The sequence below is a fragment of the Curtobacterium sp. MCBA15_004 genome, from assembly GCF_001865055.2.
In the GTDB taxonomy this organism is placed as follows: Bacteria; Actinomycetota; Actinomycetes; order Actinomycetales; family Microbacteriaceae; genus Curtobacterium.
This window is the reverse complement of sequence record NZ_CP126266.1, coordinates 2,968,554-3,080,372: the sequence shown is the minus strand read 5'-3', so window position 1 is coordinate 3,080,372 and position 111,819 is coordinate 2,968,554. Positions and strand designations below refer to the sequence as shown.

Here is a 111,819-nt window from a genome sequence, read left to right as displayed (position 1 = left end):
GGAATCCGCTGACACCCGTCCGGGGGTGCTGTGGACGAGCCGCTTCGAAGACCCCTTGTGGAGGACTCACCGCGACACGCCGACGCGCCGATTCCACACCTGTGGATCGAGGTCGTCCACCGGTGTGGGGAAGTGTCGGTGGTGCGCCGCAGACTGGCGGAACGACGGGCCTCCCGGGAATCCACAGACTGTGGAGGGCGTTGTGGAGAACTACACGGCTGTAACACTTCCTCTTGTGGTCGGTGCCGTGGCCAGCCACTAGATGTAGTGTGGAGTCACCGCAGCGGCCCCTTCCCGGACACGTCTGCGCAGGTGCCAGTGGCACCCGACACCAGCACCACTCCACAGCACGAACAACCAGCAAGAACCAGGGGAGATCATGGCCGTCACCGTCTACACCAAGCCGTCCTGCGTGCAGTGCACCGCGACGTACCGCGCGCTCGACAACAAGGGCATCCAGTACGAGGTGCTCGACGTCTCCGCCGACGAGGCCGCGCTCGAGCACGTCAAGTCGCTCGGCTACATGCAGGCCCCCGTCGTCGTGACCGACGACGACCACTGGTCGGGCTTCCGTCCCGACAAGATCGCGACGCTCAGCGCCGAACTCGCGTGAGCCGTGCGGGTCCCGTCACGGGACCCGCGGCTCCGCCGGCCTGGAGGCACGCACCGCCTCCGCCAGGCCCCTCCTGATCTGCTGTCCGCACCTCTCGCAAGGAGCGCGCACATGAGTCGCCTCGTCTACTTCTCGAGCGTGTCCGGGTACACCGCACGCTTCATCGAGAAGCTCGGCCGTGACGCGGACCGCATCCCGCTCTACCCGGGCGACCCGTTCCTGCACGCGGACGAGCCGTACGTGCTCGTCCTGCCGACGTACGGCGGCGGCAACGGGCAGGGCGCGGTGCCCAAGCAGGTCATCAAGTTCCTCAACGACGAACACAACCGTTCGCTCATCCGCGGCGTGATCGTCGGGGGCAACACGAACTTCGGCGAGGCCTACGGGCTCGCAGGGGACGTCATCTCGCAGAAGTGCGGCGTCCCCGTCTTGTACCGCTTCGAACTCTTCGGAACGCCTGACGACGTGCAGGCGGTCAACTCAGGATTGGATGCATTTTGGACGCAGCAGTTGCAGACGTCGATCTGACGTCGCCGCAGACGGGGATGGACTACCACTCCCTCAACGCGATGCTCAACCTCTACGACGCGGACGGGAACATCCAGTTCGACAAGGACCGTGAGGCCGCCAAGCAGTTCTTCCTGCAGCACGTCAACCAGAACACCGTCTTCTTCCACAACCTGAAGGAGCGGCTGGACTACCTGGTCGAGAACGAGTACTACGAGCAGGCGACGATCGACCAGTACTCGATGGACTTCATCCAGAAGCTCAACGACCTGGCGTACTCCAAGAAGTTCCGGTTCCAGACGTTCCTCGGTGCGTTCAAGTACTACACGAGCTACACGCTCAAGACGTTCGACGGCAAGCGCTACCTCGAGCGCTTCGAGGACCGCGTCGTCATGACCGCCCTCGGCCTCGCGCAGGGCAACGAGCAGCTCGCGATCGACCTCGTCGAGGAGATCATCGCCGGCCGCTTCCAGCCCGCGACCCCGACGTTCCTCAACACCGCGAAGGCCCAGCGCGGTGAGCTCGTCTCCTGCTTCCTCCTCCGCATCGAGGACAACATGGAGTCGATCTCGCGCGGGATCAACTCGTCGCTGCAGCTCTCGAAGCGCGGCGGCGGCGTGGCCCTGCTGCTCTCGAACATCCGCGAGGCCGGTGCCCCGATCAAGCAGATCGAGAACCAGTCCTCGGGCATCATCCCCGTGATGAAGCTGCTCGAGGACTCCTTCTCGTACGCGAACCAGCTCGGTGCGCGTCAGGGTGCCGGTGCCGTCTACCTGTCGGCCCACCACCCCGACATCATGAAGTTCCTCGACACCAAGCGCGAGAACGCCGACGAGAAGATCCGCATCAAGACGCTGTCGCTCGGCGTCGTCGTGCCGGACATCACGTTCGAGCTCGCGAAGAACAACGAGGACATGTACCTGTTCTCGCCGTACGACGTCGAGAAGGTCTACGGCGTCCCGTTCGGCGACGTCCCGATCTCCGAGAACTACCGCGCGATGGTCGACGACTCGCGCATCAAGAAGACGAAGATCAAGGCGCGTGACTTCTTCACGACCATCGCCGAGATCCAGTTCGAGTCGGGCTACCCGTACATCGTGTTCGAGGACACGGTGAACAAGGCCAACCCGATCAAGGGTCGGATCAACATGTCCAACCTGTGCTCGGAGATCCTGCAGGTCAACACCCCGACGACCTTCAACGAGGACCTCTCGTACAAGGAGATCGGCAAGGACATCTCCTGCAACCTCGGCTCGCTGAACATCGCGCTGACGATGGACTCGCCGGACTTCGGCAAGACCATCGAGACCGCGATCCGCGGCCTGACCTCGGTCTCCCAGATGTCGCACATCACCTCGGTGCGCTCGGTCGAGGACGGCAACGACAAGTCGCACGCCATCGGCCTCGGCCAGATGAACCTGCACGGCTACCTCGCTCGTGAGCGCGTGTACTACGGCTCCGAAGAGGGCATCGACTTCACGAACATCTACTTCTACACGGTGCTGTTCCACGCCCTGCGCGCCTCGAACAACATCGCGATCGAGACCGGCGAGACCTTCGACGGCTTCCGCGACTCGAAGTACGCGTCGGGTGAGTTCTTCGACAAGTACACCGATCAGGCGTGGGCGCCGGCGACCGAGCGCGTCCGCGAGCTCTTCGCGAAGGCGAACGTCACCATCCCGACGCAGGACGACTGGAAGGCGCTGAAGGCGTCCGTCCAGGAGCACGGCATCTACAACCAGAACCTGCAGGCCGTCCCGCCGACCGGTTCGATCTCGTACATCAACCACTCGACGTCGTCGATCCACCCGATCGCGTCGAAGATCGAGATCCGCAAGGAAGGCAAGCTCGGTCGCGTCTACTACCCGGCGCCGTTCATGACGAACGACAACCTGGACTACTACCAGGACGCGTACGAGATCGGTGCCGAGAAGATCATCGACACGTACGCCGCGGCCACGCAGCACGTCGACCAGGGGCTCTCGCTGACGCTGTTCTTCAAGGACACCGCCACCACGCGCGACATCAACAAGGCCCAGATCTACGCATGGCGCAAGGGCATCAAGACGATCTACTACATCCGTCTGCGCCAGCTCGCCCTCGAGGGCACCGAGGTCGAGGGCTGCGTCAGCTGCATGCTGTAGCGGTCGGTCGCTGACGCGACCGCCCACATCCTGGAGGCGCGGTGCCAGCCCGCACCGCGCCTCCAGTCCGACATCAGATCACCATCTCGAATCCGGAAGACGATCCCATGACCCTCACCGACCCGGTCCACGCAACGGGCAAGTCCATCCCGCTGATCAGTGCGGTCAGTGCCATCAACTGGAACCGCATCCAGGACGACAAGGACGTCGAGGTCTGGAACCGGCTGGTCAACAACTTCTGGCTGCCCGAGAAGGTGCCGCTGTCGAACGACGTGCAGTCGTGGAACACGCTGACGCCGGAGGAGCAGCAGCTCACCATGCGGGTCTTCACCGGCCTGACGCTGCTCGACACCATTCAAGGCACCGTCGGCGCGATCAGCCTGATCCCCGACGCGATCACCCCGCACGAAGAGGCCGTCTACACGAACATCGCGTTCATGGAGTCGGTGCACGCGAAGAGCTACTCGTCGATCTTCTCGACGCTCGCCTCGACGCCCGAGATCGACGACGCCTTCCGCTGGTCCACCGAGAACGTGAACCTGCAGAAGAAGGCCCAGATCGTCCTCGACTACTACACCGGTGACGACCCCCTGAAGCGCAAGGTCGCCTCGACGCTGCTCGAGTCGTTCCTGTTCTACTCCGGCTTCTACCTGCCGATGTACTGGTCCTCGCGCGCGAAGCTCACCAACACCGCCGACCTGATCCGCCTGATCATCCGCGACGAGGCCGTGCACGGGTACTACATCGGCTACAAGTTCCAGAAGGGACTCGAAGGCGCTTCCGAGGAGCGCAAGCAGGAGATCAAGGACTACACGTTCAACCTGCTGTTCGAGCTCTACGAGAACGAGGTGCAGTACACGCAGGACCTCTACGACGGTGTCGGGCTGACCGAGGACGTCAAGAAGTTCCTGCACTACAACGCCAACAAGGCGCTGATGAACCTGGGCTACGAGCCGATGTTCCCGAAGGAGACGACCGACGTGAACCCGGCGATCCTGTCGGCCCTGTCGCCGAACGCGGACGAGAACCACGACTTCTTCTCGGGGTCGGGCTCGTCGTACGTCATCGGCAAGGCGGTCGTGACGGAGGACGAGGACTGGGACTTCTGATCCTGGTCTGATCCGCTCTGACTCGTGGGGACGCCCCGCTGGCTCCGGCTGGCGGGGCGTTCGCGCGCTTCGACGCTGATGCCGGGCGGGTCCTCGGAGGCAGGCGCGCCGGTGCTCGTCTACGCTGGGCTGCTCACGAGGGGGACGTGGTGCGATCCGGACGATCTGTGGTCATCGCCAGCATGCTGAGCGCGGTCGCCGTCGTGCTCGCCGGGTGTGCGACGTTTCCCCCAGCTCCCCGAGGGGTGGGGTCTGACTGGCCGAGCACCGCGGTGCCGAGTGCGGTGCGGTGGCCCTCCGACTGGATCGACGGCATCTCCGGCGAGTCCGAGGCCGTGGGCGGTCCGGTCGTCGGGCTCCGCCTCGAGTACGTGGCGGAGCAGTGGGTCTGGCGGATCCGCAGCACCGATCCGGGGAGGACGGACTTCATGGGGGAGTCCGACGCGGAACCGACCAGCGGTGTCGAGGCGCTCGTCGACGCCGCGGACCTCAGCCTCGTGCGGAGACGCGAGGTCACCCTGACCGAGGCTGAGGTAGCGGAGACGGACACCAGCTGTGGCGACGCCGTCCTGGCCTCGGGCGAGGAGTGGCCCGGCCCACGACTGGTCGAGCTGGCGCGTGTCGTCGACGGGCGCGAGCCGACGTGGCGGGTCACGACGTACGACACCGAGGACGGCGACCTCACCCCGCGGACGCTCTGAGTACGCGCTGCACGTGCACGAGACCGTCCGGTTCCGTCCTTGTCATGTGACCGCCGAACGCCGATCGGCTACCGGACGACGTGCAGCGCCCTGAGCTGTCCGACCAGGTCCGCGGCGTCAGCGTGCATCCCCTCGAAGATCCGGTAGAGGGTCTCCGATCGATCGACAGGACCGACGGCCCAGCAGCGCTTGCCGAGGCCGAACGCGATGCCTGCTTCGATGTGTGCAGCAGCCCCGGCCGGCAGCACGAGGACGAAGTGATCGGCCGCGCGGAGCTCCGCCAGGTCTTGTTCGAAGAGCTTCCGCACCCCTGCCGAGTCGAGAGCTGCGTCGTCTGCGCCTCCCGGATTCGCGAGGACGGCGGCCTCTTCGTCGTACTCCGCTCGCACGAAGGAGTACGACGAAGCCCCCGCGCGGTCGAGTGCTTCGACGACGTCGAGCACTGCCGCCCGGTTGCGCCAGCTGCCTGCGATGAAGAACTCGCTCATGGGAAGACGCTAATGCGGCGAGCGTGGTTGCGGTGCTGCTCCTCGGGAACGCGTTCGCCCCGTGGCGGCCGCTCCTCGGCGATCACGACACCGGCGAGATCGCGTGCAGGAAGCTCTCGTTCGCCATCGCGTTCCCCGCGCATCGCGGCCTGGAGCTCCGTGTCACCGGAGGGACGACTCTGGCTCGATGAGTCGATGCGGTACCTGCGCGGTGCACACCCGCGTGCCCGGCGGAAGTTCGCCGTGTTCGAGCTCGTAGTCGCACTCACCGCAGGTCGCGCCCTTCGCATCCCGTTCGGTGGGGTGTTCGGCCCACGGGTGTGGGCACACGTCACAGGCGTGCTGCCGGAGGCGTCTCGACACGGCGCGGAAGTCGAGGATCACCGGCGTCGATCCGTCCCACGGCCGCCATCGCCACCGACGGCGGACCGCGATGAGCGTCGTGCCGACATCGAGCAGCACCTGACTCTGGACGGACGTGGTCACGGCTACCTCGCACGGGATGACGCCTCGGAGCGTCACTGTCGTCGAGGTCACGTCGATGGCTTCGAGGACGAGGTCGCCCGTCCCATGGACGTGATCGACGACGACGTCCACCGCGTCGAGCACGGTCAGCGTGACAGGCAGGAGAACCGTTCCGGCGCTCGTGTCGTGCTCGACGACCGAACCGTGCAGGACGAACCGTCCGTCGACGGCCCGTGCGGCGGTGACGTCGAACGTCGCATCGTCGAGCTCGTCGAGGGAACGCAGTGGCACGATGTGATCCTCGCAGTCCCAGGTCTCGTGGTCTTGCGCATGCGGGTCGAGTGAGCTGTTCGATCGCTGATCGACCGAAGGATGCTCGTGCCCGCGACGGTGCCCGCCCTGCAGTGGGTCGCAGCCCTACGACGCCTGCGACGACCGGCGGACGGCGCGGTGGGCGGCCGGGATGGACAGGAGCGCCCCGCCGACCAGGAGGCCCGCGGCGACGAGCACGGCGGCCGGGGTGCGGAGTGGTTCGACGCTGATGCTGATCGCTGCCCACGTCACGGTGGCGATCGCGGAGATGATCGTCGGTCGCAGTGCTGCACGATGGCCGATCCGCCACGCCTCGTCGCTCGACAGCGTGATCGACGTTCGTACACCAGCGAGCCTGTTCCGCTGCAACGACCCGTTGGCCGCTCTCCAGGTCAGCCACGTGATGAGGGCCGCTCCGCCGACTTCGAGCGTCATCGCGAACACCAACACTCCGAGCATGTCAGCCACGGTAGAGTAAGAGCCGAAGAACGGCAATGTTTCAGGTGCGTACGGGAGGGGTGGCCGCTCGGCTCACGCCGGTGGCGTCGTGCCCGCGCCCTCGGTGTCGTCCGCGCCGGCCGGGCCGGTGCCGGTCTGGTCCAGGTTCTCGTGCGGGTCGCCCATGTCGCCGGTCGCCTTGCCGGCGGGGGAGAGCCCGAAGTGCTTGCGGGCGGCGTTCTCGTCGGCGAGGGACAGGATGTTCCCGGCGCCGGGGGAGGGCGCGTCCTTGATCGCGCGCTTCGTGTACCCGACGTGCAGGTCCGTGCCGTCGAAGCTGGCGTCCTCGACGGGTACGAGCGCCGTGTGACTCCCGAGGAGCCTGGTCGCGACGCTGACGAACGCAGCGCTGCCGTCCTCCGCGGAGGGGAACACCTGCGCGACCTTGCCGACCGATGCGCCGTCGCGGTCCCGGACGGTGGCGTTCTCGACCTCGTGGATCCTGTCCTTGGTGATCATGGACGCAAGTCAACGCCCCGCGCCTGGCGTTCGCGCCTGCGGACGGGACACGCGGGGCGGACGTGAGCCGCGCCTCCAGGCCGGTCGGCAGAGCAACCACCTGCCGGACGTGACGCCGAGGACGGTGCCGGGGCTCGGCGGACGCTAGCGCTGACGAACGAGCCCCGGGATCCGCTCGCGGAACGGGAAGAACCCCCGCGACGCGTACGGCCACGCGCGGCCGTCCCAGCGTCGGCGGACGGTGACGAGCGCGATGCCCTCCGCGGCGAGGCGGGCGCGCAGGAGGTCGAGTCGCTCCCGGACGGGGCCGACGGGCGCGTACGGGACGACAATCGAGTCGAGGTCCTCGGCGGCTGCCCAGTTGAGCACAGCGGACGGCTCGAGCGAGTCGAGCCCCGTCGCGGGACGACCTGCTGCGTCGGTCGTCCGTGACGCCGCGTCCGCTGCCGCGCCGGTGGTGAAGGCCACGACCGCGGGCGACACCTCGGCGGGGGAACGGTGACGGGGGTCGGCGGCGACAGCGGCCGCCCGGATCGACCCGGCGAGGGACGGGTGCTCGGCGAGCAGGCTCTCGGGCTCGAGGTCCTCCTCGTGCAGCAGCAACCCGACGCGTTCGCCCGGCTGGCCCTCGACGTCGTCGGACGCGACCGGGACTGCGGGTGGGAAGGGCTCCTCGTCGAGCGCGCGCGCCTCGGTGGCGAGCCCGGTCGGTGCGAAGCGTCCGTCGGTGTACCGAGCGATGTTCTCGGTGGTCGCCAGGTAGGTCTTCCCCCGGGTCTGGAGACCGGCCACCCACCGCCACGACAGGGTGTTGGAGGCGGCGTCGCCGTCGAGGAGGTGGCGGTGGAAGAAGTCGGCGCCGAGTTGCCACGGCAGCTCGAGGGTGAAGACCCAGATGCTCGCGAACCACATCCGCGTGTGGTTGTGGAGGTACCCGGTCTCGACGAGCTCCGCGGCCCACGCGTCCATCGCGTCGATGCCGGACCGTCCGGAGACCACGTCCTCGTAGCGGGCGGGCAGGTCCCCGGCGAGCAGGTCGGCGACCTCGGCACGGTAGCGGCACCAGACCTCGGGGCGCTGTTCGAGCCATCCCTTCCAGTAGGTGCGCCAGAAGACCTCCTGCACGAACTTCTCCGCGGCGTGCAGGCTGTGCCGTTCGAGCACGGCGTCGACGACCTCCTGCTCGGTGACGAGCCGGTGCCGGATGTACGGCGACAGACCGGAGACGTTGGTCCGCCCGGGACCCGTGTCGAGGTTGCGGTCGCGACGGTAGTCGGCCCCGGCGTGCGGGACGAACGCGTGCAGGGTGTCGAGGCCGGCGGCCCGGGTGGGGGTGGTCACCAGGCCATCCTGCGCTCGGCGCTGGATCGGCAGCCGTGCGTGACGGGGGACGCGGCGGTGACCGCACACGTGCGTCCAGTCGACGCTGCACCTGCTGGGGCCGGTGTCCCGCGTCCCGGAAGGGCGGGAGCACCGCGCGGGACGGGCCCGTCGGTCGTCGAGTAGGGTCGGACACCGGCTTGGGAACCACGCGGGGGGGTGTGACGACTGTGTTCGATGACGGGGCAACCGACGTCCGCGTCGCTGCCGTCGGGGGAACTTCCGGGGGCCTGCGGGCTCACCCCGCCCGTCCGCGACTGCGCGGCGCGATCGTGACCGTGCTCGCGGCCACGGTGCTCGCGACGACCGGATGCGCCTCGGGCGGTGCCGGCGACGTGCCCCGACAGAGCACGCGGGACGCGGCGGGCACGACGCAGGCGCAGGGAGCCGACCGCTCGTTGCGGGACGAGTTCGAGCTGGCTGGCGAGCGGTACGAGCACGGGCAGGCCGTGCTCGCAGCCGCACAACGACAGATCTCGGACGGCACGTGGTACTGGAACGGCGGAGACGTCCGTCCTCTGCGCGCAGGCGGTGATGCGTTCGGCAAGGCGCCGGAGGGCGCGACCAAGGAGAACTCCTACGCGTTCCGAGCCGTGCGGATCATCGAGCCGGAGGGTGCAACCGGCGCGGTGCAGGACCTCGAGCCGATGCAGCGCTACTTCGACGAAGAAGGGTGGCGCTGGAGCAGCGCGAAGGTCGGAACGGATCACGAGGTCCGGGCCGACACCGGCGACGGATGGTGGGTGACCTGGAACGTGCGGCCGAACGGACAGTACTCGCTCGGGGTGTACAGCGAGGCGTTCTGGGCACACGACGCTCCGGGGCTCATCGAGGCGATCGCACTGCGGGACCCCGCCGACTTCCCCGATGCATCCGAACCGGGTGTCTCGGAGCCGTTCCCGAATTGGAGCGATCGTGTCCGGCAGCGCTGATCACCGGACGGGACGCGCTTCGCGGACGCCGACCGGTCGGTGAGGAACTGCCGGTTCGTCGCTCAGGTGCGGTCCCAGTGCGTGGCCCAGAAGGCGTCGATGCGCTCCCTGTCCGTCCACCAGTGCACATCGACCTCGCGGGTGAGCGCGTCGATGAGGCCACCTTCCTGGCCGGGGACCCGATCGTCCGTGAACCACTCGATCTCCTCGGGGCCGTCCCACACCTCCACCTCGTACCAGTCGAAGCCGGCTGCGGTCCAGTGTGGATGAGCCACGACCGTCGAGCCGGCCGCGGGCCCCGAGCCGATCGTCCCGATGATGCCGTTCCGGCCCCAGTCCGCGAGCTTCGGGACTCGGGGATCGATCTCCTCGGGATGCGGTGCGGGGGGCTTTCGGTTCCGCCAGGGTCGCATGGAAGCATGCTGGCACGGACGTGTCGATCTGCTGGAACGTCGTCTCGGCCGACGCGACCTCTGCCGCGAAAGCGACCCGAGCCTCCAGGCGGGACCTGAGCGCCATTCGGCCGCCGCGACGCCGCGCTACCGCCCTGCCGGCACCGCCACGCGAGCGAGCTCGGCCCGCACGATGTCCGCCCCAGCGGACAGCGCGCTCAGCTTGCCGAGCGCCGCGTCCCGCGCCAGCGGCGCCATCCCGCAGTTCGAGCTCGGGATGAGCTTGTCCGCGTCGACGAACTCGAGCGCCCGCCGCAGCACCTCGGCGACCTCGTCCGGGGTCTCGACGGTCTCGGTGGCGACGTCGACCGCGCCGAGCATGACCTTCTTGCCGCGGATCAGCTCGACGAGCTCGAGGGGGACGTGGGAGTGGATGCACTCGAGCGAGACGATGTCGATCGAGGACTGTTGCAGCAGCGGGAAGGACTGCTCGTACTGCCGCCACTCGGCGCCGAGGGTCTCCTTCCACCGGTTGTTCGCCTCGATGCCGTAGCCGTAGCAGATGTGCACGGCGGTCTCGGCGCGCAGACCCTCGGCGGCGCGCTCGAGTGCGGCGACGCCCCAGTCCTGCACCTCGTCGTGGAAGACGGTGAAGGCGGGCTCGTCGAACTGGATGACGTCGACGCCGGCGTCCTGGAGCTCCCGCGCCTCCTGGTTGAGGATCGTGGCGAACTCCCACGCGAGCTTCTCGCGGCTCTTGTAGTGCTGGTCCGACAGAGTGTCGATCATCGTCATCGGGCCGGGGAGCGCCCACTTGATCGGACGGTCGGTCTGGGCGCGGAGGAACTTCGCGTCCTCGACGAACACGGGCGCGGGGCGGCTGACGGCGCCGACGACCGTGGGCACGGCGGCGTCGTAGCGGTCGCGGATCCGGACGGTCTCCTTGCGCTCCTGGTCGATGCCGTCGAGGTGCTCGATGAACGTCGTGACGAAGTGCTGCCGGGTCTGCTCGCCGTCGCTGACGATGTCGAGCCGTGCGCGCTCCTGCTCGTGGACGGCGATGCGCAGGGCGTCCTGCTTGCCCTCGGCCAGGGCGGCGCCGTCGAGCAGCCAGGGCGACCAGAGCTTCTCGGGCTCGGCGAGCCAGGACGGCTTCGGCAGGCTGCCGACGATGGAGGTGGGGAGGAGGGTGCTCATGTCGGTCCAGGTTCTCAGTGGGTCGGGACGGCGGCGTCGGCGGCGATGCGCTCGAGGAACGATCGGTGCGGCTGCACGAGGTGCTCCTCGGTGTAGCGGCCCTGCGTCACGGCGAGGCGGCTCCGCTCCTCGCGGTCGTAGGTCACGTCGGGCCGCGTGAAGTCGGTGTGCTCCAGGGTCGGGCGGTAGGTGCTCGGGGCGACCGTGTTCGCGTTGTAGATCTCCGGGCGGTAGATCTTCTGGAAGGTCTCCATCGTGGCGATCGTGCCGACGAGCTGCAGGTCGGAGTGGTCGTGCAGCAGGTCGCCGCGCGTGTAGAACGCGAGCGGGGCCTTGCCGCCCGGGGGCATGAAGTAGCGGACCTGCATGCCCATCCGGCCGAAGTAGTCGTCGGTCAGGGAGGAGTGCTCGTGCGCGTACTCGGCGCCGAGCACCGGGTGCACGGTGCCGGTCTGCCGGTAGGTCTGGCTCGTGGAGACGCTGATGCAGACGACGGGCTCGGCGTGGAACTCGGCGCGGAAGGCGTCGGACTCCACGAAGCGCTGGAAGAGCTGGCCGTGCAGGTGGCCGAAGTCGTCGGGCAGGCCGACGGTCTTGTCGAGGGTCGGCAGCAGCACGGCGAAGTCGTAGTCGCGCAGGTACGACGAGAAGTTGTTGCCGAGGATGCCCTGGTGGCGCTCGCCGGTCTGCTGGTCGACGATCGTGACGTCGAGCATCTCGAGCAGCGGGAACGCGACGGCGGCACCGTCGTCGACGAAGTGCGCGGTGACCGAGACGATGTCGAGCTCGACGTGGAAGCGGTCGGTGACGTCGCCGTCCGACGACGCCAGGTCGTTCGCGCGGCGGTCGATCATCGCGAGTGCGCTGCGGAGGTTCTGCTGCCGGTGTTCGCCGCGTGCCAGGTTGGCGAAGTTCGTGGTCAGCCGGGAGCTGTCGGCGGGGGAGTAGTCCTCGTCGAAGCGGGTCCGGGTGATGCTGAAGGTGAGGTCGTTCGCCATGCTCGGCATTCCGTACGTCGTGCGCCCGAGGGCACTGGGAAGGTGTCCCTCGATCATGACGGCGGAGCGGAGTCATCAGGTAATACCGAGACGCTATGCGCTGCTATAGCCTCGGCCTATGGCTCGGGTCGCGAACGACATCACCCTGCAGCAGCTGCGGTACTTCATCGAGGTCGCCTCGGAGGGCTCGATCAGCGCGGCCGCCGACCTGCTCTACGTGTCGCAGCCGACGATGTCCGCAGCGATGAAGGACCTCGAGACGCGGATCGGGCGCCCCCTGTTCACCCGGTCGGCCCGGGGCGTGGTGCTCACCGTCGACGGGGTCGAGTTCCTTGGGTACGCCCGGCAGGTCGTCGAACAGGTCTCCCTGCTCGAGCAGCGCTACGTCGGACGGCAGGCCTCGCGGCGGCTGCTCGGGGTCTCCGCGCAGCACTACTCGTTCGCCGTGGAGGCCTTCGTCCGCATGGTCGAGGCGGCGGCCGCGGACGAGTACGAGTTCTCGCTCCGGGAGACCCGCACGTGGGACATCATCGAGGACGTCCGGACCCTGCGGAGCGAGGTCGGGATCCTGTACCGCAACGACTTCAACCGGCAGGTGCTCGGCAAGCTCATGCGGGACGCCGGGGTCGTGTTCACGCCGCTGTTCGTCGCGCAGCCGCACATCTTCGTCGCGCGGCGCAACCCGCTCGCCTCGCAGGAGCGGGCCACGCTCGACGACCTCGCCGACCTGCCCCGCCTGACCTTCGACCAGGGCGCCAACAACTCCTTCTACCTGGCGGAGGAGATCCTGTCGACGATGTCGAGCAAGCGCGAGATCCGCGTCGCGGACCGGGCGACGATCTTCAACCTCATGATCGGCCTCGGCGGGTACACGATCTCGACGGGGCTGATCAGCGACGACCTGGACCCGGAGATCGTCGCGATCCCGCTCGACGTCGACGAGCGCATCGAGATCGGGTGGATCGCGCACGCGTCGGTGCCGCTCACCGTGCAGGCGCAGACGTACCTGGACGAGCTGCGCGCGGTGGTCGTCAGCTACGGGGTGGAGCCGCTGGGCTAGGCCCGGTGGTCCGGCCTGCGTCCGCAGGCCGGGTGGCGACCGGCCTGGCGGCGTGGCCTGCGTCCGTCAGGCGGGTCGCGCGAGTGCGGTGACGGACCGGGAGGCGCGACCTGCGTCGGTCAGGTGGGGCGCGTGGGTGCGGTGACCGGCCTGGAGGCGCGGCTTGCGTCGGTCAGGTGGGTTGCGCGGGTGCGGTGATCGAGCTCGAGGCGCGGCTGCGTCGGTCAGGTAGGTCGCGCCTCCAGGCCGTGGCCCGCTAGCGCCGGACCGGACCGAGCGTCGCGCTCTTCGGTTCGCGTCCGTCGCCGGACGACCGTCCGGTCAGGCGCCGGCCGACCCAGGGGAGGACGTGGACGCGGAGGTGTTCGATCGTGGACGCGCGCGCCGCGAGCGTCGTCGTGTCGTCCCAGTCCGGGACGTCGACGCCGAGCGCCGCGAGGACGTTGGCCGCGACCCGCCGGTGCCCGAGTGTGTTCAGGTGGAGGCGGTCCGGTGCCCACAGCGCGATGTCGTGGAAGACCGGGTCCGACCAGTTGTCCACGACGGTGACGTGCGGTCGGTCCGCCCAGCTGCGGATGTGGTCCGCGTACTCGTCGCCTCGTCGGCGGATGAGCCGTCCGAGGGGGAGGTGCTGGGTCATGTCGGCGACCGTGACGAAGAGGACGTCGGCTCCCGCGGCCACGGCGGCGTCCAGGCCGGCCGCGATCCGTCTCGCGTTCGCGGCGATCGACACCTTCGGGCGGATGATGTCGTTGTTGCCGCCGCTGATGCTGAGCAGGTCCGGCGCGAGGCGCAGTGCTGCCGGGAGCTGTTCGTCGAGGATGGGCGTGAGGAGCTTGCCGCGGACCGCGAGGTTCGCGTAGGTCACCTGCTCGTCGGTGGCTGCTGAGAGCCCTCCGGCGACGAGGTCGGCCCACCCTCGGGGCGAACCGTCGGACCAGTCGTCGCCGACCCCTTCGGCGAAGCTGTCGCCGACCACCGCGAACTTCGTGTGCATCGTCGTCATCCTCCCACCGCCGCCCGAGCGCGTTCCCGGACATGGGCCGCCGTCGCTCGGCGGCCTGATCACCCGGCCCCCGGCGGCCCGGCCACTCGGTCGCGCGTCGCGCGTGCGTGGACGGGCCGCCGGGGCGACCGCTCAGCTCGTCGGGACGACGTCCCAGTGCTCGCGGATCAGGCCGCCGTCGACGCGGAACAGGTCGGCCGCGAGCAACGGGGCGTCCGGTGCCGCGCCGACCGGCTGCGAGAACGTCCACACGATGTCACCGTCCGCGAGTGAGATGACGGACTGCTGCGCGGGGAACTGCGCGCCGCTGCCGAACAGCTGCTTCAGTGCGGCGGTGCCGTTCGGTGCGACGGGGTTGTGCTGCAGGTACGCGGGGTCGAAGTCGCGGTCGAGCACGGACACGTCGTGGTCGCGGAACAGGGTGTCGTAGGCGGACACCGCGAAGGTGCGGTTGCGCTCCTCCTGGCGCTCGGACGGCGCCGGGGCCGGCCGCGCGGGGCGGTACAGGTCGCTGAACATGGTGTTCGTGTTGCCGCTCGCCGGGGTGCCGGTGGCGATCGGCTGGTCGAGGGACCAGTGCTCGACGACCCGGCCGTCGCGCAGTCGGAACAGGTCGACCGCGGCGTCTCCGCGACGCTCGTCACGGACGTCCGGGGCGACCTGCCAGTGCACGGCGACCAGGTCGCCGTCGGCGGCGATGTGCTTCACGACGGCCTGGGCGCCGGGGACGCGGGTGCGGTCGGCGGCGAACTCGGCCAGGACACCGGCGGGCCCGGCAGCAGCCCCGCTCGTGTGCGTGACCGCGTCCGGGGCGACGAGCGCCTGCGCCAGGCGCCGTGCGGCTGGGCTGGTCGGGTCCGCGAAGGTCCGCGTCAGGAGCGCGCGGACGGCGCAGCGGTTGCGGTGTTCGGTCGCGGTGTCGTACCGCGAGGCGGTGGTCCCGCCGTCGGCGACGGTGTTCGTGGCGGCGGTCGCGGTGCCGGCTGCCGCGCTCGCGCTGGCGGTGACGGGGGCGCTGAGTCCGGCGAGCAGGGCGCCGGTGACCAGGGCCGTACCGCTCACGAGGGCGGCGCGGCGGCGGGTGGGGTGCTTCGTCGTGGGCTGCATGGCGACGACGGTAGGTCGGGCGTCCACTGGTCGGAAGGACGCACTTCTCCGTACGGTACTGACATGGACGTCGGAATCGTGGCCCCTGACGGATCGATCGACACCACCGCGGACGAACCGGTCCGGTTCCCCGCGGCGTGTCCGACGCGAGTGGTGCTCAGCCACGTGACGAGCCGCTGGGGCGTCCTCGTCCTGCTCGCGCTGCGGGACGGCCCCGTGCGCTGGGGCGAGCTGCGCCGGACGATCGAGGGCGTCAGCGAGAAGATGCTCGCCTCGACGCTCCGGACCCTCGAGCACGACGGCATCGTGCACCGCGAGGCACAGCCCACGGTGCCGCCGCGGGTGGACTACTCGCTGACGGAGTCCGGGCACGAGCTCGCCGAGCGCCTCGTCCCGCTCATGGAGTGGCTCGTCGAGCACGCGGACGGGATCGTGGACCGGGGGCGGCCCGGCGGGGTGGGGCGGGGCACCGACGGCGCGTGAGCACCGCGCACAGCCCATGCTCCGGCGGCTCGGGCTCGTCGCCGTGGGCGCCGAGCCGAATGCGCGGGGCGTGGGACCGGGCGCCGGCGGTCCTGCAGACGTGACCGGAGGACGGACGGGAGGCGCGGTGCCAGGCGGCACCGCGCCTCCCGTCCGTCCCGGCGACCGTCCCGCGGTCCGCAGGCCGAGAGGTGTCGTCAGGGCGACGCCGCCTCCCGGCCGACCAGCGGGCCGTGACGCCGCTCCGGCGGGTCCCGTTTCCGGGCGGTCGTGCCCGCGGCAGCACCTCAGACGCGCGTCGCCTCGACCACCACGTTGTCGACCGACGGCCGCCCGTCCGGCCGTTGCAGGCACGTCACGACGACGAGGCGCCCCGGGGTGTCCGCCCAGACCGCTGCGTCGGCGGGGAGGTCGCGCTTGGCGACCGTCTCCGACCGCGTCACGCGGTACGTGACGTCGTCGACCGTGACCGTGGCCCCCACGGCGACGCGGGCCCGGCCGTGCGCGACGTCGATCAGGGCGTTGCCCGGACCGACACCCCCGCCGCGCAGCGAGTGCATCGCGACGAAGACGGTGCCGTGGGCCGCCGCCGACGGCTCGACGCCGAGGTTCCGGACCCAGTACGCCGACGTGGACCCCGGCGGTTCGACGACCCCGTCGGCCACGTCCAGCGCACCGAGGGGGACGTCGAGCCCGACCGACGGCACCGTGAACCGGCCGTGCCCCGACGGCGTCGCCGAGGCCGCGGGCTCCGGCGGCGGCCCGTCGAGCCGCACGGGGTCGCCGGCGAGGTCGACGCCCGTCGTCGTCGCGGTCCCGTGCGCGTGCGGGGTCAGGAGCTCGACCCCGGCGACGGCGATCATCGCCACCGCGACGACCGCCGCGAGGGCGGTGAGGCGAGCGCCCCACCGCCCCCGCGGGAACGTGCCGGTCACTCAGTGCCCCGCGCTGCGACGGGAGCGGATGCGGAGCGCACCCGTACCGCCGAGGACGAGGGCGCCGAGGCCACCGAGGGCCAGCCAGGGTGCGTCGTCCCGACCGCCGGTGACCGTGCCGCCGGTCACGACGGACGGGCCGACCGCAGCCGTGGTCGCCGTCCCCGCGACCGATCCGGAGGCCGTCGTCGTCGTCGCCGACACGACCGTCAGCGCGAGCGGGTCGCTGACCGCGGTGCCCGTCGCGTCGGCGAGGAACAGGGTGTGCGCGCCGGGAGCGAGGTCGGCGGGCAGCGTGACCGTGGCGCTGACGGTGCCGTCCTGGGCGGCGGTCACGCGGCCGAGCACCCGCGGGGTCGAGTGCACGACGACCTGGTACGACGCGCCGGGCGTCAGTCCGCTGCTGCCGACCGTGACGGTCGACCCGGGCGTGAGCGCGCCGTGCGCCCCGAGGGCCAGCGTCGGGCGGGCGACGTGCACCCGGTAGGTCGTCGTCGTGGTGCCGTCCTCCGCGGTCACGGTGACGACGGCGGTGTCGCCCTGCACCGCGACCGTCGACCGGGCGGAGGGGTCCGTCGTCGACACGTGGACGTCGGTGTCCGAGAGCGTGGCGACCGGGGCGGTGACCGTCGCACCCGCGGCGGTCGCGGCTGCGTCGAGCGGCACCGTGACACCGTCGACCGTGATCGCCGATGCGGAGGCGTCGTCGGACACGAGGAAGCGGGCGCGCAGGGCGGCTTCCTCGTCGGCGGTCACACCGATCGTCCTGGACAGGTACGAGTCCATCCCGGCGTACTTCGTCGCGACGTCGTGCTCGAAGGTGCCCTGCAGCAGCGCGGGTGTCGCCCACGTGACCCCGAGCTGCGTGTTCGAGAGCAGGTAGTCGTGGAGGATGTCCGCACTGCCGACGCCGAGGACCCGGTCGAGCAGGTCGACCACGGTCCCGGTGCGGTCCATGCCGTGCGAGCAGTGCACGAGCACGGTGCCGCTGGTGTGGGTCGCGAGGATCTGCAGGACCTGCGCGTACGCGGTGATCATCGGGCCGCGGTCGGTCGCGTCCACGTAGCCCTTGTCGACGAGGTCGTGGTACATCGCGGTGTCGTCGCTGTAGTCGCCGTCGGCGCCGAACATCGAGATGTGGACCTCCTGCGCGCCGGGGATCGCCACGTCCGGCTTCGCCGCGACCTGGTCGGGCGTGCGGAGGTCGACGACGAGGTCGACGTGGTACTCGCTCGCGAGCGTCTGCGCACCGGCTGCCGTGACCTTGTCGAGCGACTCCGACCGGATGAGGCGGGAGGCGTCGACCCGCTGGCCGCCGAGTCCGGTGAAGGCACCGAGCTCGCGACCGTTCACCAGCCCCGGGACGTCGGTGATCGGGTGGTCCTGGGCGGTCAGGGCCGGTTGGAGGTCGGAGTCGGCGTGGGCGGCTGACGAGAGCCCGACGGTGCCGAGGACTGCGGCAGCTGCGACGGCGGTGGCGCTCGCGCGGAGGAGCGCGGACGGGCGGACGGGACGGCGGGACACGGTTCTCCTCGGGGGACGGGGCACGGGGGAGTCGCCCGGGAGCACCGGACGGCCCGCGGAGCAGCGTGACGAGGTCGCCCGTCGCGTGGGTGAACGGCCATGGACCGTCGGGTTGCCACCACATGAGGCAGGGCTCAGGTGGGTGGGCCCGCGCCGCCGACCCGGCGCGGCGTTCCGCCGTGCCACCTGACGGACGGGAGGCGCGGTGCGGGCCGGCACCGCGCCTCCCGTCCGTCAGGTGGTGACGCGCCGTCGCTCGGTGGCCGGTGCGGTGCGGAGGACGAGCCCGTGTCGGTGGGTGGTGAGGGTCACCGACCGGACGGTCCCGAAGGGGTCGCCGTCGAGTTGGAGACGCTCCGCGGCGTCGAGGTCGATGTGGAGCGTCCGCGCACGTGTCGTGGGCAGCACACGTGAGGGCGGCAGGAACCGGGACAGGAACCGCCCGGTGCGCGTGCGGGAGGAGAACCGGGCGAGGGTCAGGGTGGTGCCGATCGCGGTCCAGCCGAACCAGCCCGTCGGGCGGAACGCGACGGCGTCGAGGATGCCGTCGTCGGGTGCCGCGCGGGGGAGCAGCAGCACGCCGGCGGTGAGACTGCCGCAGTTGCCGACGATGACCGTGTGCGCCCGCATCGTCCGCGTGGGACCGGAGTCCAGCCGGTAGTGCACGGGGATCTGCCGGTTGCCGATGATCGACCGCGCGATCGGGTCCGAGTACGCCACCCAGCCGAAGCGACGCTTGACCCACGCGTTCGTGTCCGCGGCCATGCTCGCGTCGAGACCGATGCCCGCCATCACGAGGAAGGCGTGCGTGGTCGTGGTGCCCTCGTCGTCCGTCAGTGCGGCGAGCCCGACGTCGATGGGCCGGTCCACCCCGGTGAACGCGGCGGCGACGGCACCCGCGGTGTCGCCCCGGGGGAGGCCGAGGTTGCGCGCGAACAGGTTGCCCGTCCCGCTCGGGACCAGCGTCACGGGGATCCCCGTCCCGCGGAGCTCCTCCGCGACGACCCGCAGGGTGCCGTCCCCGCCGGCGACGAGGACGACGTCCGGCTCGGCGGCGACCGTTGCGCGCGCCGCGGCGCGACCGTCGTCCTCGGCGGCGGTCTCGAACCAGTGGGTCCCGGGAGACCAGTGGTTGCGCCGTGCCTCGGCGTCCACGAGCGCCCGGAGACGTTCCCGGTCGTGCTTCACCGGGTTGACGACGACCGCGGCGACGCGCTGCGGCCTCGACGTGCTCACGGACGCGAGGGTCGGTCGGCCCGCGCGGCCTTGTTCGCGGAACGACGGAGTGCGCCGAAGACGACGGTGGCGACGAACAGGACGATGCCGATGATCGCGAGCCAGAGCAGCCCCTTCAGGGCGAAGCCGACGATGGACAGGATCAGCCAGAGGGCGAGGAGGACGACGACGGTCTTCACGGTGGTTCCTTCAGTGGATGCGGAGTTCGGAGACGAGCGGGCAGGTGAACGGGTCGCGGGCGGCGAGGCCGACACGGTTGAGGTACCGCACGACGATCCCGTAGGACCGCAGCAACGTCGTCTCGGTGTACGGCACGTCCAACGTGTCGCAGTGGTCCCGGACCAGCAGCCGCGCCTGCTTCAACGCGGGCCGCGGCATCGACGGGAACAGGTGGTGCTCGACCTGGTAGTTCAACCCACCCATCAGGAACGACACCCACCAACCCCCACGGATGTTGCGGGACGTGCGGACCTGACGGGAGAAGAAGTCGACCTTCGCGTCGTGCGCGATCGTGGGCATGCCCTTGTGGTTCGGCGCGAACGAGGCACCCATCATCACCCCGAACACCGCGAGCTGGACCCCGAGGAACGCACACGCCATCCCGAACGGCAGGAACCAGAACACCACCGTCAGGTAGATCGCGAACCGCGCCGCCAGCAGCACCCCCTCCAGCACCCGGCCCTTCGTGTCCGGACGACCCCCGGCACCACGCACCACCGACACGACCGCGTGCCGGTGCAGGTTGATGCCCTCGAGGGTCAGCAGCGGGAAGAACAACCACCCCTGGAACCGCAGGAACGTGCGCATCAGCGGACCGCGGGCAGCAGCGGCGTCCTCGGGCAGGAACCGGATCCCGTCGGGCGCGATGTCGGGGTCCTTGCCCACCGTGTTCGGGTTCCCGTGGTGCCGGGTGTGCTTGTTCATCCACCACGAGTACGACAACCCGACCAGGAACGTGCCGATCCACCGGCCGGCGTGGTCGTTCCACTTCTGCGAGTCGAACACCTGCCGGTGCGCGGCCTCGTGCGACAGGAACGCGAACTGCGTGAACACCACACCCAGCGCACCCGCCACGATCAACTGGAACCACGAGTCACCCAACAACGCGAACGCCACCCAGCACGCAGCCGTGGCGACGACCAGCGCCGAGAAGAGCGCCCAGTAGAAGCCTCGACGCCGGCGCAGGAGCCCGGCCTCCTTCACCTGGGCGAGCAGGGCGGAGTAGGTGGACGTACCTCCGGTCCGGGCGCCGCCAGGGGTGGCGCCGGTCGTGCGGTAGTGGCCGGCCATGGTGTCCTCGGCGGTCACGGTGTTCCTTTCGTGCTTCCTGACGGTGTCAGGTCCGGGGGCGTCCCGGCTCGCGGTCGCGGTCGTCGGTTCGAGGAGTGGAGAACGGGGCGGTGTCCACCGGACCGGACGGCCCGGTGGTCGTGGTGCTGGTCGACGGTGCCGCGGGTGCACCGGTACGACGCGACGCACCGGTGCGTGTGCCGTCGTGGTGCTGCTCCATGCCTGTGCCTCCCGTTGTGCGACTGGAACGAGGGATCGTTCCGGCAACCGGGGTCAGGGGTGGCTCGTCCATCACGGTAGAACGAGCGGCCGAGGCCGCGCAAGTCCCCGGGCTCCGGCGCGTCGGGGTCGTCGGGGACCCCGTCCGACGACCGGTTACGGTGGTGGCCGGACCAGGAGGAGGCCGCCCGCCGATGATCGAGACCCGCGAGACACGACTCGTCGAGACCTTCGTGACGCTGACCGACAACCTCGTCGCCGACTACGACGTCCTGGACGTCCTGCAGACCCTCGTCGACCGGTCGGTGGAGCTCTTCGACGCCGCCGCAGGGGCGATCCACCTGCTGAACCGGGACGGTGTCCTCGAGGTGGCGGCCTCCACCAGCGAGCGCAGCGAGTTCATCGGGCTCCTCCAGCTGAACGCCGGCGAGGGGCCGTGCATCGCCGCGGTGACCTCCGGTGAACTGGTGACGTCGGAGGACGTCGGGTCGCTGACCGAGCGGTGGCCCCGGTTCGCCGCGGCGTCGAGGGACCACGGGTACCGGAGCGTCCACGCGATCCCGTTGCGGCTCCGTGAGGAGGTCATCGGATCGCTGAACCTGTTCCGCGAGATGGAGGGGGCGCTCAACGGCGCCGACGCCCGGGCAGCGCAGGCGCTCGCGGACGTCGCGACGATCAGCATCCTGCAGCAGCGGACCATGCAGGACGCCGCCGTCACCGCCGAGCAGCTGCAGCACGCGCTGGACGCCAAGGTCCCCGTCGAGCAGGCGAAGGGCTACGTCGCGCGCGCCCTGTCGGTCGACGTGGACACGGCCCGCGAGGTCCTCCGCGGGTACGCCCGACGGACCCAGCGCAAGCTCAGTGCCGTGGCCGTCGAGGTGGCCGACGGGGAACTCACGCTGGACGAGCTGGTCGCGGGTGCGACCGGCGGGTCCGTGCCGGACGACCGCGGCTGAGCGCGGCGCGGCACGGACGCTGCCGGACGGATCCGTCAGTTCCCGTGCTGGCCGCGGCGCGTGCGCGTGCTCGCGCTCCGGATCGCGCTCGCGCTCCGGCGGTGACGGGCGACCAGCGCGAGACCGAGGCCCGCCGCCAGCAACGCTCCGGCGATGCCGAGCGGCACCGTCGGGTCGCTGCCGGTGAAGGCGAGCTCGCCGTTCGGGGTGCCACCGCCCGAGCCTGCGCCGGCGGTCGGGGTCCCACTGGGCGCCGTGGCCGGCGCGGTGGGCGTCGGTGCGGTCGCGGGAGCGGTCGGCGTGGTCGTGGCCGACGGCTGCACGGTGATCGTCACGGTCTGGGTGGCGTCGGGCGCGGTGCCGTTGGAGGCGGTCACGGTGACGGTGGCGGCACCCGGCGTGGTCGGGGTGCCCGAGACGACGCCGGTGGTGCTGTCGATGGTCAGGCCGGCGGGCAGTCCCGTCGCGGTGAACGTCGGGGAGGGCGTGCCCGTCGCGGTGACGGTGTACGAGTACGGGGTCCCGGCGGTCGCGGGGGTCGGAGCGCCGGACGTGATGGTCGGCGCGACCGTCTGCGAGGGCGTGCCCGGCGTCGGGCAGCCGGTGGGGGCCGTGATGGTGTTGGTGTCGAGGGTCACGGCACCGGTCCGGGCCAACAGGCGACCGACGACCGTCGCGCCGGTGGTCGCGGTCACGGACTGCTGCGCGAGCACGGTGCCGCGGAACTGCGCTCCGGTGCCGATGGTCGCGGAGCTGCCGACCTGCCAGAACACGTTGCAGGAGCTCGCGCCGCCGGTGATCGTGATGCGTGTCGCGGAGCCGATCGTGAGGGTCGACGCGGCCTGGAACACCCAGACGGAGTCGGCGCTGCCGGCGAGGGTGAGCGACCCGGTGTCCGCCAGGGAGAGCGCCCCACCCGAGTAGACCCCGGGGGACAACGACAGCCCGTCGAGCTCGGTCAGGCCGGTCTGTGCGGGGGTGAGCGACGCGGCGACGTCGTACGCGGTGGTCGTGTCCCGCTGCGCCTGGGCGGCCGCGGCGTCCGTCTGGTGCACGGTGCCGTTCACGACGCCGTCGGGAGCCGCGCCGAACCCGGTGATCGAGGTGCCGGGCGAGACGCCGAGGTCGCCGTCGACCACGGTCGGACCGGTGTTCGTGACGGCGCTCGCACCGAGGACGCCGTAGGTCGCGGCGGTGCCGAGGTCCACCGGCCCGTCGAGCACCGTCGCAGCGGACGCCGCCGACGTGCTCATCACCGCCAGGGACGCGGCGAGTCCGATGCCGGTGAGGGCGAAGAGGGTGGGGCGGAGGAAACGGGACGTGGCCATGGAAGGCACCTGTCTGGGACGGGGAGGCACTCGGCGAACGTCGACGACGCGCACGTGATCCCCGGTCTCCGAAGTATGCGCGCGGCCGGACAGGAGGACGAGGGTCCCAGCGGGATGCACCGCGCACTGCCAGGAACCACGTCGCGTGGACAGCGAGCGCACCCGCCGCTGTCAGCGGCTCACCGGTCCGGCGACGTGCTCCGGCGACGACCACGGACGACGGCCGCGGACACGAGCACCGCGCCCACCATCGCCGGGTGGGCGCTGACCGCCGCGTACCCGAGGGCGTCCGTCGGGCTCAGCCACTGCGTGGTCCCCGTCGTCCACGACACCCGCTGCACGACCGCGAACACGGTGACCAGGAGCACCACCGCCCCGGCGGTGACACCCACCGTCGGCCAGCGTGTGCCGACGGCCACGGCGGCCGCACCGACGAGGGCGAGTCCGGCGAGCACCAGCGGGTGGGTGGTCGAGTCGCCGCCGAGCGGGGCCGTCGCGATCACCGCGACGACGTACACGGCGACGACGCCGACGACGAGCCCGGTGCCGATCCGCGCTGCGAGCCGGAACCGGTGTCCTGCCCGGAGTCCTCCGGCCGTGATCTCCGACGTCGTCATGGTCTGCCCCCTCCACCGGCGCGTCGTCGTGCCGGGGTACCAGGGTCGCACGTCGGACGGGGCCACGGACAGACCCGCCTGTGTGGTGTCCCCGTGCGGTGTCGTCCCCGGTGGTGCTCGGCCGAGCCGGTGCTACCGGTCCGTCGGGTCCGGCTCGAGGGCTGCGAGGACCGCGGTCCGGAACGCCCCCGGGCCGAGGAGCTCGTGGTCGACGAGGAGGGATCGCATGCCCGCGCGCCGGGCGCCGGCGACGTCCCGCTCGGCGTCGTCGCCGACGAAGAGGCACTCGGACGCGCTGACGCCGAGGTCGCTCGCCAGGGCGGCGAACGCGCGCACGTCGGGCTTCTGGAACCCGGTGCGCCCGGAGACGTGCACCACGTCGAACGCGTCGGGGAGACCCGTCACGGCGAGCTTGTCACGCTGCTGCTCCTCCGTCCCGTTCGTCAGCAGACCGAGGCGGTAGCCGCGCGACCGGAGTTCGTCGAGCAGTCCCCGGCTCCCGGGGAAGGCGCGCCAGGCCGCCCGGTACCGCCGGAGGTAGCCGGCGAACAACTCGTCGAGGCGGTCGTCGTCTCCGTCGCGGCCGTCGAGCGCGTGGCCGAGCGGCGGGAGCACCGCGCGCAGGCGCTCCCGCCGCTGTTCGGCGAAGCCGATCTCCCCCGAGCGCCACCGTTCGAACTGGTCGTCCTCGGCGTCGGACCAGGCGCGGAGCGCCGCCTCGGACGCGGGCAGGCCGAGGCTCGTCAGGAACCCGGACGCACCGGTTCGGGCCGCTCCGCGGTGGTCGAGGAGGGTGCCGTCCAGGTCGAACCCGACCGCTCGGAGGTGCCGCACGTCTGCAGGCTACCGCCGACGTGACGGACTGCTGCGCGCCTCCCGACCGGGGTGGCGGGGAGCGCGGTCGCACGGCCTCCCGCCATCTCCTGCAGGATCCGGTGGACCTGGCGGCTGTAGCCGGACTCGTTGTCGTACCAGACGTACAGGACCACGTGCTCGGAGCCGTCGGCGATCGTCGCGAGCCCGTCGACGACGCCGGCGCGGCGACTGCCGAGGAAGTCGGTCGACACGACCTCGGGGGACTCGACGTAGTCGATCTGCCGCCGGAGCGACGACGTCAGCGACGCGTCACGGAGCAGGCCGTTCAGCTCGTCGCGGCCGACCGCACGGGCGAGCGTCAGGTGCAGGACGGCGAGCGAGACGTTCGGCGTCGGGACCCGGACGGCGTTGCCCGTGAGGCGCCCGCGCAGCTCGGGCAGGGCCTTCTCGGCCGCCCGTGCCGCGCCGGTGGCGGTGATGACCATGTTCAGTCCGGCCGCGCGTCCGCGGCGGTCGGCGGGGTGGTAGTTGTCCACGAGGTTCTGGTCGTTCGTCGCCGAGTGCACGGTCTCGACGTGGCCGTGCACGACGCCGTACGCGTCGGAGACCGCCTTGAGGACGGGGACGATCGCGTTCGTGGTGCAGGACGCGGCGCTGACGACCGGCGCGTCGCCGATCGCGTCGTGGTTGATGCCGTGCACGACGTTCGGCAGGTCGCCCGTGCCCGGGGCGGTGAGCAGGACGCGGCCGGCCCCGGGGGCGAGGAGGTGCTGCTCGAGGCCCTCGGCGTCGCGCCACCGGCCCGTGGTGTCGACGACGATCGCGTCCTCGATGCCGTGTGCGCGGTAGTCGACGGCGCTCGGGGCGTCGGCCGAGATGAACTGGACGAGCGTGCCGTTCGCCGTGATGGTGTCGTGCTCGGTGTCCACCGTGACGGTGCCGGCGAAGGGGCCGTGGATCGAGTCGCGGCGGAGGAGGCTCGCACGCTTGACCAGGTCGTCGGGCCCGCGGCGGCGGACCACGACGGCACGGAGGACGAGGGGGGCGTGCTCGCCCGCGCGCTCGAGGAGGATGCGCGCGAGCATCCGACCGATGCGGCCGAAGCCGTACAGGACGACGTCGCGGGGCGCGGGTCGTGCAGCGTCTCCGGACGAGCCGCGCGCGAGGAACAGCTCGTCCTCGAGGAACTCGCGGAGAGGTGTGCCGAGCGGGTCGGCGCGGTGCCGGGCCGCCAGGTCCGCGAGGTCGACGGACGCGGACGTGACGTCCATGGTGTCGAGCTCGGTGAGGATCGCGAGGCTCTCGCTGACGGGCAGCTCGGTCTCGTCGACGCGGCGGGTGGACCGGTGTGCCTTGACGATCCCGATCGGGGACTCGCCGACGAGGGGCCGGCCGTACACCGAGGGGACGACGTCGTCACGGCGGTACAGCCGGCCGATGAGCGGGACCATCGCCTCGGCCGCGGCGAGCTTGTCGGTCCAGGCGTGCTGCAGGGCGGCACGGTCGGCGGCGGACGGTGCGTGCTCCATCAGGCCACCTGCACAGCGGGTTCGGCGGCGGGCGTCGCCGAGGCCTGCAGGGCGGCGCGACGCTCGTCGAGGACGGCGGTGAACACGGACGGCGTCCGTCCCGCGAACTCCGCGAGGAACTCCTCGGTGCGGTCGCACTCCTCGAGCCAGGAGTCCGGGTCGACGGCGAACAGGGCGTCGAGGTCCGACGGCGGGAGGTCGAGGCCGCGCACGTCGAGGTCGTCGACGTCGGGGAGCAGACCGACCGGGCTCTCGACCGCGGGCACGCTGCCCTCGACCCGGCGGGCGATCCACTCGAGCACGCGGGCGTTCTCGCGGAAGCCCGGCCAGAGGAACGAGCCGTCGTCGCCCTTGCGGAACCAGTTCACCTGGAAGACCGCAGGGGCCCCCGCGCCGAGCTGCGCACCGACGTCGAGCCAGTGCGCCCAGTGGTCGGCCATGTCGTAGCCGCAGAACGGCAGCATCGCGAACGGGTCGCGGCGGAGCTCGCCGACGGTGCCCTCGGCCGCGGCGGTGCGTTCGGACGAGACGGTCGCACCCATGAACACGCCCTCCGCCCAGGTGGGGGCCTGCGCCACGAGCGGCACGTTCGTCGAGCGTCGACCGCCGAACACGACGGCGTCGATCGGGACGCTGTGGTCGAGGTCTGCCGCGCGGGACGGGCAACGGTCGAGCGCCACGGTGAACCGGGCGTTCGGGTGCGCCGCCGGGGTCCCGCTCGCCGGGGTCCAGTCGGCACCCGTCCAGTCGACCAGGTGCGCCGGCGGCTCCGGCGTGAGGCCCTCCCACCACACGTCACCATCGTCGGTCAGGGCGACGTTGGTGAAGATCGTGTCCGCCGCGATCGTCTCGACGGCGACCGGGTTCGTGTCGACGCCGGTCCCCGGCGCGACGCCGAACAGCCCGGCCTCGGGGTTGATCGCGTGCAGCCGCCCGTCCGACCCCGGACGGAGCCAGGCGATGTCGTCACCGATCGTCTCGACCGACCACCCGGGGAGCGCCGGCTGGAGCATCGCGAGGTTCGTCTTGCCGCAGGCGGAGGGGAACGCCGCGGCCAGGTGGAACGCCCGGCCCTCGGGCGAGGTCAGCCGGATGAGCAGCATGTGCTCGGCGAGCCAGCCCTCGTCGCGCCCCATCACCGAGGCGATCCGCAGCGCGAAGCACTTCTTCGCGAGCAGGGCGTTGCCGCCGTAGCCCGAGCCGTACGACCACACCTCGCGGGTCTCGGGGAACTGCACGATGTACTTCGTCTCGTTGCAGGGCCACGCCACGTCCTCGTGCACGGTGCCGTCGTCGTCGCGGAGGGGCATCCCCACGCTGTGCACGGCCGCGACCCACGGCACGCCGGCGCCGATCGCGCGGAGCACCTCCGGACCGAGGCGGGTGGTCTTGCCCATGCTCAGGACGACGTACGCCGAGTCGGTGACCTCGACACCGAGCTGCGAGATCGGACCGCCGACCGGACCCATCGAGAACGGCACGACGTACATCGTCCGACCGCGCATGCTCCCCGCGAAGCGTCCGTCGAGCTCGGCGCGCATCGCCGTCGGATCACGCCAGAGGTTCGTCGGGCCGGCGTCCTCCGGGGTGGCCGAGCAGGTGAACGTCCGACCCTCCACCCGGGCGACGTCGCCCGGTGCCGAGCGGGCGAGGTAGCTGTTCGGTCGGCGCTCCGGGTCCAGCGCGACGAGCTTGCCCTCGTCGACGAGCTGCTGCGTGAGGCGAGCCGTCTCGTCCGGCGAGCCGTCGCACCAGACGACCGCGTCGGGGCAGGTGAGGGACGCGACCCGGGCGACCCACGCCTCCAGGGCGACACGGGGTGAACCGGGGACGGTGGCGGGGGCGGGACTCGCGTGGTTGGGATTGGTGATCATCGGCGATCTCCTCGGGGCGGGCCGGCGCGTCAGCGCCGGGCGGGACGGGCGGAGTGGTGGTGGGCGCGAAGGCGGCGGTCGGCCGACCCCGTCAGTGGGGGCCGGCCGTCGCCGTCAGCGGCGGTCGGCGGACGCTGCGGAGCGCTCGGGCTCGACGATCGTGCGGACGGTCTCGGTCGAGATGCGCTCGCGCTCGACGGGGGCGGGACCACCGTGGTCGTCGGCGGACATCGTCCGCTCGTCGAACGGCGCCGCTCCGGACAGGACCCGCTCGACCTGCTCCTTGTCGATCTGCCGGGTCCACGTGCCGACCAGGACGGTCGCGACCGCGTTGCCGGTGAAGTTCGTCAGGGCGCGGGCCTCGGACATGAACCGGTCGATGCCGACGATGAGCCCGACGCCGTTCACCAGGTCGGGGCGGTGCGCCTGCAGCCCGCCGGCGAGGGTCGCGAGGCCGGCACCGGTGACGCCCGCGGCGCCCTTCGAGGCGATGATCATGAAGACCAGGAGCGAGATCTGCTCCGGGATGTTCAGCGGGGTGCCGAGCGCGTTCGCGATGAACAGCGACGACATCGTCAGGTAGATGGCGGTGCCGTCGAGGTTGAACGAGTAGCCGGTCGGGACGGTGACGCCGACGACGGGCTTCGAGACGCCGAGGTGCTCCATCTTCGCGATGAGCCGGGGCAGGCTGACCTCGCTCGAGGAGGTCGAGACGATGAGCAGGTACTCGCGGCCGAGGTACTTCATGAGCCGGAAGATGTTCACGCCGGTCACGAGGCGGAGCAGCAGGCCGAGGACCCCGACGACGAAGACGATGCACGTGATGTAGAACGCGACCATGAGGGTGCCGAGGGCCACGAGTGCCGCGACGCCGGTGGCGCCGACCACGGCCGCGATCGCGCCGAAGGCTCCGACCGGGGCGGCCCACATCACCATCGCGAGGATGCGGAACACGAGGGCCTGCAGGTGCCGGATGCCGGTGAGGATCGGTGCGCCCTTCTCGCCCATCGCCTGGAGCGCGAAACCGACGAGCAGCGCCACGAAGAGCGTCTGCAGGATGCTGCCGCTCGTCAGCGACGACACGAGCGTGGCGGGGATGATCCCGAGCAGGAAGCCGGACGTCGACGACGCGTCCTCGGTGGAACCGGCCGGCGGGTCGTACTTCGCGGTCGACATGTCGAGGTGGTCGCCCGGGTGGATGAGGTTGCCGACGACCAGGCCGATCGCGAGGGCGAAGGTCGACATCGCGATGAAGTACCCGAGCGCGAGCCCGCCGACCTTGCCGACCGTCGCCGCCTTGGCGATCGAGCCGACACCGAGGACGATCGTGCAGAAGATGACGGGGGCGATCATCATCTTGATGAGGGCGATGAAGCCGTCCCCGATCGGCTTGAGACCGACCGCGAAGGTCGGTGCCGTGAGCCCGACCACGATGCCGGCGGCCACGGCTGCGATGACCGCGATGTAGAGCCAGTGCGAGCGGTCCAGCCCGCGACGCCGCGCAGGGCGTGCGGTGGACGAGTGCGTCGATGCCATGAGACTTCCTTGTCGTCAGGACCGGGGCGTCGTCACCTCGGTCGGCTCGTTCCCCGGTGGGGACGGGCCCACCCTGCCGCGGACCGCACACGGGAGGGGACTTGTGTTCATTGCGTTCACGGATGGTCCCAGGCGGTCGGGTCGTGTCGCAGAATGGGGGTCCCGCGACGAGGCGAGGAGGATCGGACCGTGGCACCGAGACGTTGGAGCATCGCCAGGCGGCTGTTCGCGCTGCAGCTGTTGTTCGTCGTGGTCGGCGTCGCGGTGGGCGGCGCCTGGAGCTGGTCGTCGGCGCGCGCGGACCTCGAGGAGCGTGCCGCCGACCGGAGCACCGCCGTCGCGGTCTCGATCGCGCGGAACCCCTTCGTCGTCGAGCAGGCGTCGACGAGCGATCCTTCCGCACGGCTCGAGCCGTACGCGCTCGACCTGATGCGCCGCACGCAGACGGACTTCATCACGATCATGGCGCCGGACCGCACCCGCTGGACGCACCCGGACCGCGCCGAGATCGGCCGGCCCTTCCGCGGCACGATCACGCCGGCGCTGCGGGGCGAGACCTTCACCGAGACCTTCGCCGGGACGCTCGGCCCCTCGGTGCGCGCGGTCACCCCGATCACCGACCAGGACGGCACGGTCGTCGGGCTCGTCGCCGCGGGCGTCACCGTCGCGAACATCTCCACCGCGCTGGTGCCCCGGCTCGTGTCCGTCGTCGTGCTCGCCCTGGCGATCGTCGCGGTCTCGGCGCTGTTCTCGTGGCTGCTCAGCCGGTACCTCGGCCGGGTCACCGGTGGCCGCGGTCCCGAGGAGCTCGCGCGGGTGTTCGCCTCGTACGAGGGCGTGCTCCACTCGGTGCACGAGGGACTCGTCGTCATCGACCGGTCCGGCGCCGTCGTGCTGCACAACGACCGGGCAGCGGAACTGCTGCACCTGCCCCCGCCCGCCGAACGGCAGGAGCCGATCCCGCTCGCCGAGGTCGACCTGCCGGAGGGCCTGCGGACGCTGCTCGCCTCCGGGGACCGCGCGGTCGACGAGACCCACGAGACGGCCGACCGGGTGCTCGTCGTGAACCAGGAGCTGGCGTTCCCGCGGGGGTCGGCGAAGCCGCTCGGCACGGTGGCGACGATCCGGGACCGGACCGAGGTGCTGCACCTGTCCGGGGAGCTCGCGGCGACGCGGACCCTCACGGACGCGCTGCGGTCGCAGACGCACGAGTTCGCCAACCGGATGCACGCGGTCGTCGCCCTCATGGAGCTCGGTCGTGTCGACGAGGCGATCCGCTTCGCGTCGGACGAGCTCGACCGGCACGCGGACGCCGGGGCGCCCGGGGTCGGTGTCCGCCCGGACGGCGGGGGACCGCTCACCGCGACCGCCCAGGTGCTCGCCGCCGTGCTGAACGGGAAGCGCGCGCAGGCGCACGAGCGCGGCGTCGTGCTCGGGGCCGACACCAGCGGCCTGCGAGGGGCGGTGTCCGCGCCCGCGAGCGACGTGATCACGGTGCTCGGGAACCTCGTCGACAACGCCGTGGACGCCGTGGCCGAACACGCCGGGGGACCGGAAGGACCTCGGGTGCAGGTCACCGTCGCGACGCTCGACGACGGGCACACGCGGATCACGGTCGAGGACAACGGCCCCGGGATCGCCGACGTCGGTGCCGCCTACGAACGGGGGTGGTCGACGAAGCCGTCCGGGCCGGAGGGGCGGGGGATCGGACTCGACCTCGTCCGCTCCACCCTCGCCGCCGTCGGTGGGACGATGACCGTCGACACCGGCCTCACGGGGAGCACCTTCGTGGTCGACCTCGACGCGCGGCAGGTGGTGGCGTGACCGACACGATCCGGGTCCTGATCGTCGAGGACGAACCCCTCACCGCGGAGGCCCACGCCGCGTACGTCGCGCGGGTGGAGGGCTTCACGGTGGTCGCCTCCGCGGCGACCGGACGGGAGATGCTCGCCGCGGTCGCCGCCGAGAAGCCCGACCTCGTCCTGCTCGACTTCAACCTGCCCGACGCCCACGGCCTGCAGCTCGTCCGCGCCCTGCGCACCGCCGGGTCCGCCGTCGACGTCATCGCCGTCACCGCTGCGAACGACGTCCGGGGCGTGCGGAACGCGATCGCGCTCGGCATCGTGCAGTACCTCGTCAAGCCGTTCAGCTTCCGCACATTCGCCGACCGCCTGACCACGTACCGCGAGTACCGCCGCGGGTTCGACGACCGTCGGTCGCTCTCGCAGGCGGACATCGACCAGCGGCTCAGCACGCTCCGCCCGGCGGTGCCGACCGAGCCGGAGAAGGGCATCGCGCGCGAGACGCTCGAGTCGATCGAGGGCGTCCTGATGCGTGCGGACGGCGGGGCTTCGGCGACCGAGGTGGCGCAGGCGACGGGGACCTCGCGCGTGACCGCCCGCCGGTACCTGGAGCACTTCGTCGCCGTCGGGCAGGTCGAGAAGGACGTCCGGCACAGCGGCCAGGGGAGACCGGAGTACGAGTACCGCTGGCTACGGTGACCTGACCCGCGAGTGCGGTCTCGAGCGACGGCCCGGCGAGACGGCATCCGGTCTCGTGGTCATGACGATCCCGGTACGCGAACTCCGCGCATGCTGCACCGGGATCGTCAATGGTGCAGACCGAAGACAGGTCGCTGACGCGACCACGGGCGGACGGGAGGCGCGGTGCGGGTCGGCACCGCGCCTCCCGCCCGGCAGTCGTCCGGTCGGACCGGCGGACGCGCGCCGAGTCGTCCGGGGGCGTGTCCCGGTCACGGGACCGGTGCCGGTGCCCCGCCGTCGACGGCGGAACGCGCACCGTCGCCGTGCAGGTCGGCGTACGCGCGCGCCCGCCGGATGCGGCGCAGCGTCGGCGGCGCCGCCCAGAGCAGGACGGCCGCCATCAGCAACAGGAACACGACGGGGAGCAGCCCGAGTTCGCCGCGCACGGCGTATGAGACGAACTGGCACGTGATCCCGCCGTACAGCAGTCCCGTGAACGCCAGTTGGAACCGCAGCACGAGGGGGAGGAGCCGGGCATACCGGAGTGCGCCGCGCTGGTCCTCCGCGTCGAGGAGGAGTGCCTTCCCGCGGAGGACGACCTGCGCGAAGCGCCGCAGTCGTCCGATGTCCCGACCACCGGTGGCGCGGAGCGCACGGCTGAAGGGCAGGGAGACGAGCACGGCGGCGATGGCCGTCGCCGTGAACGTCAGCTGTCCCGCCAGGAACGCCTCCTGCGCGAGGTCCGGCCCGCGTTCGCGGAGGAGCGTCGCGAGCAGGGTGTGCATCATCGAGGCCACGGCGGCGGCGATGGCGAACGTGACGGCGATCGTGCGGACCTTCCGGCGGACGATCGTCGGGGCGGGTACGACGTCGTCGCCGGGCCGGTCGACCACGGGCTCCGTCCTCCGGAAGCGGTCGCCGAGCGGCCTCGCGACGGCGAGCAGCACCGCAGCGCCGGCGATGAGCACCACGGGGACCCAGGACGGCGCACCGGCCGCCACGCTCGCGAGCACGAGGACCACGGCGGCGACCACGGCGGCGACCACGTCCGCGCCGACGACGCCGACGAACCACCAGCGGAGGTACCGACGTCCCTCGGGCGAGGACCGGTGGTCCCAGTACCCGGCGAACGCCCCGATCAGCATCGGCCCCAGGACGAGGAACGGCGTGGTGATCGACGTCGCGACGCGGAGTCCCTGCGGCGCACCGTCGAGCTGGAGGGCGACGAGCAGCCCGGCCCCGAGCGACCGTGCAGTCAGCACGACCACCGTCAGCAGGTAGGCGAGAAGGCGCATCGTTGCTCCTTCGGGACAGCATTCACCACGATCGTGTTCGCGGACGGGGACCTCGCGCGTGCCCGCCCGCTGACGAGCCGCGGATCGTGTAGTGTCGGACATCAGATTACGGGTCACACGACGGGGGTAGTGTGCATGACGATCGCATTCGATGACGCGGCTGCCGAGGCGCTGGTCGCCGCAGCCGACGGCGCCTCCAGAGATCTCAGGGCTCAGGCGATCGCGAACCGGGTGCGGGTCGAGACCGTCGCGACGGACTTCCGCGGCGGTTATGCGACGCTCTTCACAGCGGGCAGCACGGTCCGGTCGGAGGACACGCAGAAGCTCGCGGGGGTGCTCGCAGACTTTGGGGACGCGGTCGGACAGGCCAGGCGTGAGGCCGACCAAGAGCGTCGTCGACAGCGTGCAGTCCGTGAGTGGACCGCACGAGAGGCGGAGCGTGACCGTCGCCGAGCTTCTGGCGACCCGTTCGCAGCGTCGTCGGCGTTCGTCGACGGACTCGTCGACGTCCGCCCCGACCACACCGCTGTCCGCCCCACCCCGCTGTCCGCGAACTTCTCCCCACGGGCGCGGGTCCGGTCCGGTGCAGCCGGCTCCGGCGGGACGTCGGCAGCCGACCCGGACGCTCTCCGCGTCTTCGCCGGCGCGAGCCGCGCTGCCGACCTCAGCACCGCACAGCACCTCATCCAGGTGAAGAACGCCTGGAGCAGGTTCCGTTCGACGTGCGCGTGGACACCCGTCGAGGGCTCGACGGTGGTCGGGGGTTTCGATGCGCTGCTGGCCGAGAACGCAGCGGAGGCAAGTTGGCTCGAGGGCATCGCCACGGCATTCGAACGTGCGGGCGGTGGATCCCTCCCCGATCTCGCGCTCGATGCCGTCGCCGTCACGTCGTCGTCCCCCGAACTCGCGCGGCTCCTGCGACCGGGCCTCACCCCGGCGGAGGTGGCCGAAGCGTACGCGCAGCTCCCGCAGACGGACGCGTACGTGCGGTCCCTGCCGTTGGCCGCGCAGTACCTGTTCGCGAACCTCGACGGGGTTCCGGCAGCCAAGCGCGACATCGCATCGCGCGCCGTGCTCGCGGCTGCTGTCGAGGAGCCCGAGCGGGTGTACCAGCTCATGGGCTTCGGAGAGCAGCGCGGGCTGTCCGACTTCACGGAACAGGTGCGGGGGCTCCAGGAAGCAGTGCGCAAGGCCGACGTCCGGGCGAGGTACCTCCCGGGCGGCCCCACGATGCAGAAGGCGCAACTCGTGGGGTTCGGTGAGCACGACGGCGCGCTGGTCGCCGCGGTGTCGCTGGGTGACCTGGACACGGCCGCGAACGTGACGGTGAACGTCCCGGGGATGAGCTCGGACGTCGCCGGGATGGGCGGACGAGTGGTTGCTGCCGAAGGGCTCCTGCGAAGAGCGCACGAGACCGACTCCGACCAGACGTACGCTGTCGTGTCCTGGGTCGGCTACCACGCGCCAGTGCCCGGCACGGTCGGTTTGCCCGACCGTTCGGAGTCGGGAGCTGCCGAACTCGCGTCGTTCCTCGACGGAATCCATGACAGCAGGACCGGAGGGCCTCCGGATCGCGTCACGGTCGCCGCCCACTCGTACGGGTCCACGACCGCGGTGCAAGGCCTCGAGCTCACTCGACACCGCGTCGACTCGTTCGTGTCCTACGGCTCGGTGGGCTTCCCGTACGGTACGGAAGTCGAGGACATCAACGCCAGCGCCGTCTACGCCACACAGGCTCAAGCGGATCAACTCGCCACGGTCGGTCAGCGTCTGGGCATCTTGACCAGGGCCGACCCGCGATTGTTCGACGGCGTGCAAGTGTTCTCGTCGGAGGCCGGTCCGGAGACGGAGTCCGTGACCGGCCACGACATGTGGCACGACCCGGAATCCGACGATGTCGGCTACCTCTCGAAGAAGTCCAGGTCGTTGCAGGAGATCGCTGAGATCGTTGCGAAGGGGAAGGTGGGCTCATGAGTGTCCTGAGGACGACCACACGACGCCGAGTCGTGATCGCGGCGCTCGCCGCACTCCTGCTCGCGACGGCGGGGTGCGCGACCAGCACAGGAAGAGGGAACGACGTGGCCGAACAGGGTGCGCGAGACGCCGCCGGGGCGACCCGGCAGCAGGTGGAGCGGATGAGTCTGCACGAGGAGTTCGATCTCGCCGGTGAGCGGTACGAGCGAGGTCAGGCGCTGCTCGCCGACGCACAGGCGCGGATCTCCGACGGGGTGTGGACCTGGAACGGCGGGGACGTTCTCCCGCTTCCCGGCGACGATGCGTTCGGCGACGTGCCCGACGGGGCGACGGCGGAGAACAGTTACTCGTTCCGGACGGTCCGGATCCTCCACCCGGAGGGGGCGACCGGCGCGGCTGCGGACCTCGAACCGATGCGGCGCTGGTTCGACGAGGAGGGGTGGCGTTCGCGGAGCGCCGAGATCGGGCAGAGCACCGAGCTGCGGGCGGACACCGGGGACGGCTGGTGGGTGACGTGGACGGTGCGGAAGAACGGCCAGTACTCGGTCGGCGTCTACAGCGAGACGTTCTGGACCAACGACACCGATGCGCTCGTCGAGGCGATCGCAGTCCGAGACCCGGCGGACTTCCCCGAGGAGTCGGCGCCCGGGGTGTCCGCGCCCTTCCCGAAGTGGAGTGACCCGGTGCGGGAGCCCTGAGGGACCGTGCCTCCACCGCGGTCAGAACGACAAGCCGTCGCCCACCGCGCCGAGCACCACGCCGATCGCCCTGCCGACCGGACGGACGACGAGTCGCCAGGACCAGAGCGCTCGTCGCGGCCACCACGCCGGGGCATCGGCGTTCGCGCGTCGATGCATCTCGGCAGCGCGCTCGCTCCGTGTCCACGGGCGGTCGCGGTGCTTCGGACCCACGTTCACCCCCAGATCATCCGGTCGGACAGCTCCTCGGGGATCTCCTCGTCGAGCGGCAGCTCGAACCGCTCGAAACCTTCGGGCATCGCGCGGTAGCTCGCCCACCGATCGACGAGCTCGGCAGCGGCACGGTCGGCCTCGTCCGCGGAGGCGAAGAACCCGAGGAGCTTGGCGCCGATCACCTCGTCCTCCGCCACCGTGGACCGGTGCACGAGGAGCCAGACGGTCATGCGTCGACCTGGAAGAAGTCGGAGTTCCAGCCGCTGACGATCCCGACCTCGTACCGGTCGACGTGGACCGTGCGACTGCCGCCCGTCTCCCGTCGCCGCTCCGCGGCGTAGGCGTTCGCTGCCGCTGCCGTGGAGAAGGCGCCGAGGACCCGGTCGAGGTCGTCGTCACCGGGGAAGATGGCGTCCTCCTCGGACACCCACCACACGGCCGTGGGCGCTTCGGGATCAGGAGTGCTCTGCACCGTGACACCGTACCGACCGCGATCGCGTCACGTTCCGGATTCTGACGATCTCGGTGCACGGATCCCGAGGATGCTGCACCGGGATCGTCACAACCGCAGAACGATGACGGGTCGCTGACTCGACCATGCGTGAAGCGACCACGAGCGTCGCGACCACGCGCGGACGCGGACCGACGGTGGGTCGCTGTCGCGACCACGGTCGGACGGGAGGCGCGGTGCGGGCCGGCACCGCGCCTCCCGTCCGCCCGTGGTCCGGTCAGACCGCGACACCAGTCGTTCCGGCGCGCGACACCGGACGGTCCCCGGGCGTCGGAACCACGAGGGCTCCTGCTCGTCAGTCGAACATCTCCGCCAGGGCCGCGTACGGGTCGCCCTCGACCCGGTGCGCCGACCGCCCCTCGGGCCAGTGCGTCGTGCCGTCGTCCGGCCAGCACGGTACGACGTGGAAGTGCAGGTGCGGGACGCTCTGCCCGGCGTCCGGGCCCGAGGCCTGCAGCACGACCGTCCCCGTCGCCCCGAGACCCGCACGCATCGCACGGGTGACGCGCTGCACGAGCGCGATCGTCGCCGCGAGCGATGTCGGCCCGGCGGTGCGGAGGTCGACCGTGTGATCCACCGGCACGACGAGCGTGTGCCCCGGGGCCAGTGCGGAGTCGGGCAGGGGCGCGAACGCCACCGCCTCGGGTTCCCGCTCGACCCACACGGCGGGCGACGAGCCCGCGATGATGCCACAGAAGGTGCAGGCGTCCGTCATCCCCGACGCCGTGCCCGTGCGAGCACCGCGACGACGGCCAGGCCCGCTGCGACGGCTCCGCCCCAGATGAGTGCGGTCATGGTTCCCCCTCCGTCCGGCGTCGGTCACCACGTCGGTGTGGTGCGCTCGACGCTCCCGTACCCGGATCGCGTCCGTGACCCGGGGCCCGCGTCCGTTCCCCGGGTCGCGGTCGACTCCGAGTATGGCGTCGGCAGGCCCGATCGGTCCAGCGTCGGTCGGTCGGTCGGTCGGAACGGGAGCGTGCTGCGTGGCCGAGCTGTCCGAGCCCTCATGGTGCACCGGGGTCGTTCGTCATACGATCGTCTTGCGGCACCCGTGGTGCAGCCGTTCGGGTCGGCTCGCACCGCGGGTGCTCACCACCCGTCCGCACGGGGGCACGGCACCGTGCTGGTCGCCGCGGACGGCCGGGAGGCGCGGCTCGCGCCCGTCACGCCGCCCACGTCCGCCCCGCCGACCGTAGGGTGACCGCATGACCGTGCACGTCCGACCCGTCCGCCCCGCCGACGAACGGGCGTGGTCGACGCTCTACGCCGGGTACCGCGCCTTCTACCGACTCCCCGACGACCCCGCGGCCGTGGCGACCACCTGGTCGTGGGTGTCCTCCGGTGCGCACGGCCTGACCGGGCTCGTCGCGGTCGACGCCGACGACCGACCCGTGGCGCTCGCGAACCTCCGCCGGTTCGTCCGACCGTCGACCGCGAGCACCGGGCTGTACCTCGACGACCTGTTCACGGCACCGGACGCGCGGGGCACCGGTGCGGCGACGGCGCTCCTGCACGCGGCTGCGTCCCTCGCGGCCGACGAGGGTGCGACCGTCGTCCGGTGGATCACCGCCACCGACAACGACCGGGCCCGCCGCGTGTACGACACGGTCGCGTCGGCGACGCCGTGGGTCACCTACGACCTGGCGCCGGCACCGCACTGACGGCGCCGGCACCGCACTGACGGCACCGGTCGACGCGGTCGATCGCCGTGGTCAGCCCGCGTCGCCGAGGAAGGCGACGTCCACCCAGGGCAGGAGGTCCCGGTCGACCACCGCGGTGACGACCCGGCCGTCGTCGAACGGGAACGCGGACCCCACCACGAACGGGTCGGTGTCGAGCAGCAGTCCGACGCGCTCCTCGCCGTCGACGACCACGGGGTGCGGTCGGACGGCGTCCACGGTCACGAGCTCGACCCACGGACCTCGGGGCGACGGGCCGTCGAGCCCGTGCGCGCCGCGGTGGTGGTCGTGCAGCACGTGGTCGACGTGGGCACGGAGGAGCTCCCGGGCGTCCTGGTCGCCGGCGGCGCTCCAGTGCGTCGTGACCGCGTCCCACATCGTCGGGAAGCGCATCCGGTCGCGAGCAGCCAGCAGCCACGCGGGAAGGTCGCCCGGGACCGGGCCGTCGAGTGCGGCACGCTCGGCCGCCGACAGGTCGGCCAGGTTCACCGGGTCGTCCCGGTCGTCGGGGTTCCGCCAGAAGCCGTAGTTGCGGGTGACAGCGGCGTCGACGGTCACCGCGTCCGACCCGCTGCCGTGCTGGCTCTCCTGCAGCCCGGTCACGCCGAGGTCCTCGAGGTGGCGCTGCGCGACGAGACCGGCGACGCGGATGCCGAGTGCCGCCACCCGCGCGCGCACGGCGAGCGAGGGGTCCGGCGCGTCCGATCCGACGCGACCCGACACGTGCACGTCAGGCCGCCACGCCGCGTGTGACGACCGTGGCCGTCCGCGGTCCGTCCCGGTGGTCCCTCGACCGCTCCCCGTCGCCGCTGCCCCTGTGCTGCCCCATCCCGTCACGCTAGCGCGCCCGGGCGCGCGCCGACAGGGGCGGTCGCACGCACGCACGCACGCACGCAGGCAGGCAGGCAGGCACACGCGTGCCGCGACACGGCCTGACCGAGTGAACACCGGTCCGACAGGTGACCGGTGGCGGACGGGAGGCGCGGTGCGGGCCCGCACCGCGCCTCCCGTCCGTCCCGTCCTCAGACCGTCGCCGGCACCGCGACCCGCGTCAGCCGGACCGGGACGGCCTTCGACACCGGGGTGTTGCTGCCCTTCGCCGCACTGTCCAGCGGGACGAGCACGTTCGCCTCCGGGAAGTACGCCGCGGCGCAGCCGCGCGCACTCGGGTACGCGACGATCCGGTACCCGCGCAGGACGCGTTCGACGTCGTCGTGCCACACGGTCGCGACGTCGACCGTGTCGCCGTCCTGCAGTCCGAGCTCGGTCAGGTCGTCCGGGTTCACGAACACCACGTGCCGGCCCTTCTTGATGCCGCGGTACCGGTCGTTCAGACTGTAGATCGTCGTGTTGTACTGGTCGTGCGACCGCAGGGTCTGGAGCAGCAGGGTGCCCTCGGGACGCTCGACGTGCTCGAGCTCGTTGACCGTGATCATCGCCTTGCCGGTCTTCGTCGCGAAGGTCCGGGAGTCGCGGGGGCCGTTCGGCAGGACGAAGCCCTCCTTGCTGCCGGCGCGACGGGAGTAGTCCTCGAAGCCGGGGACGACGTGGCTGATGTGCTCGCGGATCACGTCGTAGTCGTCGCGCATGGCCGACCAGTCGATCGGGAGGCGGTCGCCGAGCGTGGCCTTCGCCAGCTCGCAGACGATCGCGACCTCGGACAGCAGGCCGGGGGCGACGGGCGGGACCTGGCCGTGGCTGCCGTGCACGGAGCAGACGGTGTCCTCGACCGAGACGAACTGCGGGCCGGCGGCCTGGACGTCGATCTCGGTGCGGCCCATGGTCGGCAGGATCAGGGCTTCCCGGCCGACGACGGCGTGCGAGCGGTTGAGCTTGGTGGACACCTGCACGGTCATCTCGGTGCCGCGGAACGCCTGCTCGGCGAGCTGGCTGTCCGAGATCGCGGCGACGAGGTTGCCGCCCATGCCCATCCAGAACTTGATGTCGCCGCGTTGCATCCCGTGGATGCCCTTGAGCGCGTCGACGCCGTGCTCGCGGGGCGGCTCGAAGTGGAACTCCTCCGCCAGCGCGTCGAGGAACGTGTCCGGCATCTGCTCCCAGATGCCCATCGTCCGGTCGCCCTGGACGTTGCTGTGCCCGCGGATCGGCGAGGCACCGGCGCCCGGGCGGCCGATGTTCCCGCGGAGGAGCAGGAGGTTGATGATCTCCTTGATCGTGTCGACGGCCTTGACGTGCTGCGTGATGCCCATCGCCCACGTGATGATCGTCCGCTCGGAACGCAGGTACCGTTCGGCGAGCTCGTCGATCTCCTCGATCGCGAGGCCCGTGGCCCGGACGACCTCGTCGTCGTCGACCTGGAGGATGTGCTCCACGAACGCCTCGTACCCGCTCGTGTGCTTCTCGATGAACGCGTGGTCCACGACGGACCCGGGCGTGCGCTGCTCCGCGAGGACCACGCGCTTGGCGATCGCCTGCAGCAGCGCCATGTCGCCGCCGAGCCGGATCTGCAGGAACTGGTCGGCGATCTCGGTGCCGTGGCCGACCACGCCGCGCACGCGCTGCGGGTTCTTGTAGCGGCGCAGGCCGGCCTCGGGCAGCGGGTTCACCGCGACGATCTCGGCCCCGTTGCGCTTGGCGTCCTCGAGCGCGGTGAGCATCCGGGGGTGGTTCGTGCCGGGGTTCTGGCCCATCACGATGATGAGCTCGGTGTGCTCGAAGTCGTCGTACGCGATGGTCGACTTCCCGATGCCGACGGTCTCGGCCATCGCCAGGCTCGTCGACTCGTGGCACATGTTCGAGCAGTCGGGCAGGTTGTTCGTGCCGAAGGCCCGGACGAACAGCTGGTAGACGAAGGCGGCCTCGTTCGAGGTGCGTCCGGACGTGTAGAACGACGCCTGGTCGGGGGAGTCGAGGCCGTTGAGCTTGTCGGCGACGATCCGGAACGCCCGCTCCCAGCTGATCGGCTCGTAGTGGTCCTTCCCCGCGGGCTTCCACACGGGTTCGGTCAGACGGCCCTGCATGCCGAGCCAGTACTCGGTCTTGTCGGCGAGGTCGTCGACGGAGTGCTCGGCCCAGAACGAGCGCGGCACGAGGACCGGGGTGGCCTCCCACACGACCGCCTTGCCGCCGTTCTCGCAGAACTCGGCGGTCTTGCGCTTGTCCGGGTCCGGCCAGGCGCAGCTCATGCAGTCGAAGCCGCCCTTCTGGTTCAGGGACAGCATGAGCTTGGCGGTGCGGGCGAGGCCGAGCTGCTCGATCGCGGGCCCCATCGAGTGCAGGACGCCGGGGACGCCGGCCGCCCAGTCCTTCGGCTCGCCGACCGTCATGTCGGCGTCGGTCACGTCGTCCTTCGGGGGCTGTTCGGTCACGGGGCGCTCACTGTCTGTCGGGGCTGCTGTACCGGTTCGGGGGCGGTGTCGGCCGGCTCGACGATCCGCTCGGCTCGGCTGTAGACGACCATGCTCTGGCCGCGCAGGAAGCCGACGATCGTGATGCCGACCTCCTTCGCCAGGTCGACCGCGAGCGACGACGGTGCCGACACCGCCGCGAGGACCGGGACCCCGGCCATCGACGCCTTCTGTGTCAACTCGAAGCTCGCGCGACCCGAGACCATGAGGACGGTGCCGCCGAGGGGCAGTCGGCCCTCCTTGACGGCCCACCCGACGACCTTGTCGACGGCGTTGTGGCGGCCGACGTCCTCGCGCAGGACGAGCATCTCGCCGGACCGCCCGTCGAACAGTGCGGCGGCGTGCAGACCGCCGGTCTTCTCGAACACGTCCTGGGCCTCGCGGAGCCGGTCGGGGAAGGTCGCGAGGAGCGCCGGGTCGAGCACGAGCGGGTCGTGCAGGACCGCGTGCTGCGAGGTGGTGCGGACCGCGTCGATGCTCGCCTTGCCGCACAGGCCGCAGGAGCTCGTCGTGTAGAACGCCCGCTCCAGGCTGGGATCGGGTGCGGGGACGCCCGGCGCGAGCGTCACGTCGAGCACGTTGTAGGTGTTCAGCCCCTCGTCCGTCGCACCCGCGCAGTACCGTGCCGCGGCGAAGTCGTCACCGCGGGCGATGACCCCCTCGGACACCAGGAACCCGGCCGCGAGGTCGACGTCGTTGCCCGGGGTCCGCATCGTGATCGCGAGCGAGTTCCCACCGACCCGGATCTCGAGCGGCTCCTCGACCGCGAGCAGGTCGTCACGCACCGACCGGGACGTCGCGACGGTGATGCGGGTGACGCGCTTGCGCGCCGTGATCCGGCTCATGGTCCGGGTCTACCACCCGAGCCGGTGACGCTGCCAGTGCGGGTGCGGTTTCCGCGGGCGGAGACCGGCCGGCTGTCGTGGCCGTCGTGCCGCCGCGTCGGCCTCGCGTCCGCGTCGTCCCCCGGCGGCCGGCTCCCCCGGCGGTCCGCTCCGCCGTGCGGTTCGCGTCAGCGGGTCCAGGGCAGCCGGACGGGAGGCACGGCATCGCCCGCCACGCCGCCACCGGGTCCGACGACCAGCAGCCCGTCGGCGTCGGCCAGCCCCCGCAGCATCGCCGACGTCTGGTGGGTGGTCGGGACCGCCCCCTCCGGGGTCGTCCGGTACGCCGTGACCAGCGAGCCGGGGCGGTCGTTCGGCACGTCCACGGCCAGGCGGACGTGCTCGACGGGTTCGGTCGGCCGGCCGAGCACCCCGGCGACGAGGGGGCCGCCGAGCAGCACCAGGCCGACCATCGCCGCCATCGGGTTGCCGGGCAGGCACAGGAAGACGGTCGCACCGCGCCGGGCGAGCAGCATCGGTCGGCCGGGACGCACGTCGACCCGGTCGATCAGCAGCTCGGCGCCGATCCGGGCGAGGGCGCCGCGGACGTGGTCGGTCGACGACCCCGCGGTGCCGCCGGTCGTGACGACGATCCGCTCCTCGGCCGCGTCGAGCACCCGCGCGGTGGCGTCGGCGTCGTCGGACACCCGCTCGGCCGCGACCGGGTCGGCGCCGTACGCACGGAGCACGGTCGGCAACGTGTGGGTGAACACGTCGCGCACCTGTCCGGGTCGTGGGACGCCCGCACCGACGATCTCGTCACCGAGCACCGCGACGCGTGCGGTCGGCGCGGGGACGACGAGCACGTCGTCGACGCCGGACGCCGCCGCGAGGGCCGCTCGTGGCGGGGTCAGGACCGTGCCGGCGGGGAACAGCGTGCTGTGCCGGGCGACCTCCTCGCCCGCGGGCCGGACGTGCCGGCGGTCCGAGGCGGTGTGCCGGACGAGCCGTCCTGCGTTGTCGACCGCGGCGTCCTCCGAGCGCACCACGGCCGTCGTCCCGCGCGGGACGGGAGCTCCCGTGGTGATCGGCCGCGCCTGTCGGTCCCGGAGCGGCTCCGTCGGCACGGTGGCCCCGGCGACGATCGGTGCGCCGAGGTCCCACGGGCCGTCGCCCGCGACCGCCCAGCCGTCCATCGCGGCGCCGTCGTGTCCGGGGACGTCACCCGGGGCGACGAGGTCCCCGACGAGCGTGCGACCGATCGCCGCGGCCAGGTCGAGTCGGAGCGGTGCCGACGACGGGTCGAGCCGGGCCAGGTCGTCAGCGAGCCGGGCGCCCTGCCGGTGCGCCTCGTCGCGCGCTGCCTGCCAGGGGAGGAGGACCGCCGTCACCGGGGGCCGGAGCCGGAGCCGGAGCCGGCGGACCCGGTGCCGTCGTCGGTGCTCGGGCCGGTGCCGGCGTCGCGTGCCAGGGCGAGGCGCGTGGCGGTCGCGGCGGCGGCCGCGACGTCCGCGGGGGAGCCTCCGCGGAGCCCGGCGGCGTAGCCGACCAGGAACGTGGTGAGCGGTGCGGCCGGCCGGGCGACCCCGTGCGCGGCGTCGCGGGCGAGGTCGAGCACGACGTCGCGGTCGAGCGTGAAGTCCTCGGGGAAGCCGAGCGCCGCGACGAGCTCGGCGGTCCATGCGGCGAGGACGTCGTCGGTGGTCATGCGGTCAGTCAAGCAGCCGCGGGGTGTCGGCGACCCGCGCGGCGTCGGCCGGTTCGTCCACGTCCGCACAGAGTCCGGCGGACAGCGCGACCTCGACGAGTCGCAGGGCGGCGGTGAGCCGTCGGACCGCCGCGCCGTCCGGGTCCCCGAGCGCGGCGACGGCGTCGCGCAGGGCCGTCGACCGGTAGAGCGCGAGGAGGGGCTGCCGGCGGCCGTCCTCGTCCACGGCGACGAACCCGTCGACGTCGCGGCCGTCGGTGTCGGACCCGTCGGCGTCGGCCCTGGCCTCCGCAGCGCGCAGCAGTGCGTCGACCGCCCGCTCGGGCTGCACGAGGTCGCAGGCGAGCACGAGCGTCCACGGCGCGGGTTCGGCCACGGCGGTGAGCCCCGCGACGATCCCGGCGACGGGTCCACCGAACGGCGGGTCCTCGCGCGTGACGACGACCCCGTCCGGCGCGGTCCGGCCGTCCCGGAGCCCGACGAGCACGACGGTGCGGGCACGGGCGGCAGCGGCGACGGCGTGGTCCGACAGCGCCAGGCCGTCGGCGACGATCGCGGTCTTGTCGACCCCGCCCATCCGCGACGCCTGGCCGCCCGCGAGCAGGACGGCGTCGTGCTGCACGCCCACGACCTCGACCATGTCTGCACCCTACGTTCACCACCCACCGCCCCGCCTGACGCGGGATCGCCGCTAGCGTGACGGGTGTGACCTCCCGAACCCGACGGCGTGCGACGTGAGCGGCCTGCACGCGGTGCCGACCATCCACGACGTGGCGGCGCTCGCCGGGGTGTCGAAGTCCGTCGTGTCGCGGGCACTCGCGGGGGCGTACGGGGTGGCGCCGGCGACGATCGAACGGGTGAAGCGCGCCGCCGTCGAGCTCGGCTACGTCGCGAACGCCAACGCCCGCGGGATGTCCGCGCACCGCACCCACACGCTCGGGGTGTTCGTCCGCGACGCCGCGACGCCGTTCTACGGGCACCTGCTCACGGCGTTCCAGCTGCAGGCAGCCGCCCGCGGTTACCGGGCCGTCACGGCGACGGGCGCGGGGTCGTTCCCGGTCGCCGAGGAACGCCGCGCGCTCGAGACGCTCGTCTCGCTCCGCGTCGAGGGGCTCATCGTCTGCAGCGGGGCGCTGCCGGTCGAGGACGTCCTGCCCTTCGCCCGTCGCATCCCCACGGTCATCGCCGGACGCCCGGAGCGCGACGCGTCGGTCAGCAGCGTCTACTGCGACGAGCGCGGCGGCGGTCGGGCCCTGGCGGACCAGGTCGCCGACGCCGGGCACGTGCGGGTCGCGGTGCTCACGATCAGCGCCGCGGGGTCCCTCACCCAGTCGGCGCGGACGGACGCCATGGCGCGGCGGCTCCGGACCCGCGGCGTCGACGTCCTGCGGATCCGCGCGGAGGACCACGGCAACGACCCCCGCGCGCTCGACTCCTTCGTCGCGGCGGTGATCTCGGCGGGCGGGGTGTCGGCGATCATGGCGCCGAGCGACCACTACGCCGTCGGGGTCCTCGAGGCGCTGCGCCGCCGGGGACTCTCCGCGCCGGAGGACTTCTCGGTCACGGGCTACGACGGCATCCGCCCGTACGCCACCGAGCTGTTCGGGATCACCTCGTGGCGGCAGCCGCTCGACGTGATCGGCACGATGGCGGTCGACGCGGTCGTGGACCAGATCGACGCGAGCCGGTCGAACGCCGCCCACGTCGCCGTCGACGGCGAGTTCGTCCCGGGCCGGACGCTCGCCCGCGCCTGACCGACCGCCGATCACGGGGCTTCCGTCACCGGTCGTTCACCGCTTCGTCACCACAGGGAGGGCTGCGCTCGGGAACGATCCCGACCACGATGGGGAACGTTCCCGGAACCGCGACGAACAGGATCACCGTGTCGAACCCCGCCGTCCTCGAGCCCACCACCACGACCACCGCCACGACGCCCACGACGACCCCCGTCGTCACCGCCAAGGGTGCCCGCGACGACAGTGACCCCTACCGCTACGGCGTCTACCTGCGCCCCGACCCCCGGACGTGCCGCGCGGTCACGGTCGTCACCGACCAGCTCCGCGCCCAGTACGGCCTGGTGTCCTCCGGCGCGTTCCCGCCGCACGCGACCCTGGTCGGCAGCCAGCCGTTCGGGTCCGCCGAGTCCGCGGTCGTCGACGCCCTGACCGCGCTGCTCGACGGACGCCCGGGGTTCCCGGTGCACAACGCCGGCGTCCGCGAGCAGGGCATCGGATTCGTGTACGACGTCGCCACGAACCCCGACGGCTCCCGCAACACCGCGTTCGACCAGCTCGCGATCGACGTCGACGCGGCGGTCGCCCCGTTCCGGCGGCCGATGAACGCGCCGCTGCCGAACGACCACGACCCGGAGCGCTACCGCCCGCACCTGTCGCTCGCGTCGCACGACCTGTACGTCCGCCCCGACCTGCACGACGAGGTCGGCGAGTTCATCCGCGGCCTCGACGTCCCGGTGCCGTCCGACTTCGCCGGTGACACCGTCGTGCTGTACCGCACCGCGAGCCCCGACTGGACGGGCCGCTGGTGGCAGACGATGACCTGGGAGCACGTCCGCACCTGGAAGCTCCGCACGCCGTGACCGCGACGCTGCGCGACGTCGCACGCCGGACCGGCATGTCCCGCTCGCTGGTCTCGCTCGCCCTGCGGGGCGACGACGGGGTGTCCGCACCACGTCGGGAACTGGCCGTGCGCGCCGCGGACGAGCTGGGCCTCCCGGTCGGCTCGTTGGCGCGCCGTCGCGCGGCGGGCGCACCGCTCGTGCTGGGCGTCCTGCTGACCGAGCGGGCGAACCCGTTCCACACGGAGGTCCTGCGCAGCGCGCAGGCCACCGCGGACACCCTGGGGTTCGCGCTGCGGGTCGCCGACGCGTTCCGTGACGACGACCGCCTGGTCGCCGGCCTGGAGGCGCTGCACGCGTCCGCCGGGTCGGCCGACGGGGTGCTCGGGGTCGCGGTGGTCAGCAGCCGGCTCCCGCCGGCCGCGCTCGCCGCGGTCGCGGCGGACCTGCCGGTCGCGGTCCTCGGGTCGGCGGGCGACGCGCTCGCCGGACGCGGGGTGGACACGGTCCGCTCCGACGAGGAGACTGGGATGCGGGACCTCGTGCTGCACCTCGCGGCGGCGGGCCACGTCCGCACCTGCTTCGTCGGCGAGACCGACCACCCGTCGACCACGCGTCGCGCGCGGGCGTACGCCGTGGCCGTCGGGGTGCTGCCCACGGCGGTGCGGACCGAGGACGTCGAGGCCCTCGTGGTGGACCCGGCGCGGCTCGCGACGCTGCTCGGGGACGGTGTCACGGCGTTCGTCACCGCGAACGACGCGACCGCCGCCCGGCTCGTGACCGCGGCCGCGGGCGTCGGACTCCGACTGCCCGGGATCGCCTCGGTGACCGGGTTCGACGGCACCACGCTCGCGGGACGGCTCGACCTGACGACCGTCGACCAGCCCCGCGCGCGGATGGGTGCCCGCGTGGTGGAGCTCGTCGTCGAGCGGCTGCGCGGTCGGCGGGTCGAGCGGCACGAGGTGCTGCCGACCCGGTTGGAGCAGCGCGGCTCCGTCCACGCGGTCGAGCCCGTCCTCGGCGCCCGCGGCTGACCCGGGGCGGTCGGTGCCCCGCTGACCGGTGGACCGGTGCTCGCCTGCGGTCAGGGGCGTCGGGTGATCGTCGCGGACAGCGCCGCGACCCGGGCGACCAGGTGCTCGTGCCGGTCACCCGCGCCGCCGGCGACGTAGTCCTCGGCGTCGACCGCTCGGTCCGTCGCGACGCCGTGCCGGAAGCCGCGGAACCAGCCGCCGGCGCGCTCGAGCACCAGCGCGCCGGCGGCGACGTCCCAGGGGTGCGTCGCGAACCCCATCGTCACGTCGGACCACCCCGCGGCGACGTGCACCAGGTTGAGCGCCCCGCTCCCGGTGCTGTGGTGGTGGCGGTAGCGCAGGGTCAGGTCGCGGAGCAGGTCGAACGCGGCAGTCTCGCCGAGCAGTTCGAGGTCCTGCTGCACCGGGAAGCTGGTCAGCACGGTGGCCGACGCGGCCGGTGCGGACGCGGACCGCACCGGCCGCCCGTCGAGCCACGCGCCCCCGTCGTCGGCGCTGAAGACGTGGTCGGCGACGGGGTCGTGGACGACGCCGGCGGCGACGGTGCCGTCGACCTCCGCGGCGATCGAGACGCACCAGTACGCCAGGCCCCTGGCGAAGTTCGCGGTGCCGTCGATGGGGTCGACGATCCAGCGGACGCGCGCACCGGCGGGGGCGGGGCCGGTCGTGCCCTCCTCCCCGAGGACCGTGGAACCGGGGACGGCCGCCGTGAGGAACGCGGTCAGGGCGCGCTCAGCAGCGCGGTCGTGCTCGGTCACGACGTCGTGCGCGTCGCGCTTGGTGTCCACGACGACGTCGGAGCGGAAGGCGCGGAGGAGCGCCGGTGCGACGGCGCGCGCGGCGTCCTCGGCGGCGCGGCGGAGTGCGGCGGGTCCGGGGGCCGCGGGGGCGGGGCGGTCGGGCTCGGGGCGGTCGTGCACGGGGTCGTCGGTCATGTGCTCCGGTGTACGACGCGCGGCGCGCTGGACGCGGAACCGCGGGCGACGGGCGACCGTCCCGCGGGTGAACTCCGGCGTCGGGCCCGGGGCTGACGGGACTGATCGGGGCCTGCTGTCGAACACTGCGTGAACGGCGGGCGGCGGGCCGTCGACCTCCCTTGCGACCGCGTGACGGACACCAGCACAGTGGTGCCGTCCCCAGATCGGGAACGTTCCCTGAAACGAGGAGTCCCCACCATGACGGTCTCCGTCCGGCCCGGCTTGGTCGCCGGTCGCCAGCGGTCCGCCCCGGCCACCCGCTCCTGGCACCGGGCCGATCGACGCGTCGGCGTCGTGCTGCTCCTGCCCGCGCTCGTCGTGTTCGCGGTCTTCGTCTTCTGGCCGCTCGGCCGCGTGCTCGTCCTCAGCACGCAGGGCACCGACGTCTTCGGGCAGCCCGCCGGGTCGGTCGGGCTGCAGAACTACGTCCGGACCTTCACCGACCCGGCGTTCGGTCGGACGATGGTCAACACCGCGGTGTTCTGCGCCGGGGTCGTCGCGGCGCGTGTGGTGTTCGGCCTGCTCATCGTGGTGCCGCTCACCGCGAAGCTCCGCGGCACGACGGTCTACCGGGCCCTCCTGACGTCCCCGATGGTCGTGTCGGTGTCCGCCGCGTCCGTCGCCTTCGCCGCGATGCTCGCGCCGGGGACCGGGCTCGTCGACACCGTCGTGCAGCAGCTCGGCGGGACCCCGGTGCCGTGGCTGACGAGCACGCACTGGGCGCTGTTCAGCGTGATCGTCGTCACCGCGTGGGGGTCGCTCGGCTTCACGGTCCTGCTCCTGCTCGGTGCGTTCGGTGCGATCGACCCGGAGGTCGTCGAGGCCGCGCAGCTCGACGGTGCCGGACCCGTCCGGGCGTTCTGGTCGGTGTCGTTGCCGCTCGTCACCCCGACGCTGTTCTTCGTCGTCGTGACCGGGACCGTCGAGGCGCTGACGACGTTCGGGCAGGTCCAGATCCTCACCGGCGGGGGACCGGCGGACTCGTCGAGGACCCTCGTCTACGCGATCTACCAGCAGGCGTTCGGCGCCGCGAGTGCGAACTTCGGGCTCGCCGCGGCGCTCGGCGTCGTGCTCTTCCTGCTCGTCCTCGCGCTGTCGCTCGTGCAGTTCGGCGTGCTCGAGAAGCGGGTGCACTACTGATGGGCCCGCGCACCGCACGTCGGATCCGCAGCACCCTGCTGCACGCCTGGCTCGTCGTCGCCGTCGTTGTCGTCTGCTTCCCGCTGTACTACGTGTTCGAGGGTGCGCTCACCCCGTCGGATTACCTGCACGAGGGGCTCCCCGGCCTCGTGCCGGTCCACCTCGACCTCGGGAACGTCGAACGCGCCCTGCAGGTCGCACCGCTCGGACGGCAGTTCCTCAACAGCGTCGTCGTCACGCTCGCGCAGACGACGCTGCAGGTCGTGATCGGCATCGTCACCGCGTACGCCCTGGTGTTCTGCCGGCTCCGTGGCACCCGGGCGATCTTCCTCGTCCTGCTCGCCAGCATGATGATCCCCGGCGAGACGACCCTCATCGCGAACTACCTGACGGTCGCGTCCTGGCACCTCATCGACACCCTGCTCGTCGTGTTCCTGCCGTTCGTCGCCTCGGCGCTGACGATCTTCCTGTTCCGCCAGGCGTTCCTGTCCTTCCCCGCCGAGCTGCACGAGGCCGCCGTGCTCGACGGCGCCGGACACGTCCGGTTCATCCGCTCGATGCTCCTGCCGGTCACGCGGCCGACGCTCGTGTCGGTGACGCTCGTCAGCGCGACCGCGGCCTGGAACGGCTTCTTCTGGCCGCTGCTCGTGACGAACTCGCCCGAGAACCGGACCGTGCAGGTGGGCATCGCGCAGCTGTCGAACGCCGAGGCCTCGGACGTCGGTGTCGTGCTGGCCGGTGCGGCGATGGTCACGCTCCCCGTGCTCGTGCTGGTCCTCGTGGCGCAGCGCTTCCTCGCCGGTGGGATCACCGCCGGCGCCCTCAAGTAGCACCGTCCCGCAGCACCCCGGACCTCGCCCGTCCCTGTCTCGTCCGTCCCGTCCCGTCCCGTCTCGTCTCGTCTCGTCTCGTCTCGTCTCGTCCCCACAGGAAGGCACACCCATGCCCGCTCGTCGATCCTCCGCGTTCGCGTTCGCGGTCGCAGCCGCCTCCGCCGCGGCGCTGCTCGCCCTGACCGGCTGCTCCGCGTCCGGCTCGGCCACCCCGGCCGCGTCCTCCGGTCCGGTCACCGTCGACTTCTGGCACGCCATGACCGGCCCCGCCGCCACCGAGTTGACCGAGCTCGTCAGCCAGTACAACGCCGCGAACACGCAGGGCGTCACGGTGAGGGCCACGTTCCAGGGCCAGTACGCCGACGTCCAGACGAAGTACACCGCCGCGGTGCAGTCCGGCTCCACCCCGGACCTGCTCATGATGAACGACGTCGCCACGGGCTTCATGGTCGACTCCGGGCAGACCGTGTCGCCGTCGACCTTCGCGGGCGAGACGGCCACGGGCGGGAGCATCGTCCCCGCGGCGAAGGCGTACTACAGCGCCGGGGACGGCCTCGCCGCGATGCCGTTCTCGGTGTCGATGCCCGTGCTCTACCTCGACAAGGCGATCGTCGAGCGCGCGGGACTCGACGTCACGAAGCCGCCGACGACCCTCGACGAGGTCGCGCGGTGGGCCGACCAGATCCACCGCAGCACGGGGCTGTACGGCATGAGCATGAACATGGCGGACTCGTGGATGCTCGAGGAGCTCAGCGCCTCGGGCGGGCAGCAGTTCTGCACCCCGTCGAACGGCCGGAAGGGCAAGGCCGTCACCGGCGTCTCGCTCACCTCGGACACGCAGGTCGCCTTCATGACGACGCTCCAGGGGCTGTACCGGGACGGCGCCGCGCTCAACCCCGGCACCGACTCGGCGGCGCAGAACTCCGCGTTCTCGAGCGGCAAGGTCGGCATGGTCCTGACCTCGTCCGGTGCCTACACGACCCTCGACCCGACCGGCACGAAGTCGGTCGTGGCCACCTTCCCGACCACGTCCGGCGCGAAGGGCGCCGGACCGGTGATCGGCGGCAACGCCCTGTGGATCTCGGGGAAGGGGCACTCGACCGCCGAGCAGCGCGCCGCCCACGACTTCGCCGCCTGGCTCGAGACCCCCGAGGTGCAGGCCGAGTGGGCGAAGGCGACCGGCTACCTCGCCGTGAACACGAAGGCGCAGGACACCACGGTCGGCAAGCAGTCCCTCACCGACCCGAACGTCGCGACGATGTACCGCCAGCTCGCCGACGACCCGACGAGCACCGCGAGTGCGGGCTGCGTCACCGGTGCGTTCCCGACGGTCCGTGCGACCGTGATCGGCGCGTTCGACCGGGTGGTCGAGGGCGCCGACGTGCGGACCACCATGCGGGCCGCCGAGGCGCAGGCGAAGACGCAGATCGCCTCGTACAACCAGGCCGCCGGCAAGTGACCCGCGCCGTCGGGGGCGTCTGCCGCTCCCGACGGCACGGTCCGCGGTCGACCGGTGCGCCCCGAGCACCGTTGACGCGGTCCCCAGGCTCACGACCGGGCAGCCGTCGGGACGTCACGACGCCCGGCGGACCCACCGTTCCTCGTCGAGGCCGGTCCCGGGATCGGTCTCCGGGGCGCCGGACGGCAGGAACCCGTGGCGGGCGTAGAAGCGCTTCGCCCGCTCGTTCACGCTGAACACGAGCAGGTGTGCGTCCTCGCCACCGATCGCGGCGTCGAGCAGGCGGTCGGCCAGCCCGGTCCCATGCACGTCGCGATCGAGGTACAGCGTGCAGAGCTCCAGGGCGGGGAGGTCGTCCGCCCCGGGGTCCGTCGGGGCCGTGCTCACGACACCGGACAGCCGGCCGTCGCGGAGCGCGATCAGCACGCGTCGTCCGCCGCTCCGGATCCGCTCGGCCCACCGTGCTGCGCGGTCGCGGGAGGCGCTCGAGTCCAGGAACGCGTCGGGCACCACCCCGCGGTAGGTCTGCTCCCAGCACGCGGACTGGAACGCCCCGATCGCGTCCGCGTCGGCGACAAGCGCTTCCCTGATGTCCATGCACCGATCCTGGTGCACGGACGCCCGGGTCACCGCGCGCGGCGGTAGGCGCTGCCGTCGCTCGTGTGGACCGAGGACGGGTCGTCGAGCATGCGCAGGGTGTACTCCGCGCAGTCGACGAACGTCCCGATGCTGATCCAGTGGCGCGAGCGCTGCAGGGTCCCCTTCGACGGGCCGTCCGACCCGATGCCCGCGCGGTGCACGCTCCACTGCAGGTCCCGCGCCTCGGTGTCGAGGTACCGCATGACCGCCTCGTTGTCGCGGTGCTGCCCGAGGTAGGCGCGCGCGACGGTGGCGCGCACGATCCGGAGGGGCAGCGCGAGCGGTCGGCCGGGGGCGCCGCTGAGGCCACCCGCCTGGTACACGAACCGGTGCACGCCCTGCCGCCGCATCGCCGGGACGAGCTCGCGGACGAACTCGGTGTTCACGAGGCGGTGCTCCTGCGCCTGCCGGTCGCCGATCATCGCGACGACGGCGTCGACGCCGTCGAGGAGCCCGTCGAGGTCGAGCCGGTCCGTGATCGACCCCTGGACGACCTCGAGTCGGTCGTGCTGCACACGGAGCTTGTCGGGGGTGCGGGCGAGGGCCCGGACCCGGTGGCCGGCGTCGAGGGCGAGCCGGGTGAAGTGCTGGCCGGTCTGTCCGGTCGCACCGAGGACGAGGAGGTTCTGGAAGGAGGTCACGTGCTCAATGTAGGCGCTGTCTAGAATCTGGGCAACGTCTAGTTCGGAGTATCCTCGAGGCGTGACCGACCGGCCCTTCCACCACGGCAACCTCCGCGCCGTCCTGCTCGACGAAGCGGTGGCCGCCCTGCGGGAGTCCGGCGTCGAAGGGCTGTCGCTCCGCGAGCTCGCCCGCCGCGCCGGTGTGAGCCACGGTGCCCCGCGGAGCCACTTCGTCGACCGCCGGGCGCTGCTCGACGCGCTCGCCGTGCTGGGGTTCGAGCGCCTGCACGACCGCGTGCAGCAGGCGATCGCCGGGTCGGACGGCCTGCGTGACCGCTTCCGCCGAGTGGCGCACGCCTACGTCGACTTCGCGGTCGAGGACGCCGCGCTCATGGAGCTCATGTTCGAGGGGAAGGCCGTCGGGGCCGCGGCCGCCGAGGTCCAGGCGGCCGCGGGCACCCTGTTCACCCTGCTCGACAGCGCGATGGGACCGGCGCGCGCCGGCACGCCGGCCGACCAGGACGAGGGCGCCCCGGACGGCGGCGGACACGACGACGGCGACCACGAGGGCGATCCGCGCGACGGCGACCCCCGTGACGACGGCGCCCGCGAGACCTTCAAGATGCTCTTCGCGGCGACCATGCAGGGCATCGCCACGCTCGTCGTGTCGCGACGGATCGGGCGGACCCAGGGCGACGAGCTCGTGGACGCCGCGGCGGAGACGATGCTCGGTTCGGACCTGGCGCGACGCGCCGTCTCCGCCGACTGACGGTCACCGACCCGGTCAGGAGCACCGCTCGAGGGCGAAGGACGCCCCGCCGGCACCGCCCCACTGCTGGCCACGACCGGTGCTCGGCACGGCCGAGGCGGACGCCGGACCCCACCGGTGCAGGACCGTGCACCCGAGGTCGTCGGTGGCCTGCCGCACGGGGTCGGAGGACCGAGCGGTCGAGGACACGACGAACAGCCGCTCCTGCCCGGAGCGCACGAGCGACTCGACCTGCGCCGTGGTGAACACCGGCACCTGTCCGGAGAAGCCGCCGTCGGTCAGGACCTCGGCACCGGTGTCCCCGATGACGTCGGCCGCGATCCGCCACGAGTCGGTGAGGAAGAGCGGGCCGCCGTCCCGTCCGCCACCCGCGCGTCGGGCCTCCGCGACGAGCGCCGCCTCGTCGGCCGGCAACCGGGTGTGCCCGCCGACGACGTCGGGCGCCGAGACGTGGAACGCGTCGGCCGTGCTGGTCCCGCGGGTCGGGGCGCCCGTTCGGCCGAGCGCGAGCGCCCGCTCCGGGACGGCACCGCCGCGGGCGAAGGCGCCCTGCGCGAGGCCGACCGAGGCGTCGCCGCCGCTGCCGTCCCGCGCGGCGTCGAGCGCCTGCAGCGAGAAGCACGCCGGTCCGAGCACGACCGCGGCGGCGAGCAGCCCCGCGGCGAGCCGGCGACCACCCGTGGCACCCCGACCGCCCGTGACGCCCGGACTGCCCGTGGCACCCCGACCGTCCGCGTCGCCACGCAGGCCGCCACCGGCCGTGGCTCCCGCGCGCCGCCACCGCACGACGAGCGCGACGAGCGCCGCGACGGTCACCCCGACGGCGACCGTGCCGAGCAGTGCCGGCTCGGACGCGGCGCGGGCCAGCCACGCCCACCACGCGCCCTGGACCACGAGCAGCCCGACGGGCACGAGCCGCAGCCGGCGGTCCGCCGCGTCGACGAACCCTGCGGCGCCCCACCAGCCGAGCGCGCCGAGCGCCGCGAGCTGCACCCCGGCACCCGCGACGTACGCGGTGTGCGGGAGCCGCAGGACGGACAGCACCACGACCGCGGTCCCGAGCCACACGACCAGCGCGACGAGCGTGGCGGCGGGGAGGCGCGCCTCCCGGCCGGCGGACCGTCGCCACCACCGGACCGCGCCGATGCCGACCCCGGTGAGCGCCGCGGGCCACGACCAGCCGACCTGCGACGCGTAGCGCGGCGAGAAGAGCTGCAGGAGCGAGTGGCCGTCGCCGCGACCGGCGGTCGCGGCGCGCCACGCGTCCGCGACGTGCGTGCCGGCGTGCCCGACGGCCGCGCCCAGCGTGCCGACGGCGCCGGGCCACAGCCCGGGCATGAAGCGGTCGACGCCGTTGTAGCCGAACACCATCGCGAACACGCTGTCGTCGGTCGACCCGTCGAAGTAGGGGTGGTCGCCCGCCGGGAGCAGTGCGAGCGCGACCGGCCAGGCGAGGCTCGCGACGACCGCGGCGCCGACCAGCGCGGCCACGTGTCCCGCGGCACGGCGCCACCGGGGGCCCGGTCCGGCGGTGGCGACCACCGTCGCGAGCACCAGGGCCGGCAGCACCAGCCAGGCCTGCAGCATCTTCGCCTGGAACCCGACGCCGACGAACAGGCCGGCGAGCAGCAGCGGCCACCACGTGCGGGTCAGCGCGGCCCGCTGCCACCACACCAGCGCGACGGCGAGCGCCATCGTGAGCAGGCCGTCCTCCATCGGGTGACCGAACATCGAGACGAAGATCGGGGTCCCCGCGGCGAGTGCGGCGGCGACCAGACCGGCCCGGGCCCCGAGCCAGCGCAGCACGACGAGCGACACGGCGAGGGTCGTGACGGCGCCCTCGAGGACCTGGGGGAGCGCGAGGGAAGCGGTGGACATGCCGAACAGGTGGATGCTGATCGCCTGCGGCACCGCGAACCCGGCGAGCTTGTCGAGGGTGACGGTCGCGTCGGGGTCGAACGAGCCGGACAGGAACGCCGGCAGGGACTCGGACATCGAGCGGGCGGCGGCGGCGTAGAACGCGGAGTCGCCGCCGCGGGCGAGGTTCCAGCTCGTCAGGACGGCGCCGAGCACGACGATCACGGCGAGGGTGGCGCGCTGCCCCCGGGTCTGGTGCCACCAGCGGACGGGGCGGGCGGGGGTGGGGGTCGGGGTCCCCCGGTTCGGGTCGTTCGGGTCCATGCGCTGAAGATCGCGCCGCAGTCGATGAACGAGCCTCGGGAGACCGGGTCCCGGGACTCCGGTTCGTTCAGGAGCGGTACCAGGATGTCGTGGCCGACCTGTCGCGGTCGTGCCGGTCCGACCGGCCGTCGTCGCCGTCGCGGCCGCCACCTGGTGGTTCGTGCTCGTCGCCGTCGTGCTGAGCTTCCTCCCCGCCGCCCGTCCGTGGTTCCCACCGCTCCCGCGACGTCCCCGGGAGCAGCCGCCCCGCACCGTCGGCTGGGACCCGGAGACGGGCGAGCGCATCGTCGGGCGGACAGACGGCACCTCGCCCTCCTGACAGCGCCGCGCACGGTTGCTATGTTCGGCAACGCAACAAATCCGGGACGACGGTGTCCGGGAGGGTGACGGCGGAGGAGCCGCGGACATGCACGGAGCACAGCAGCAGGCGGTCGCGCACCGCACCGGCACGGCGACCCTGACCGTCGTCGACCGCGACGGCGCTCCGGTGCCGGACGTCGACGTGACCGTCGAGCAGACCGGGCACGCGTTCGGGTTCGGCAACATCGGCTTCGACTTCGTCGGACTCGCGAACGACGAGGTCGACGGCGACGAGCGGGACCGGCTGGAACGGCTCGCCGACCTGTACACCGACGTGTTCACGACGGCGACCCTGCCGTTCTACTGGGGCCGCTTCGAACCCGAGCGCGGCGCACCCGACACGGTCCGCCTGCAGGCGACGGCACGCTGGTTCCGGGACCGCGGCGTCGCCCTGAAGGGCCACCCGCTCGTCTGGCACACCGTGCAGCCCGACTGGCTCCTCGGGCTGCCGCTCGATGAGGTCGAACGGCTGCAACGGGAGCGCATCCGCCGTGAGGTCGGGGACTTCGCCGGCCTGGTCGACACGTGGGACGCGATCAACGAGGTCGTCATCATGCCGGTCTTCGCCAACGGCGACAACGCGATCACGCCGCTCGCCCGGGCGAAGGGCCGCATCCCGACGATCCGGATGGCGTTCGAGGAGGCCCGTGCCACGAACCCGCACGCCACCCTGCTGCTCAACGACTTCGACCTGTCGAGCGCGTACGAGTGCCTCATCGAGGGGGTCCTCGAGGCCGGGGTGCAGATCGACGCGATCGGCCTGCAGACCCACATGCACCAGGGCTACCGGGGCGAGGAGGCGATGCTCGCGATGGTCGACCGCTTCGCCCGGTACGGCCTGCCGCTGCACCTGACCGAGACCTCGCTCGTCTCGGGCGACCTCATGCCCGCCGACGTCGTCGACCTCAACGACCACCAGGTCGACTCGTGGCCGTCCACGCCCGAGGGCGAGGCCCGTCAGGCCGACGAGGTCGAACGGCACTACCGCAGCCTGGTCGGGCACCCGGCCGTCGAGGCGGTCACCTACTGGGGCATCACCGACGCGGGCGCCTGGCTCGGTGCGCCGATCGGGCTCGTGCACGCGGACGGGACGCCGAAGCCGTCGTACGAGGCGTTGCGCCGGCTCGTCAAGGACGAGTGGTGGACGGGGCCGACGGTGCTGCGCACCGACGAGCGCGGGCAGGTGCGGGTGCACGGGTTCCGGGGTGGCTACCGCGCGGCCGTGCGCGGCACGGCGACGGACTTCGCGATCGGGCGGCAGGCGACGGAGGTCGCGGTCACGGCGTGACCCGGTGTCGGACGGGAGGCGCGGTGCGGGCCCGCCACGCGCCTCCCGTCCGGCAGCCGGTCACCCGGGCGGCGTCACCGGTCCGGTGGCCGCGGAACCGGCTCACCGCCGCGTGTACCGGTGCTCCGGCCGCCCAGCCGCCCCGTACCGCAGCTGCATCGTCACCGTCCCGTCCGCGGTGAGCTGCGCCAGGTACCGCTGCGCCGTCGCCCGGGACACCCCGATCGCGCCGGCGACCTCGGCGGCCGACCGCTCGACCTCGGCGGAGAGATGCTCGAGCACGAGCGCCGCGGTCGCCGCACGGGAGGGGGACGCCCCGCCGCCGTCCCCGGCGTGCAGGATCCGGAACGCCCGCTCGACGGCCTCCTGGTCGAGGGTGGCCCGCTCGTCGAGCACGTTCCGGGAGCGCGCGTACGCCCGGAGCCGCTCGGCGAGCACGCCCGACCCGAACGGCTTGATGAGGTACGCGAGGGCCCCGTGCCGCATCGCCCGGCGCACGGTCCCGGCGTCCGAGGCGGCGCTGAGCACGAAGGCGTCCGTGTCGACCGCCCGGAGCAGGTCGATCCCGCTGCCGTCGGGCAGGTAGACGTCGACGAGCACGAGGTCGACCGGGGTGCTCGCGAGGACCGACCGCGCGGCGGCGATCGTCCCGACCGGGTCGAGCGCCCGGAAGCCCGGGACCTGGTCGACCTGGCGTCGGTGCAGCTCGGCGACGTGGAAGTCGTCGTCCACCACGAGCACGGTCGCGTCGTCGGTCACGGTCGCACCACCCCTTCGAGTCGGGCGCAGAACACCGCGCCGTGGTCGTCCCCGCCCGCCGAGGCGAGCCACACGTCCCCGCCGCGCCGGCGGGCGACCTCCCGCGACAGGGGGAGCCCGATGCCCCACCCGTGCGCCCGGTCCGGGTCGGGACCGCCCTGGTCGCCGGTCGCTGCCGCGTCGACGACGGGGGACCGCCGCGCGAACGGGTCCACCCCGTCGGCGACCCCCTGACCGGAGTCCATCACCGACAGGTGCAGCACCGCGCCGTCGTCGAGCACCTCGACCTCGACCCACGGCGTCGGGTCGTCGCCCTGCAGTGCCGCGGTCACGGCGTTGTCCACGAGGTTGCCGAGCACGCTCGTGCAGTCGCCCGGGTCGGTGACGGTGCCCTGCACGAGCGTCTCGGCGCCGATCCGCAGGAGCACCCCGCGCTCGGCCGCCTCGACGCCCTTCGCGCCGAGGAACGCCTGCAGGTACGGCTCGGTCAGCCGGTCGGCGTGCTGCACCGGGTAGCGCAGCGGCCCGCGCTCCTGCACGTCGGCGAGGTACGAGCGGGCACGGCCGGTCTCGCCGAGGTCGAGCAGTCCGGCGATCGCGTGCAGGCGGTTCGCGAACTCGTGCCGCTGCGCGCGCAGGGCCTCGGTGAGCGAGCCGACCGCGTCGAGCCGCCGGGACAGCGCCTCGACGTCGGTGCGGTCCCGCAGCACGGCGACGCGGCCGAGGTCGACCCCGTCGCGGGTGACCGAGCGGACGTCGACGAGCAGCACGCGGGTGCCGGCGACGACGGTCGTGCTCGACGGGACCGAGGCCCCGGGGTCGAGCGCGGCCGCGAGGCCGACGGGCAGCGCGAGCTCCCGCACCGGCCGACCGACCGGGTCCGCCAGTGCGAGCAGGCGCGCGGCCTCGGGGTTGCAGACGGTCACGGTGCCGTCCGGCCGGGTCGCGAGCACGCCCTCGTCGACCCCGCCGAGCACGGCCTGCTGGTTCTGCACGAGCGTCACGAGCTCCTCCGGCTGCACGCCGAGCGTCAGTCGGACGAGCCGTCGACGCAGCAGCAGCGAGGCGACGAGCCCGAGCAGCACCGCCGCGACGGCGGCGCCGACGACCGGCACGCTGTCCTCGACGAGGGTGTCGTAGACCCGGTCGCGCGTGAAGCCGACGCTCACCTCGCCGACGACCCCGGCGCCCGGCCGGGAGGCGCGGCTCGGGTCCGCCCCGTCGGCCCGGTCCCCGTCGGCGCGGGTCGCGTCCGCTCGGGTCGCGTCCGCTCCGGGCGCGTAGACGGGGACCTTCGCGCGCGCCGACTCCCCGAGGGTGCCGCGCGCCCACGACAGGGTCTCCCGGCCTCGCAGCGCCGCGTCGGGGGAGGTGCTCACCATCTCGCCGATGCGGTCCGGGTCGGGGTGCGCCAGCCGGACGCCCCGGTCGTCGGTCACCACGACGAAGAGCGCACCGGTCCGTCGCTGCGCGGCGAGGGCCGCCTGCTGCACCGGTCCGTCCGCGAGCGCCGTGCGGTCGAGGGCCGTGCCGTCGACGCTGAGCCGGGCCACCGCGGTGCGCACGTCGTCCTGGGCGGCGACGCTCTGCGCGATCGCGAGTGCGGTGCCCTCTGCAGCCCGTTCGAGGCGGGCGACCTCGACGCGGACGAAGACGGCGCTCGTGAGCAGGACGACCGCGACGACCACGACCAGCTGCAGCACCAGCACCTGGGTGGCGAAGCGGAGCCGGGGGCGGCGCCGTGAGCGGTCGTCGGTCACGGACCACAGCGTACGGAGCGCGCGCCGACCCGCGTGCGCAGAACGCGCAGAACGCGGTCAACGCGCGATGGTGGGCCAACGCGCAGAAGCGCGCCGCGCCTCCAGGCCGGGTCGTAGGTTGCCCCAACTGCTCGACACGGACGAAGGAGTCCAGATGCTCGTCATCCTCGGCTACGCGATGATCGCGGCGTTCATGGTGCTCATCATGACGAAGCGCATGTCGCCGATGCTCGCCCTGATCATCGTGCCGACCGTCTTCGGACTGTTCGCCGGGGCCGGGCTGGGCCTCGGCGACATGGTGATGAAGGCGATCGGCACGCTCGCCCCGACCGCGGCGCTGCTCATGTTCGCGATCATGTACTTCGGGCTCATGATCGACGTCGGCCTGTTCGACCCGCTCGTGCGGTTCATCCTCAAGGTCACCGGCAACGACCCGGCGAAGATCGTGCTCGGGACCGCGTTGCTCGCCGGCGCGGTGTCGCTCGACGGCGACGGGTCGACGACCTTCATCGTGGTGACCGCGGCGATGCTGCCGATCTACCTCAAGCTCGGGATGAGCCCGGTCGTGCTGACCTGCGTCGCCGGCCTGACGAACGGCACGCTGAACATCGTGCCGTGGGGCGGGCCGACCGCCCGTGCGGCCGCGGCGTTGAAGATCGAGCCGTCGGAGATCTTCGTGCCGCTCATCCCGTCGCTCGTCGTCGGGCTCGTGCTGTGCTTCGTCTTCGCGTGGACGATGGGGCTCCGTGAGCGCAAGCGGCTCGGGCTGATCGAGTTCACCGAGTCGCTCCGCACCGAGCGCCGTGCCGAACGGACACCCGCGGGTGCCGGGTCCCGCGTGCTCGCGGCCGTCGGTGGCACCGGCGGGGGCATGTTCACGAGCCCCACGGTCGCGCTCGGCCTGCGCGGCGGCAAGGCCGACGGGCGGCGGGCGGACGGCGAGGGCGTCGACGGGATCGACGACGACGCGACCGGCGTCGACCAGGCCGCCGGTGGTGGCTCGTCGCTCGCGGCCACCATGCTCGACCCGGACCGCCCCACGCTCCGCCCGGGGCGCATCTGGGTGAACCTCGCGCTGACCGTCGTGGTGATGGTCGCCCTCGTGACCGGGCTGCTGCCGCTGGCGTACGTGTTCATGGTCGGCACGGCGATCGCCCTGCTCGTGAACTTCCCGCAGCTCAAGCAGCAGACCGCGCAGATCGTGGCGCACGCGCCGAGCATCGTCGGCGTCGTGTCGATGGTGTTCGCCGCCGGGGTGCTCATCGGCGTGCTCGACGGCACCGGGATGGTCGCGGCGATGGCGGACTGGCTGGTCGCGGTGATCCCCGACTCGATGGGGCCGTACCTCGCGGGCATCACCGGGGTGTTGAGCATGCCGCTCACGTTCTTCATGAGCAACGACGCGTTCTACTTCGGGATCCTGCCGGTGCTGTCCGAGAGCGCCGCCGCGTTCGGGATCACGCCCGCCGAGATGGCGCGGGCCTCGGTGGTGGGACAGCCCGTGCACATGCAGAGCCCGCTCGTGCCGGCGATCCTGCTGCTCGTGTCGCTCGCGAACGTCAACCTCGGCGACCACCACCGGAAGGTGCTGTGGCGCGCGGCGGTGGTGTCGGTCGCGATGCTCGTCGTGGCGGTGGTCGTGCGGGTCGTCCCGTTCGGCTGAGCCCGCCGCCGGCACGACGACGCCCCGCACACGCTGGTGTGCGGGGCGTCGTCGTGACGGGGTCAGGCCAGGTCGAGCGTGCGGCCGAACGTCCGGGTGACGGGCGGTCCGGCGAGCACGGCGCCGAGGGCCTCCGGAGCGCCCTCCGGGGTCGCACGCCACGCGACGTAGGCGTCGTGGTCGGCCGCGGTCGTCCAGCGCTCGAGCACGACCGCACGGGTCGGGTCGGCGTCGTCGAAGAGCACCTCGAGCGACTCGTTGCCGGCGAAGCCCGCCGTCTGGGCGAGGGTCTCGCGGACCGCGGCGTCGATCGCGTCCTGGCCGACGTCGTCGCGGAACCGGACCTCGAGGAAGACCGTCTGGGTCACGGGTGCACCTTTCGTCAGTGGCGGCCGCGCGTCGGCCACCCGTCGAGCCAACCGCGGCCTCCCTCGTGGTGTTCCGAGGTGGCCGGACGGAACCCTTCCGCTGCAAGGTTTTCGGTGCTACGGTCACTCCACCTAGTAGCACTAGGTATTCGAGAGGCCCCAGGCCCCCGATGGCTCGAGGAGGAGTCATGTCGACACCGACGTCGAAGGAAGAACCGCAGACCGGTCTCGCCGGTACCGCGAACCCGCCGGTCACCGCAGCCGCCGGGGCGACGAGCTCCGACCCCGCAGCGGCATCGCGAGCGTTCTCGGTCGAGGGCCTCACGCAGTCCGTCAGCACGGTCCGCGTCGGCCCGAAGTACCTCTGGGCGCTCAGCCTCGCCCAGTTCGGTCTGTTCGCCGCGCTGCTCACCCCGGTCTTCGTGAGCATGTCGATCAAGGCGACGGTGCTCAACCCGGACAGCCCCGAGACGATCGTCGGCTCGGTCCTGCCGTTCGGTGCCCTCGGCGCCCTGCTCGCGAACCCGCTCGCCGGCGCACTCTCCGACCGCACCCGCACCCGCTGGGGTCGTCGCCGGCCCTGGATGGTCATCGGCGTCGTCGTCTTCGTCGCCGCGCTCGCGTGGCTGGCGTTCTCGCCGGACGTGCTGCAGCTCACCCTCGCGTGGGTCCTCGCCCAGGTCTCCGCGAACGCGGTCCTCGCCACCCTGACCGCGAGCTTCGCCGACAACGTGCCCGAGTTCCAGCGCGGCAAGGCGTCGAGCGTCATCGCCCTCGCGCAGAACATCGCGATCCTGGCCGGGCTCTACCTCGCCGTGTACCTGGTCGGCAACCTGCCGGTGCTCTTCATCGCACCGGGCGTCCTGGCCGTCGTCGTGATCCTGGTCTACTGCGTCGTGGCCCGCGACGAGCTCCCGACGACCACCAAGCCCTTCAGCTGGCTGACCCTCGTCGCGTCGTTCTGGACGAACCCGATCAAGCACCCGGACTTCGGGCTCGCCTGGTGGGGGCGCTTCCTGATCACCTTCGGCACGTTCATGTTCACGACCTACCGCCTGCTCTACATCAAGGACCAGATCGGCATCGAGGACGTGGCCCAGGCCACCGCGACGGTCGCGTTCGGCGTCCTGCTCTACACGGTCGCCCTGCTCGTCAGCGCCGCGGTCTCCGGATGGGTGTCCGACCGCATCCGCCGCCGCAAGGTCTTCGTCTGGGGATCGACCGCCCTCACCGCGGTCGGCCTCGTGATCCTGGCGCACGTCGACTCGGTCGGCGGGTTCTACTTCGCCGAGGTCGTGCTCGGCTTCGCCTTCGGCATCTACGCCGCGATCGACACCGCGCTCGTGGTCGACGTGCTGCCCGACCCGGAGCGCCCCGGCAAGGACCTCGGCGTGATCAACATCGCGAACGCGCTGCCGCAGTCGCTCGCCCCGGCCGTCGGCCTGTTCCTGCTCGGCACCGGCGGCGGGCAGAACTACACGCTCATGCTCTGGGGTGCGGGCGTCGCGGTGCTCCTCGGGGCACTCGTGATCCTGCCCATCAAGAAGGTCCGGTGACCGCGCGCCGCTCGGCGTGAGCGGCGGACGGACGGGAGGCACGGTGCGGGACGGCACCGTGCCTCCCGTCCGTCGTGCGGTGCGGCCGGGAGGCGCGTGGCGGGCCGGGTACGGCGCCTCCGGTCCGGCGCGCGGTGCGGCCGGGAGGCGCGTGGCGGGCCGGGTACGGCGCCTCCCGTACGTCAGGAGGTGCGGGACGGACGCAGGACGCTCGCGTAGACGTCGACCAGCTCGTCGACGCGCTGCTCGACGCGGCCGCGCGCCGCGACGAGCGCGCGGCTCGCGGCCGTGAGCGCCGCCGGGTCGTCGTGCAGGTGCCGGATCGTCGCGACGATCCCCGCGGCGTCCGGCGTCGGCGTCGTGAAGCCGCCGCCGTCGGGCACGACCTCGGCGAGGTCGGGGTCGCAGTGCACGACCGGCAGGCCGGTCGCGACGGCCTCGAGCATCACCATCGGCTGGTTGTCGAAGCCGGACGAGCTCGACACGAGCACGTGCGCCCGCCGCATCATCTCGAGGACCCGCGGGTGCGGCGTCGAGCCGTGCAGCGTCACCGGTCCACCCGCCGCCGCCCGGGCCACCGCCGCGCGCGAGACCCCGTCGCCGAGCACGTCGACGACGGTCCCCGGCGGGAACGAGCGCGCTGCCGCGACGAGGACCTCCGGGCGCTTCTCCGGCGACAGCCGGCCCACCCAGAGCACGCGGAGGGGCTCGTCGGGCTGCCTGGTCCGCTCGCGGGCGGGACCGAGGGCGTCGAGCACCGCGGGCTCGATGCCGTTCGTCAGGACCGACACCGGCGTGCGGACGCCCCGGTCGACGAGCTTGTCGGCGAAGTGCCGCGAGGGGACGAGCACGTGGTCGCTCGCCCGGGACTGCGCGAGCATGACCCGCCACATCCGCCGGGCGGTCCGCGTGCGGGTGTACGGGGTGTCCGCGCCGACCCGGATGCCGCGGTGGTCGACCTGGGCGGCGTGCAACCGGGCGAGGAGCACGGTCGTGAGCGCGGGCAGCGGGAGCACGTTCCGGGTGTAGACGTCGATCCGACCGTGCATGGTGTGGACGACGGGGAGCCCGAGGTCCTGCGCGGCGCGGATCCCGCCGAGCGCGGCGAACATCTCCGAGTGGGTGTGCACGACCTCGACGCCCCGGGCGGCGAAGGCGCGACGGAGCACGGCCCGGACGCGCCGGGGGGACCAGGCGAAGGGGTAGCCGTCGGGGCGGAAGGCGCGGGCGACGGGGAGGCCGACGACGGTGGGGCCCGGCGCGGTGGCGGGGTCGTGCGCGGCCGCGGGGCTGCCGTCGGCGGCTGTGTCGTGCCCGGCCGCGGAGTCGTGCCCGGCTGGGTCGTGCGCGGCGGGGTCGTGCCGGGCGGGGTCGTGCCAGGGGCCCGCCGGGTCGTCCGGGCAGAACACCGTGACCTCGTGGCCCGCGGTGGTCAGTGCCTCGGCCAGGGAGCGCACGGCGGTCTGCACCCCGCCGAGCGTCGGCAGGTAGTAGTCGGTGACGAGGGCGATCCGCACGCCCCGAGCCTAGGGGGAGCCCGGTCCGCCACCCGGGCGTGGACGGGGGTACGCCTAGGATCGGTCGACATGGGGGAGCGGGCACTGGTGACCGGTGCGAGCGGGTTCGTCGGCGGGCACGTCGTTCGGACGCTGCGCGAGCACGGGTACCGGGTGACCGCGTCCGGGCGTCGTGCCGAGGCGCTGCCCGCCGGTGCCGTGCACGTCGGGGACCTCGACGACCTCGCGCACGCCGACGTCCCCGCCGACGTCGTGGTGCACTGCGCCGCACTGTCCTCACCGTGGGGCCAGTGGGCGGAGTTCGAGCACGCGAACGTCACCGGGACGCGGAAGGTACTCGAGTACGCGCGGCGCGTGGGGGCCCGGCGGCTCGTGCACGTCTCCTCGCCCGGGATCTACGCCGCACCCCGCGACCGGCTCGACATCCGCGAGGACCAGGTCGACCCGAGCCGGCCGATGAACCACTACATCCGCTCGAAGGCCCAGGCCGAGTCGCTCCTGCGTGCCGCGGCGGCGGACCCGCGGAACCCCGAGGTCGTCGTGCTCCGGCCGCGCGGGGTCGTCGGGGCGGGCGACACCGGCCTGGTGCCACGGTTGCTCCGGGTGCACGCGCGCGTCGGCGTGCCGGTGCTCGACGGCGGGCGGGGCCTGGTCGACCTGACGGCGGTCGAGAACGTCGCACACGCGGTCCGGCTCGCGGCCGAGGTCCCCGGTGCCGCCGGGCTCGCGTTCAACGTGACGAACGACGACCCGAGGCCGTTCGTCGAGCTGCTCGACCAGCTGCTCACCGGACTCGGGCTCCCGCTGCGGCACCGACACCTGCCCGCGCGCCTGGTGTACGGCGTCGCCGGGGTGCTCGAGGCCGTGTGCGCGGTGCTGCCCGGCCACCCCGAGCCGCCCGTCACGCGGTACACCGTCTCGACGATCACCCACTCGCAGACGCTCGACGTCTCCCGTGCCCGGCGGGTGCTCGGGTACGAGCCGCTGGTGTCCCTCGACGACGCGCTCGCGAGCTACGCGTCGGTGCTGCGTGGTTGAGCACGACGCGGCGCCGGCCGGCGGAGTCGGCGCGGGCGACGGGGGCGGCGCGGGCGGGATCGGCACGCTGCACGCCTTCGCCTGTGGGCACACGACGCACGACGTCCACCAGCTGCTCCGCGGTGCCCCGCGGGAGCGCCGGGTGTTCCCCGCCGGGGTGTTCCTGTGGAGCGGCGGCGGGCGACGGGTCCTGTTCGACACCGGGTACGCGCCGCTGCCCTGGGCGACCGGCGTCGCGGGTCGGCTGTACCGTCGCCTGCTGCCCCCGGTGGTCCCGCCCGGTGCGACCCTGGCCGACGTCGTCGACACCGCGGCCGTGACCCACGTCGTGCTGTCCCACCTGCACCCCGACCACGTCGGCGGGCTCGCGGCCGTCCCGCACGCCCGGGTCCTGGTGAGCGAGGGCGTCCGGCGGCGGATCGCGCACCCGCGCCTGCGGGACGGGGTGCTGCGCGGCCTGCTGCCGGCGGACCTGACCGACCGTCTCGACGTCGTACCGGACGCCGCGTTCCGCCCCGGACCCGCCGGCCTCGCGGTCGCGGACCCGTTCGGCGACGGCGTGTACCGGCTCGTCCGCCTGCCCGGCCACGCCGACGGCCAGCTCGGCGCCCTCGTCGCCGACCGGGTGCTGCTCGCCGGGGACGCCGCGTGGTCGCGCGACCTGCTCGGGCGAGAGAGGGCACTCCGCGCCCTGCCCCGCGCGGTCGCGCACGACGCCGACGCCCAGCGCGACACCGCCCGGCGACTGCTCGACCTGGAGCGCGCGGGTACCAGACTGCTGTTCAGCCACGACGAGCACCCGGCGGGGGTCGACCTGCTCGTCGCGCACGACCGAGGGGGACCATGAAGCACTGCAGGATCACCGGGTGGGGCACGTCCCTGCCGGAGCGCGCCGTCACGTTCGGCAGCGGGGTGCGGACCGTGACGCGGTACCGGATCGCCGACGACGTGTCGCACCTCGACATGCTCGCCGAGGCCGCGTCCCGGGCGATCGTGTCGGCCGGGATCGACGCCGACGACCTCGACCTCGTCATCGCGGCCTGTGCCGCCGGGGTGCAGCCGATCCCGTGCACGGCCGCACTCGTCATGGAGCGCGTCGCGCCGGGTGCCCGTGCCGCAGCGCTCGACGTCGGGTCGACGTGCACGAGCTTCATCACGGCGCTCGACGTGGCCTCCCGCTACCTGGAGGACGGCGACCACGAGCGCGTGCTCGTCGTGTCCGGTGACGTCGGTTCCCGGTTCCTCGACCCGGCGCAGCGCGAGTCGGCCGAGCTGTTCTCGGACGCCGGGGCCGCGGTCGTGCTCACCCGGGGCGACGGCGGGCAGGGCGTCCTGTCCGCGCTGCAGCAGACCTGGCCCGCGCACGCGCACGACACCGAGCTGCGTGGCGGCCTGTCCCGCTTCCCGGCGCAGGCGTACGCCGCCGGGGACCCGGCCGACTACCTGTTCGACATGGACGGGCGGCGTGCCCTGATGGGGATGCTCGGCGTGCTGCCGGGGTTCTTCGAGCGGTTCTTCGCACGGAGCGGGCTGACACTCGACGACGTCGACCTCGTCGTGCCGCACCAGGCCAGCGGGGCGCTCGGCATCGCGATGCGCCGGATCGGCATCCCGCCGGGCAAGTACGTCGACGCGGTCGCCGAGTACGGGAACATGGTGTCGTCGTCGGTGCCGTACACGCTCGCCCGGTGCCTGGACGACGGGCGGCTCGGGCCTGGCGACACCGTCCTGCTCTGCGGCACCGCGGCGGGCCTCACCGCGAACGCGCTGGCACTGCGGCTCTGACGCGCCGGCGCACTTCGGCTCCGACCTGCGCCGGCGTCGGCACCGTGGTCGTGAGCGACGACGCACGCTGCCCGCACGCACGCACGCACGACGACGCCCCCGCCGCGATCGCGACGGGGGCGTCCGATGACCCCTGATCCCCAGGTCACCGCTCGAGGTCGGGGCCGTCCAGCACCGGACGGCCCCGACGAGGTCAGCGCGCGGTGCGACCGGCGCGGGGCAGGAGCAGGCCGAGCACGATCATCGCGACGGCGAGCACGGCGTGCAGCACGTTGTCGGCGCTGTTCAGCGGCACGAAGTTCGCGCCGCCCATCATGCCGGCGGTGAAGAGGCCGTAGACGAAGAGCACGAGGTAGACGATCCCGCCGACGAGCAGGTAGAGCCGTGCGCCCGTCGCGGTGCGGGCCGCGAGGAGCCCGACGACGCCGAACAGCAGGTGCACGATGTTGTGGAGCACCGACACCTGGAACAGGCCCAGGAGGAGTGCCATCGAGCCGTGGCCCGCCATCGACATCGAGCCCATGTCCATCGTGAGGCCCGGGATGAAGCCGGCGATGCCGACGATGAGGAAGACGACTCCGAAGACGAGGGCGCCCTTCTGCGTCAGCGTCGAGCCGTAGCCGGTGGTGCGCGTTGCTGCGTTGCTGGTCATGGTCGGTCCTTCCGAGTGCGGTGACGTGGTCCCGGCGCTGCGCTGAGGCAGCGCCGTCGTCGTGCAGGTTGTTCGGAGCACTCCCCGGGTCGGTTTGGGGTGGATCTCCAGCGGTCCTCCATGTGCGTCCTGGCGTCCTGGTCCGTCGCGGTGACGACGGATCACGGCACGGTGTCCTCCCGGGGGATGACGCCGGGGGTCCACCCTCCGGGGGACGCGCCGACCCCGGGCACGGCAATAGCGTCGAGACCGTGATCGAGATCGAGCATCTTTCCAAGCGGTACGGCTCCAAGCTCGCCGTCGACGACGTCTCGTTCGTCGTGCGGCCGGGCAGCGTGACCGGCTTCCTCGGGCCGAACGGCGCGGGCAAGTCGACCACCATGCGCATGATCATGGGACTCGACCGGCCCACGTCGGGGCGGGCGACGGTGAACGGGCAGCCGTACACGTCGTTCCGCGACCCGCTCCGGCAGGTCGGGGCCCTGCTCGAGGCGAAGGCGGTGCACTCCGGGCGGAGCGCCTACAACCACCTGCTCGGGCTCGCGGCGACGCACGGCATCCCGAAGGCCCGCGTGCACGAGGTGATCGAGCTCACCGGCCTCGAGTCGGTCGCCAAGAAGCGCGTCGGCGGGTTCTCGCTCGGCATGGGGCAGCGCCTCGGCATCGCGGCGGCGCTCATCGGCGACCCGAAGACCCTCATCCTCGACGAGCCCGTCAACGGCCTCGACCCGGACGGTGTCGTGTGGGTGCGACAGCTCGCCCGCCGACTCGCCGCCGACGGCCGGACGGTGTTCCTGTCCAGCCACCTCATGAGCGAGATGGCGCAGACCGCCGACCGCGTCGTCGTGCTCGGCCGCGGGCGGGTCCTCGCCGACGCCCCGATCGACGAGTTCGTCTCCGGTGGCTCCGGGGGCGGTGGCAAGCGGACGCTCGTCCGGACGCCGCACCCCGACCAGCTGTTCACCGCGCTCGGCTCGGCGGCCTCGTCGATCACCCCGCGCGAGGACGGCGCGTTCGAGGTCGTCGGCCCCGACGCGCAGCAGATCGGCACCCTCGCCGCGCAGACCGGCGCGGTGCTCCACGAACTCACCCCGATGGGTGCGAGCCTCGAGGAGGCGTACATGGCCCTCACCAAGGACGACGTCGAGTACCGGGCGGAGGCCACCCGATGACCGCCACCGCGCTCGACTCCCGCGCCCGCATCGGCCTCGGGTTCCCCCGACTGGTCCGCAGCGAATGGATCAAGTTCCGCAGCGTCCGCTCCACGCTCTGGTGCTTCGCGATCCTGGTCGTGCTCACCGTGGGGATGGCCGCCCTGCTCGGCGCGCTCGTCGACCCCGAGCCCGGGAAGGTCCTCCAGGACGCGGCGAACCGGCAGGTCGTGAACATCGCCACGCTCAGCGTCGGCTTCACCGTGCTCGTCGTCGCGGTGCTCGGCGTCCTCATCATCACCGGCGAGTACACGACCGGGCAGATCCGGTCGACGTTCACGGCGGACCCCGGTCGTCTCGGTGCCCTGGGCGCCAAGGCCGTGGTGCTCGCCGTCGCCACCTTCCTGGTCAGCGCGGTGTCGACGTGGATCGGCGTCGCGATCGCGGTGCCGCTCCAGGCAGCGAAGGGCGTCGAGGCCGACCTCGCCGACCCGTCGGTGTTCCTGCCGATCCTCGGGGCCTCGGTCGACGTCACGATGATCGCGCTGCTGGCGTTCGCCGTCGGGCTGCTCGTCCGCTCGAGCGCCGGTGGCATCGCGATCACGCTCGGGCTCCTGCTCGTGGTCCCGATCATCCTGCAGCTCATGGGCAACCTGCTCGGCGCACAGTGGCTGCTCGACACCGCGGCGTTCCTGCCCGACGCGGCCGGCATGCGGCTCTACACCTACTCGGTGCCGCAGGTCGACGACGCGTCCGGGACGATCGTGCTGAGCGGTTGGGCCGCCTTCGGCGTCCTCGCCGCGTGGGTCGCGGCGGTCGCCGCGTTCGCGGTCACGGCCGCGAAGACGCGCGACGTCTAGGACGGACGCGACCCGCGGCCCGGTGCGGTGACCGCAGGACGCAACGGGAGGCGCGGTGCCAGCTGGTACCGCGCCTCCCGTTGCGTCCGTGCCCCCCGCCGGACGCGACGGATGCGACGGCCAACGCGACGCGCGCGTCAGCCGCGGTGGCCGAAGAGCGCCTGCAGGAGCCGCTGCACCGGGCCCGTCCGCTGCTGCGGCACGACCTGCACGCTGCGCGTGGGCATCCGGAACGCCAGGTCGTGCAGCATGTTCCGCTTCGACCCGTCCCAGTTCGCGAACAGGTACGAGCCGCCGATGAAGGACATGCTCCGCACCGGGGTGCGCTTCCACGAGTCGGCAGCGACGTAGTACCCGGCGTGCCCGGCGTGGATGTGGTCGATGACGGTGTCGACGTCGACGACGCCGGTCGTGGTCACGACGGCGGTGATGCCCGTACGGTCACGGGCGACGTACTCGATGAGGTGTTCGGTCACGGCATGCTCTTGGTCGGTCGGTCTGCTCGACCCGGCGCCACTGGGTGGGTGACGGCGGGGGATGTCACGGGACCGCCGTTGCTCCCGACCAGGATGGTACGCCCCGGTGTGCCCGTGGTGTCCTGCTCAGCCGGGCAGCGCGGCCCGTGGACCGGAACGTCCGCCGCACCCGAGGAGCAGTGTGGGGACATGCGTCACTCCAGCCTCACCAGCACCACTCGTCCGGCCCGGACCGTCGGCGGGGTCCTGCTCGCGGCGGCGGCCGTGGCCACGCTCGCCGGGTGCTCCGGCGGGCCCGCGGCGACGCCGACCGCCACGACGACCCGGACCGTCACCGCGAGCCCCGCGCCGAGTACACCCGCCGCCGCACCGGCCGCGACGTCGAGCGCGACGCCGTCCTGCGGACCGTCCGACGGGGCCACGGCCGCCGCCCGGGCGATCGCCGAGCTGCCCCTGCCGGCCGGCCTCGAGTCGGCGCGGTGGGACCCCGCGACCGCCGACACCGCGCAGTACGACGGCTGCGCGGCGCTGTCCGCGGTGACGGTCACGGTCGCCGACGCCACCGGGAGCTCGCCCGTCGCGATCCTGCTGTTCCACGACGGCACGTACCTCGGCACCGCCACGAAGCTGCAGTACCCGTTCGACCCGACCGTGACCCGCACCTCCGACGCGGCCCTGCGCGTCGAGTACCGGTACGCCGGCCCGCAGGACAGCAACGCCGACCCGACCGGCCGGGCCACCGCGACCTACACGTGGGACGACGCCGCCGGCCGCGTCCGGATGACGGGCGAGGTGCCGCCGACGCCGTAGCACCTGGACCACGTCTCAGGCGGCCGCTCCCCGGCGGGCGGCGCAGCGGTGGGAAGCTGGTCCGCATGCCCCTGTCCCGCCCGGCCGTCGCCGCCGCCCTGCCCGGGATCACCCTCGCGCTCGTGATCGGGATCGTCGCGAGCCTGGTCGGCCGTGCCGTGCCCGTCGTGGGCGGTCCGGTGCCCGCGGTCGTGCTCGGCGCCCTGGTCGGGTGGCTCGTCCGCCGTCGTGCCCACGAGGACGGGCGCGACGGTGCGACAGCCCGTGCCGCGGGCGACCTGGGCATCCTGCAGCCCGGCGTGAAGTTCGCCTCGAGCCGTGTCCTGCAGGCCGCCGTCGTGCTGCTCGGCGCGCAGCTGTCGATCGGCGAGGTCCTGCGCATCGGCGGAGAGACCCTGCCCGTGATGCTGACGACGCTCGTCGTCTGCCTCGTCGCCGCGTGGGGGATCGGCCGGCTGCTCCGGGTGTCGGGCGCGCTCCGCACGCTGATCGGCGTCGGCACCGGGATCTGCGGGGCCTCGGCGATCGCGGCCGTCACCCCCGTGATCGGTGCGGCGAGCGCCGAGGTCGCCTACGCGATGTCGACGATCTTCCTCTGCAACATCGCCGCGGTGTTCGTCTTCCCGGTCGTCGGCCACGCGCTCGGGCTCTCCCAGCACGCGTTCGGCGTCTTCGCGGGGACCGCCGTGAACGACACCTCGTCGGTCGTCGCCACCGCCACGGTGTACGGCCGCCAGGCGACCGACACCGCGGTCGTCGTCAAGCTGGTGCGGACGCTCGTGATCATCCCGATCGTCGTCGGGCTCGCCGGACTGGAGGCCCGCCGCACCGCCCGCACGCAGCCCACGCCCGACACGGGGGAGCGTCGCGCCGGGGGCGTCCGCGTGCTCCGGCTGGTGCCGTGGTTCCTGGTCGGCTTCCTCGTGGTCGTGCTGCTGCGGACCGTCGGGGTCCTGCCGGCCGAGGCGGCGCCGGGGTTCGCGGCCGTGGCGACGTTCCTGGTGACGGTGGCGCTCGCCGCGATCGGGCTCTCGACGGACTTCGGCGCGCTGCGACGGGCCGGGTTCCGCCCGATGCTGCTCGGGGTCGTGCTCTGGGTCCTCGTCGCGGGCACGAGCCTGGGCGTGCAGGCCGCACTCGGCCAGCTCTGACCCGGGCGCGGCGGCGGCGCGGGCGCCGCGCGCCCGGCGCCCCGCCCCTGCGGATGGAGCAGGAACCGTCGGGTGGCGGGCCCTGACCCGACGTCGTCTGCTCCATCGAGGGCGGCGGTACGCGCCCACACGGCGGACGGGAGGCGCGGTGCCCGCCCGCACCGCGCCTCCCGTCCGTCCCGTCCCCCCCCCCGCCCCTGCGGATGGAGCAGGAACCGTCGGGTGGCGGGCCCGGACCCGACGTCGTCTGCTCCATCGAGGGCGGCGGGACGCGACCACACGGCGGACGGGAGGCGCGGTGCCCGCCCGCACCGCGCCTCCCGTCCGTCCCGTGGCGGCGTCAGCCGCGCAGCGCCTCCGCGAGCTTCACGCGACCCCCGGTGCGGAGCAGCGCGTTCTCGTAGATGCGCGCGCCGACGAGCACGACCACGACCACCGACACGGCGACGATCAGCAGCGACAGGATCGGCTCCCACCACTGGGCGGTCCCGAGGAAGATCCGCATCGGCATCCCGATCGGCGCGCTGAACGGGACGTACGACATGATCCCGACGATCGTGGGGTTGTCCGCCGCCGACACGATGAGGATGTACGGGATCATCACGAGCATCATCACCGGCATCGTGACGCTGCCGACGTCCTCCTGGCGCGAGACGAGCACGGCGGACGCGGCGAACATCGCGGCGATGAGCACGAAGCCGATCGCGAAGAAGCCGACGAACCACAGCACGCTCGGGCCGAGCATCGAGAACATGTTGTCCTGCCCGGTGACCGCGAGCGTGATCGCCGCCGCGACGGCCACCGCGACGATCTGCGCGAACGCCATCAGGCTGTTCCCGAGCACCTTGCCCGCGAGCAGTGCCCGGGCCGGGATCGCGGCCATCAGGATCTCGACGACGCGGGTCGACTTCTCCTCGACGACGCTCTGCGCGATCGACGAGCCGAACGTGACCGCCGAGGCGAAGAACACGACACCGAACATGATCCCGATGAGCGACACCAGACCCGCGGGCAGCGCACCGGGGTCGAGCAGGTCGACGCGCGGGGTCGTGCTCAGCGCGCTCACGACGTCGGTCGGCACGTCGTCGAGCCCGACCACGCGGTAGCCGAGGGTGTCGTCGGACGGCACCACCGCGGCGTCGACGTCACCCGAGCGGACGAGCCGTTCGGCCTGCGCGACGCTCGACGTCTGCGTGACGTCGAGGCCACGCGTCGACGTCAGGCTCACGCCGTCGACGACCGCGACCGGTGTGGTGTCGTCCGCGGTGGCCTTGCCGACGATGCCGGCGACGACGATCGACGCGACGACGGCGAGGATCAGGATCGCGGCGGAGACGATGAACGCCTTGCTGCGGAGACGGGCCTGGATCTCCCGCGCGGTGACGAGCTGCACCGCGTTGACGAACGTGCCCTGGCGGGACGTGCCCTCGCGGGACGTGGCCTGGCGTGCCGTGGTCATCGCACGACCTCCCGGAAGACCTCGCTGAGCCGCGGCACCCGGGGCGCGAACGACCCGACGGTGCCGTGCTGGACCGCACGCTGCAGGACGGCCTGGGCGGTGGCGTCGTCGGCCTCGAACACGGCGTAGCCGCCGTCGAACTCGCGGACGACGACCCCGGGCTCGGCGCGGAGCCAGGCGAGGTCGCCCTCGACCAGGAGCTCCCACGCCGCGGGGCCCGCCGCGCGACGGAGCTCCTCCTGCGGACCGGCCGCACGGATCGTGCCGGCGGCGATCACGACGACGTCGTCGCAGAGGCGCTCGACCACGTCGAGCTGGTGGCTGGAGAACAGCACGGGCACGCCGGTCGCCGCCGTCTCGCGCAGGACGCCGAGCACGGTGTCGACGGCCATCGGGTCGAGGCCGGAGAACGGCTCGTCGAGCACGAGGACCTCGGGCTGGTGGGCGAGCGCCGCGGCGACCTGCACGCGCTGCTGGTTGCCGAGGGACAGCTTCTCGACGGCATCGTCGGCGTGCTGCTCGAGGTCGAGGCGTTCCAGCAGCGCCGCGGTCCGCTGCCCCGCGGTCCGCTTGTCGACGCCGTGCAGCCGGGCGAGGTAGGTGATCTGCTCGGCCACCGGCATCTTCGGGTAGAGCCCGCGCTCCTCCGGCATGTAGCCGAAGCGGCGACGGTCGGCCGGACCGACGGTCGCGCCGTCGATCGACACCGTCCCGGCGTCCGCCTGCAGGACGCCGAGCAGGATCCGCATGGTCGTGGTCTTGCCGGCGCCGTTGCCGCCGACGAACCCCGTCAGGCGGCCGCTGCCGACCGTGAAGCCCACGTCGTCGAGCACCCGGCGGTCGCCGAAGTGCTTCGTGACGCCTTCGATGGTGAGCATCGTCGTCCCCTTCCGTCGGCGGTCCTCGCCGACACGTCGACCGTATTGGCCGGGAGGCGCGGGTCGCCTCCCACGTGAGGGGGGACTCCGGTACGGGGCGGCTCCACCGCACGGGGGAGCGGTGGGTGGGCCGGTGCTGTCCGGTCCGTCAGGGGCGGGCGGCGACGCCGTGCTCGAACGCCCAGACGACCGCCTGGATGCGGTCGCGCAGGCACAGCTTCTGCAGCACGTTCGACACGTGGGTCTTCACGGTGGCCTCGCCCACGTACAGGGCCGCGGCGATCTCGGCGTTGCTGTAGCCCTTGGCGAGCAGGCGGAGCACCTCGGACTCGCGCTCGGTCAGGCCCGCGGCGGCGATGGCGGCGGTGCCTGGGTCGGTCCTGCTCGCGGTGTCGGCGGTGGTGTCGACACGTTCGTCGGTGCCGGTGCCGGTGCCGGTGCCGGTGCCGCCCGTCGTGCCGGTCGGACGGGCGGTGGTCGCGCGGCTGATCACCCGCCGGGTCACGTCCGGCGCGAGCAGGGCGTCGCCGGCCGCGACCGTGCGGACCGCGTCGATCAGCCGTTCGGGGGAGGCGTTCTTCAGCAGGAACCCGCTCGCCCCGGCCTCGAGCGCCTGGAACAGGGCGTCGTCGTCGTCGAACGTCGTGAGCACCAGCACGGCGGGCGGGTCCGGGAGCGCCGCGATCCGTCGGGCGGCCTCGAGGCCGTCGACCCCCGGCATCTGCACGTCGAGGCAGACGACGTCCGGCCGGAGCGCCACCACGGCGTCCACCGCTGCGGCACCGTCGGGCGCCTCGCCGACGACCCGGAAGCCGGGCTCGGACTCGAGGATGACGCGGAAGCCGGCCCGGACCAGGTCCTGGTCGTCCGCGAGCACGATCGTCAGGTCGTCGGCAGCCATGCCCGCACCAGGTACCCTCCCCGGGCGCGCGGCCCGATCTCGATGCGTCCGCCGACCGCCGCGACCCGCTCGCGCATCCCCACGTGGCCGAGGCCGCTGCCGTCCGTCCGCCGGACCGCGCGCTCGCCGTGGCCGTCGTCGGCGACCTCGACCTCGATGCCGTCGTCGAGGTACCGCAGCCGGACGTCCGCCCGTGCGGTCGGACCGGCGTGCTTGAGGACGTTCGTCACCGCCTCCTGGGCGATGCGGAACGCGACCGCGCCGACGGTCGGCGGGACCGGGCGCTCGTCGCCGACGACCACGTACTCGACCGGGTGCCCGGCCGTCCGCACGGCGTCGACGAGTTCCGGCACCCGACCGAGGCCAGCGGTGCTCGGGGCGGTCGTGGCGGCGCGGTCCCCGCCCGACGGCTCGTCGTCGGAGCGGAGCGTGCCGAGCATCCGACGGAGTTCCTCGACCGCCGTGCGCGCGCTGTCCTCGACCACGCCGAGCGACGTCGCGGCCTGCCCCGGGTCGCGGTCGATCACGCGGCGGGCCGCACCGGCCTGCACGCCCATGAGCGACACGTGGTGGGCGACGACGTCGTGCAGCTCCCGCGCGATGCGCACCCGCTCGAGCGTGACGGCCTGGGCAGCGGTGCGCTCCCGTTCGGCCGCGAGCTCCGCGGTGCGTTCGGCGAGGTCGTGCTTCGCGACGGCGGACGCCCAGGCCCGGTTGCCCGCGTACCAGGCGCCGCCGAAGTACAGGACGTTGATGAGGATGTTCACGAGCGAGTACGCGACGTAGGGCGCGATGAGGGCGCCGTCGTCCTTCGGCAGCGCGCTCGGCATCGACCAGCCGAACGAGAGCGACAGGAACACCCAGACGAACATCCCGACGATCACGACCCACCGCACCGCCTCGGCGCGGACGCGGTCGGAGCACCACGCGCCGACCGTGTAGAGCGCGATGAACAGCGTGAAGTTGATGAGCAGGACCTCGGGCACGTGCAGGAGCTGCGTGGCGGCGAACGCGAGCGCAGCCACCACCGCGACCGTCATCGGCCACCGGCGGCGGAAGGCGAGCGGGACCGCGTTCGCCAGGACCATGAGCGCCGACACCCACCACGCCGCCTGGTCGTCCTCGTACAGGCCCGACGCGCCGTACAGGGTCGTCGTGACGGCGAGCCCCACCGTGAGCACGAGCGCGAGCAGGAGGTCCTGCCGCTGTTCACGGCGCCCGATCGGCAGCCGCGCCCACTCCGTCGTCGTCCGCCCCATGTGCTCCACGGTAGCGGTACCCGGCGGCGCCGCCGGAGCCTTCCTCACCAGTCCCGTCCCGGCCCTCCGGTCCCGACCACCTGCAGCACGCCCATCGCGACGACGGAGCCGAGCACGGCGGCGGTCGTCGCCCACCCGGTCGCGCGGAGGGGGCGACGGGACCCGAGTGCGCCCACGGCCCGGACGGCTGCGGCGACCGCAGCGACCGCGAGCGAAGCCAGCCCGCTCCACAGGACGAGGTCGTCGAGGGGCGCACCGGCCCACGTCGCGACCGCCGCCACGAACGCGAAGACGAGGCACCCCGCCACGACGACCACCAGGGCCTCGGCGACGTCGGCGCAGCGCTCCTCGAACGCGGACGTCGGCCGACGTGCCTCTGCCGAGCGCCGGCGCGGGTGCACGGACATCCGTGCGCGGTGCTCCTCGACCTCGGGCAGCAGGTCCACGACGCTCGGCGGGAGCGGTTCGCGGAGCGGCAGGGCGAGGAAACGCGCCAGGTCGCCCGGTCGCACGCCCGACGATGCGAGCAGGCGCGCAGCGCGGTCCCGCTCGACGTCGGTCACGCTCTCGGGCAGGGTCAGTCCCCACCGCCCCGCCTGGTCGGGGTGGCCGAGTGCGCGGTAGCGCTCTACCAGTGCGCGGCGCGCGTGCGCGTCCGTCGGGTCGGCGCGGACGCGCTCCCGCAACAGGGCGAGGGCAGCCCGATGATCGCCGTCGGCCCACAGCCGGTCGACGTCGTCCTGGCGGTCCGGCGCGTGCACGTGCCCATCATCGGGCCTCGTGCCCTCGCGTGGCGACCGGTCGGCGCAGGGCCGTGCGCCCGGCCACCACGGGGACCAGTGCGGCGGCGAGCACGACGGCGGCGGCGGCGACGAAGGTGCCGGCCGTCCCGAGCGTGCCGAGCACCGTGCCCGCGACCGCCGCACCGAGTGCCTGTCCGGCGACGAGGAGGACGAACAGCGCGGACGTGCCGACCGGGGCCCGGGTCCGGTCGACCTCCGTCGTCCACGCGATGAGCGCGCCGGTCGCCGCGGTGTAGCCCCAGCCGAACACCGCGCACGCCGCGAGCGACACCGGCACCACCGCGGGCGCGAGGCCGAGGACGAGCACCGCGGCGCCTGCGACGGCGGCCGTCAGCGCCCACTGCCGGCGCGCCGGCGGTGGGCTCGTCCACCGAGCGGTCACCGCGACCAGGGCACCGCCGGCGCCGAGTGCGACCCACGCGCCGACCGACAGCGCGCTCCCGACGCCGGCCTCGACCAGTGCCGTCCGCCCGTACGTCCACACCACGGCTGATCCCGCCCCGAAGGCCAGGGCGACGGCCATCGGCAGTGCGTGTGCGACGAGCCACCACCGGTCCGGTCCGGCGGGACCTGTCGAGGGTCCTCGGCCCGCCGTGTCCCGGGCAGACCCGGCAGCGCTGACGAGGACCCCGCCCACCACGAGCGTCAGGATCCCCGCGGTGGTCCACGCCGTGCGCCAGTCGGGCAGCAGGACGAGGGCGAGGACACCCGCGGCGACGAGCCCGGGGCCGGTGCCCGAGTTGACCACCGCCTGCGCGCGGGGGAGCGCGGCGTGCTCGACCCGGTCGCCGACGAGCCGCACCAGGGCGGGCGACGCGATGCCGGCCCCTGCCGAGGCCACCACCGCGGCGGTCCCGAACACGAGGGTCGACGTGCTCGCCGCCATGACGAGTGCTCCGACCCCCGCGATCAGGGCGGCGACAGCGGCGAGAGCCCGGGCCGCCCGCCCGGCGAGGACGGACCCGGCCACCGCGCCGACGCAGTAGAGCACTGATCCGCCCGCCGAGACGGCCCCGGCGACGTCCGCACCGAAGCCGAGGTCGCGCTGCACGTCCGGGAGGAACAGGCCGTACGCCAGCCGCACGAGACCGTACGTCGCGGCGATGAGCCCGAGCCCGCTCCCGATCAGGACCCTGTCCGAGAACAAAAACGATCGTTTCACTTCTGGGATCGTAGGCTGGCGGCATGGCGATGCGTCCAGCGACCGAGCAGCGCGTGCTCGACGCCGCCGAGGAGCTCTTCTTCACACGGGGCATCGCGGCGACCCCGGTGGATGCGGTGCTCGAGCGCGCCGGGGTGTCCTCGGCGACGCTCTACCGCGGGTACCCCAGCAAGGAGGCCCTCGTCGCGGCCGCCCTCGACCGCCGCCACGACGACTGGACGGCGACGTGGGACCGCGCCGTCGCCCGGGCGTCCGACGACCGCGGCCGGTTGCTCGCCGTGTTCGACGCGCTCGACGACCACCGCGCGACCCCGACCGGTTCACGGTGGTGCGCGTTCCTCGGGACCGCCGCCGAGTACGTCGACGCCCCCGCCGACGTCCGGGCCGTGCTCGACCGGGAGACCGACACGCTGCGCCGCCGGCTGACCGAGACCGCCCGCCCGCTCGTCGGTGCCGCAGCCCCGGCGCTCGCCGAGCAGCTGTTGCTCGTCGTGTCGGGATCGCTGGCGATGCGGCTGCGGGATGCGGCAGGCGCGACGGCGACCGCGCGCGCGGTCGCCGTCGCGCTCCTGCCCTGACCGCGCAGGCCCACGGTACGGACGGGAGGCGCGGTGCCGGTGACGCGCGCGCGTCACCTGCACCGCGCCTCCCGTCCGTCACCTCGCACGCGACACGAGGGGCGACCGGTTCAACCCGCCGGGACGGTGGTCACGCTGACGGCGGCGAGCTGCGTGCCGCGCTCCTGCATCGCCGGCAGGCGCTCCCGTTGGGCTGGCGGGCGATGCGCGCTCAGGTCTTCGGCGGGCTGATGATCGGGTCGCTCCACTTCGGGAACGGCGGGTACTCGCCGGGGAGGGACTCCTCGGGGTACTCCCCGTCATTGCGGCCGCCGACGGCCTCGGTCAGCGCGTGGCCGTCGTTGGTCCAGTACTGACCGCTGTACACGGTGAGGCCGTAGTCCCCATCGGGCTGCACCTCGTACTCGACGTGCCAACCGGTGCCCGTGTCAGCCAGGACCTCGTGGTAGCGACCTCGTGTCCGCTCGCGGTAGGACCAGTCGCGCTGCCCGAAGAAGTCGATCATGGGCTGCAGATCGCGCGGGTCTCCGGTCGCTCCAGCAGGCGACCACAGCCGATCGCTCCGGAGGAAGTAACTGTTGCGGGGACCGGCTCCACGGAGCGGAACGATTCCGTCTCCGCCGATGTTGGGAACCCGGTCGCCGCCGATCCACGACCACTCGCCGACGTGTACCGCTCGCTGCGCTTCCGCGAGGACCACCTGCATCTGCGCGTAGCGCTCGGCGTACCGGTCGAACTCCTGCTGCGTCGACATCTCCGCCACGTCGTCCTCTGTCAGACCTGCGGCATCGACTGGCATGTGGCCTCCTGGGCTGGTGCACGCGGTGAGGAGCCAAGCGCAGCAGGCGGCTGCTACGAGGGCACGAAGCGATCGCATGATCTTCATCCTGGTACTCCGGTAGCGACGATCTTCGAGATGGTGTCCTGAGCCGTCGAGCCAGGTGTCGGGTCTGGGCCAGCGCTTCGGCTGCGGTCGTGGAGCCGTACGAGTGGCCGAGGACCGTGAACCGACGCGGTGCGCCCCCTCGGCTGTCGTGGATGCCGTCGAGGAACGACGCCAGCTCGGCCCCACCCGCGGCGGCCCGCCCCTGCGCCGGGACCTCGGGGAAGGCGGGTGCGCGGTAGCCGAACCAGGACACGACCGCGTACGAATCCGTCTTCCGTGCCCTCGCGGCAGACCGGAGGAGCCCAGAAGCGGCTTGCGCCTTCTCCAGCGTGCTGCCGAGCGTCGTCGTCGCTCCGGGGACGTTCACCGTGACGTTCGCGGCGGTGTCGAGGTCGCCCAGCACGACCGCGGCGACGGGAGCGCCGTTCGCGACGCCGAAGCCGACGAGCTGCGCCACCGTCGCGGTCGGCGCCGGCAGGTCGGCTGCGATCCGGTCCGCTCGCTGGAGCCCCTGCGCGAGCGCGCGGACCTGTGTGGTGAACTCCTCGAGGCTCACCGCTCCGTACGTGTACGCCAGTCCGAAGAGCCGGTACATCCGCTCGGGGTCTCGGAGCGCCGCGGCGAGCACCCGCCGCGAGGCCACGTCACGAGCGACGGCGGGCAACCCGTCGAGGTTCGCCACCTGCACCTGGGTCCGCAGCGGGAGTACTGCGATGTCCTCGGCGGTGAGCCCGAGGTCCGTCCAGGCCGCCGCGACCTCCGCCGGGGTCAGGGACGGCTCCAGCAGCCGCCGTGCCGCAGGGGAGAGGGTCGACACTCCGGCGATGTCGAGCGCGACGTCGGAGACCGATCGTCCTCCGGCGGCTTCGAACGCGTCGGCGATCCGCGCCGCCCACCGGGCGTCCTCGGCGTTCTCGTCGAGGTACGCACCGAAACCGCCCGGCAGCGGCGGTGCCTCGACGGGGACCCACCCACACCGGTCACGGAAGCCCGCCCACGCGTTCCGGACGCGGACGAGGTCCTGTTCCGTCACGCCGTCCTGCGCCTGGGCCGTGGCGGTGAACCGGCGCAACCGTTCCGGATCGGCACTGCTGCGCCCGGTCGCCTGCGCGCCGGTCCGTCGTCGGTGCCGAGCACGGAAGGTCGCGGTGACGGGCGTCGGTCTGATCGGGGCCGCGGTCGGTTCCGGGTCGAAGGCTGCTGCGCTCGCATCGAGCAGGGGCTCCCACGCGGCAGCGATGCCGACCAGGGTGTGCTCGCGGTCAGCTGCCTGCTTCCGCCAGGCCGCGAGCTCCGACCGTCGGTGGCGCTCCTGCGAGGCCTGGTGCCGGGCGATCCGCACCTGGTCGGCGAGGTCGTCGAGGGCGTGCGCGAGACGCACCCGGTCCTCGTACTCGACGGTCCTGGCGGTCTCGAAGAGTCGCACGTACCCGCCGTCGAAGTCCCGCAGCGCTGCCTCTGCAGCGCTCCGTCGCGGCCACGCGCTCCCGCGCAGCGCCAGCGCGGCCTGCGCAGCGCACGCCGCGAGCCGCGCAGCTGCGGCGTCGTCGAACCCGAACCCCACGTCCCACCCCCATCACCAGCCCGGCAATGTGTAGAACGTAGCATTTCAAACGAACTGACAAGGAACGTGTGGAATACGGCCCCTCCGGGACGGGAGGCGCGGATGCAGCCGGCCCCGCGCCTCCCGTCCGCCGTGGAGTCGGCCGCATGTCGGGAGGCGCGCCCAGCGGGAAGCATGCCGCACCACGGAACGACGTGGTTCGACGTGCTTCCCGTTGTGCAGGAGCACGCGGCACCGGCAGCCGCCGGCGCACGGCGCGGCACGGCTACGCCGGCCGCCGGCCGCCGGCCGCCGGCCGCCGGCCGCCGGCCGCCGGCCACCGGCCAGCGCGCAGCGACCAGCGGCCAGCCCAGCGCGCGCAGCGCGCCCAGCGCGACCGCGCCTCAGGCCCGCCCGCGGTTGCGCCGCCGGATCTCCTTCGGCGCCCGTCCCGCCGTGAACGACCGCGCCGGGTCGACGAGGAACCCCTGCCGCAGGGCCTGCCGACCGACGAGCATCCGGAAGCCCATCTGGTCGCGGTTGCTCAGCGTGACCTCGGCGTCGACCGTGATCCCGGCCAGCGTGATCGGCGTCAGCACGACGATGCGCTCCTGGGTGTGGCCCGTCGAGCTCCGCACGACCCGACGGTCGTGCACGTCGCACTCGTGGGTGACGGCGTCGGCGTCGGTGTCCTGCCAGGGGTGCACCGAGAATCGCACGCGGTCGCCGGGGAGCTCCTCGAGGTCGAACGCGTGCAGTGCCGAGCTCCGTGCGCCGGTGTCGAGCTTGACCTTGATCCAGGGCAGCTCGAGACCGGGCAGGGCAGCCCACTCGCGCCAGCCTGCGATCATCGGGTTCCGGGCCATGGGGCCATCCTGTCGCATGCTTTGATGGAGCGTCGCCGTCGACGTCCTCGAACCCCCGTGGAGCACCCCGATGAAACTCGCCATCCTGTCGCGCGCCCCGCACGCGTACTCGACGCAGCGCCTGCGTGCCGCCGCGATCGACCGCGGGCACGACGTCAAGGTGTTGAACACGCTGCGGTTCGCGATCGACCTGACCGCCGACGAGCCCGACCTGCTCTACCGCGGCAAGCTGCTCAGCGACTACGACGCCGTGCTGCCCCGGATCGGGAACTCGATCACGTACTACGGCACCGCGGTCGTGCGGCAGTTCGAGCAGATGGACGTCTACACGCCGAACACCGCGACGGGGATCACGAACTCGCGCGACAAGCTCCGCGCGAACCAGATCCTGTCCCGGCACCACATCGGCATGCCGGCGACGACGTTCGTGAACAGCCGCGCCGACGTCCGCGGGGCGATCGACCGGGTCGGCGGTGCGCCCGTCGTCATCAAGCTGCTCGAGGGCACGCAGGGCATCGGCGTGATCCTGGCACCGGAGGCGAAGGTCGCCGAGTCGATCGTCGAGACGCTGCACTCGACGAAGCAGAACGTCCTCATCCAGGCGTTCGTCTCGGAGAGCCGGGGGCGGGACATCCGCGCGCTCGTGGTCGGCGACCGGGTCGTCGCGGCGATGCGCCGGAGTGCGAGCGGCGACGAGTTCCGGTCGAACGTGCACCGCGGCGGCACGGTCGAGAAGGTCACGCTGACGCCCGAGTACGAGGAGGCGGCGGTCCGCTCGGCGCAGATCATGGGTCTCCGGGTCGCGGGCGTCGACATGCTCGAGGGCAACGACGGCCCGCTCGTGATGGAGGTCAACTCGTCGCCCGGGCTCGAGGGCATCGAGCGTGCGACGGGCCTCGACGTCGCCGGCGCGATCATCGACTTCATCGGCAACCAGGTCGCCTTCCCGGAGATCGACGTGCGCCAGCGCCTCAGCGTGTCGACCGGGTACGGTGTCGCCGAGCTCCTCGTGCACACGAACGCCGACCTGGTCGGCCGGACGATCAAGGAGTCGGGGCTCTGGGACCGCGACATCACGGTGCTCACCCTGCACCGCGGCGCGAACGTGATCCCGAACCCCCGGAGCGGCGTGACCCTGCAGGCGAGCGACCGGCTGCTCTGCTTCGGCAAGCTCGAGGAGATGCGCTCGATGATCCCGGACCGCCGGCGCCGTCGGAGCAAGGTCCGGAAGCTCCCGAAGGACGCATGACGCCGTCTCCCACCCGGAACGGACCCCACACCCAGCCACGATGCGGAAAGATGACCCGGTGACGATACTCGCTGACCGCCCCGTCGAACCCACCCCGAACGACGACGTGGAGCGCCCGGGCAACGCCACCGCGAAGCACCAGAACGTGTCCCTGCTCTCGGTCGCGACGACCACGGCCGAGCGGGTCACGACCTCGGCCGACATCGAGGCGAAGCTGCGCGGGGTCCTCCGGCGCCTGCGCCTGCCGATGGGCCTGCTGGAGCGCGTCGCGGGCGTCACCGAGCGCCGCAACTGGGGCGAGGGCCAGACCTTCCAGGACGCCGCGATCGACGCCGGCCGCCGCGCCATGGCCGAGGCGGGCATCCGCCCCGAGGACGTCGGGCTGCTCATCAACACGTCGGTGACCCGCCCGCACCTCGAGCCGAGCGTCGCCGTCCGGCTGCACCACGGGCTCGGCCTGCCGTCGTCCGCGATCAACTTCGACATCGCGAACGCATGCCTCGGCTTCGTCAACGCGATGAGCGTCGCCGCGAGCATGATCGACTCCGGCCAGATCAAGTACGCGCTCGTGGTCGACGGCGAGGACGCCGACCAGGTGCAGCTCAACACGATCGACCGCCTCAACCAGGGCGGCCGGAACCGCAAGGACTTCATGAGCGAGTTCGCGAGCCTGACCCTCGGGTCCGGTGCCGCGGCCGCCGTGCTCGGCCCGTCCGACGTGCACCCCGAGGGCCACCGCATCATCGGCGGTGTCACCCGTGCCGCGACGCAGTGGTACGACCTGTGCGTCGGCAGCGTCGACGGCATGTTCACCGACGCGAAGATGCTGCTCAAGGGCGGCATGGAGCTCGTCGTCGCCGCCTGGACCGAGGCCCGCGCGCACTTCGACTGGGCGGACATGGACCGCTACGTGCTGCACCAGGTCTCGGACGTGCACACGAACGCCTTCGTCGAGGCGATCGGCATCCCGCGTGCCAAGGTGCCGACGACGTACCAGCGCTACGGCAACGTCGGTCCGGCGTCGATCCCGATCACCCTCGCGGACGAGGTCGCCCGCGGCGGCATCACCCGCGGTGACCGCGTGTTCCTCGGCGGCGTGGGCTCCGGCATCAACACGGCGATGATGGAACTGCGCTGGTGAGGTCCGACCTCCCGCGCGTCGCCGCCTCCACGGCTCCGGCGACGCTCCCGCCGCCCCTGCCCGGACTCGACCCGGCCTGGTCGCGGTTGGTCACCGTCCCGGGTGGCACGGACCGGACGGGAGGCACGGATCACCCGGACCGCACGTGGCACCTCCTCGACACGGCCGGCTCCCTCGACGCGCTCGGCGTGACCCCGGTGGGCACGCTGCTGTGCGTGCACGGCAACCCGACGTGGTCGTACCTGTGGCGGTCCGTCGCGGAACAGACGCTCGCGGTCGCCCGCGCCGGCGGCCCGGCCTGGCGCGTCGTCGCGGTCGACCAGCTGGACATGGGGTTCTCGGAGCGCACCGGCGTGCAGCACCGCCTCGCCGACCGCGTGCGCGACCTCGGCGCCCTGACCGACGTGCTCGGGCTGACCGGTCCGGTCGTCACGGTCGGGCACGACTGGGGCGGTGTCGTCTCCCTCGGCTGGGCGGTCGACCACCCCGGGCTGCTCGCGGGGGTCGTCACGTGCAACACCGCCGTGCACCAGCCCGAGGACGCCCCGATCCCCGCACCGCTCCGGCTCGCGCTGCGGCCGCAGGTGCTCGGGCGCGGGACGGTCCTGACGCCGGCGTTCCTCGAGACGACGCTCGCGATCGCCCACCCCCGGCTCGACCGACCCGTCGCCGACGCCTACCGTGCGCCGTACCGCGGGGCCGCGCGTCGCGGGGGGATCGGCGGCTTCGTCGCGGACATCCCGGTCGACGCCGCGCACCCGAGCGCCGCCGAGCTCGACCGCATCGCGACCGGTGTCGCCGCCCTGCGGGTGCCCGCGCTCCTGGTGTGGGGGCCGCGCGACCCGGTGTTCCTGGAGCGCTACCTCGACGACCTCACGGCACGGCTGCCGCACGCCGACGTGCACCGCTTCGAGGGCGCCGGGCACCTGCTGCCCGACGACGCCGACGTGGCGGGCACGCTCACCGACTGGCTGGGCGACCACCTGCCGGACGGCCGCGCACCCGCCGGGGGCGAGCCGCGCCTCCCGACCGACGTCCCGGACCACACGGCCGACGCGAGCCGCCCGCTCTGGGCCGCACTCGAGGACCAGCGCGACGCCGACGGCCCCGCGCTCGTCGAGATGGCCGCCCCCGGCGGCCCCCGCACCGTGTCCTGGCGGCTGCTCGCGCGCCGTGTCGACGAGGTCGCGGTCGGGCTCGCCGACCTCGGTGTCCGCCACGGCGACCGCGTCTCGCTCCTCGTCACGCCGGGTGCCGACCTGACCGCGGTCCTGTACGCGTGCGTCCGGATCGGTGCCGTCGTCGTGGTCGCGGACGCGGGACTCGGGCTGCGCGGTCTCACGCGTGCCGTCCGCGGCGCGCGCCCGGACTGGATCGTCGGCGCGCTGCCCGGGCTGGCGGCGGCGCGCGCGCTCGGCTGGCCGGGGCGGCGGATCGCGACCGTCGCGCTGCCCCGACCCGCGCGTCGGGCGCTGCGGGTGGAGCACTCCCTCGCGGAGGTCGCACGCCGCGGTGCCCGGCTGCTCGCGTCCGGGCGGACCCTGCCGGCCGCACCGTCGCCGGAGGACCCCGCCGCCGTGCTCTTCACCTCCGGGTCGACCGGTCCCGCGAAGGGCGTCGTGTACACGCACCGGCAGCTCGCGGCCGTCCGCGACGTGCTCGCGGCGCAGTACGACGTCGGCGTCGGGACCGGACTCGTCGCGGGCTTCGCGCCGTTCGCGCTGCTCGGGCCGGCGCTCGGTGCACGGTCGGTCGCGCCGGACATGGACGTGACCGCGCCCCGCACCCTGACCGCGCGGGCCGTGGCCGATGCCGTGCGTGCGGTCGACGCCACCGTGGTGTTCCTCTCGCCGGCCGCCCTGGCGAACGTGGTCGCGACCGCGGGGGACCTGACCGCGACCGACCGGGAGGCCCTCGCCGGGGTCCGGCTGTTCCTGTCGGCCGGCGCGCCGGTCCCCGAGGCGCTCCTCGCGGCGGCGACCGAGCTCATGCCGAACGCGAGCGCGCACACCCCCTACGGCATGACCGAGGGACTCCTCATGACCGACGTCGACCTGGACGGCGTGCGCGCCGCGGGCGACACCTCCGGGTCCGGCATCTGCGTCGGCGTCCCGGCAGCCGGGGTCCGGGTGCGCATCGCGCCGCTCGACGACCTCGGCGTCCCGAGCGGTACCCCCACGGACGCCGCGGGCGTCACGGGGGAGATCGTCGTCGCGGCGCCGCACGTCCGCGACCACTACGACCGGCTCTGGCGGACGAACCGGGCCTCGCGGCAGGGCGTCGACGACCCGCGCGGGCACCGCACCGGTGACGTCGGGCACCTCGACGCCGACGGCCGCCTCTGGGTCGAGGGCCGTCTGCAGCACGTCGTGACCACCGCCCGTGGCGTCGTCACCCCGGTCGGCCCGGAGCAGCGGATCGAGGCCGTCGACGGCGTCGGCCGCGTCGGTGTCGCGGGCGTCGGCCCCACGGGGACGCAGCAGGTCGTCGCCGTGGTCGAGACCGTACCGCCCGTCCGTCGTCCGGGCCTCGCGACGGCGTCCCTCGCGACCGCGGTCCGGGCCGCCGCCGGGGTCCCGCTCGCCGCGGTGCTCGTCGTGCCCGTGCTGCCGACCGACATCCGGCACAACTCCAAGGTCGACCGTGCGCGCCTGTCCCGCTGGGCCACGTCGGTCCTCGGCGGTGCCCGGATGGTCCGACCGTGAGCGCAGCACGTCCCACCGGTCCGGACGGGGGCACGGACCGTCCCACCGGTCCGGACGGGGGCACGGACCGTCCCACCGGTCCGGCCGAGGACACGGACCGTCCCACGGTGCTGGTGACCGGCGCGAGCGGCTTCCTCGGTCGGGCGACCGCTGCGGCCGTGCGCGACGCCGGGTACGCCGTCCGCACGTTCCAGCGCCGGGCGTCCGGCGTCGACGGGGTGACCGACGTGCGGGGGAGCACGACCGACGCCGAAGCCGTGCGCCGTGCGGTCGCGGGTGTCGACGCGGTCGTGCACCTCGCCGCCAAGGTCTCGCTCGCGGGCGACCCGGCCGACTTCGCCCGGGTCAACGTCGACGGGACGCGGCTGCTGCTCGACGCCGCGCGCGCCGCCGGGGCCGGGCGGTTCGTGTTCGTCTCGTCACCCTCGGTCGCGCACACCGGATCGTCCCTCGTCGGCGTCGGCGCGGGACCCGCCGAGCCCGACGCCGCCCGCGGCGACTACGCCCGGACGAAGGCCGCCGCCGAACTGCTCGCACTCGGTGCCGACGCCCCCGGGTTCGCGGTCGTCGCGGTGCGCCCGCACCTGGTCTGGGGGCCGGGCGACACACAGCTCGTCGGACGGATCGTCGACCGGGCCCGGTCGGGGCGGCTGCCGCTGCTCGACTCCGGCGCGGCGCTCATCGACACGCTCTACGTCGACAACGCGGCCTCGGCGATGGTCGCGGCCCTCGAGCACGCGGCCGACGACCGGGTGCACGGCACCGCGTACGTCGTGACGAACGGCGAGCCGCGTCCGGTCGGGGAGCTCCTCGGCGGGATCTGCCGGGCGTCCGGGGTGCCGGCACCCCGCGTGCACGTCCCGGCGGCGCTCGCCCGGGCGGCCGGTTCGCTCGTCGAGGCCGTGTGGCGGGTGCGCCCGGGCGAGGACGAACCGCCGATGACGCGGTTCCTCGCCGAGCAGCTGTCCACGGCGCACTGGTTCGACCAGCGGCGGACCCGCCGGGACCTGCGGTGGGAGCCGACCGTGTCGATCGACGAGGGGCTCGCCCGCCTGGCGACGCACGCGCACGCCGGCTGAGGAGCGGGGCGGGCAGTCCCGTCCCGTCCGGATCGTCCTCACGCACACGGCGACACCCCACGCGCGTCGACGCACGTGGGGTGTCGCTGCGGACGGGGGACGGCCGCTCCCGGCCCGCCGCGGCGGACCGGTGGGAGCCGCGGCGGGCCCGTGTTCGGGTCACGAGCCCGCCGCGGCGGTCAGGGGGTCAGCCGGTGAAGCGCTGCCAGAGCTCCGCGACGATCGGCCAGACGTCCCCGGCACGGTCGGCCGACGAGATCGCCACCGTGACGACCGGGTAGGCGGTCACGGCCAGGCTGACCAGCACCGTGAGCGCCACCACGAGCACCGTGGTGACGGTGTGCCGACGGGTGAGGGCCAGCAGGAGCAGCGCCAGGACGACCACGGCGCCGACCAGGGTGACGGCCGTGACCCGCAGGAACGGGAACGGCACCAGGCCGGCCGTCGTCGCCGTCACGCCGCCGAGGAAGCCCACGAGCGGCAGGTAGGCGCCGAGGGCGATCGCGAGCACCAGGACGATGCCGATGCCCGACGCGATCCAGACCCCGCGGGGCCGGGGGCGGCGGAGCGAGGAGCCCCGCCGCCCTGCCCACGCGGAGGTCACGGGCGGTCCGCGTCGCCGCCGTCGTGGCGGTGCGACCCGGCCCCGTCACGGACCACGTCCGCGGCGTCCTCGATGCGGTCCGCGGCGTCGTCGAGCGCGTCGGCGACCCGGTCCTCGGCGGCGGCGTGGTCGCCGTGCGCCTCGGCACGGTGCGCGCCACCGCGGTCGGACGGTGCGTCGGACACGGCGTCGGCGGCTGCGTCGGCTGCGTCGGACGCAGCGGCACCGGCGTCGGCGGCGGCGTCCGTCGCGGCGGATGCGGCGCTCGATGCACGCTCGCGCACCTCGTCCGAGGCGTCAGCGACGGCGTCCTTCGCGGCACCGACGGCGTCCTTCGCCGCGGCACCGGCCTCGGCGGAGGCGTCCGCAGCACGGTCGGCGGCGTCGGACGCGGTCTCGCGGGCGCGGTCGGCCGCGTCGGACGCGGTCTCCCGTGCACGGTCGGCGGCGTCGGAGAGGGCCCCACGCGCGTCGTCCGCGGCTTCGCGGGTGCGGTCGGCCGCGTCGGACGCGGCGTCACGAGCACGGTCGGTGACGTCACCGGCGGCGTCCTTCGCTCGCTCGGCTGCCTCACGGGTGGTGGCGGCCGCGTCCTGTGCGACCTCCTTCGCCCGTTCGGCGACGTCCGCTGCGCCCTCGCGGACGGTCTCCGCGGCACCGGCGACGGCGTCCTTCGTGCGGTCGACGGCGTCGCCGACGGCCTCCCTGGCCTTGTCGACCGGGGTGGGCTCGTCGTCGAAGGGACCGTGCACGTCGAGCACGCGGACGTCGACGGTGGTCGGCTGGCCGGACCCGAGCTGGGACACGGCAGCGGTCACCTGGCGGCGGACCTCGGCGGCGACGTCCTGCACGGGCTGCGGGTAGGTGACGACGAGCGACACGGTGACGTCGAGCGTCCCGTCGACCTCGTCGACCTGCACCCCGGGCGCCCCGGCGGAGCGTCCGAGCTGGGAACGGACGCGGTCGGCGGCTCGGGCGACGAGGCCGCCCAGGTGGTGGACGCCCGGCACGCCGAGCGCCGTCTCCGCCGCGGTGCGGGCGGCGACCACCAGTGGCCCGGCGTCCTCGGGGAGCGGGGTGGTCAGCTCGGACGGCAGGTCGACCTCGGTGATCTGCGTCCGGGCGTTCGGATCGTGCTGCATGGCTTCCTCCTCGAACAGGACGGCCGTCGCTCCCGTCAGGGGAGCGACGGCCGTGGGTCCACTAGTGCTTGAAGACGTCCTTGACGTCCTCGCCGGTCTGCTTGGCGCTCGCGGCGGCCTGGTCCTTCTTGCCCTCGGCGACCTTCGAGTCGTCGTGGGTCGCGTTGCCAAGGGCTTCCTTCGCCTTGCCCGCGAGGTCCTGCGCTGCGTTCTTGATCTTGTCGTCGAGTCCCATGGGTTCTTCCTCTCCGTTGTCCGGGCTCGCGCCCGGTGTGGGTGACGGACTGGAGGCGCGGATCGCCTCCGCCGGTGCGTCCGGCTGGACGCGGGTGGAGCTGGTGGAGCTGGTGGTGCGGTCTGGTCGTCCGGGTCCGGCTAGTGGACGCGGGCGGGTTTGGCGAGGGTGGTGCGGGTGCCGCCGGTGAGGTGGACCAGGACCGGGAGCTGGCGGCCCAGGGTCTGGTCGAGGGTGTCGACGGCGTGCTCGACCGCGGTCAGGACACCGACCGCGTCCCCACCACGACGGACGTGGACCTTGATCCGCGCGGCCCGCTGCTTCCGGACCAGGTACGTGTCGACCTTCGCCGCGACCACGTCGTGGACGTCGGCGAGTTCGTGGTCGACCACGTCCCGCACGAGCGCGACGTTCACGGTGACCTGGTCATCGCCCGTGCGTTCCCGGGCCGCGACCGAGGTGCCGCCACCACCACGGGTGAACACCACGACCAACGCCAGGATGATCACGACCGCGCAGACGGCGGCGATGATCCACAACGCCTGCGACGGCACGTCGACTGTCGACGGCAACGTGACGTACGGCTCCACGGCGTCGCGGACGGGGGTGAGGACCCCGGCGCCGATGACGACGCCGACGATGATCGCGACCAGGCCGAGCAGGAACAGCAGGATCCGGTTCAGGGTGCGGTTCGTGGTCGTCACGACAGGGTTCCCTTCTGTTCCACGTGCACCCTCACGCGGGTGCCGTGCTTGCCGCCGAGCCGGCCGAGGCGTTCCTGGACGGCGTCGCGGACGGCTGCCTGGTCGACGGGGATGCCGGACAGGGGCACCACGCGCACCTCGGTGTGGTGGCCGCGGGCGGTGGCGGAGGTGTTCGACTCGGGCAGGTGCGCGGCGGATGCTGCGGCGTTGGCTGCGGTCGAGGCGAGGATGCGGGTGTCGATCACGACGGCACCGCGGTCGTGGTCGATCGCGGAGCGCGACATCCGGCCGGGCTTGAGGGCGAGGACGACCAGGACGATCCCGGCGATCACGAGGACCGCGGCGATGACCTCGGCGATGGTCGTGAACGCCGCGTCGGGCTTCAGGGCGGTGTCGACCACGGTCTGCGGGTCGGCGAGCAGGGGTGCCTGACCGATCGCCTTCAGGACCGATTCAGTGCCGATCCACGCCGCGACGAGCGCGGTCACGACCAGGGCCACGGACACGGCGGTGGACCGGGACCGGTGCACGCTCCGGCGACGCAGGCGCCGCTCGATGCTGCTGGTGCTCATGGTTCCTCCTACCGGACCCGGCCCTCGTGCTCACGCACGATGCCGGTCAACTCGATGTGGGCGCTGCCCACGTGGCGACCCGTGAGGTCGCGCACACGGGACTTGATGCCGTCCGCGGCGGAACTGGCCGCCTGGACGATGTCGTGCTGCTCCCGGATCGGGCCGGTCACCTCGAGCGCCAGCGCGCCGTGGTGGTCACCGAGCCCGACCCGGAGCCGCTTCGCGGGGACCCCGAGCCGTTCGGCCGAGACTGCCCGGGCGAGGGCCGTCAGGGCCTTGGCGGTGATCTCGACCCGGCCCGGGACGGCGCTCACCGGGAGGCTTCCCGGGCCGGCGCTCACCGGGAGCTCCGGCGTCCGGTCAGCACGTCGGTCAGGGCACCGCGGTCGATCTTGCCGGTCGACAGGGCCGCCACGAGGGCGCCGATCAGGCCGAACACGATGACCAGGACGAAGCCCCAGAACCCGAACTGCAGTGCCACGACGGCGAGGATCGCGCCGACCAGGGCGCCGACCAGTGTGTTACTCAACGCGCGACTCCTTCTTGTCCTCGTTGTCGTCGTCGTCGCCCGGGATGTAGACGTCCTGGACGGTCACGTTGACCTCGGCGACCTCCATGCCCACGATCTGGGTCAGTGCGCGGGCGACGGCCGAACGGACGCCGTCGGCGACCTGCTGCAGCGAGACCGGGTACTCGGCGACGATCACGACGTCGGCAGCGACCTGCTTCTCGCCGACCTCGACCTTGACGCCCTGGCCGTAGTCGCGCTGGCCGATCTTGTCGCGCAGCGCGCCGATGGCACGGGCGGCGCCGTTGCCGAGGGAGTGCACGCCGTTGACCTCGCGGGCGGCGATGCCGGCGACCTTCGACACGACGGTGTCGTCGATCGTCGTCTTGCCCGAGGTCGAGCCCGAGGCGTGCGAGCCGGTGCCACGAGCGGTGGTGGCGGAGGTGGGGGTGGTGATGGTGTCAGCCATGGGGTGTGCTCCTTCCGATGTGCCCGCGAGGCTCGTGCCCAGCGGATGCTGTTCACGGATGAGACGGGCTGTCACCGACGTTCGTCACGCCACCGTCATCGGTCGCAGCGGGTTTCCAGGAAAGGCCCCAGAACGGCGGTTCTCCGTGTACCCCGGGGGAGGAGGGTCAGGCCCGGCCGCCGATTCCGGCCTCGGGGTTGCGTCGTGCACGTTCGCGCATCGCCCGCAGGTACGCCATCGGTGACTGGCCGCACTCCTCCTGGAACAGCTGCTGCAGACGACGGGGCCGCACACCCGCGGCGTCCGCGATCTGCTCGACGGTGAGGTCGGCGTCGGCGTGCTGCTCGATGTGCGCGACCGCGCGGCGGACCCGCCACGAGGACCGGCCGGACTCGGGCCGTGCGGCACGGGACGACCGGAGCGTGGCGGCCGGGTCCTCGCCGAACCGCTCCCGGTAGGCCGCGGCGAACCGGCCCGGGTTCGTGAAGCCCCAGCGGCGCGCGACCGGGGTCACACCGTCCTCGGTGCCCCCGTGCAGGAGTTCGCGCCGCACCCCGTCGAGGCGGTGGTCGCGCAGGAAGCGGTTCGGTGTGGTCCCGAGGGTACGGGCGAACACGTCCTGGAGGCCGCGCTGGCTGAGGCCGCACGCCGCGGCGATCTCCGGCACCGCGGGGCGGTCGGCGGCGTGCGTCTCGATGTACCGGATCGCGTCCCGCAGCCGGTTCGCCACTGGGACGTCGACTCCGCGGTTGCGGATCGGGAAGGTGTCGAGGACGACGGTCGCGAGCCGCCGGTTGAGCGCCGTCCGCATCGGACCGACCACGCGGTCGTCGAGCAGCGCGGGCGCGAGGTCGTGCACGAGCCGCCGGAGGGGTTCGTGCTGTGCCACGCTCGCGTCCTGCTGGTCGAAGAGCAGCGGGCCGCTCGGCAGCCGGTAGCCGAGCTCGTCGCCCACCGTGCGCAGGAACGGGTCGGACAGGTGCAGTCCGTTGTAGACGGTGTCGGTCGACTCGAAGCGGTAGGCCTCGGACGCCGACGCGATGTACGGGCTGCCCGGTTCGACGTCGCGCGTCCGGTCGGCGAAGTGCATCGTGAGCCGGCCCTTCGTGAGCCAGAACACCACGTGGTCGTTGCGTGCGCCGATCACGCCGCCGCGCCGTCCGCCCTCGGCCCGCATCGTCCGCAGCGTGACGTCGTCGTCGCCGACGATCGTGTACTCGTACCGGGTGCCGACGGTCACGAACGTGTCGGTCCCGAGGTCGCGGCCGTTGTACTCGGCGGAGAAGATCCGTGAGTAGTCGGTGCCGTCGCCGTCGGTGAACCGCAGGCGGCGGAATCCGTTGGTCGACGTGGTGGTGCTCACCCGCGCATCATGGCAGGCCTGTCCGGGATGCGCGTCGGTCCGCGTACATCGCGGGCTGCGGCCCGGCGCGCACCAGGTGCGCACGCGCGGTCCGTGGGCGGCGGGGCGGACCGGAGCCGCGCCTCCCGGCCGGTGTCCCGACCACGCCGGACCGCGAGCCGACCGCCGAGACCCGTGCGCCGGACCCGGTGCGCCGGGAATACCCCAGGGGGGTACCGTGTCGTACACGGTGACGGAGGGCAGCATGCACGACCACACGCACGTCGGGTACATCGACGACAAGGACGACCTGCTCAAGCGGCTGCGCCGTGCCGAGGGGCAGGTGCGCGGCATCGCGCGCATGGTGGAGGACGAGACGTACTGCATCGACGTCCTCACCCAGATCTCGGCGGCGAACCGTGCGCTCGAACGCGTCGCACTGTCGCTGCTCGAGGACCACCTGCGGCACTGCGTCGCCCAGGCCGTCGCCGAGGGCGGCGAGGCCGCCGACGCGAAGGTGCGCGAGGCGAGCGACGCGATCGCGCGGCTCGTCCGCTCCTGACCCACTGTTCGGACCGACCGGAAGGAACCCAGATGACCATCGAGACCCTCGCCGTCACCGGCATGACCTGCGAGCACTGCGTGGCGAGCGTCACCGAGGAGGTGTCCGAGCTCGACGGCGTCACCGACGTCGCGGTCGAACTCGTCCCCGGCGGCTCGTCGACCGTGACCGTGACCTCCGACCACCCGCTCGACCCCGCGTCCGTGCGCGCCGCCGTCGCCGAGGCGGGCTACGAGGTCGTGGCACGGTGAGCGACGGGGTCGTCGAGCTCGACATCACCGGCATGACCTGCGCCTCGTGCGCGAACCGGATCGAGCGGAAGCTCGGGAAGCTCCCCGGGGTCACCGCGACGGTGAACTACGCCACGGAACAGGCGCAGGTCGAGGTCGCCGGCCCGGACGCGGCGGACACCGCCGCACTCATCGTTGCGGTCGAGGCAGCCGGGTACGGCGCGACCGTGCACGCCGCCGCCCCACCGGAGGCGCCGGAGACCGACGACCCGACCGCGCCCCTGCGGCAACGACTCGTCGTGTCCGCGGTGCTCGCGGTGCCCGTCGTGCTGCTGTCGATGGTGCCCGTGCTGCAGTTCCCGGACTGGCAGTGGGCGGCACTCGCACTCGCGGCCCCCGTCGCGGTCTGGGGTGCCCTGCCCTTCCACCGTGCGGCGTGGACGAACGCCCGACACGGTGCGGCGACCATGGACACCCTGGTGAGCGTCGGCGTCCTCGCCGCCTTCGGGTGGTCGCTGTCCGCGCTGTTCCTCGGCGACGCCGGACGACCCGGGATGCACATGGTGTTCTCGTGGTTCGCCGCCGACCCCGAGGCGAGCGACCTGTACCTCGAGGTCGCCTCGGCCGTCACGGTGTTCATCCTCGCCGGACGGTACATGGAGGCCCGGGCGAAGCAGCGGTCCGGCGAGGCGCTGCGTGCCCTGCTCGAGCTCGGTGCGAAGGACGCCTCGGTGCTGCGGGACGGCCCCGGCGGCCCGGCCGAGCACCGCGTCCCGGCCGCCTCGCTCGTGGTCGGCGACGTCGTGGTCGTCCGGCCGGGGGAGCGCATCCCGAGCGACGGCGTCGTACAGGACGGGTCGTCGGCGGTCGACCTCGGCATGCTCACGGGCGAGTCCGTACCGGTCGAGGTGCGCCCCGGCGACCGGGTGACCGGCGCGACCGTGAACGTCGGCGGACGGCTCGTGGTCGAGGTCACCGCGGTCGGCGCTGACACCGAGCTCGCGCGCATGGGCAGGCTCGTCGAGGAGGCGCAGACCGGCAAGGCCGCCGTCCAGCGCCTGGCCGACCGGGTCTCGGCCGTGTTCGTGCCGGTCGTCATCGGGCTCGCCGTCGTCGCGTTCGTCGGGTGGCTCGTCGCAGGCGGCTCGCTCACCGCGGCCTTCACCGCCGCGGTCGCGACGCTCATCATCGCCTGCCCGTGCGCGCTCGGCCTGGCGACGCCCACCGCGCTGCTCGTCGGGACCGGGCGGGGATCGCAGCTCGGCATCCTGATCGGGGGACCGCAGGCGCTCGAGCGGACCCGGACGGTCGACACGATCGTGCTCGACAAGACCGGGACCGTGACGACGGGTGCGACGGAGGTCCGGGACGTGGTCGTGGCGACGGGCGGAGCTGGTGCCGACTCCGCCGCCGACTCCGCCGCCGCCGCCGACGTCCTCGCCCTGGCGGCGTCCGCCGAGGACGGGTCCGAGCACCCGGTCGGCCGGGCCGTCGTCGCGGCAGCGCGGGCGCGCGGGCTCGACGTCCCCACCGCCACGGACTTCCGCGCCGAACCGGGGGCCGGCGTGCAGGCGCTCGTCGACGGCGAGGTCGTGCTCGTCGGCACGGCGTCCTGGCTGACCGACGCCTGGGCGGTCACGCTCCCCGAGGACCTCCGTACCGCGGTGGCCGCGGCCGAGGCGTCGGGCGGAACCGCCGTCGTGGTCGCCCGCAGCGGCGCCGCGCTCGGCGTCGTGGTCGTCGGCGACACCGTGAAGCCCGACGCCGCCGACGCCGTCCGACGCTTCGTCGCCCTGGGCCTCCGCCCCGTCCTGCTCACGGGCGACAACGAGGGAGCGGCCCGTGCGGTCGCCGAGCAGACCGGCATCGACGAGGTCCACGCCCGGGCGACCCCGGCGTCGAAGCTCGAGACCGTCCGTCGCCTGCAGGCCGAGGGGCGGACCGTGGCGATGGTCGGCGACGGTGTGAACGATGCGGCGGCACTGGCGGCGGCCGACCTCGGCATCGCGATGGGCGCCGGCACCGACGTGGCGATCGCGGCGAGTGACATCACGGTCGTGAGCGGACGGCTGACCGTCGTCGCGGACGCCGTGCGGCTGTCGCGGGCGACCCTGCGGACGATCCGGGGCAACCTGTTCTGGGCGTTCGCGTACAACGTCGCGGCGATCCCGCTCGCGATGGCGGGGCTGCTCAACCCCGTGCTGGCGGGGGCGGCGATGGCGTTCTCGTCGGTCTTCGTCGTGACGAACAGCCTGCGGTTGCGTCGGTTCCGGCCGCAGGCCTGAGGGCGCTGTGCGCGACCGCACCCCCGCGGCACTACGCTCGGAGGTGGTCCGCGACGCAGTGCTGCGGTGACCCGCGGGCTCGACTGATCGAACGCGATCCCAGGAGGACCGAAGTGACCGAATCTGCTCCCGTCGACCCCACGTCGACCGACGGATGGAAGAAGCTCGCCGGCATCGCCGACGGCTTCACCCCCGACCTGCGCGGTTGGTTCGACAGCGACCCCGGTCGTGCCGAGCAGTACACGTTCCAGGCCGCCGACCTGACCGTCGACCTGTCCAAGGGGCTCGTGACCCCGGAGATCCTCGACGCGCTGCTCGAGGTCGCGAAGGACACGAAGGTCGCCGAGCGCTTCCAGGCGATGCTCGCCGGTGACCACATCAACGTGACCGAGGACCGCGCCGTCCTGCACACCGCGCTCCGCCGCCCGAAGGGCGCCACCCCGGCGCTCGTCGTGGACGGCCAGGACGTCGACGCCGACGTGCACGCCACGCTCGACAAGGTGTACGCCTTCGCCGAGCAGGTGCGCTCCGGTGCGTGGACCGGCGTGACCGGCAAGCGCATCGAGACCGTCGTCAACATCGGCATCGGCGGCTCGGACCTCGGCCCGGTCATGGTCTACGAGGCCCTGAAGCCGTACGTGCAGCCCGGGCTCGAGGCGCGCTTCGTCTCGAACATCGACCCCGCCGACATCTACGAGAAGACCGCGGACCTCGACCCCGAGACCACGCTGTTCATCGTCGCGTCGAAGACCTTCGGCACCCTCGAGACCCTGACGAACGCCCGCCTGGCGCGCCAGTGGCTGTGGGAGCGGCTCGGCCTGACCGACGCCTCGGACGACGACAAGTCGAACGCCGTCGCGAAGCACTTCGTCGCCGTGTCGACCGCGCTCGACAAGGTCGCCGCGTTCGGCATCGACCCCGAGAACGCCTTCGGCTTCTGGGACTGGGTGGGCGGCCGCTACTCGGTCGACTCGGCCATCGGCACGAGCGTCGTCATCGCGATCGGCAAGGAGAACTGGGAGCAGTTCCTCGCCGGCTTCCACGCCATCGACGAGCACGTCCGCACGACGCCGCTCGAGCAGAACGTCCCGGTCCTGATGGGCCTGCTCAACGTCTGGTACACGAACTTCCTCGGTGCGCAGAGCCACGCGGTCCTGCCGTACACGCAGTACCTGCACCGCTTCGCCGCGTACCTGCAGCAGCTCACCATGGAGTCGAACGGCAAGCGCGTGCGCTGGGACGGCACCCCCGTCACGACCGACACCGGTGAGGTCTTCTGGGGCGAGCCCGGCACGAACGGCCAGCACGCGTTCTACCAGCTCATCCACCAGGGCACGCGCCTGGTCCCGGCCGACTTCATCACGGTCGCGAAGCCGGCCCGTCCGCTGAAGGACGAGTCCGGCGACGGCAAGGCCGTGCAGCCGGGCCAGGACGTGCACGCGCTGTTCCTCGCGAACTTCTTCGCGCAGACGAAGGCGCTCGCGTTCGGCAAGACCGCCGACGAGGTCCGCGCCGAGGGCACCACCGACGAGGGCATCGTCGCCGCGCGCACCTTCACCGGCAACAAGCCGTCCACGTCGATCCTCGCGCCGGAGCTCACCCCGAGCGTCCTCGGCCAGCTCATCGCGCTCTACGAGCACATCGTGTTCACCGAGGGCACCATCTGGGGCATCGACTCGTTCGACCAGTGGGGCGTGGAGCTCGGCAAGCAGCTCGCGCTGCAGATCGCCCCGGCGGTCGACGGCGACCAGTCCGCGCTCGACGCGCAGGACTCGTCGACGAAGGCGCTCATCGCCAAGTACCTGGAGCTGCGCGGCTAGACCGCGTCACCCCGGGACGGACGGGAGGCGCGGTGCCGGCTGGCACCGCGCCTCCCGTCCGTCTGCCGGTCACCCAGGTGCGGAAGCCGCCGTCGCGACCCGGCCGCGCGACCCGGCCGCGCGACCCGGCCGCGCGCTTGGACCCCGCGGCCTGGACCCCGGGCCTCAGCGCCCGAGCGGGTCGAGGTTGAGCGTCGTGCCCTCGTACAGGTACTGGTCCTGCCCGAACACCTGGACGCCCTCGTTGAGCCAGACCAGGTCGGTCACCGTGATGCCGAAGCGCGCCGCGACGTCCCCGATGAGGTCGCCCGACGCCACCGTGTAGGACCGCGGGGCACCGCTCGCCGTGGTCGCGGTGACCGGGCCGGAAGCGTTCGCGCGTGCGCCGCCGTCGACCGGGTGCACGTTCGTCTGGCGTGCCGGGACCGACCAGCGCAGCGATGCGACGGCCAGGACCTTGCCGGCTGCGATCTCGACCGGGACGTCCTGCCCGGCGGCGGCCGCCGAGGACACCACGAGCGTGCCGAGGCCGGACGGGTCGACGCCGGAACCGTCGAGCGGCACCGCGACGGACTGCGGGCCGCTGGTGGGACCGCCGAGGACGTGCGTGCCGACACCGGGGTAGGTCAGGCCGTCGCCGACCTGTCTGGCCCGCTCGAAGAAGCCGACCGCGACCGGGACCGGCAGCGTCGACGTGAAGCCGGAGAACTGCGCCGTGAAGGTGTCGTCGCCGTCCGCGACGACCCGGACGTGGAAGTGAATGCTGCCCTTGGGCGATGCCACATCGGTCTCGGTGAGCACCGTGCCGGCCGGGATCGGGGTCAGCACGGGCGCGGGGGCCGCCGCCTCGGACGGTTCCGGCGTGGGCGTGCGGGGCGACGCGGAAGCGGACAGCAGGTCCTCGTCGGACTCGGCGTCCGGCGTCGGGTCTGCGGTCGGGGAGGCCGACGCGGTGCTGCTGCGGGACGTCGGTGCCGGGATCGCACCGTCCGACCCACGGAGCAGCGAGCAGCCGGACAGCGTCACGGCTGCCAGCACGACCAGGCCGACGACGGCGGTGCGGTTGTTCATGTTCCCCCTCGGGTCGAGCGTAACCGGCCCGCAGCGCCCCGGCGACGCCCTGTGGACGGACAGGGCCGCGGCGACGCCCCGGGGAGGAACGGGGCCGTGCGCCGGATCCGCCGCCGGTGCCGGGGTGTCGGTCCGAGCGGCTAGCGTCGAGGCATGGACCGTCACGAGATCCTCGCCGCAGCAGCCGCAGCGCACGCCGCCCGCATCGCCGAGGGCGGCGGCGACGACACCGCGGCACGACAGCGGGCCGACGCCGTCGCGTCGCGGGAGCCCGGGGCCGAGGACGCAGCCGCCGACGCAGCGCGTGCCGTCGACCGACGCCGTGCGGGCGAGGTCGAGCGGGCCGCCACCCGCACCGAGGGCGCGCTGTCCGACTGGCACCGCATGGGCACCCGGCGCGGGGTCTCACCCGACGAGCAGCTCCGCAGCGCCTGGGCCGTCGCCGGTGTGCCCGACCAGGGCGATGCCCGCGCACTCGCGAACGTGCTCCTGTCGACCGCGGGCCACGCCGGTCGCGTCGCCGATGCCGCCCGCCGGAACCCCGCGCTGTCCGGAGCCGCGAGCGCCGCGGCACGACGGACGGTCCGCCGCTACACCGACCACGGGGCCGGGATGGCCTCGCTGGGCGACGTCCTCGGCGACGGGCCCGCCGAGGACTGACCGGCGCGCGCCGACCCCACGGGCCGGACCCCGGAACGGGCGGGGCCCCGACACGGAGCGGACCGTCGGCACCTCGCGCCCCGCGGACACGGCGCCGACCCCGGCACGGAGCAGCCCCCGACACGGAGCAGACTGGGACCGATGACCAGCACCGAAGCGACCGGGCGACCCACCGGCACCGTCCCCCTGCCCCCGATGGGCTCCGGACCGCACCGTCGCCGACTCGGCGTGGTGGCCCTCGTCGCGACCCTCGGCGGCCTGCTGTTCGGCTACGACACCGGCGTGGTCAACGGTGCACTCCTGCCGATGAGCCAGGAACTCGGGCTGACCCCCACCACGGAGGGCGTCGTGACGAGCTCGCTGCTCTTCGGCGCGGTCGTCGGCGCGGCCCTCGGCGGACGGGTCGCGGACGGCTGGGGACGACGCCCGACGATCACGCTGCTCGCGGTCGTGTTCTTCGTCGGCACCGTGGTGTGCGTCGCGGCACCGGCCCTCGGCGTCATGGTCGTCGGCCGCGTGCTGCTCGGCCTGGCGGTCGGCGGCGCGTCGACGGTCGTGCCGGTGTTCCTCGCCGAGGTCGCCCCGTACGAGTTCCGCGGGTCCCTGTCCGGGCGCAACGAACTGATGATCGTGATCGGCCAGCTCGCCGCCTTCGTCGTCAACGCCGTGATCGGCACGCTGTGGGGCGAGGGCGACGGGGTCTGGCGCGTCATGCTCGCGGTCTGCGCCCTGCCCGCCGTCGCCCTGTTCGTCGGCATGCTGCGCGTGCCGGAGTCGCCGCGCTGGCTCGCCGCGCGGGGCCGCACCGACGAGGCGTACACGGTCCTCGCCGCGGTCCGGTCGCCCGAGCGTGCCGCCGCCGAGCTCGACGAGATCGTGCGCGCCGCCGCGACGACCGGCCCCTCGGCGGCGCGGGGCTGGCACGCCCTGCTCGGCGACCGACGACTCGTGCGGATCGTCCTGGTCGGCGCGGGGATCGGTGTCGCCCAGCAGCTCACCGGGATCAACTCGATCATGTACTACGGCCAGGCCGTCCTGGTGGAGTCCGGCTTCACCCGGTCGACCGCGCTCGTCGTGAACGTCGTGCCCGGCGTGATCGCGGTCCTCGGCGGGCTGGTCGCGCTGCGGAACATGGAGCGCATCGACCGGCGGACGACCCTGATCGTCGGCTACGCGCTGACGACGGTCTGCCACCTGCTCATCGGCACCGCGTCGCTCGTGCTCGCGCCCGGGGACCCGGCACGGCCGTGGGTGATCCTGGCGCTCGTCGTCGCGTTCGTCGGGTCGATGCAGACGTTCCTCAACGTCGCGACGTGGGTGGTGCTGTCCGAGGTCTTCCCCGGCCGCATCCGCGCGCTCGGCATGGGGATCGCGGTCGCGTGCCTCTGGACGGCGAACGCGTGCATCGGGCTGGTCTTCCCCTCGGTCGTCGCTGCGACCGGCATCACGGGCACCTTCTTCGGCTTCGCCGCCGTCGGGCTGCTCGCGCTGGTCTTCATCTGGCGTGCCGTGCCGGAGACCCGCGGTCGCTCCCTCGAGCAGGTCGGCACCGTACCCCCGGCGAGCGCCCACGCGGCGGACGGGTCGACCGGCGCGGGACGCTGACGTGGACGGCCTCACCGTGACGGCCCTGCCGCCGCTGCTCACGGCGGTCTGCATTGGCCTGCTCGTCCTGGCGGTCGCGTGCGCGCTCGTCGTGACCGTGGACGTCGTCCGGCACCCGCCGCACATGCGCGTCATGGCGTTCGTGTGGCCGCTCACCATGCTGTTCGGCAGCGTGGTGTGGCTCGTGTTCTACCTGCGTCGGGGTCGGGCGACCGTCGACGGGCACGGTCGGCTCGCGGGGACGGCGATCGACACGAGCCACTGCGGGGCGGGCTGTGCGCTCGGCGACCTGGTCGGTGAGTTCGGTCTCGTCGCGTTCCCCGGTCTCGGTGCGCTCGTCGGGCTCGGCACGCTGTACCGGGACGCGGTCTTCGCCGGGTGGATCCTCGACTTCGTCGTCGCCTTCGTGGTCGGGATCGCGTTCCAGTACTGGTCGATCGCCCCGATGCGCGGGCTCGGGCTGCGGGACGGGTTGGTCGCCGCGCTCAAGGCCGACACCCTCAGCATCACCGCGTGGCAGGTCGGCATGTACGGGCTGATGGCGCTGTGGCAGTTCGTGGTGTTCCCGGCGGCGTTCGGCGGCCGGGTCGGGGTGCTGGCGCCCGAGTTCTGGGTCGCGATGCAGCTCGCGATGGTCGCCGGCTTCGTGTGCTCGTACCCGGTGAACGCACTCCTGGTGCGGCGGGGGCTCAAGGAGGCGATGTGACCGCCTGGGAGGATGGACCCATGTCGGAACACGCTGATCAGGGGATCGACGAGGTCCTCGCCGCTTCCCGCGGCCTCCTCGGTGTCGTCGCCCGGTCCCTGGCGCCCGCGCTCGAGGACGTCAGCGTGCCGCAGTTCCGGCTCATCGTGCTCGTCGCGACCCTCGGGCCGACACGCGCTGGTGAACTGGCCGAGCGGCTGGCGGTCGGTCCCTCGACCCTGACCCGGAACGTCGACCGGCTCGTCACGGGCGGTTGGGTGGAGCGACGCCCGAGCGCCGACAGCCGCCGCGAGGTGCGCATCGCCGCCACCGAGCGGGGGCATGCCCTCGTGGACGAGGTCTCCGCACGGCGCCGCACCGAACTCGAGGCGATCGTCGCCGGGATGCCCGAGCAGGACCGGGAGGTCGCCGTGGCGGGGATGGCGGCGTTCCGTCGGGCGATGGGGGAGCCGACACCGGAGGAGGTCTCGGCCTTCGGCGGGTGATCCACGGTCCTCGGGTGACCAAGAGTTGTATGCGTACAATGGTTGTGTGCATGCAATCGTTCGGAAGACCGTCCCTGCCCGCATCCCGGCCGTCCACGCACACGTCCGGCTCGCCGGCACGCGGTTCGGCTCCGCGGCGCTCCGCCTCGCCCTCCCGGCGCTCGTCGTCGGCGCCGGCGCGGGACTCGCGGCCGTGGTCTTCCGCTGGCTGATCGAGCACGCGACGCTCCTGTTCAGCGGCCACGTCGACTACTCGGCGACCACCGGTCAACCGGCCAACCCGTGGGTCCCGGGGCTCGGCGCGGGCTTCGTCGTCCTCGCCCCCGCGGTCGGGGGTCTGCTCTACGGGCCGCTCATCCAGCGTTTCGCCCGGGAGGCCCGCGGGCACGGCGTCCCCGAGGTGATGTTCGCGATCGCCCGGAGCGGTGGTCGCATCCGCGGTGGGGTCGCCGTCGTGAAGGCCCTCGCGAGCGCGATCTGCATCGGGTCCGGCGGCTCCGTCGGACGCGAGGGCCCGATCATCCAGATCGGCGCGGCGCTCGGGTCGACGATCGGACGGTGGATGCGGATGCCCGAGGGGCGGTTGCGCACCCTCGTGGCGTGCGGTGCTGCAGGTGGCATCTCCGCGACGTTCAACGCCCCGGTCGCCGGGGTGTTCTTCGCGCTCGAGCTCCTGCTCCGCGACTTCACCCCCACGTCGTTCGGCGCGGTCGCCGTCGCGAGCGTCACCGCGGCGCTGATCGGTCGCGCGGCGTTCGGGGACACGGCGTTCCTGCACCTGCCGACGATCGGGGCCGTGACGCCGCCGGAGTACCTGCTCTTCGCCGTCCTCGGCCTGTTCGCGGGTGCGGTCGGCATCGGCTTCACCCGTGTGCTCTACCTGGTGGAGGACGCCTGCGACGTGCTCTGGCGGGCGACGAGGGGACCGGAGTGGCTCCGGCCCGTGGTCGGCGGGCTGCTGCTCGGCGCGCTGCTCCTGGTGTTGCCGCAGATGTACGGGGTGGGGTACCCGGTGCTCGAGGACGGGGTCGCCGGTCGGTACGCGCTCGGCTTCCTCGCGGTGCTCGTCGTCGGCAAGGTGCTCGCGACCTCGCTCACGCTCGGCATCGGGGGGTCCGGCGGGGTGTTCGCTCCCTCGCTCTTCGTCGGTGCGATGACCGGCGCCGCGTTCGGCGAGGTCGTCGCGTCCGTGGTGCCCGGGATGCACGGCCAGGTCGGTGCCTTCGCGGTCGTCGGCATGGGCGCGGTGTTCGCCGGTTCGACGCGGGCGCCGATCACGGCCGGGATCATGCTGTTCGAGCTCACCGGCGACTACGCGCTCGTCCTCCCGCTGTTCGTGGCGATCGTCATCGCGACCGCCGTGTCCAGGGCGCTCTCGCGGGACACGATCTACACCCTCAAGCTCAGCCGTCGCGGGGTCGACCTGACCGACTCGGCACCCCTGCCGACCGACGCTGCCGGGACCGGCCCGTCGGCGGGGGACGCGGTCCGGCCCGTCGGTCCGGTCACGACACCGTCGACGTCCGCCGCCGAGGCGCTCGACCTGCTCGGGTCGACGGGCCTCGGGGCGCTGGCCGTCGTCGACGAGGACGGGCGGCTCGCCGGCGTGGTGACGGCACGGTCGGTGGGGGACGCGCTGCTCGCCGACGAGGGGTTCGGGCGCCGTGTCGTCGGGGACGTCCTGGCCGACGTGACCGCCGTCCCCGCGGATGCGCGCCTGGCCGACGTCGTCGAGCGGGTGGTCGACGCCGACGGCGCGACCGGGGTGCCGGTCGTGGACGCCGACGGTCGGCCGGTCGGGTGGTTGGGTGTCACGGACGCGCTGCGGGCACTGGCGCCGGCCCCGTGACGGACGGGAGGCCCGTGGCGGTGTCGCCACGGGCCTCCCGTCCGTCTGCTGGTGCGTCCGCGGACGCAGGTCGCGCTACGGGCGCAGGAGCACCTTGCCGACGCGGCCGGCGGTGTCGCTGGCACGCGCCGCGTCGCGGGCGTCCTCGAAGACGAAGGTCTCGGAGACGGGGAGCGTCAGCGAGCCGTCGAGCACGCGGCTGATGAGCTCGCCGAAGAGCTGGCCCTTCAGCTCGCCCGGCATCGTCTTGCTGACGACCGCGCCCCAGAAGCCCTTGACCGTGAGCTGGCCGAAGATGACCTTGCCCGACGGGATCTCGAGCGTGGGGGACGCCATCGCGCCGAACACGACGAGCGTAGCGTCCTCGCCCAGCACCGAGGCGATGTCACCGGCGGCCTTGCCGCCGACGGACTCGACGCCCGCGACGATCGGGGCGCCGCCGGTGATGGCCGCGACCTGGTCCTTCCAGTCGTCCGCGTCGGTGGCGACGATCCGGTCGATGCCCTGGGCGCGGAGCTCCTCGACGCCCTCGGCCCGACGGACGAGGCCGACGACGTTGATGCCGCGGGCCTTGCCGAGCTGCGCGACCATGCGGCCGACCGCACCGTTCGCGGCGTTCTGGATGATCCAGTCACCCTCGTGCAGGTCGAGCGAGTGCAGCAGGCTGATCGCGCTGAACGGCATCGAGACGAGCTGTGCGGCGGACTCGTCGTCCATCGCGTCGGGCACCGGGACGAGCCCCGCGGCGTCGGCGACGTAGTACTCGGCCCAGACGCCGAAGGTGCCGCCGGCGACGCGCTGGCCGACCTGCAGGCGGTCGACGCCGTCACCGAGGGCCTCGACGACGCCGAGCGCCTCGGTGCCGCTCGCGGCGGGCAGCTCGGGCTTGAAGCCGTACGTGCCGCGGATGGTCCACAGGTCGTGGTTGTGGATCGGGGAGAGGACCGTGCGGACGAGCACCTGGCCGGGGCCGGGCGTCGGGACGGGGCGCTGCTCGACGGTCAGGACGTCGGCGGGCTCGCCGAACTCCGGGTGCACGACGGCGCGCATGGTGGTGGGGGTGCTCACGGGTCAGTCCTCCGAGACGGTGATCGTGACGTCGATGTTGCCGCGCGTCGCGTTCGAGTAGGGGCACACCTGGTGCGCGGCGTCGGCGAGGGCCTGGGCCTGGTCGTGGTCCATGCCCGGGATGACGACCTCGAGCATGACGGCGAGCTGGTAGCCGCCCTGGCCGTTCGGGCCGATCTGGACGCGGCCGCCGACGGAGGAGTCGGTGATCTTGACCTTCTGCGCGCGGGCGACACCCTGCAGCGCGGAGTGGAAGCAGGCGCTGTAGCCGGCCGCGAAGAGCTGCTCGGGGTTCGCGCCGTTGCCGGAGCCGCCCATCTCCTTCGGGATGGCGAGGTCGAAGTCGACCGTGCCGTCGCTCGTGGTGACGTGGCCGTTGCGGCCTTCGCCGGTGGCGAGGGCCTCGGCGGTGTAGAGGACGTCCATGTGGGTCCTTCCTTCCTTCGTGGGGTCAGTCGGCCGCGACCGCGGGGTCCGCGGCGGCGGCGTGCATGGTGGCCGTGAGGCGCTGCAGCGTGCTGATGAGCTCGAGTGCGGCGTCCTCGTCGGACAGGCCCATCCCGGCGGCGATGCGGGCCGGGACGTGGGCGAGCTCGGGGCGGATCGAGCGGCCGCGCTCGCCGAGGGTCACGGTGACGACGCGCTCGTCGGTGCTGCGGCGTTCGCGGCGGACGAGGTCGGCCTGCTCCATGCGGCGGAGCAGGGGCGAGAGCGTCCCGGAGTCGAGCTGCAGGTGGTCGCCGAGTCTGGAGACCGTCTGGTCGCCCTCGATCCACAGCGTCACGAGCACGAGGTACTGCGGGTACGTGAGGCCCCAGGGCTCGAGCATCGAGCGGTACGCCTGGGTGGTGGCCCGGGACGCCGCGTAGAGCGAGAAGCACACCATCTCGTCCGTCACGGCCATGGAAAGAGCATTGCACGCAACCGAGTTGTGCACAACCGAGTTCAGGGGACGTGGAGGAAGTCCGGCCGGTCGGCACCATCGGCCCGGCCCCGCACGACCGGTGTCCGCGCAGCCGGTTAGGCTGACGTGACCCACGATGACCCACCACGACGCCGACACCACCGCGACCCCGGGAGCAGGACACGTCCTCCGCACCGGGACCGCGTCGTCCCACGGCAAGACCATCCTGGTCGGCGAGCACGCCGTCGTGTACGGCGTCCCGGCCCTCGTGCTGCCCGTCCTCGACGTCCGCGTCACGGCGACCGCGACGCCCGTCGACGCCGAGCGGGGCAGCACCCTCGAGTCGGTCGTGCACACCGGGCCGCTCGACACCGCCCCCGCGGCGGTCCTGCCGACCGTGACCGCGGTCACCGCGACGCTCCGGCACCTCGGCGTCCCCGGCCAGCACCTGCACGTCCGGGTCGACAGCGCCGTCCCCACGGCCCGCGGCATGGGGTCGAGCGCCGCCGTCGCCGCCGCCGTGACCGCCGCGGTGGCCGACGTGTTCGGCCGCACCCTCGACCCCGAGGAGCACCACGAGCTCGTGCAGGAGTGCGAGCGGGTCGCGCACGGCCGCCCCTCCGGGCTCGACGCCCGCGGGGTCGTCGCCGACGTCCCGGTGTGGTTCGAGGACGGCGTCGTGCACCCGGTGCCGCTCGGCGCCGCGTTCACCTTCGTCGTCGCCGACACCGGCGTCCCCGGCCACACCCGTGAGGCCGTGGCCGCCGTGCGCGAGCGGCACGACGCCGACCCCGCCGCGGTCGACGAGGTCGTCGCGGCGATCGGGGCCCTCGCGCGACGCGCACGGGGGACACTCGTGGATGGCGATGCACAGGCCCTCGGTGCCACGATGGACGCCGCGCACGGACTGCTCACCGCCCTCGACGTGTCGAGCGGCGACCTGGACCGGCTCGTCGACGCCGCACGGCGTGCGGACGCCCTCGGCGCGAAGCTCACCGGAGGTGGGCGCGGCGGATGCGTCCTCGCGCTCGCCGCGGACCGGGAGCACGCGGACCGCATCGCGGCCGCACTCCGCCAGGCCGGCGCCACGGAGACCTGGACCACCACGATCGGAGCCCGCGCTTGATGACCGCCACCGCCGTCGCGCACCCCAACATCGCGCTCGTGAAGTACTGGGGCAAGGCGGACGCACAGCTCGCCCTGCCCGCGACCGGCAGCGTGTCGATGGGCCTCGACGTGTTCCCGACCACCACCACGGTGACGCTCGACGGCACGGCGGAGCACGACACCCTCGTGCTCAACGGCGGCGCAGCCCCGGACGGTGCGCTGCTCCGCGTGCAGCAGTTCCTCGACCTCGTGCGCGACCTCGCCGGCAGTGACCAGCGCGCGACCGTCGTCTCCGAGAACACCGTGCCGACCGGTGCCGGCCTGGCGTCGAGCGCCTCGGGCTTCGCGGCCCTGGCCACGGCCGCCGCCGCCGCGTACGGCCTCGACCTGTCCGAGCGGGACCTCTCCCGCCTGGCCCGGCGCGGCTCCGGCTCGGCCACCCGGTCGATCCCCGGCGGGGTGGCCGTCTGGCACGCCGGGGACGACCAGGGCTCGTTCGCCGAGCGGGTCCCCGCGCCGCCGATGGCGATGGTCGTCGTGACGATCTCGGCCGGCGAGAAGGCGATCGGCTCCCGCGAGGCCATGCGGCGCACGATCGCCACCTCGCCGTTCTACCCGGCGTGGGTGACGTCGACCACCGGGACCGTGGACGAGATGCTCGCGGCCTGCGCCGCGGGCGACTTCCCGCGCATCGGCGAGCTCACCGAGAGCAACGCGCTCCGCATGCACGCCACGATCGAGGGTGCGTTCCCCCCGATCCGCTACCTGAACGCCCGCAGCGTCGCGGTCTTCGACGCGGTCGCCGAGCTCCGTGCCTCGGGGCTGCAGGCGTACGCCACGGCGGACGCCGGGCCGAACGTCGTGGTCCTCACCACCCCGGAGGACCGGGGCGCCGTCGCGGCCGCGCTGCAGGGCCTGGGAGACGTCATCGAGTCGGGCACCGGACCAGGCGCGCACCTCGTCGGCTCCGAAGGAGCGGGGACACCCGGAGCGGGTGCCGTCCGACCGGAGGAGACCGCCGAGTGATCGAGTTCCGCGCCCACGGCAAGCTGTTCGTCGCGGGTGAGTACGCCGTCGTCGAGCCCGGGCAGCCGTCCGTGCTCATCGCCCTCGACCGTGCGATCACCGCGCGCGTGCAGGAGGGCCACGGCGCCGGCAGCGTGCACTCGGAGGAGTACGGCCACCTGCCGCTCACCTGGACGCGCGACGACGACGGGCTCGCCCTCGACCGCGAGCACCACCCGTACGACTACGTCATGGCGACGATCGACCTCGTCGAGAAGCTCCGTGCCGAGCGCGGCATCGCCCCGCGGTTCCACGACCTCCGCATCGAGAGCCAGCTCGACGACGCCAGCGGCCGCAAGTTCGGCCTCGGTTCCTCGGCCGCCGTCACGGTCGCCACGGTCGGCGCGCTCGACCGCTTCTACCGGATCGGCCTGACGCAGCGCCAGCGGTTCCAGGTCGCCCTCCTCGCGACGATCCGGGTGAACCCGC

The 111,819-nt window shown here is 73.1% G+C and carries 113 protein-coding genes (1 of these 113 cut by a window edge); 50 read left to right on the top strand and 63 right to left on the bottom strand.

The genetic code is table 11. From position 1 onward, the window contains the following. The first annotated feature begins 379 nt into the window (after positions 1–379). The 5 genes from nrdH to QOL16_RS14465 all read left to right on the top strand — a co-directional run bounded on the left by nrdH (position 380) and on the right by QOL16_RS14465 (position 5,074). Entirely contained in the window at positions 380–613 is a 234-nt protein-coding gene (gene nrdH / locus QOL16_RS14485; RefSeq protein ID WP_058727719.1) for a glutaredoxin-like protein NrdH, read from the top strand. A 111-nt stretch (positions 614–724) separates the two neighbouring features. Then, the gene (gene nrdI, locus QOL16_RS14480; protein WP_065963157.1) at positions 725–1,141 is read left to right on the top strand and encodes a class Ib ribonucleoside-diphosphate reductase assembly flavoprotein NrdI; all 417 of its coding nucleotides are present in this window, start codon (positions 725–727) and stop codon (positions 1,139–1,141) included. A gap of 17 nt (positions 1,142–1,158) precedes the next feature. Continuing rightward, a complete protein-coding gene (nrdE, locus tag QOL16_RS14475; protein ID WP_083395021.1) occupies positions 1,159–3,264 on the top strand; it encodes a class 1b ribonucleoside-diphosphate reductase subunit alpha in 2,106 nt (701 codons plus the stop codon). Positions 3,265–3,371: 107 nt separating this feature from the next. Continuing rightward, positions 3,372–4,373: a class 1b ribonucleoside-diphosphate reductase subunit beta gene (nrdF, locus tag QOL16_RS14470; protein ID WP_065963154.1), complete on the top strand. Its 1,002-nt coding sequence runs from the start codon at positions 3,372–3,374 to the stop codon at positions 4,371–4,373. 272 nt (positions 4,374–4,645) lie between these two features. Next, on the top strand, positions 4,646–5,074 hold the full coding sequence (locus tag QOL16_RS14465; RefSeq protein WP_305411021.1) for a hypothetical protein: 429 nt from the start codon (positions 4,646–4,648) through the stop codon (positions 5,072–5,074). 68 nt (positions 5,075–5,142) lie between these two features. On the opposite strand, the gene QOL16_RS14460 is transcribed toward QOL16_RS14465, so the two are convergent. Continuing rightward, on the bottom strand, positions 5,143–5,562 hold the full coding sequence (locus tag QOL16_RS14460; RefSeq protein ID WP_071248702.1) for a hypothetical protein: 420 nt from the start codon (positions 5,560–5,562) through the stop codon (positions 5,143–5,145). Positions 5,563–5,805: 243 nt separating this feature from the next. On the opposite strand from QOL16_RS14460, the gene QOL16_RS14455 reads away from it, so the two are divergent. After that, entirely contained in the window at positions 5,806–6,372 is a 567-nt protein-coding gene (locus QOL16_RS14455) for a hypothetical protein (protein WP_139266396.1), read from the top strand. Positions 6,373–6,444: 72 nt separating this feature from the next. Here QOL16_RS14455 and QOL16_RS14450 read toward each other — a convergent pair whose 3' ends face one another. The 3 genes from QOL16_RS14450 to QOL16_RS14440 all read right to left on the bottom strand — a co-directional run bounded on the left by QOL16_RS14450 (position 6,445) and on the right by QOL16_RS14440 (position 8,637). Next, positions 6,445–6,798 carry an SdpI family protein gene (locus tag QOL16_RS14450; protein WP_071284614.1) on the bottom strand — a complete coding sequence of 118 codons (354 nt, stop codon included), beginning with the start codon at positions 6,796–6,798 and terminating at the stop codon, positions 6,445–6,447. Positions 6,799–6,870: 72 nt separating this feature from the next. Then, positions 6,871–7,296 (bottom strand): hypothetical protein, encoded by a 426-nt coding sequence (locus tag QOL16_RS14445; RefSeq protein ID WP_071284616.1) that lies wholly within the window; start codon positions 7,294–7,296, stop codon positions 6,871–6,873. 144 nt (positions 7,297–7,440) lie between these two features. Beyond that, positions 7,441–8,637, bottom strand: a complete 1,197-nt coding sequence (locus tag QOL16_RS14440) for an FAD-binding domain-containing protein (protein WP_139266397.1) — start codon at positions 8,635–8,637, stop codon at positions 7,441–7,443. Positions 8,638–8,948: 311 nt separating this feature from the next. Here QOL16_RS14440 and QOL16_RS14435 point away from each other — a divergent pair, with 311 nt between their 5' ends. Then, positions 8,949–9,608 carry a hypothetical protein gene (locus QOL16_RS14435; RefSeq protein WP_071284620.1) on the top strand — a complete coding sequence of 220 codons (660 nt, stop codon included), beginning with the start codon at positions 8,949–8,951 and terminating at the stop codon, positions 9,606–9,608. A gap of 62 nt (positions 9,609–9,670) precedes the next feature. Here QOL16_RS14435 and QOL16_RS14430 read toward each other — a convergent pair whose 3' ends face one another. From QOL16_RS14430 to QOL16_RS14420, 3 genes are all read right to left on the bottom strand, one after another. Further along, a complete protein-coding gene (locus QOL16_RS14430; protein WP_071248684.1) occupies positions 9,671–10,021 on the bottom strand; it encodes a hypothetical protein in 351 nt (116 codons plus the stop codon). A 126-nt stretch (positions 10,022–10,147) separates the two neighbouring features. After that, positions 10,148–11,197 carry a methionine synthase gene (locus QOL16_RS14425; RefSeq protein ID WP_065963128.1) on the bottom strand — a complete coding sequence of 350 codons (1,050 nt, stop codon included), beginning with the start codon at positions 11,195–11,197 and terminating at the stop codon, positions 10,148–10,150. 14 nt (positions 11,198–11,211) lie between these two features. Beyond that, complete coding sequence (locus QOL16_RS14420; RefSeq protein WP_065963175.1) at positions 11,212–12,195, bottom strand: putative oxygenase MesX; 984 nt, start codon at positions 12,193–12,195, stop codon at positions 11,212–11,214. Between the two features lie 118 nt (positions 12,196–12,313). On the opposite strand from QOL16_RS14420, the gene QOL16_RS14415 reads away from it, so the two are divergent. Beyond that, on the top strand, positions 12,314–13,255 hold the full coding sequence (locus QOL16_RS14415; RefSeq protein WP_065963125.1) for a LysR family transcriptional regulator: 942 nt from the start codon (positions 12,314–12,316) through the stop codon (positions 13,253–13,255). Between the two features lie 256 nt (positions 13,256–13,511). Here the strand turns inward: QOL16_RS14415 and QOL16_RS14410 are convergent, their stop codons facing one another. Continuing rightward, a complete protein-coding gene (locus QOL16_RS14410; protein ID WP_254780263.1) occupies positions 13,512–14,252 on the bottom strand; it encodes an SGNH/GDSL hydrolase family protein in 741 nt (246 codons plus the stop codon). A 141-nt stretch (positions 14,253–14,393) separates the two neighbouring features. After that, positions 14,394–15,368, bottom strand: coding sequence for a nuclear transport factor 2 family protein (locus tag QOL16_RS14405; RefSeq protein ID WP_071284624.1), 975 nt, complete (start codon positions 15,366–15,368; stop codon positions 14,394–14,396). Between the two features lie 63 nt (positions 15,369–15,431). Between QOL16_RS14405 and QOL16_RS14400 the strand changes: the two genes are divergently transcribed. Further along, positions 15,432–15,851, top strand: coding sequence for a helix-turn-helix domain-containing protein (locus tag QOL16_RS14400; protein WP_083394077.1), 420 nt, complete (start codon positions 15,432–15,434; stop codon positions 15,849–15,851). A gap of 287 nt (positions 15,852–16,138) precedes the next feature. On the opposite strand, the gene QOL16_RS14395 is transcribed toward QOL16_RS14400, so the two are convergent. The 5 genes from QOL16_RS14395 to QOL16_RS14375 form a co-directional block, all read right to left on the bottom strand. After that, positions 16,139–16,786 (bottom strand): class F sortase, encoded by a 648-nt coding sequence (locus QOL16_RS14395; protein ID WP_071284626.1) that lies wholly within the window; start codon positions 16,784–16,786, stop codon positions 16,139–16,141. Then, entirely contained in the window at positions 16,787–18,310 is a 1,524-nt protein-coding gene (locus tag QOL16_RS14390) for a tyrosine-protein phosphatase (protein ID WP_071284628.1), read from the bottom strand. A 234-nt stretch (positions 18,311–18,544) separates the two neighbouring features. Beyond that, positions 18,545–19,546, bottom strand: coding sequence for a diacylglycerol kinase family protein (locus tag QOL16_RS14385; RefSeq protein ID WP_065964592.1), 1,002 nt, complete (start codon positions 19,544–19,546; stop codon positions 18,545–18,547). Next, a complete protein-coding gene (locus QOL16_RS14380) occupies positions 19,543–19,725 on the bottom strand; it encodes a hypothetical protein (protein ID WP_065964596.1) in 183 nt (60 codons plus the stop codon). Before QOL16_RS14380 ends, QOL16_RS14385 begins: the two co-directional genes overlap by 4 nt. 10 nt (positions 19,726–19,735) lie before the next feature. Further along, positions 19,736–20,836, bottom strand: coding sequence for a fatty acid desaturase (locus tag QOL16_RS14375; RefSeq protein WP_370692489.1), 1,101 nt, complete (start codon positions 20,834–20,836; stop codon positions 19,736–19,738). Positions 20,837–21,249: 413 nt separating this feature from the next. On the opposite strand from QOL16_RS14375, the gene QOL16_RS14370 reads away from it, so the two are divergent. After that, on the top strand, positions 21,250–22,011 hold the full coding sequence (locus QOL16_RS14370; RefSeq protein WP_065964601.1) for a GAF and ANTAR domain-containing protein: 762 nt from the start codon (positions 21,250–21,252) through the stop codon (positions 22,009–22,011). Between the two features lie 35 nt (positions 22,012–22,046). Here QOL16_RS14370 and QOL16_RS14365 read toward each other — a convergent pair whose 3' ends face one another. The 6 genes from QOL16_RS14365 to QOL16_RS14340 all read right to left on the bottom strand — a co-directional run bounded on the left by QOL16_RS14365 (position 22,047) and on the right by QOL16_RS14340 (position 29,711). Beyond that, entirely contained in the window at positions 22,047–23,339 is a 1,293-nt protein-coding gene (locus QOL16_RS14365) for an ice-binding family protein (RefSeq protein WP_071283705.1), read from the bottom strand. A gap of 179 nt (positions 23,340–23,518) precedes the next feature. Further along, complete coding sequence (locus QOL16_RS14360; RefSeq protein ID WP_083393965.1) at positions 23,519–23,956, bottom strand: hypothetical protein; 438 nt, start codon at positions 23,954–23,956, stop codon at positions 23,519–23,521. A gap of 132 nt (positions 23,957–24,088) precedes the next feature. Continuing rightward, positions 24,089–24,790 carry an HAD family hydrolase gene (locus QOL16_RS14355; RefSeq protein WP_065964605.1) on the bottom strand — a complete coding sequence of 234 codons (702 nt, stop codon included), beginning with the start codon at positions 24,788–24,790 and terminating at the stop codon, positions 24,089–24,091. Then, positions 24,700–26,301: a glyceraldehyde-3-phosphate dehydrogenase gene (locus QOL16_RS14350; protein ID WP_071283702.1), complete on the bottom strand. Its 1,602-nt coding sequence runs from the start codon at positions 26,299–26,301 to the stop codon at positions 24,700–24,702. The genes QOL16_RS14355 and QOL16_RS14350 overlap by 91 nt, the downstream gene beginning before the upstream one ends. Beyond that, positions 26,301–28,175 carry a phosphoenolpyruvate carboxykinase (GTP) gene (locus QOL16_RS14345; protein WP_083394963.1) on the bottom strand — a complete coding sequence of 625 codons (1,875 nt, stop codon included), beginning with the start codon at positions 28,173–28,175 and terminating at the stop codon, positions 26,301–26,303. Before QOL16_RS14345 ends, QOL16_RS14350 begins: the two co-directional genes overlap by 1 nt. Before the next feature lie 114 nt (positions 28,176–28,289). After that, positions 28,290–29,711, bottom strand: a complete 1,422-nt coding sequence (locus tag QOL16_RS14340) for a cation:dicarboxylate symporter family transporter (protein WP_083394962.1) — start codon at positions 29,709–29,711, stop codon at positions 28,290–28,292. A gap of 189 nt (positions 29,712–29,900) precedes the next feature. On the opposite strand from QOL16_RS14340, the gene QOL16_RS14335 reads away from it, so the two are divergent. Next, entirely contained in the window at positions 29,901–31,535 is a 1,635-nt protein-coding gene (locus tag QOL16_RS14335; protein ID WP_254780213.1) for an ATP-binding protein, read from the top strand. Then, the gene (locus tag QOL16_RS14330; protein ID WP_071283697.1) at positions 31,532–32,212 is read left to right on the top strand and encodes a response regulator; all 681 of its coding nucleotides are present in this window, start codon (positions 31,532–31,534) and stop codon (positions 32,210–32,212) included. Before QOL16_RS14335 ends, QOL16_RS14330 begins: the two co-directional genes overlap by 4 nt. Positions 32,213–32,463: 251 nt before the next feature. On the opposite strand, the gene QOL16_RS14325 is transcribed toward QOL16_RS14330, so the two are convergent. After that, the gene (locus tag QOL16_RS14325; protein WP_071283694.1) at positions 32,464–33,489 is read right to left on the bottom strand and encodes a hypothetical protein; all 1,026 of its coding nucleotides are present in this window, start codon (positions 33,487–33,489) and stop codon (positions 32,464–32,466) included. Between the two features lie 135 nt (positions 33,490–33,624). Between QOL16_RS14325 and QOL16_RS14320 the strand changes: the two genes are divergently transcribed. After that, on the top strand, positions 33,625–35,463 hold the full coding sequence (locus tag QOL16_RS14320) for an alpha/beta hydrolase (RefSeq protein ID WP_071283690.1): 1,839 nt from the start codon (positions 33,625–33,627) through the stop codon (positions 35,461–35,463). After that, positions 35,460–36,161 (top strand): hypothetical protein, encoded by a 702-nt coding sequence (locus QOL16_RS14315; protein ID WP_139197455.1) that lies wholly within the window; start codon positions 35,460–35,462, stop codon positions 36,159–36,161. The genes QOL16_RS14320 and QOL16_RS14315 overlap by 4 nt, the downstream gene beginning before the upstream one ends. A 21-nt stretch (positions 36,162–36,182) precedes the next feature. On the opposite strand, the gene QOL16_RS14310 is transcribed toward QOL16_RS14315, so the two are convergent. The 4 genes from QOL16_RS14310 to QOL16_RS14295 all read right to left on the bottom strand — a co-directional run bounded on the left by QOL16_RS14310 (position 36,183) and on the right by QOL16_RS14295 (position 37,600). Beyond that, on the bottom strand, positions 36,183–36,380 hold the full coding sequence (locus QOL16_RS14310; protein WP_071246976.1) for a hypothetical protein: 198 nt from the start codon (positions 36,378–36,380) through the stop codon (positions 36,183–36,185). Then, positions 36,377–36,604 (bottom strand): hypothetical protein, encoded by a 228-nt coding sequence (locus QOL16_RS14305; protein ID WP_071246978.1) that lies wholly within the window; start codon positions 36,602–36,604, stop codon positions 36,377–36,379. Before QOL16_RS14305 ends, QOL16_RS14310 begins: the two co-directional genes overlap by 4 nt. Further along, positions 36,601–36,846, bottom strand: coding sequence for a hypothetical protein (locus QOL16_RS14300; protein WP_139197456.1), 246 nt, complete (start codon positions 36,844–36,846; stop codon positions 36,601–36,603). Before QOL16_RS14300 ends, QOL16_RS14305 begins: the two co-directional genes overlap by 4 nt. Before the next feature lie 334 nt (positions 36,847–37,180). After that, positions 37,181–37,600, bottom strand: a complete 420-nt coding sequence (locus QOL16_RS14295; protein ID WP_071283687.1) for an HIT family protein — start codon at positions 37,598–37,600, stop codon at positions 37,181–37,183. A gap of 490 nt (positions 37,601–38,090) precedes the next feature. On the opposite strand from QOL16_RS14295, the gene QOL16_RS14290 reads away from it, so the two are divergent. Continuing rightward, entirely contained in the window at positions 38,091–38,546 is a 456-nt protein-coding gene (locus QOL16_RS14290; protein ID WP_065964457.1) for a GNAT family N-acetyltransferase, read from the top strand. 51 nt (positions 38,547–38,597) lie between these two features. Here the strand turns inward: QOL16_RS14290 and QOL16_RS14285 are convergent, their stop codons facing one another. The 6 genes from QOL16_RS14285 to QOL16_RS14260 form a co-directional block, all read right to left on the bottom strand. After that, on the bottom strand, positions 38,598–39,293 hold the full coding sequence (locus QOL16_RS14285) for a hypothetical protein (protein ID WP_071283684.1): 696 nt from the start codon (positions 39,291–39,293) through the stop codon (positions 38,598–38,600). Positions 39,294–39,586: 293 nt separating this feature from the next. Beyond that, the gene (locus QOL16_RS14280; RefSeq protein ID WP_071247013.1) at positions 39,587–41,851 is read right to left on the bottom strand and encodes an FdhF/YdeP family oxidoreductase; all 2,265 of its coding nucleotides are present in this window, start codon (positions 41,849–41,851) and stop codon (positions 39,587–39,589) included. 38 nt (positions 41,852–41,889) lie between these two features. Beyond that, on the bottom strand, positions 41,890–42,777 hold the full coding sequence (gene fdhD / locus QOL16_RS14275; RefSeq protein WP_071283681.1) for a formate dehydrogenase accessory sulfurtransferase FdhD: 888 nt from the start codon (positions 42,775–42,777) through the stop codon (positions 41,890–41,892). Between the two features lie 167 nt (positions 42,778–42,944). Beyond that, entirely contained in the window at positions 42,945–44,147 is a 1,203-nt protein-coding gene (locus QOL16_RS14270) for a molybdopterin molybdotransferase MoeA (protein WP_071283678.1), read from the bottom strand. Continuing rightward, the gene (locus tag QOL16_RS14265) at positions 44,144–44,464 is read right to left on the bottom strand and encodes a DUF6457 domain-containing protein (protein WP_071283674.1); all 321 of its coding nucleotides are present in this window, start codon (positions 44,462–44,464) and stop codon (positions 44,144–44,146) included. The genes QOL16_RS14270 and QOL16_RS14265 overlap by 4 nt, the downstream gene beginning before the upstream one ends. A 4-nt stretch (positions 44,465–44,468) precedes the next feature. Beyond that, the gene (locus QOL16_RS14260; protein WP_071283670.1) at positions 44,469–45,104 is read right to left on the bottom strand and encodes a molybdenum cofactor guanylyltransferase; all 636 of its coding nucleotides are present in this window, start codon (positions 45,102–45,104) and stop codon (positions 44,469–44,471) included. Positions 45,105–45,198: 94 nt separating this feature from the next. Here QOL16_RS14260 and QOL16_RS14255 point away from each other — a divergent pair, with 94 nt between their 5' ends. From QOL16_RS14255 to QOL16_RS14245, 3 genes are all read left to right on the top strand, one after another. After that, on the top strand, positions 45,199–46,218 hold the full coding sequence (locus tag QOL16_RS14255; RefSeq protein ID WP_071246988.1) for a LacI family DNA-binding transcriptional regulator: 1,020 nt from the start codon (positions 45,199–45,201) through the stop codon (positions 46,216–46,218). A gap of 128 nt (positions 46,219–46,346) precedes the next feature. Then, the gene (locus QOL16_RS14250; RefSeq protein ID WP_254780211.1) at positions 46,347–47,060 is read left to right on the top strand and encodes a 2'-5' RNA ligase family protein; all 714 of its coding nucleotides are present in this window, start codon (positions 46,347–46,349) and stop codon (positions 47,058–47,060) included. Then, positions 47,006–48,073 (top strand): LacI family DNA-binding transcriptional regulator, encoded by a 1,068-nt coding sequence (locus QOL16_RS14245; RefSeq protein ID WP_175473059.1) that lies wholly within the window; start codon positions 47,006–47,008, stop codon positions 48,071–48,073. Before QOL16_RS14250 ends, QOL16_RS14245 begins: the two co-directional genes overlap by 55 nt. Positions 48,074–48,123: 50 nt before the next feature. Here the strand turns inward: QOL16_RS14245 and QOL16_RS14240 are convergent, their stop codons facing one another. Beyond that, entirely contained in the window at positions 48,124–49,008 is an 885-nt protein-coding gene (locus QOL16_RS14240; RefSeq protein ID WP_071246992.1) for an inositol monophosphatase, read from the bottom strand. 240 nt (positions 49,009–49,248) lie between these two features. Here QOL16_RS14240 and QOL16_RS14235 point away from each other — a divergent pair, with 240 nt between their 5' ends. The 3 genes from QOL16_RS14235 (at position 49,249) to QOL16_RS14225 (ending at position 52,482) form a co-directional block, all read left to right on the top strand. After that, a complete protein-coding gene (locus tag QOL16_RS14235; RefSeq protein ID WP_071246994.1) occupies positions 49,249–50,190 on the top strand; it encodes a carbohydrate ABC transporter permease in 942 nt (313 codons plus the stop codon). After that, positions 50,190–51,020, top strand: a complete 831-nt coding sequence (locus QOL16_RS14230) for a carbohydrate ABC transporter permease (protein ID WP_071246996.1) — start codon at positions 50,190–50,192, stop codon at positions 51,018–51,020. The genes QOL16_RS14235 and QOL16_RS14230 overlap by 1 nt, the downstream gene beginning before the upstream one ends. Positions 51,021–51,132: 112 nt before the next feature. Then, on the top strand, positions 51,133–52,482 hold the full coding sequence (locus tag QOL16_RS14225; protein WP_071246998.1) for an ABC transporter substrate-binding protein: 1,350 nt from the start codon (positions 51,133–51,135) through the stop codon (positions 52,480–52,482). A gap of 114 nt (positions 52,483–52,596) precedes the next feature. Here QOL16_RS14225 and QOL16_RS14220 read toward each other — a convergent pair whose 3' ends face one another. After that, positions 52,597–53,079 (bottom strand): GNAT family N-acetyltransferase, encoded by a 483-nt coding sequence (locus QOL16_RS14220; RefSeq protein WP_071247000.1) that lies wholly within the window; start codon positions 53,077–53,079, stop codon positions 52,597–52,599. 29 nt (positions 53,080–53,108) lie between these two features. Continuing rightward, positions 53,109–53,762 carry an NAD(P)-dependent oxidoreductase gene (locus tag QOL16_RS14215; RefSeq protein WP_071247002.1) on the bottom strand — a complete coding sequence of 218 codons (654 nt, stop codon included), beginning with the start codon at positions 53,760–53,762 and terminating at the stop codon, positions 53,109–53,111. Positions 53,763–53,823: 61 nt separating this feature from the next. Between QOL16_RS14215 and QOL16_RS14210 the strand changes: the two genes are divergently transcribed. Beyond that, positions 53,824–54,513: a TetR/AcrR family transcriptional regulator gene (locus QOL16_RS14210; RefSeq protein ID WP_065965070.1), complete on the top strand. Its 690-nt coding sequence runs from the start codon at positions 53,824–53,826 to the stop codon at positions 54,511–54,513. Positions 54,514–54,528: 15 nt separating this feature from the next. Here QOL16_RS14210 and QOL16_RS14205 read toward each other — a convergent pair whose 3' ends face one another. Beyond that, complete coding sequence (locus QOL16_RS14205; protein ID WP_071283663.1) at positions 54,529–56,694, bottom strand: glycosyltransferase family 39 protein; 2,166 nt, start codon at positions 56,692–56,694, stop codon at positions 54,529–54,531. Positions 56,695–56,803: 109 nt separating this feature from the next. Between QOL16_RS14205 and QOL16_RS14200 the strand changes: the two genes are divergently transcribed. Both QOL16_RS14200 and QOL16_RS14195 read left to right on the top strand, forming a co-directional pair. Continuing rightward, positions 56,804–57,013 (top strand): hypothetical protein, encoded by a 210-nt coding sequence (locus tag QOL16_RS14200; RefSeq protein ID WP_071283660.1) that lies wholly within the window; start codon positions 56,804–56,806, stop codon positions 57,011–57,013. An 87-nt stretch (positions 57,014–57,100) separates the two neighbouring features. Further along, complete coding sequence (locus QOL16_RS14195; protein ID WP_071283657.1) at positions 57,101–58,342, top strand: endo-1,4-beta-xylanase; 1,242 nt, start codon at positions 57,101–57,103, stop codon at positions 58,340–58,342. Between the two features lie 102 nt (positions 58,343–58,444). Here the strand turns inward: QOL16_RS14195 and QOL16_RS14190 are convergent, their stop codons facing one another. Then, entirely contained in the window at positions 58,445–59,101 is a 657-nt protein-coding gene (locus tag QOL16_RS14190; protein WP_065964086.1) for a response regulator, read from the bottom strand. Continuing rightward, on the bottom strand, positions 59,098–60,861 hold the full coding sequence (locus QOL16_RS14185) for an ATP-binding protein (protein ID WP_071283654.1): 1,764 nt from the start codon (positions 60,859–60,861) through the stop codon (positions 59,098–59,100). The genes QOL16_RS14190 and QOL16_RS14185 overlap by 4 nt, the downstream gene beginning before the upstream one ends. 154 nt (positions 60,862–61,015) lie before the next feature. On the opposite strand from QOL16_RS14185, the gene QOL16_RS14180 reads away from it, so the two are divergent. After that, the gene (locus QOL16_RS14180) at positions 61,016–62,524 is read left to right on the top strand and encodes a CitMHS family transporter (protein ID WP_065964088.1); all 1,509 of its coding nucleotides are present in this window, start codon (positions 61,016–61,018) and stop codon (positions 62,522–62,524) included. A gap of 62 nt (positions 62,525–62,586) precedes the next feature. Here QOL16_RS14180 and QOL16_RS14175 read toward each other — a convergent pair whose 3' ends face one another. After that, on the bottom strand, positions 62,587–62,892 hold the full coding sequence (locus tag QOL16_RS14175) for a putative quinol monooxygenase (RefSeq protein ID WP_065964093.1): 306 nt from the start codon (positions 62,890–62,892) through the stop codon (positions 62,587–62,589). Positions 62,893–63,080: 188 nt separating this feature from the next. Here QOL16_RS14175 and QOL16_RS14170 point away from each other — a divergent pair, with 188 nt between their 5' ends. Beyond that, positions 63,081–64,448 (top strand): MFS transporter, encoded by a 1,368-nt coding sequence (locus QOL16_RS14170; protein WP_071283645.1) that lies wholly within the window; start codon positions 63,081–63,083, stop codon positions 64,446–64,448. Between the two features lie 182 nt (positions 64,449–64,630). On the opposite strand, the gene QOL16_RS14165 is transcribed toward QOL16_RS14170, so the two are convergent. Then, complete coding sequence (locus QOL16_RS14165; protein ID WP_071283642.1) at positions 64,631–65,965, bottom strand: glycosyltransferase; 1,335 nt, start codon at positions 65,963–65,965, stop codon at positions 64,631–64,633. A 69-nt stretch (positions 65,966–66,034) separates the two neighbouring features. Between QOL16_RS14165 and QOL16_RS14160 the strand changes: the two genes are divergently transcribed. Genes QOL16_RS14160 through QOL16_RS14150 form a run of 3 tightly spaced genes read left to right on the top strand, consistent with a single transcriptional unit; the run spans position 66,035 to position 68,788 of the window. Next, positions 66,035–67,003: an NAD(P)-dependent oxidoreductase gene (locus tag QOL16_RS14160; RefSeq protein WP_071283639.1), complete on the top strand. Its 969-nt coding sequence runs from the start codon at positions 66,035–66,037 to the stop codon at positions 67,001–67,003. Then, positions 66,996–67,850: an MBL fold metallo-hydrolase gene (locus tag QOL16_RS14155; RefSeq protein WP_071283636.1), complete on the top strand. Its 855-nt coding sequence runs from the start codon at positions 66,996–66,998 to the stop codon at positions 67,848–67,850. Before QOL16_RS14160 ends, QOL16_RS14155 begins: the two co-directional genes overlap by 8 nt. Next, a complete protein-coding gene (locus QOL16_RS14150; protein ID WP_071283633.1) occupies positions 67,847–68,788 on the top strand; it encodes a 3-oxoacyl-ACP synthase III family protein in 942 nt (313 codons plus the stop codon). Before QOL16_RS14155 ends, QOL16_RS14150 begins: the two co-directional genes overlap by 4 nt. A 193-nt stretch (positions 68,789–68,981) precedes the next feature. Here QOL16_RS14150 and QOL16_RS14145 read toward each other — a convergent pair whose 3' ends face one another. Continuing rightward, positions 68,982–69,440: a DUF4383 domain-containing protein gene (locus tag QOL16_RS14145; RefSeq protein WP_065964103.1), complete on the bottom strand. Its 459-nt coding sequence runs from the start codon at positions 69,438–69,440 to the stop codon at positions 68,982–68,984. 251 nt (positions 69,441–69,691) lie between these two features. On the opposite strand from QOL16_RS14145, the gene QOL16_RS14140 reads away from it, so the two are divergent. Together QOL16_RS14140 and QOL16_RS14135 are read left to right on the top strand one after the other, a co-directional pair. Further along, positions 69,692–70,612 (top strand): ABC transporter ATP-binding protein, encoded by a 921-nt coding sequence (locus QOL16_RS14140; RefSeq protein WP_065964107.1) that lies wholly within the window; start codon positions 69,692–69,694, stop codon positions 70,610–70,612. Beyond that, entirely contained in the window at positions 70,609–71,451 is an 843-nt protein-coding gene (locus QOL16_RS14135; RefSeq protein WP_065964109.1) for an ABC transporter permease subunit, read from the top strand. The genes QOL16_RS14140 and QOL16_RS14135 overlap by 4 nt, the downstream gene beginning before the upstream one ends. A 137-nt stretch (positions 71,452–71,588) precedes the next feature. Here the strand turns inward: QOL16_RS14135 and QOL16_RS14130 are convergent, their stop codons facing one another. After that, positions 71,589–71,927, bottom strand: a complete 339-nt coding sequence (locus QOL16_RS14130) for a hypothetical protein (protein ID WP_065964111.1) — start codon at positions 71,925–71,927, stop codon at positions 71,589–71,591. Between the two features lie 189 nt (positions 71,928–72,116). Between QOL16_RS14130 and QOL16_RS14125 the strand changes: the two genes are divergently transcribed. Together QOL16_RS14125 and QOL16_RS14120 are read left to right on the top strand one after the other, a co-directional pair. After that, the gene (locus QOL16_RS14125; protein ID WP_071283630.1) at positions 72,117–72,737 is read left to right on the top strand and encodes an LppP/LprE family lipoprotein; all 621 of its coding nucleotides are present in this window, start codon (positions 72,117–72,119) and stop codon (positions 72,735–72,737) included. A 65-nt stretch (positions 72,738–72,802) separates the two neighbouring features. Continuing rightward, positions 72,803–73,888 carry a YeiH family protein gene (locus tag QOL16_RS14120; RefSeq protein WP_071283628.1) on the top strand — a complete coding sequence of 362 codons (1,086 nt, stop codon included), beginning with the start codon at positions 72,803–72,805 and terminating at the stop codon, positions 73,886–73,888. A 340-nt stretch (positions 73,889–74,228) separates the two neighbouring features. Here QOL16_RS14120 and QOL16_RS14115 read toward each other — a convergent pair whose 3' ends face one another. The 6 genes from QOL16_RS14115 to QOL16_RS14090 all read right to left on the bottom strand — a co-directional run bounded on the left by QOL16_RS14115 (position 74,229) and on the right by QOL16_RS14090 (position 80,350). Next, entirely contained in the window at positions 74,229–75,347 is a 1,119-nt protein-coding gene (locus QOL16_RS14115) for an ABC transporter permease (protein WP_071283625.1), read from the bottom strand. Then, a complete protein-coding gene (locus QOL16_RS14110) occupies positions 75,344–76,225 on the bottom strand; it encodes an ABC transporter ATP-binding protein (protein WP_065963404.1) in 882 nt (293 codons plus the stop codon). The genes QOL16_RS14115 and QOL16_RS14110 overlap by 4 nt, the downstream gene beginning before the upstream one ends. 148 nt (positions 76,226–76,373) lie before the next feature. Then, complete coding sequence (locus QOL16_RS14105; RefSeq protein WP_071283622.1) at positions 76,374–77,126, bottom strand: response regulator transcription factor; 753 nt, start codon at positions 77,124–77,126, stop codon at positions 76,374–76,376. After that, entirely contained in the window at positions 77,108–78,385 is a 1,278-nt protein-coding gene (locus QOL16_RS14100; RefSeq protein WP_071283615.1) for a sensor histidine kinase, read from the bottom strand. The genes QOL16_RS14105 and QOL16_RS14100 overlap by 19 nt, the downstream gene beginning before the upstream one ends. Positions 78,386–78,429: 44 nt before the next feature. Next, positions 78,430–79,146, bottom strand: coding sequence for a tetratricopeptide repeat protein (locus tag QOL16_RS14095; RefSeq protein WP_071283611.1), 717 nt, complete (start codon positions 79,144–79,146; stop codon positions 78,430–78,432). A 7-nt stretch (positions 79,147–79,153) separates the two neighbouring features. After that, positions 79,154–80,350, bottom strand: coding sequence for an MFS transporter (locus tag QOL16_RS14090; protein WP_071283607.1), 1,197 nt, complete (start codon positions 80,348–80,350; stop codon positions 79,154–79,156). A gap of 23 nt (positions 80,351–80,373) precedes the next feature. Between QOL16_RS14090 and QOL16_RS14085 the strand changes: the two genes are divergently transcribed. Continuing rightward, positions 80,374–80,928 carry a TetR/AcrR family transcriptional regulator gene (locus QOL16_RS14085; RefSeq protein ID WP_071283604.1) on the top strand — a complete coding sequence of 185 codons (555 nt, stop codon included), beginning with the start codon at positions 80,374–80,376 and terminating at the stop codon, positions 80,926–80,928. A 211-nt stretch (positions 80,929–81,139) separates the two neighbouring features. Here QOL16_RS14085 and QOL16_RS14080 read toward each other — a convergent pair whose 3' ends face one another. From QOL16_RS14080 to QOL16_RS14070, 3 genes are all read right to left on the bottom strand, one after another. Then, a complete protein-coding gene (locus QOL16_RS14080; protein WP_083230300.1) occupies positions 81,140–81,433 on the bottom strand; it encodes a hypothetical protein in 294 nt (97 codons plus the stop codon). Further along, entirely contained in the window at positions 81,357–83,378 is a 2,022-nt protein-coding gene (locus QOL16_RS14075) for an alpha/beta hydrolase (RefSeq protein ID WP_083394957.1), read from the bottom strand. The genes QOL16_RS14080 and QOL16_RS14075 overlap by 77 nt, the downstream gene beginning before the upstream one ends. 383 nt (positions 83,379–83,761) lie before the next feature. Next, positions 83,762–84,223 carry a RimK/LysX family protein gene (locus QOL16_RS14070; protein ID WP_065963391.1) on the bottom strand — a complete coding sequence of 154 codons (462 nt, stop codon included), beginning with the start codon at positions 84,221–84,223 and terminating at the stop codon, positions 83,762–83,764. 70 nt (positions 84,224–84,293) lie between these two features. On the opposite strand from QOL16_RS14070, the gene rimK reads away from it, so the two are divergent. From rimK to QOL16_RS14050, 4 genes are all read left to right on the top strand, one after another. Continuing rightward, on the top strand, positions 84,294–85,472 hold the full coding sequence (gene rimK, locus QOL16_RS14065) for a 30S ribosomal protein S6--L-glutamate ligase (RefSeq protein ID WP_065963388.1): 1,179 nt from the start codon (positions 84,294–84,296) through the stop codon (positions 85,470–85,472). Between the two features lie 58 nt (positions 85,473–85,530). Continuing rightward, positions 85,531–86,613: a 3-oxoacyl-ACP synthase III gene (locus tag QOL16_RS14060; protein WP_370692530.1), complete on the top strand. Its 1,083-nt coding sequence runs from the start codon at positions 85,531–85,533 to the stop codon at positions 86,611–86,613. After that, positions 86,610–89,318 (top strand): alpha/beta fold hydrolase, encoded by a 2,709-nt coding sequence (locus QOL16_RS14055; RefSeq protein WP_071285362.1) that lies wholly within the window; start codon positions 86,610–86,612, stop codon positions 89,316–89,318. The genes QOL16_RS14060 and QOL16_RS14055 overlap by 4 nt, the downstream gene beginning before the upstream one ends. A gap of 107 nt (positions 89,319–89,425) precedes the next feature. Then, complete coding sequence (locus tag QOL16_RS14050; protein WP_071285364.1) at positions 89,426–90,397, top strand: NAD(P)-dependent oxidoreductase; 972 nt, start codon at positions 89,426–89,428, stop codon at positions 90,395–90,397. A gap of 187 nt (positions 90,398–90,584) precedes the next feature. Here QOL16_RS14050 and QOL16_RS14045 read toward each other — a convergent pair whose 3' ends face one another. From QOL16_RS14045 to QOL16_RS14005, 9 genes are all read right to left on the bottom strand, one after another. Then, positions 90,585–91,001 (bottom strand): MFS transporter permease, encoded by a 417-nt coding sequence (locus QOL16_RS14045; RefSeq protein ID WP_071285366.1) that lies wholly within the window; start codon positions 90,999–91,001, stop codon positions 90,585–90,587. Beyond that, positions 90,998–92,143 carry an Asp23/Gls24 family envelope stress response protein gene (locus QOL16_RS14040; RefSeq protein WP_071285368.1) on the bottom strand — a complete coding sequence of 382 codons (1,146 nt, stop codon included), beginning with the start codon at positions 92,141–92,143 and terminating at the stop codon, positions 90,998–91,000. The genes QOL16_RS14045 and QOL16_RS14040 overlap by 4 nt, the downstream gene beginning before the upstream one ends. Positions 92,144–92,204: 61 nt before the next feature. Continuing rightward, complete coding sequence (locus tag QOL16_RS14035) at positions 92,205–92,378, bottom strand: CsbD family protein (RefSeq protein WP_065963379.1); 174 nt, start codon at positions 92,376–92,378, stop codon at positions 92,205–92,207. A gap of 140 nt (positions 92,379–92,518) precedes the next feature. After that, complete coding sequence (locus tag QOL16_RS14030) at positions 92,519–93,082, bottom strand: hypothetical protein (protein WP_305410997.1); 564 nt, start codon at positions 93,080–93,082, stop codon at positions 92,519–92,521. Then, positions 93,079–93,654: a DUF6286 domain-containing protein gene (locus QOL16_RS14025; protein ID WP_065959888.1), complete on the bottom strand. Its 576-nt coding sequence runs from the start codon at positions 93,652–93,654 to the stop codon at positions 93,079–93,081. The genes QOL16_RS14030 and QOL16_RS14025 overlap by 4 nt, the downstream gene beginning before the upstream one ends. Before the next feature lie 8 nt (positions 93,655–93,662). Then, complete coding sequence (locus QOL16_RS14020; protein WP_065963374.1) at positions 93,663–93,968, bottom strand: hypothetical protein; 306 nt, start codon at positions 93,966–93,968, stop codon at positions 93,663–93,665. A gap of 23 nt (positions 93,969–93,991) precedes the next feature. Then, entirely contained in the window at positions 93,992–94,183 is a 192-nt protein-coding gene (locus QOL16_RS14015; protein WP_065963373.1) for a DUF2273 domain-containing protein, read from the bottom strand. Beyond that, entirely contained in the window at positions 94,176–94,631 is a 456-nt protein-coding gene (locus QOL16_RS14010; protein WP_139197497.1) for an Asp23/Gls24 family envelope stress response protein, read from the bottom strand. The genes QOL16_RS14015 and QOL16_RS14010 overlap by 8 nt, the downstream gene beginning before the upstream one ends. Before the next feature lie 166 nt (positions 94,632–94,797). Next, positions 94,798–95,994 (bottom strand): helix-turn-helix domain-containing protein, encoded by a 1,197-nt coding sequence (locus QOL16_RS14005; RefSeq protein WP_071247567.1) that lies wholly within the window; start codon positions 95,992–95,994, stop codon positions 94,798–94,800. A gap of 244 nt (positions 95,995–96,238) precedes the next feature. Between QOL16_RS14005 and QOL16_RS14000 the strand changes: the two genes are divergently transcribed. The 4 genes from QOL16_RS14000 (at position 96,239) to pgi (ending at position 100,870) form a co-directional block, all read left to right on the top strand. Next, positions 96,239–96,535, top strand: a complete 297-nt coding sequence (locus tag QOL16_RS14000) for a metal-sensitive transcriptional regulator (RefSeq protein ID WP_065963407.1) — start codon at positions 96,239–96,241, stop codon at positions 96,533–96,535. Positions 96,536–96,567: 32 nt separating this feature from the next. Next, the gene (locus tag QOL16_RS13995; protein ID WP_071282325.1) at positions 96,568–96,786 is read left to right on the top strand and encodes a heavy-metal-associated domain-containing protein; all 219 of its coding nucleotides are present in this window, start codon (positions 96,568–96,570) and stop codon (positions 96,784–96,786) included. Next, positions 96,783–99,050: a cation-translocating P-type ATPase gene (locus tag QOL16_RS13990; RefSeq protein WP_071282323.1), complete on the top strand. Its 2,268-nt coding sequence runs from the start codon at positions 96,783–96,785 to the stop codon at positions 99,048–99,050. The genes QOL16_RS13995 and QOL16_RS13990 overlap by 4 nt, the downstream gene beginning before the upstream one ends. A 113-nt stretch (positions 99,051–99,163) precedes the next feature. Next, positions 99,164–100,870 carry a glucose-6-phosphate isomerase gene (gene pgi, locus QOL16_RS13985; RefSeq protein ID WP_065963364.1) on the top strand — a complete coding sequence of 569 codons (1,707 nt, stop codon included), beginning with the start codon at positions 99,164–99,166 and terminating at the stop codon, positions 100,868–100,870. A gap of 165 nt (positions 100,871–101,035) precedes the next feature. Here the strand turns inward: pgi and QOL16_RS13980 are convergent, their stop codons facing one another. After that, positions 101,036–101,941, bottom strand: a complete 906-nt coding sequence (locus QOL16_RS13980) for a LysM domain-containing protein (protein WP_139266283.1) — start codon at positions 101,939–101,941, stop codon at positions 101,036–101,038. A 153-nt stretch (positions 101,942–102,094) separates the two neighbouring features. Here QOL16_RS13980 and QOL16_RS13975 point away from each other — a divergent pair, with 153 nt between their 5' ends. The 5 genes from QOL16_RS13975 to QOL16_RS13955 all read left to right on the top strand — a co-directional run bounded on the left by QOL16_RS13975 (position 102,095) and on the right by QOL16_RS13955 (position 107,246). Continuing rightward, complete coding sequence (locus QOL16_RS13975) at positions 102,095–102,601, top strand: hypothetical protein (RefSeq protein WP_065962902.1); 507 nt, start codon at positions 102,095–102,097, stop codon at positions 102,599–102,601. Between the two features lie 141 nt (positions 102,602–102,742). Further along, complete coding sequence (locus QOL16_RS13970; protein ID WP_071282320.1) at positions 102,743–104,206, top strand: sugar porter family MFS transporter; 1,464 nt, start codon at positions 102,743–102,745, stop codon at positions 104,204–104,206. Position 104,207: 1 nt separating this feature from the next. Then, on the top strand, positions 104,208–104,912 hold the full coding sequence (locus QOL16_RS13965; protein WP_217637601.1) for a DUF4396 domain-containing protein: 705 nt from the start codon (positions 104,208–104,210) through the stop codon (positions 104,910–104,912). Positions 104,913–104,932: 20 nt separating this feature from the next. Then, the gene (locus tag QOL16_RS13960) at positions 104,933–105,397 is read left to right on the top strand and encodes a MarR family winged helix-turn-helix transcriptional regulator (RefSeq protein WP_071282318.1); all 465 of its coding nucleotides are present in this window, start codon (positions 104,933–104,935) and stop codon (positions 105,395–105,397) included. A 46-nt stretch (positions 105,398–105,443) separates the two neighbouring features. Next, complete coding sequence (locus QOL16_RS13955; RefSeq protein WP_217637600.1) at positions 105,444–107,246, top strand: chloride channel protein; 1,803 nt, start codon at positions 105,444–105,446, stop codon at positions 107,244–107,246. A gap of 75 nt (positions 107,247–107,321) precedes the next feature. Here QOL16_RS13955 and QOL16_RS13950 read toward each other — a convergent pair whose 3' ends face one another. Genes QOL16_RS13950 through QOL16_RS13940 form a run of 3 tightly spaced genes read right to left on the bottom strand, consistent with a single transcriptional unit; the run spans position 107,322 to position 109,218 of the window. After that, complete coding sequence (locus QOL16_RS13950; protein ID WP_071282396.1) at positions 107,322–108,296, bottom strand: zinc-binding dehydrogenase; 975 nt, start codon at positions 108,294–108,296, stop codon at positions 107,322–107,324. Positions 108,297–108,317: 21 nt separating this feature from the next. Continuing rightward, positions 108,318–108,740, bottom strand: coding sequence for an organic hydroperoxide resistance protein (locus QOL16_RS13945; RefSeq protein ID WP_065962896.1), 423 nt, complete (start codon positions 108,738–108,740; stop codon positions 108,318–108,320). A 25-nt stretch (positions 108,741–108,765) separates the two neighbouring features. Further along, complete coding sequence (locus tag QOL16_RS13940; protein WP_175473031.1) at positions 108,766–109,218, bottom strand: MarR family winged helix-turn-helix transcriptional regulator; 453 nt, start codon at positions 109,216–109,218, stop codon at positions 108,766–108,768. Positions 109,219–109,354: 136 nt separating this feature from the next. On the opposite strand from QOL16_RS13940, the gene mvk reads away from it, so the two are divergent. The 3 genes in view from mvk to QOL16_RS13925 are tightly spaced (each overlapping or abutting the next) and all read left to right on the top strand, a layout consistent with a single transcriptional unit that may run on beyond the window. After that, a complete protein-coding gene (mvk, locus tag QOL16_RS13935) occupies positions 109,355–110,344 on the top strand; it encodes a mevalonate kinase (protein WP_071282316.1) in 990 nt (329 codons plus the stop codon). Further along, on the top strand, positions 110,344–111,351 hold the full coding sequence (gene mvaD / locus QOL16_RS13930; protein WP_254780149.1) for a diphosphomevalonate decarboxylase: 1,008 nt from the start codon (positions 110,344–110,346) through the stop codon (positions 111,349–111,351). The genes mvk and mvaD overlap by 1 nt, the downstream gene beginning before the upstream one ends. Next, positions 111,348–111,819: the start of a phosphomevalonate kinase gene (locus QOL16_RS13925; protein WP_065962892.1), read on the top strand. 608 nt of this gene lie beyond the right edge of the window; only the first 472 of its 1,080 coding nucleotides appear in the window; the start codon lies at positions 111,348–111,350; its stop codon lies beyond the right edge, outside the window. The genes mvaD and QOL16_RS13925 overlap by 4 nt, the downstream gene beginning before the upstream one ends.

Bases quoted from the DNA above. Each gene is read 5' to 3' on its own strand.
- QOL16_RS14170 (WP_071283645.1), top strand. From the start codon at position 63,081: ATGTCGACACCGACGTCGAAGGAAGAACCGCAGACCGGTCTCGCCGGT.
- QOL16_RS14260 (WP_071283670.1), bottom strand. From the start codon at position 45,104: ATGGTCGAGGTCGTGGGCGTGCAGCACGACGCCGTCCTGCTCGCGGGC.
- QOL16_RS14400 (WP_083394077.1), top strand. From the start codon at position 15,432: ATGGACGTCGGAATCGTGGCCCCTGACGGATCGATCGACACCACCGCG.
- QOL16_RS13960 (WP_071282318.1), top strand. From the start codon at position 104,933: ATGTCGGAACACGCTGATCAGGGGATCGACGAGGTCCTCGCCGCTTCC.
- QOL16_RS14085 (WP_071283604.1), top strand. From the start codon at position 80,374: ATGGCGATGCGTCCAGCGACCGAGCAGCGCGTGCTCGACGCCGCCGAG.
- QOL16_RS14115 (WP_071283625.1), bottom strand. From the start codon at position 75,347: ATGACCACGGCACGCCAGGCCACGTCCCGCGAGGGCACGTCCCGCCAG.
- QOL16_RS14025 (WP_065959888.1), bottom strand. From the start codon at position 93,654: ATGAGCACCAGCAGCATCGAGCGGCGCCTGCGTCGCCGGAGCGTGCAC.
- QOL16_RS14080 (WP_083230300.1), bottom strand. From the start codon at position 81,433: ATGATCGACTTCTTCGGGCAGCGCGACTGGTCCTACCGCGAGCGGACA.
- QOL16_RS14320 (WP_071283690.1), top strand. From the start codon at position 33,625: ATGACGATCGCATTCGATGACGCGGCTGCCGAGGCGCTGGTCGCCGCA.
- QOL16_RS14295 (WP_071283687.1), bottom strand. From the start codon at position 37,600: ATGACGGACGCCTGCACCTTCTGTGGCATCATCGCGGGCTCGTCGCCC.
- QOL16_RS14235 (WP_071246994.1), top strand. From the start codon at position 49,249: ATGACGGTCTCCGTCCGGCCCGGCTTGGTCGCCGGTCGCCAGCGGTCC.
- QOL16_RS14000 (WP_065963407.1), top strand. From the start codon at position 96,239: ATGCACGACCACACGCACGTCGGGTACATCGACGACAAGGACGACCTG.
- QOL16_RS14120 (WP_071283628.1), top strand. From the start codon at position 72,803: ATGCCCCTGTCCCGCCCGGCCGTCGCCGCCGCCCTGCCCGGGATCACC.
- QOL16_RS14135 (WP_065964109.1), top strand. From the start codon at position 70,609: ATGACCGCCACCGCGCTCGACTCCCGCGCCCGCATCGGCCTCGGGTTC.
- QOL16_RS14110 (WP_065963404.1), bottom strand. From the start codon at position 76,225: ATGCTCACCATCGAAGGCGTCACGAAGCACTTCGGCGACCGCCGGGTG.
- QOL16_RS13945 (WP_065962896.1), bottom strand. From the start codon at position 108,740: ATGGACGTCCTCTACACCGCCGAGGCCCTCGCCACCGGCGAAGGCCGC.
- QOL16_RS14430 (WP_071248684.1), bottom strand. From the start codon at position 10,021: ATGCGACCCTGGCGGAACCGAAAGCCCCCCGCACCGCATCCCGAGGAG.
- QOL16_RS14240 (WP_071246992.1), bottom strand. From the start codon at position 49,008: ATGACCGACGACCCCGTGCACGACCGCCCCGAGCCCGACCGCCCCGCC.
- QOL16_RS14040 (WP_071285368.1), bottom strand. From the start codon at position 92,143: ATGCAGCACGATCCGAACGCCCGGACGCAGATCACCGAGGTCGACCTG.
- QOL16_RS13940 (WP_175473031.1), bottom strand. From the start codon at position 109,218: ATGGCCGTGACGGACGAGATGGTGTGCTTCTCGCTCTACGCGGCGTCC.
- QOL16_RS14420 (WP_065963175.1), bottom strand. From the start codon at position 12,195: ATGGCGAACGACCTCACCTTCAGCATCACCCGGACCCGCTTCGACGAG.
- QOL16_RS14220 (WP_071247000.1), bottom strand. From the start codon at position 53,079: ATGGACATCAGGGAAGCGCTTGTCGCCGACGCGGACGCGATCGGGGCG.
- QOL16_RS14360 (WP_083393965.1), bottom strand. From the start codon at position 23,956: ATGACGACGTCGGAGATCACGGCCGGAGGACTCCGGGCAGGACACCGG.
- QOL16_RS14305 (WP_071246978.1), bottom strand. From the start codon at position 36,604: ATGACCGTCTGGCTCCTCGTGCACCGGTCCACGGTGGCGGAGGACGAG.
- QOL16_RS14445 (WP_071284616.1), bottom strand. From the start codon at position 7,296: ATGATCACCAAGGACAGGATCCACGAGGTCGAGAACGCCACCGTCCGG.
- QOL16_RS14375 (WP_370692489.1), bottom strand. From the start codon at position 20,836: ATGGCCGGCCACTACCGCACGACCGGCGCCACCCCTGGCGGCGCCCGG.
- QOL16_RS14345 (WP_083394963.1), bottom strand. From the start codon at position 28,175: ATGATCACCAATCCCAACCACGCGAGTCCCGCCCCCGCCACCGTCCCC.
- fdhD (WP_071283681.1), bottom strand. From the start codon at position 42,777: ATGAGCCGGATCACGGCGCGCAAGCGCGTCACCCGCATCACCGTCGCG.
- QOL16_RS13950 (WP_071282396.1), bottom strand. From the start codon at position 108,296: ATGCGCGCCGTCGTGCACCCGGAGTTCGGCGAGCCCGCCGACGTCCTG.
- QOL16_RS13975 (WP_065962902.1), top strand. From the start codon at position 102,095: ATGGACCGTCACGAGATCCTCGCCGCAGCAGCCGCAGCGCACGCCGCC.
- QOL16_RS14105 (WP_071283622.1), bottom strand. From the start codon at position 77,126: ATGGCTGCCGACGACCTGACGATCGTGCTCGCGGACGACCAGGACCTG.
- QOL16_RS14230 (WP_071246996.1), top strand. From the start codon at position 50,190: ATGGGCCCGCGCACCGCACGTCGGATCCGCAGCACCCTGCTGCACGCC.
- nrdI (WP_065963157.1), top strand. From the start codon at position 725: ATGAGTCGCCTCGTCTACTTCTCGAGCGTGTCCGGGTACACCGCACGC.
- QOL16_RS13980 (WP_139266283.1), bottom strand. From the start codon at position 101,941: ATGAACAACCGCACCGCCGTCGTCGGCCTGGTCGTGCTGGCAGCCGTG.
- QOL16_RS14180 (WP_065964088.1), top strand. From the start codon at position 61,016: ATGCTCGTCATCCTCGGCTACGCGATGATCGCGGCGTTCATGGTGCTC.
- QOL16_RS14405 (WP_071284624.1), bottom strand. From the start codon at position 15,368: ATGCAGCCCACGACGAAGCACCCCACCCGCCGCCGCGCCGCCCTCGTG.
- QOL16_RS14370 (WP_065964601.1), top strand. From the start codon at position 21,250: ATGATCGAGACCCGCGAGACACGACTCGTCGAGACCTTCGTGACGCTG.
- nrdF (WP_065963154.1), top strand. From the start codon at position 3,372: ATGACCCTCACCGACCCGGTCCACGCAACGGGCAAGTCCATCCCGCTG.
- QOL16_RS14410 (WP_254780263.1), bottom strand. From the start codon at position 14,252: ATGCACACGAAGTTCGCGGTGGTCGGCGACAGCTTCGCCGAAGGGGTC.
- QOL16_RS14145 (WP_065964103.1), bottom strand. From the start codon at position 69,440: ATGACCAGCAACGCAGCAACGCGCACCACCGGCTACGGCTCGACGCTG.
- QOL16_RS14205 (WP_071283663.1), bottom strand. From the start codon at position 56,694: ATGGACCCGAACGACCCGAACCGGGGGACCCCGACCCCCACCCCCGCC.
- nrdH (WP_058727719.1), top strand. From the start codon at position 380: ATGGCCGTCACCGTCTACACCAAGCCGTCCTGCGTGCAGTGCACCGCG.
- rimK (WP_065963388.1), top strand. From the start codon at position 84,294: ATGAAACTCGCCATCCTGTCGCGCGCCCCGCACGCGTACTCGACGCAG.
- QOL16_RS14100 (WP_071283615.1), bottom strand. From the start codon at position 78,385: ATGGGGCGGACGACGACGGAGTGGGCGCGGCTGCCGATCGGGCGCCGT.
- QOL16_RS14450 (WP_071284614.1), bottom strand. From the start codon at position 6,798: ATGCTCGGAGTGTTGGTGTTCGCGATGACGCTCGAAGTCGGCGGAGCG.
- QOL16_RS14280 (WP_071247013.1), bottom strand. From the start codon at position 41,851: ATGACGGTCGGCGAGCCGAAGGACTGGGCGGCCGGCGTCCCCGGCGTC.
- QOL16_RS14125 (WP_071283630.1), top strand. From the start codon at position 72,117: ATGCGTCACTCCAGCCTCACCAGCACCACTCGTCCGGCCCGGACCGTC.
- QOL16_RS13995 (WP_071282325.1), top strand. From the start codon at position 96,568: ATGACCATCGAGACCCTCGCCGTCACCGGCATGACCTGCGAGCACTGC.
- QOL16_RS14160 (WP_071283639.1), top strand. From the start codon at position 66,035: ATGGGGGAGCGGGCACTGGTGACCGGTGCGAGCGGGTTCGTCGGCGGG.
- QOL16_RS14325 (WP_071283694.1), bottom strand. From the start codon at position 33,489: ATGCGCCTTCTCGCCTACCTGCTGACGGTGGTCGTGCTGACTGCACGG.
- QOL16_RS14265 (WP_071283674.1), bottom strand. From the start codon at position 44,464: ATGACCACCGACGACGTCCTCGCCGCATGGACCGCCGAGCTCGTCGCG.
- QOL16_RS14315 (WP_139197455.1), top strand. From the start codon at position 35,460: ATGAGTGTCCTGAGGACGACCACACGACGCCGAGTCGTGATCGCGGCG.
- QOL16_RS14415 (WP_065963125.1), top strand. From the start codon at position 12,314: ATGGCTCGGGTCGCGAACGACATCACCCTGCAGCAGCTGCGGTACTTC.
- QOL16_RS14365 (WP_071283705.1), bottom strand. From the start codon at position 23,339: ATGGCCACGTCCCGTTTCCTCCGCCCCACCCTCTTCGCCCTCACCGGC.
- QOL16_RS14010 (WP_139197497.1), bottom strand. From the start codon at position 94,631: ATGGCTGACACCATCACCACCCCCACCTCCGCCACCACCGCTCGTGGC.
- mvk (WP_071282316.1), top strand. From the start codon at position 109,355: ATGACCCACCACGACGCCGACACCACCGCGACCCCGGGAGCAGGACAC.
- QOL16_RS14350 (WP_071283702.1), bottom strand. From the start codon at position 26,301: ATGGAGCACGCACCGTCCGCCGCCGACCGTGCCGCCCTGCAGCACGCC.
- QOL16_RS14150 (WP_071283633.1), top strand. From the start codon at position 67,847: ATGAAGCACTGCAGGATCACCGGGTGGGGCACGTCCCTGCCGGAGCGC.
- QOL16_RS14035 (WP_065963379.1), bottom strand. From the start codon at position 92,378: ATGGGACTCGACGACAAGATCAAGAACGCAGCGCAGGACCTCGCGGGC.
- QOL16_RS14460 (WP_071248702.1), bottom strand. From the start codon at position 5,562: ATGAGCGAGTTCTTCATCGCAGGCAGCTGGCGCAACCGGGCGGCAGTG.
- QOL16_RS14425 (WP_065963128.1), bottom strand. From the start codon at position 11,197: ATGAGCACCCTCCTCCCCACCTCCATCGTCGGCAGCCTGCCGAAGCCG.
- mvaD (WP_254780149.1), top strand. From the start codon at position 110,344: ATGACCGCCACCGCCGTCGCGCACCCCAACATCGCGCTCGTGAAGTAC.
- QOL16_RS14340 (WP_083394962.1), bottom strand. From the start codon at position 29,711: ATGGCATCGACGCACTCGTCCACCGCACGCCCTGCGCGGCGTCGCGGG.
- QOL16_RS13970 (WP_071282320.1), top strand. From the start codon at position 102,743: ATGACCAGCACCGAAGCGACCGGGCGACCCACCGGCACCGTCCCCCTG.
- nrdE (WP_083395021.1), top strand. From the start codon at position 1,159: ATGGACTACCACTCCCTCAACGCGATGCTCAACCTCTACGACGCGGAC.
- QOL16_RS14290 (WP_065964457.1), top strand. From the start codon at position 38,091: ATGACCGTGCACGTCCGACCCGTCCGCCCCGCCGACGAACGGGCGTGG.
- QOL16_RS14225 (WP_071246998.1), top strand. From the start codon at position 51,133: ATGCCCGCTCGTCGATCCTCCGCGTTCGCGTTCGCGGTCGCAGCCGCC.
- QOL16_RS14070 (WP_065963391.1), bottom strand. From the start codon at position 84,223: ATGGCCCGGAACCCGATGATCGCAGGCTGGCGCGAGTGGGCTGCCCTG.
- QOL16_RS14195 (WP_071283657.1), top strand. From the start codon at position 57,101: ATGCACGGAGCACAGCAGCAGGCGGTCGCGCACCGCACCGGCACGGCG.